General features: G+C 59.2%; 74 protein-coding genes and 1 tRNA gene (2 of these 75 cut by a window edge). 49 read left to right on the plus strand and 26 right to left on the minus strand.

All coding sequences use genetic code 11. The annotated features are described in order from the left end of the window. The 8 genes from OHL14_RS10375 to OHL14_RS10410 all read left to right on the plus strand — a co-directional run. Nucleotides 1-994, plus strand: the 3' portion of a protein-coding gene (locus OHL14_RS10375) for a glycoside hydrolase family 35 protein (protein WP_263379272.1). It extends 842 nt beyond the left edge of the window; the window shows 994 of its 1,836 coding nt (coding positions 843-1,836); the start codon falls outside the window, past its left edge; the stop codon is at nt 992-994. Between the two features lie 139 nt (nt 995-1,133). After that, on the plus strand, nt 1,134-2,630 hold the full coding sequence (locus tag OHL14_RS10380; protein ID WP_263379273.1) for a protein adenylyltransferase SelO: 1,497 nt from the start codon (nt 1,134-1,136) through the stop codon (nt 2,628-2,630). Between the two features lie 115 nt (nt 2,631-2,745). Continuing rightward, a complete protein-coding gene (locus tag OHL14_RS10385; protein ID WP_263379274.1) occupies nt 2,746-3,093 on the plus strand; it encodes a PspC domain-containing protein in 348 nt (115 codons plus the stop codon). Nucleotides 3,094-3,127: 34 nt separating this feature from the next. Next, nucleotides 3,128-4,411 (plus strand): diaminopimelate decarboxylase, encoded by a 1,284-nt coding sequence (gene lysA, locus OHL14_RS10390; protein ID WP_263379275.1) that lies wholly within the window; start codon nt 3,128-3,130, stop codon nt 4,409-4,411. Between the two features lie 127 nt (nt 4,412-4,538). Then, nucleotides 4,539-5,279, plus strand: a complete 741-nt coding sequence (locus OHL14_RS10395) for a YebC/PmpR family DNA-binding transcriptional regulator (RefSeq protein ID WP_263379276.1) — start codon at nt 4,539-4,541, stop codon at nt 5,277-5,279. 81 nt (nt 5,280-5,360) lie between these two features. Continuing rightward, complete coding sequence (locus OHL14_RS10400) at nt 5,361-6,086, plus strand: acyloxyacyl hydrolase (protein WP_263379277.1); 726 nt, start codon at nt 5,361-5,363, stop codon at nt 6,084-6,086. A gap of 56 nt (nt 6,087-6,142) precedes the next feature. Continuing rightward, entirely contained in the window at nt 6,143-7,138 is a 996-nt protein-coding gene (gene ftcD, locus OHL14_RS10405) for a glutamate formimidoyltransferase (RefSeq protein ID WP_263379278.1), read from the plus strand. A 128-nt stretch (nt 7,139-7,266) separates the two neighbouring features. Continuing rightward, nucleotides 7,267-8,241 carry a hypothetical protein gene (locus tag OHL14_RS10410; RefSeq protein WP_317890411.1) on the plus strand — a complete coding sequence of 325 codons (975 nt, stop codon included), beginning with the start codon at nt 7,267-7,269 and terminating at the stop codon, nt 8,239-8,241. 105 nt (nt 8,242-8,346) lie between these two features. Here OHL14_RS10410 and OHL14_RS10415 read toward each other — a convergent pair whose 3' ends face one another. Both OHL14_RS10415 and OHL14_RS10420 read right to left on the minus strand, forming a co-directional pair. Continuing rightward, complete coding sequence (locus OHL14_RS10415; RefSeq protein ID WP_263379279.1) at nt 8,347-8,634, minus strand: anti-sigma factor family protein; 288 nt, start codon at nt 8,632-8,634, stop codon at nt 8,347-8,349. Beyond that, nucleotides 8,631-9,356: a sigma-70 family RNA polymerase sigma factor gene (locus tag OHL14_RS10420; protein WP_263379280.1), complete on the minus strand. Its 726-nt coding sequence runs from the start codon at nt 9,354-9,356 to the stop codon at nt 8,631-8,633. Before OHL14_RS10420 ends, OHL14_RS10415 begins: the two co-directional genes overlap by 4 nt. Before the next feature lie 173 nt (nt 9,357-9,529). Between OHL14_RS10420 and OHL14_RS10425 the strand changes: the two genes are divergently transcribed. Next, a complete protein-coding gene (locus tag OHL14_RS10425; RefSeq protein ID WP_263379281.1) occupies nt 9,530-11,851 on the plus strand; it encodes a lytic transglycosylase domain-containing protein in 2,322 nt (773 codons plus the stop codon). A 227-nt stretch (nt 11,852-12,078) separates the two neighbouring features. Further along, complete coding sequence (locus OHL14_RS10430) at nt 12,079-12,327, plus strand: hypothetical protein (RefSeq protein WP_263379282.1); 249 nt, start codon at nt 12,079-12,081, stop codon at nt 12,325-12,327. A 147-nt stretch (nt 12,328-12,474) separates the two neighbouring features. Here OHL14_RS10430 and OHL14_RS10435 read toward each other — a convergent pair whose 3' ends face one another. Continuing rightward, a complete protein-coding gene (locus OHL14_RS10435; RefSeq protein ID WP_263379283.1) occupies nt 12,475-13,731 on the minus strand; it encodes an ABC transporter permease in 1,257 nt (418 codons plus the stop codon). Between the two features lie 112 nt (nt 13,732-13,843). Then, entirely contained in the window at nt 13,844-15,124 is a 1,281-nt protein-coding gene (locus OHL14_RS10440; RefSeq protein WP_263379284.1) for an ABC transporter permease, read from the minus strand. A 152-nt stretch (nt 15,125-15,276) separates the two neighbouring features. Here OHL14_RS10440 and OHL14_RS10445 point away from each other — a divergent pair. The 8 genes from OHL14_RS10445 to OHL14_RS10480 all read left to right on the plus strand — a co-directional run bounded on the left by OHL14_RS10445 (nt 15,277) and on the right by OHL14_RS10480 (nt 25,927). After that, nucleotides 15,277-15,365 (plus strand) — tRNA-Leu (locus tag OHL14_RS10445). 425 nt (nt 15,366-15,790) lie between these two features. After that, complete coding sequence (locus OHL14_RS10450; RefSeq protein WP_263379285.1) at nt 15,791-19,621, plus strand: TonB-dependent receptor; 3,831 nt, start codon at nt 15,791-15,793, stop codon at nt 19,619-19,621. A 159-nt stretch (nt 19,622-19,780) separates the two neighbouring features. Next, a complete protein-coding gene (locus tag OHL14_RS10455) occupies nt 19,781-20,737 on the plus strand; it encodes a proline racemase family protein (protein WP_263379286.1) in 957 nt (318 codons plus the stop codon). Continuing rightward, a complete protein-coding gene (locus OHL14_RS10460) occupies nt 20,737-21,858 on the plus strand; it encodes an NAD(P)/FAD-dependent oxidoreductase (RefSeq protein ID WP_263379287.1) in 1,122 nt (373 codons plus the stop codon). The genes OHL14_RS10455 and OHL14_RS10460 overlap by 1 nt, the downstream gene beginning before the upstream one ends. Next, complete coding sequence (locus OHL14_RS10465; RefSeq protein WP_263379288.1) at nt 21,851-22,117, plus strand: (2Fe-2S)-binding protein; 267 nt, start codon at nt 21,851-21,853, stop codon at nt 22,115-22,117. The genes OHL14_RS10460 and OHL14_RS10465 overlap by 8 nt, the downstream gene beginning before the upstream one ends. Then, nucleotides 22,114-23,427 (plus strand): FAD/NAD(P)-dependent oxidoreductase, encoded by a 1,314-nt coding sequence (locus OHL14_RS10470; RefSeq protein WP_263379289.1) that lies wholly within the window; start codon nt 22,114-22,116, stop codon nt 23,425-23,427. Before OHL14_RS10465 ends, OHL14_RS10470 begins: the two co-directional genes overlap by 4 nt. Before the next feature lie 2 nt (nt 23,428-23,429). Next, nucleotides 23,430-24,359 carry a dihydrodipicolinate synthase family protein gene (locus tag OHL14_RS10475; RefSeq protein WP_263379290.1) on the plus strand — a complete coding sequence of 310 codons (930 nt, stop codon included), beginning with the start codon at nt 23,430-23,432 and terminating at the stop codon, nt 24,357-24,359. Beyond that, nucleotides 24,359-25,927, plus strand: coding sequence for an aldehyde dehydrogenase (NADP(+)) (locus OHL14_RS10480; protein ID WP_263379291.1), 1,569 nt, complete (start codon nt 24,359-24,361; stop codon nt 25,925-25,927). The genes OHL14_RS10475 and OHL14_RS10480 overlap by 1 nt, the downstream gene beginning before the upstream one ends. Nucleotides 25,928-25,994: 67 nt before the next feature. Here the strand turns inward: OHL14_RS10480 and OHL14_RS10485 are convergent, their stop codons facing one another. Continuing rightward, nucleotides 25,995-28,808: a glycoside hydrolase family 127 protein gene (locus OHL14_RS10485; RefSeq protein WP_263379292.1), complete on the minus strand. Its 2,814-nt coding sequence runs from the start codon at nt 28,806-28,808 to the stop codon at nt 25,995-25,997. A gap of 443 nt (nt 28,809-29,251) precedes the next feature. Between OHL14_RS10485 and OHL14_RS10490 the strand changes: the two genes are divergently transcribed. The 6 genes from OHL14_RS10490 (at nt 29,252) to OHL14_RS10515 (ending at nt 40,311) form a co-directional block, all read left to right on the plus strand. Continuing rightward, nucleotides 29,252-31,639 carry a glycoside hydrolase family 127 protein gene (locus OHL14_RS10490; protein WP_263379293.1) on the plus strand — a complete coding sequence of 796 codons (2,388 nt, stop codon included), beginning with the start codon at nt 29,252-29,254 and terminating at the stop codon, nt 31,637-31,639. A gap of 40 nt (nt 31,640-31,679) precedes the next feature. Further along, on the plus strand, nt 31,680-33,425 hold the full coding sequence (locus OHL14_RS10495) for a DUF885 domain-containing protein (protein ID WP_263379294.1): 1,746 nt from the start codon (nt 31,680-31,682) through the stop codon (nt 33,423-33,425). 21 nt (nt 33,426-33,446) lie between these two features. Further along, on the plus strand, nt 33,447-34,979 hold the full coding sequence (locus tag OHL14_RS10500) for an APC family permease (protein WP_263379295.1): 1,533 nt from the start codon (nt 33,447-33,449) through the stop codon (nt 34,977-34,979). 135 nt (nt 34,980-35,114) lie between these two features. Next, the gene (locus tag OHL14_RS10505) at nt 35,115-35,858 is read left to right on the plus strand and encodes a GntR family transcriptional regulator (RefSeq protein WP_263379296.1); all 744 of its coding nucleotides are present in this window, start codon (nt 35,115-35,117) and stop codon (nt 35,856-35,858) included. A gap of 276 nt (nt 35,859-36,134) precedes the next feature. After that, nucleotides 36,135-37,712 carry a family 43 glycosylhydrolase gene (locus OHL14_RS10510; RefSeq protein WP_263379297.1) on the plus strand — a complete coding sequence of 526 codons (1,578 nt, stop codon included), beginning with the start codon at nt 36,135-36,137 and terminating at the stop codon, nt 37,710-37,712. Between the two features lie 34 nt (nt 37,713-37,746). Next, nucleotides 37,747-40,311, plus strand: coding sequence for a S9 family peptidase (locus tag OHL14_RS10515; RefSeq protein WP_263379298.1), 2,565 nt, complete (start codon nt 37,747-37,749; stop codon nt 40,309-40,311). 28 nt (nt 40,312-40,339) lie between these two features. Here OHL14_RS10515 and OHL14_RS10520 read toward each other — a convergent pair whose 3' ends face one another. The 5 genes from OHL14_RS10520 to OHL14_RS10540 all read right to left on the minus strand — a co-directional run bounded on the left by OHL14_RS10520 (nt 40,340) and on the right by OHL14_RS10540 (nt 54,462). Next, entirely contained in the window at nt 40,340-42,139 is a 1,800-nt protein-coding gene (locus OHL14_RS10520; RefSeq protein ID WP_263379299.1) for a hypothetical protein, read from the minus strand. Then, a complete protein-coding gene (locus OHL14_RS10525; RefSeq protein WP_263379300.1) occupies nt 42,136-49,797 on the minus strand; it encodes a hypothetical protein in 7,662 nt (2,553 codons plus the stop codon). Before OHL14_RS10525 ends, OHL14_RS10520 begins: the two co-directional genes overlap by 4 nt. Next, on the minus strand, nt 49,784-52,168 hold the full coding sequence (locus tag OHL14_RS10530) for a VIT and vWA domain-containing protein (RefSeq protein WP_263379301.1): 2,385 nt from the start codon (nt 52,166-52,168) through the stop codon (nt 49,784-49,786). The genes OHL14_RS10525 and OHL14_RS10530 overlap by 14 nt, the downstream gene beginning before the upstream one ends. Further along, nucleotides 52,165-54,177, minus strand: a complete 2,013-nt coding sequence (locus OHL14_RS10535) for a ligand-binding sensor domain-containing protein (protein WP_263379302.1) — start codon at nt 54,175-54,177, stop codon at nt 52,165-52,167. The genes OHL14_RS10530 and OHL14_RS10535 overlap by 4 nt, the downstream gene beginning before the upstream one ends. A gap of 120 nt (nt 54,178-54,297) precedes the next feature. Continuing rightward, on the minus strand, nt 54,298-54,462 hold the full coding sequence (locus OHL14_RS10540; protein WP_263379303.1) for a hypothetical protein: 165 nt from the start codon (nt 54,460-54,462) through the stop codon (nt 54,298-54,300). A 110-nt stretch (nt 54,463-54,572) separates the two neighbouring features. Here OHL14_RS10540 and OHL14_RS10545 point away from each other — a divergent pair, with 110 nt between their 5' ends. Beyond that, complete coding sequence (locus OHL14_RS10545) at nt 54,573-55,463, plus strand: helix-turn-helix domain-containing protein (RefSeq protein ID WP_263379304.1); 891 nt, start codon at nt 54,573-54,575, stop codon at nt 55,461-55,463. A 59-nt stretch (nt 55,464-55,522) separates the two neighbouring features. On the opposite strand, the gene OHL14_RS10550 is transcribed toward OHL14_RS10545, so the two are convergent. From OHL14_RS10550 to tssK (OHL14_RS10565), 4 genes are read right to left on the minus strand one after another with little or no spacing between them, the layout of a single operon-like run. Next, a complete protein-coding gene (locus OHL14_RS10550) occupies nt 55,523-56,257 on the minus strand; it encodes a protein phosphatase 2C domain-containing protein (protein ID WP_263379305.1) in 735 nt (244 codons plus the stop codon). After that, the gene (locus tag OHL14_RS10555) at nt 56,254-59,664 is read right to left on the minus strand and encodes an ImcF-related family protein (protein WP_263379306.1); all 3,411 of its coding nucleotides are present in this window, start codon (nt 59,662-59,664) and stop codon (nt 56,254-56,256) included. The genes OHL14_RS10550 and OHL14_RS10555 overlap by 4 nt, the downstream gene beginning before the upstream one ends. Continuing rightward, nucleotides 59,661-60,386: a DotU family type IV/VI secretion system protein gene (locus OHL14_RS10560; protein WP_263379307.1), complete on the minus strand. Its 726-nt coding sequence runs from the start codon at nt 60,384-60,386 to the stop codon at nt 59,661-59,663. The genes OHL14_RS10555 and OHL14_RS10560 overlap by 4 nt, the downstream gene beginning before the upstream one ends. Further along, a complete protein-coding gene (gene tssK, locus OHL14_RS10565) occupies nt 60,383-61,735 on the minus strand; it encodes a type VI secretion system baseplate subunit TssK (RefSeq protein ID WP_263379308.1) in 1,353 nt (450 codons plus the stop codon). Before tssK (OHL14_RS10565) ends, OHL14_RS10560 begins: the two co-directional genes overlap by 4 nt. Before the next feature lie 282 nt (nt 61,736-62,017). On the opposite strand from tssK (OHL14_RS10565), the gene OHL14_RS10570 reads away from it, so the two are divergent. Continuing rightward, nucleotides 62,018-63,898 (plus strand): hypothetical protein, encoded by a 1,881-nt coding sequence (locus tag OHL14_RS10570; protein WP_263379309.1) that lies wholly within the window; start codon nt 62,018-62,020, stop codon nt 63,896-63,898. Nucleotides 63,899-64,021: 123 nt separating this feature from the next. Here the strand turns inward: OHL14_RS10570 and tssK (OHL14_RS10575) are convergent, their stop codons facing one another. Continuing rightward, a complete protein-coding gene (gene tssK, locus OHL14_RS10575) occupies nt 64,022-65,386 on the minus strand; it encodes a type VI secretion system baseplate subunit TssK (protein ID WP_263379310.1) in 1,365 nt (454 codons plus the stop codon). A 343-nt stretch (nt 65,387-65,729) separates the two neighbouring features. Between tssK (OHL14_RS10575) and tssB the strand changes: the two genes are divergently transcribed. The 17 genes from tssB to OHL14_RS10660 all read left to right on the plus strand — a co-directional run bounded on the left by tssB (nt 65,730) and on the right by OHL14_RS10660 (nt 97,877). Beyond that, nucleotides 65,730-66,251 carry a type VI secretion system contractile sheath small subunit gene (gene tssB, locus OHL14_RS10580; RefSeq protein ID WP_263379311.1) on the plus strand — a complete coding sequence of 174 codons (522 nt, stop codon included), beginning with the start codon at nt 65,730-65,732 and terminating at the stop codon, nt 66,249-66,251. Next, the gene (tssC, locus tag OHL14_RS10585) at nt 66,244-67,734 is read left to right on the plus strand and encodes a type VI secretion system contractile sheath large subunit (RefSeq protein WP_263379312.1); all 1,491 of its coding nucleotides are present in this window, start codon (nt 66,244-66,246) and stop codon (nt 67,732-67,734) included. Before tssB ends, tssC begins: the two co-directional genes overlap by 8 nt. Nucleotides 67,735-67,885: 151 nt before the next feature. Then, nucleotides 67,886-68,368, plus strand: a complete 483-nt coding sequence (locus OHL14_RS10590) for an Hcp family type VI secretion system effector (RefSeq protein ID WP_263379313.1) — start codon at nt 67,886-67,888, stop codon at nt 68,366-68,368. Between the two features lie 9 nt (nt 68,369-68,377). Next, the gene (locus OHL14_RS10595) at nt 68,378-69,121 is read left to right on the plus strand and encodes a type VI secretion system accessory protein TagJ (RefSeq protein ID WP_263379314.1); all 744 of its coding nucleotides are present in this window, start codon (nt 68,378-68,380) and stop codon (nt 69,119-69,121) included. Then, the gene (tssA, locus tag OHL14_RS10600; protein WP_263379315.1) at nt 69,108-70,478 is read left to right on the plus strand and encodes a type VI secretion system protein TssA; all 1,371 of its coding nucleotides are present in this window, start codon (nt 69,108-69,110) and stop codon (nt 70,476-70,478) included. Before OHL14_RS10595 ends, tssA begins: the two co-directional genes overlap by 14 nt. A gap of 26 nt (nt 70,479-70,504) precedes the next feature. Continuing rightward, entirely contained in the window at nt 70,505-70,966 is a 462-nt protein-coding gene (tssE, locus tag OHL14_RS10605; RefSeq protein ID WP_263379316.1) for a type VI secretion system baseplate subunit TssE, read from the plus strand. A 4-nt stretch (nt 70,967-70,970) separates the two neighbouring features. Next, the gene (tssF, locus tag OHL14_RS10610; RefSeq protein ID WP_263379317.1) at nt 70,971-72,818 is read left to right on the plus strand and encodes a type VI secretion system baseplate subunit TssF; all 1,848 of its coding nucleotides are present in this window, start codon (nt 70,971-70,973) and stop codon (nt 72,816-72,818) included. After that, nucleotides 72,782-73,861, plus strand: coding sequence for a type VI secretion system baseplate subunit TssG (gene tssG, locus OHL14_RS10615; RefSeq protein ID WP_263379318.1), 1,080 nt, complete (start codon nt 72,782-72,784; stop codon nt 73,859-73,861). Before tssF ends, tssG begins: the two co-directional genes overlap by 37 nt. Nucleotides 73,862-73,940: 79 nt before the next feature. Beyond that, a complete protein-coding gene (gene tssH / locus OHL14_RS10620; RefSeq protein ID WP_263379319.1) occupies nt 73,941-76,604 on the plus strand; it encodes a type VI secretion system ATPase TssH in 2,664 nt (887 codons plus the stop codon). A gap of 27 nt (nt 76,605-76,631) precedes the next feature. Continuing rightward, nucleotides 76,632-78,743, plus strand: coding sequence for a type VI secretion system Vgr family protein (locus OHL14_RS10625; RefSeq protein ID WP_263379320.1), 2,112 nt, complete (start codon nt 76,632-76,634; stop codon nt 78,741-78,743). Nucleotides 78,744-78,859: 116 nt separating this feature from the next. Next, complete coding sequence (locus OHL14_RS10630) at nt 78,860-79,318, plus strand: hypothetical protein (protein WP_263379321.1); 459 nt, start codon at nt 78,860-78,862, stop codon at nt 79,316-79,318. Between the two features lie 18 nt (nt 79,319-79,336). After that, the gene (locus OHL14_RS10635) at nt 79,337-80,233 is read left to right on the plus strand and encodes a PAAR domain-containing protein (RefSeq protein ID WP_263379322.1); all 897 of its coding nucleotides are present in this window, start codon (nt 79,337-79,339) and stop codon (nt 80,231-80,233) included. Nucleotides 80,234-80,369: 136 nt separating this feature from the next. Then, complete coding sequence (locus OHL14_RS10640; RefSeq protein ID WP_263379323.1) at nt 80,370-80,675, plus strand: YrhB family protein; 306 nt, start codon at nt 80,370-80,372, stop codon at nt 80,673-80,675. 485 nt (nt 80,676-81,160) lie between these two features. Next, the gene (locus OHL14_RS10645; protein WP_263379324.1) at nt 81,161-89,125 is read left to right on the plus strand and encodes a beta strand repeat-containing protein; all 7,965 of its coding nucleotides are present in this window, start codon (nt 81,161-81,163) and stop codon (nt 89,123-89,125) included. A 76-nt stretch (nt 89,126-89,201) separates the two neighbouring features. Next, nucleotides 89,202-92,252 carry a serine/threonine-protein kinase gene (locus tag OHL14_RS10650; protein WP_263379325.1) on the plus strand — a complete coding sequence of 1,017 codons (3,051 nt, stop codon included), beginning with the start codon at nt 89,202-89,204 and terminating at the stop codon, nt 92,250-92,252. Then, entirely contained in the window at nt 92,252-93,553 is a 1,302-nt protein-coding gene (locus tag OHL14_RS10655) for a hypothetical protein (RefSeq protein WP_263379326.1), read from the plus strand. The genes OHL14_RS10650 and OHL14_RS10655 overlap by 1 nt, the downstream gene beginning before the upstream one ends. Nucleotides 93,554-93,731: 178 nt before the next feature. Beyond that, nucleotides 93,732-97,877: a carboxypeptidase-like regulatory domain-containing protein gene (locus OHL14_RS10660; RefSeq protein WP_263379327.1), complete on the plus strand. Its 4,146-nt coding sequence runs from the start codon at nt 93,732-93,734 to the stop codon at nt 97,875-97,877. 13 nt (nt 97,878-97,890) lie between these two features. On the opposite strand, the gene OHL14_RS10665 is transcribed toward OHL14_RS10660, so the two are convergent. From OHL14_RS10665 to OHL14_RS10675, 3 genes are all read right to left on the minus strand, one after another. Continuing rightward, the gene (locus OHL14_RS10665) at nt 97,891-98,232 is read right to left on the minus strand and encodes a hypothetical protein (protein WP_263379328.1); all 342 of its coding nucleotides are present in this window, start codon (nt 98,230-98,232) and stop codon (nt 97,891-97,893) included. Between the two features lie 134 nt (nt 98,233-98,366). After that, nucleotides 98,367-99,533 (minus strand): citrate synthase, encoded by a 1,167-nt coding sequence (locus tag OHL14_RS10670; RefSeq protein WP_263379329.1) that lies wholly within the window; start codon nt 99,531-99,533, stop codon nt 98,367-98,369. Between the two features lie 109 nt (nt 99,534-99,642). Beyond that, nucleotides 99,643-100,629 (minus strand): FAD-dependent oxidoreductase, encoded by a 987-nt coding sequence (locus OHL14_RS10675; protein WP_263379330.1) that lies wholly within the window; start codon nt 100,627-100,629, stop codon nt 99,643-99,645. A 182-nt stretch (nt 100,630-100,811) separates the two neighbouring features. On the opposite strand from OHL14_RS10675, the gene OHL14_RS10680 reads away from it, so the two are divergent. After that, nucleotides 100,812-101,693, plus strand: coding sequence for a hypothetical protein (locus OHL14_RS10680; RefSeq protein WP_263379331.1), 882 nt, complete (start codon nt 100,812-100,814; stop codon nt 101,691-101,693). A gap of 354 nt (nt 101,694-102,047) precedes the next feature. On the opposite strand, the gene OHL14_RS10685 is transcribed toward OHL14_RS10680, so the two are convergent. From OHL14_RS10685 to OHL14_RS10700, 4 genes are all read right to left on the minus strand, one after another. Next, nucleotides 102,048-102,620, minus strand: a complete 573-nt coding sequence (locus tag OHL14_RS10685; protein ID WP_263379332.1) for a hypothetical protein — start codon at nt 102,618-102,620, stop codon at nt 102,048-102,050. Between the two features lie 202 nt (nt 102,621-102,822). Then, nucleotides 102,823-104,655: a helix-hairpin-helix domain-containing protein gene (locus OHL14_RS10690; protein WP_263379333.1), complete on the minus strand. Its 1,833-nt coding sequence runs from the start codon at nt 104,653-104,655 to the stop codon at nt 102,823-102,825. Between the two features lie 286 nt (nt 104,656-104,941). Continuing rightward, a complete protein-coding gene (locus OHL14_RS10695) occupies nt 104,942-105,157 on the minus strand; it encodes a cold shock domain-containing protein (RefSeq protein ID WP_263379334.1) in 216 nt (71 codons plus the stop codon). Nucleotides 105,158-105,390: 233 nt separating this feature from the next. Beyond that, nucleotides 105,391-106,062: an NUDIX hydrolase gene (locus OHL14_RS10700; protein ID WP_263379335.1), complete on the minus strand. Its 672-nt coding sequence runs from the start codon at nt 106,060-106,062 to the stop codon at nt 105,391-105,393. A gap of 181 nt (nt 106,063-106,243) precedes the next feature. Between OHL14_RS10700 and bshC the strand changes: the two genes are divergently transcribed. Continuing rightward, nucleotides 106,244-107,914: a bacillithiol biosynthesis cysteine-adding enzyme BshC gene (gene bshC / locus OHL14_RS10705; protein WP_263379336.1), complete on the plus strand. Its 1,671-nt coding sequence runs from the start codon at nt 106,244-106,246 to the stop codon at nt 107,912-107,914. On the opposite strand, the gene OHL14_RS10710 is transcribed toward bshC, so the two are convergent. Beyond that, on the minus strand, nt 107,901-108,284 hold the full coding sequence (locus OHL14_RS10710) for a hypothetical protein (RefSeq protein WP_263379337.1): 384 nt from the start codon (nt 108,282-108,284) through the stop codon (nt 107,901-107,903). The two genes, bshC and OHL14_RS10710, sit on opposite strands and share 14 nt — an antisense overlap. An 89-nt stretch (nt 108,285-108,373) precedes the next feature. Here OHL14_RS10710 and OHL14_RS10715 point away from each other — a divergent pair, with 89 nt between their 5' ends. The 3 genes from OHL14_RS10715 to OHL14_RS10725 all read left to right on the plus strand — a co-directional run bounded on the left by OHL14_RS10715 (nt 108,374) and on the right by OHL14_RS10725 (nt 110,862). Then, a complete protein-coding gene (locus OHL14_RS10715; protein WP_263379338.1) occupies nt 108,374-108,577 on the plus strand; it encodes a superinfection immunity protein in 204 nt (67 codons plus the stop codon). A 24-nt stretch (nt 108,578-108,601) separates the two neighbouring features. After that, nucleotides 108,602-108,910, plus strand: coding sequence for a hypothetical protein (locus OHL14_RS10720; RefSeq protein ID WP_263379339.1), 309 nt, complete (start codon nt 108,602-108,604; stop codon nt 108,908-108,910). A 113-nt stretch (nt 108,911-109,023) separates the two neighbouring features. After that, on the plus strand, nt 109,024-110,862 hold the full coding sequence (locus OHL14_RS10725) for an ABC-F family ATP-binding cassette domain-containing protein (protein ID WP_263379340.1): 1,839 nt from the start codon (nt 109,024-109,026) through the stop codon (nt 110,860-110,862). A gap of 136 nt (nt 110,863-110,998) precedes the next feature. On the opposite strand, the gene OHL14_RS10730 is transcribed toward OHL14_RS10725, so the two are convergent. After that, entirely contained in the window at nt 110,999-112,276 is a 1,278-nt protein-coding gene (locus OHL14_RS10730; protein WP_263379341.1) for a metal-dependent hydrolase family protein, read from the minus strand. A 56-nt stretch (nt 112,277-112,332) separates the two neighbouring features. Between OHL14_RS10730 and OHL14_RS10735 the strand changes: the two genes are divergently transcribed. Beyond that, nucleotides 112,333-113,844 carry a DUF5060 domain-containing protein gene (locus OHL14_RS10735; RefSeq protein ID WP_263379342.1) on the plus strand — a complete coding sequence of 504 codons (1,512 nt, stop codon included), beginning with the start codon at nt 112,333-112,335 and terminating at the stop codon, nt 113,842-113,844. Between the two features lie 78 nt (nt 113,845-113,922). On the opposite strand, the gene OHL14_RS10740 is transcribed toward OHL14_RS10735, so the two are convergent. Both OHL14_RS10740 and OHL14_RS10745 read right to left on the minus strand, forming a co-directional pair. After that, nucleotides 113,923-114,426 (minus strand): DinB family protein, encoded by a 504-nt coding sequence (locus tag OHL14_RS10740; protein WP_263379343.1) that lies wholly within the window; start codon nt 114,424-114,426, stop codon nt 113,923-113,925. 452 nt (nt 114,427-114,878) lie between these two features. Next, nucleotides 114,879-115,343: the 3' portion of an enoyl-ACP reductase FabI gene (locus OHL14_RS10745; RefSeq protein WP_263379344.1), read on the minus strand. 306 nt of this gene lie beyond the right edge of the window; 465 of the gene's 771 nt are visible here — the last part of the coding sequence; its start codon lies beyond the right edge, outside the window; it ends in the stop codon at nt 114,879-114,881.

Here is a 115,343-nt window from a genome sequence, read left to right on the forward strand (position 1 = left end):
CGGCAACAAAGAGGCCGCCGAATATCGCTGGATGATTGAACACGGCTACTCGGTGAGCATGTACATGTTCCACGGCGGCACGAGTTTCGGCTGGATGAATGGCGCAAACTCCAACGGCAAGAACTATCAGCCCGATACCACCAGCTACGACTACAACGCTCCGCTCGACGAGAAGGGCACGCCGACTGCGAAGTTCTTCGCGTTCCGTAAAGCTATCTCCGAAGTGACGAAGACAACGCCTCCTCCTCTACCGAAGCCAGTCACCCTTCAGGCGTTTCCGATCGAGCCGAAGATGCTGTCGGCCTCGCTATGGAAGAACCTGCCTAAGCCGGTGACCTCGAAAAAGCTGCTGACGTTTGAAGACCTCGATCAACCCTATGGTTATGTGCTGTACCGCACGCAGCTTAGGGCGGGCGACGGCGGAAAGTTGGTGTTGGGCGGCCTGCATGATTACGCGCAGGTTTATGTTGACCAGAAACTTGTAGGCACGGCGGACCGCAGACTAGGTACGGATACGGTCGAGCTCCCAGCGGTCGCCCGGGCTGCAACGCTGGATGTTCTGGTGGAGAACTCGGGCCGCGTGAACTATACCAAGGTGATCCGCACAGAACGCACGGGGCTTACCGGTACAGTAACGCTCGACGGCAAGGAGCCTGTGGGATGGCAGATCTACTCGCTGGCGATGGACCACGTGGCGTCCCTACCGTTCAACGCTGAGCCTTGCAGCGGCCCGTGCTTCTACCAGGTGCAGATGGATGTGCAGATGCCGGTGGATACCTACCTCAACACGAGCGAGCTGCACAAAGGCATGGTGTGGCTCGGCGAACGCCCGCTCGGTCGCTTCTGGTCGGTTGGGCCGCAGTATGCCCTGTATACGCCGGGGCCGTGGCTTCATGCAGGCAAGAATGCGGTTCACTTCTTCGACCTGATGGGCGACTCGACGGATATCCTGACGACCACTGTCGCCCCGATCTTCGACACCCCGAAGAAGTAAAGCGCATCGCGGGAGGTCGCTGCAGAGTTCACGCTTTGGAGAAGATCTGCTGACGTCTTCTACGTCCTTGCTCAGCTCTCTTCTGCGAACGTGCTCCTGTTTGTGGTTTCTGTTCAGATAGAGGAAGAGGAAACACAGTATGGAAACACAACAGACGACCTTCGACTTCGAAAACACCTATGTAAAGCTACCTGCGCGGTTCCATGCGCGGGTGAATCCAACGCCGGTGGCGGCGCCGCGGCTGATTAAGGTGAATGAAGAGCTGGCGCGGTTTCTGGGGCTCGATCCCGCAGCGCTGTCGACTGAAGAGGGTGTGCAGGTCCTTGCGGGCAATCGTATAGCGGCAGGCTCGGAACCGTTGGCGCTTGCATATGCAGGGCATCAGTTCGGGCACTTCGTGCCGCAGCTTGGAGATGGTCGAGCGAACCTGCTTGGAGAGCTGCGTGGCGAAGACGGGCACCTTTATGACGTGCAGCTGAAGGGTTCCGGACCAACGCCGTTTTCGCGCCGAGGCGACGGACGCGCCGCGCTGGGACCGGTGCTGCGTGAGTACATCCTGAGCGAAGCGATGCACGCTCTGGGTGTACCGACAACACGCGCGCTGGCAGCTGTTGAGACTGGCGAACGCGTGGTGAGAGAGCGTTACTTGCCAGGTGGCGTGTTTACGCGCGTTGCAGCGAGCCATCTGCGCGTGGGCACGTTTCAGTATTTCGCTGCGCTGGAGGACAAGGAAGGTTTGCGGACGCTCGCGAATTACGCGATCGCCCAGCACTATCCTGAGGTCGCGAAAGAGGCAAAGCCCTACCGCGCGCTTCTGGACGGTGTGATTGGACGGCAGGCACGGCTGATTGCGCAGTGGATGTCGCTTGGGTTTATCCACGGCGTGATGAACACGGATAATAGTTCGATCTCGGGCGAGACGATCGACTATGGGCCATGCGCCTTCATGGAGGCCTTTGATCCCAACCAGGTCTTTAGTTCGATCGACGCGCGGGGACGCTACGCCTACAACAATCAGCCCCACGCGGCGCACTGGAACCTGACGCGGCTGGCGGAGGCGCTGCTACCGCTGCTGACAGAAGAAGAGGGCAGCGAAGAGGCGGGTGTCCTTGCAGCTCAGGAAGCACTGGCTGTCTTTGCCACGGAGTTCGAAGCGGCGAGAGATGCCGGGCTGCAGAGTAAGCTCGGTTTGTTTACGGAGCAGGAAGGGGATGCTGCTCTAGCGCAGGACCTACTGGACCGCATGGCTGCGAACAATGCGGACTTCACGCTGACCTTCCGGCGGCTTTGCGAGGCGGCGGCTTCACCTGCGGGTGACAGCGAGGTACGCTTGCTGTTCGCCGATCCCGCGAGCTTCGATGTGTGGGCGTCTGCGTGGCATAAGCGGCTGGATAGGGAGAGCGGCTCTGCGGCAGAACGGGCGGCAGCGATGCGTCGGGTGAATCCGATATTCATTCCGCGCAATCATCTGGTGGAGGCGGTGATTCAGGCGGCGATGGAGCGACAGGATTTTCGGCCGTTCGAGGAGCTGCTGGATGCGACGTCTCGACCGTATGAGGACCGGCCGGAACTGGTGCGATTTACTGTTCCGGCGCGGCCGGAGGAGCAAGTGCAGCAGACTTTCTGTGGGACGTAATCCACCGAAGCCGCTCCGGGATGCAAAAGGTGGAGCTGGCCGAAGAATCACGGAACTACTGCGAAAACGCTGCGTATTACTAAGTGCGCAACGATGTTGCTAAGGAGGTTTCGATATGATTTGCACAAATTGCAGTAGCGAAGTTCAGGTAGGTTCTCGTTTTTGCAGCGCCTGTGGAATACGGATTGCGCCTGCCTATGTTCCCGTAGAAAATGCAGCAGCCCGCGAAGGGCTTTATCGCGCTCGTGAAGGTCGTGTGATCGCCGGTGTGTGCGCCGGGTTCGCTCGTCGCTATGGTTGGGATGTGACGATTGTTCGCCTGCTTGTAGTGCTGACCGTACTGGCTGGCTGCGGAATGCCGTTCCTGCTTTATTTCGCGGCCTGGATCGTGATGCCGAAGGAGCCGCTTGCCTTCGCGATTCCGACTCCAGTGATTCCAGAGCCAGTTCAGCCGCAGGTCTAATCGGCTAAAGCAAAGGGCGCGGTACGATGAAGAGGTGAGTACGACTTCATCGCCGCGCCCCTTCGTTTATGTTCAGGACCGTCTTGCCGTATCCGGTGTAGACCTTACAGCCCTCGCTGCCGAGTACGGCACGCCGCTTTATGTGTACTCGGCTGACGCGATTCGCGAGCGCGCCCAGATGCTGCAGCAGGCGTTCGCTGCCGCTGCACCCGCGCTTTCTACGACCCTCTGCTACGCGGTGAAGGCCAACTCGTCGCTGGCGATCTTGAAGCTGCTTGCAGGAATGGGATGCGGCTTCGACATCGTCTCTGGCGGTGAACTGGAGCGCGTTCGCCGTGCTGCTCCCAAGGCGCTCGGACGCGTGGTTTTTTCCGGCGTGGGTAAGCAGGCGTGGGAGATGGACGCAGCGCTCGAAGCAGGCATACTGCTATTCAACGTGGAGAGCGAGGCCGAGCTCGAACTGTTGAGCGCGCGCGCGGTGGCGTTGCAGAAGACTGCGCGCATTGCGCTGCGTGTGAATCCAGATGTCTTTGCAGAGACGCATCCGTATATCTCGACAGGGCTCAGCGCGCACAAGTTCGGTATCGCGATTGCGCGGGCGCGTGAGGTGTACAAGCATGCGGCGTCATTGCCCGGGCTTAGCCCTGAAGGCGTCAGCGTTCATATAGGCTCGCAGATTCGAGCTGTCGAGCCGTTCGGGCAGGCGTTACAGCGGGTGCGGGCACTGGTCGAGGAGCTGCGCTCGGATGGCATCGATATTCAGCACGTGGACGCGGGTGGTGGCTTTGGCATTGAGTATGGCAATGGGGATTTTGACCCTGCCGCGAGCGTCGCCAGCTATGCAGCTGAATTGAGTCGCGTGATGCAGGGACTGGATGCAACGTTACTGTTGGAGCCAGGACGGTTCCTTGTGGCGCAGGCAGGCGCGCTGATTACAAATGTGCTTTACACGAAGCAGAACGGCGACAAGCACTTTGTCATCACGGATGCGGCTATGAATGATCTGATTCGTCCCGCGCTATACCAGGCCCATCACGAGATCTGGCCTGTGCAGAAGTCGGAACGGGCACAGCAGACATCCGATATCGTGGGTCCGGTCTGCGAGTCCGGTGACTTTTTTGCACGGGATCGAGAGACTACAGAGCTGCGTTCCGGCGATCTGGTTGCGCTGCTGGATGCAGGTGCCTATGGAATGAGTCTGGCTTCGCACTACAACACTCGAGTTCATCCCGCAGAGGTACTGGTCGAGAACAGCTCCGCACGGCTGATTCGCCGTCGCGAAACGCTGGATGAGCTCATGGCGGCGGAGATCGTCTGACTCCAATCACAGCGGGCTACGTGCTACACTTCTGAGCGACGAGGGTGTGCGAGAGGCCATGATTTCAGGCCATTTCCGCCCTCCAGAACCACCGATCCACGACTCCAAAGCAGCAGAGGTTCCACCCATGTCCGGCCATTCAAAATGGGCAACAATCAAGCATAAGAAGGGCGCCCTCGACGCCAAGCGCGGCAAGATCTTCACCCGCCTCATCAAGGAAATCACCATCGCAGCCAAGGGCGGCGGTGGCGACCCGGACGGTAACCCTCGCCTGCGTGGAGCGATTGCAGCGGCGAAGGCGGAGAACATGCCCGCCGACAACATCAAGCGCGCCATCCAGAAGGGAACCGGCGAGCTCGAAGGAGCTAGCTACGAGGAGTTGACCTATGAGGGTTATGGTCCTGGTGGCGTTGCGATCATCGTCGACGTTTTGACGGATAACAAGAACCGCGCAGCAAGCGAGATTCGTCACGCGTTCTCGAAGCAGGGCGGCAATCTTGGTGCTCCTGGATCCGTGGCTCACATGTTCTCGAAGAAGGGCCTGATTGTTGTCGAGAAAGATGCGGCCAGCGAAGACAAGCTGACGGAGATCGTTCTCGATGCGGGTGCGGAGGATCTGAGCGATGAAGGCGAAGTTTGGGAGATTATCACCGCCCCTGCTGACTTCAACGCCGTACTCGATGCCGTGAAGGCGGCGAAGATCGATACTGTGCAGGCTGAAGTAACGATGCTTGCTTCGACCTACACGAAGCTTGAGGGCGCACAGGCAGCTCAGATGTCGCGCCTGCTGGAAGCGATCGACGATCTCGACGATACACAGAACGTGTACTCGAACTTCGAAATGGACGAAGAGTCCGTACCGGCCTAGAGAAAAATCAGTAGCTAGAAGAGTGTAGTGCGAAGAAAGCCGCCACTCGATGGCGGCTTTCGATTGTGAGGAGAAGAGTTGATGAAGCGTTCCGTCTGGTTGGGTCTTTGTGCTTCGGCGTTGCTTGCTTGCGGTGTTGTCAACGCGCAGGATGTTCATGAGTCGCCGGTGGCAAAGGTCGCGAACTCCACTCCGTGGGAGTACGGCGTACTGGCACAGGGCGGCGTTGGCCTTGAAGAGCGCACGGACTACTCGTTCTTCCTCGCGGGTGCCCATCTGGGCAAGGTCATCACGCCGGAGTTGGGTACGGGGCTGTTCAAAGGCAACTTCGAGTACTCGGTTGAGGTGTTTCCGATCTGGCAGTCGTACACGCCGAAGTTTCAGCGTCTGAACTGCCCGACGGGTGCTACGCTGGCCAGCCAGTGCTATGGCCCGACCACCAGTGGTGGCACGTATCGTGGCGTCAGCATTACGCCGATTCAGCTGCGCTGGAACCTCACGCACGGTCGCAAATTCATGCCGTGGGCGCAGGCTGCAGGTGGAATGGTGTACACGACCCGCAAGTATCCTGGCGTTGGCAACCTCAATGTCGCCGACCCGACACAGACGGGTCCAGCGGCCGACACAAGTGTGTGGAACTTTACCCCGCAGGGCGGAATTGGTGCACACTACTTTGTGAAGCCGCAGCGCTCGGTGGATATGAGCGTGAACGCGGTGCATATTTCAAGCTCGAGCCTCGGCGATAAGAACCCTGGTGTTAATGTGAGTCTGCAAGTATCAGTAGGCTACACGTGGTGGAAGAAGTAGGGCCTGGAACGGAATTCAGAGATTCGGAATAAATAGTTGGAAGCAGCCTTGGTGCAATGAGCGAGAACGGGATCAGTGAGCAGATTGTAGAGTGTGTTCCGAACTTCTCAGAGGGCAGAGACCTTGAGAAGGTGCACGCAATTGTTGGCGCGATGCGCGTCGACGGCGTGCACCTGCTCGATTACTCGCTTGACCCTGATCACAATCGGTCCGTGGTGACGATTGCTGGGGCTCCTGATGCAGTGCTGGAGTCGGCTGTCCGCGGTGTGGGCATGGCGGCCAAGTTGATCGACCTCACACAGCAGAAAGGCGAGCATCCACGCGTCGGTGCGGCGGATGTTGTACCGTTCGTGCCGGTGAGTGGTATCTCCCTGATGCAATGTGCTTTGCTTGCGCGGCAGGCGGGGAAGGAGATCTGGAACCGCTACGGCGTGCCGGTGTACTTCTATGCCGGGGCGGCGACTCGTCCGGACCGCGTACTGCTGGAAGACGTTCGCCGAGGCCAGTTCGAAGGCCTAATGAAGGACACGATGCGCGATTCGGCGCGGCGTCCTGATATCGGAGGACCGGAGCTGCACCCGACGGCTGGGGCCTCGATTGTCGGAGCTCGTACCTTTCTGATTGCGTACAACATCTATCTGGCGGGCAGCGGCGTATCCAATGCAGACATTGAGGCGGCGGGCATGGACTCGGCGCTCATCTCGTCTTCCGGTGCTGCCGATGTAGGTCTTGCGCGGACCATCGCGAAGGAAGTGCGCGCTTCCAGCGGAGGCATGCTGGGCGTGAAGGCGATGGGCGTGCTTGTAAACGGTCGACCGCAGGTGAGTATGAACGTCACGGACTTCCATAAAACCCCTGTTGCCCGCATTCATGCGGCGGTTGCGCAGATCGCAGCTCGTCATGGAGCCCAAATTGGGGATGGAGAGCTGATTGGGCTGATTCCTGAGGCGGCGTATGAGCCAAACGCCGATTGGATTCGTCAAATACCCCAGTTCGACCCTGAAGAGAAGGTCCTTGAGCGCAGGCTTAGCCATCCGTTGGACTGGCCGTAGGTATGTGACACCGCCGTAAAACCTCGCGATGGGAGCTTTTTAGGCTTGCTCAGGAGGGTCGATTCGGAAACAATCATAAGATGTTGCCCTGAAGAGGTTTCGGGCGCGTACAGCAGGAGTAAAAGGTGATGACATTGAAGAGCTTGCAGCAACGGGTAACTCTAGGCGTGACTTCGGCGCTGGTAATGGCGATGATTTCGGCAACCGCACAGGCGGCACAGCTTAGCGGCGATGCGCGCAGCTCCATCCCGAAGGATGTGCAGCAGATCATTGTGGTGGACTACAAAGTGATGCAGAGCTCGCCCGCAGCCATGCAGTTGAAAGACCGCGTTCTTCCGCCGGAGCTCAAGCGCCTGGAGACGGCCTTGAAGACCTCTGGTCTGAAGGTCGATCGCGACGCCGACACGCTGGCGTTTGCTGCCTTCCGCGCCTCAGGAGGGGGAACCGGGACGAGGGTTCTGGGCGTGGCTCAGGGACAGTTCGATACGGCGGGCATCATGGCAAACTTCGCCAAGTCGAAGACTAAAGCGACTCCCTACCGACAGAACTCGATCTGGCCCATGGGCAACGCCGGCATGAGCGTGGCGTTCCTGAACCAGACGACCATGATCTTCGGCGACCGCGATGCCGTGAAGGCTGCCCTCGATGCACGCGATGGTCTGCAGCCGAACTTCCTGCAGAACAGCGACATGATGAATGAGATGGCGATCGTGGACGCGCGTCCGGTCTGGAGCATTCTGGATTCGAAGGGTACGCAGACCATGATGAAGGGTGTGCTCGGCGACGCTTCGGCGTTGGCCGATTACGACACCGTCAAGAACCGCTTCCGCAATGCACGTTACACCATGGACTTCTCGAATGGCGTGAAGTTTGATATGGCGGTGACGACCTCCGACACGATCACGGCGGCGACCGCAGCGACCCTGATGAAGGGTGTTGCGTTGATGAAGAAGACTGGCGGATCGCCGCTCGAGAAGTCGGCTGTGGATGACACGACGATCGACTCGAACTCGGGCACGCTGATGGTGACTTACTCGTCTTCGGATTCGGAGTTCGCAGGTCTCTTGACCTCGCCGCTGTTCCAGCAGGTTGTGGTCAAGTAATCGTTCCTTTTAGACAGAAAGCGGAAGAGGCGACCCTCGGGGTCGCCTCTTTTGTTTGAAATCGGGGTGATTCTGTAGACTCACAAGCTCAGAGTCCGATGACATCTACGAGTGTTTCGCGACGGGCTCAGAGGCTCTCTTTTCTACGTCTGGATACTTACCGACTGTTTTACATCGATCCATCACCGCTGCACGAAGGCGGTTGGCGAGTTCGTCCGGGAACTCGTAGGTCTGGGCGCCCCGATAGACATCGATGGTCTTGCGAGTCGTGTCTACGACCACTTCGCAGTGGTGGCAGGTTCCGAGGTGTTCTTTTACCTCGACCAGAAGGGTAGGGTCGATCTGCCCATCAAAGTAGTCGGTTAGTTTGGCCAGAAAATCGGTGCAGTTCACTTAGTTGCCTCTTTGCTTTGCCGAAAGTACCGGCTGAGACGTTCGCGTAATTGTAAACGCGCGCGCAACAACCTCGACTTGACTGCCGGTACGCTCAGCCCGAGGGCTTCGGCCGTCTCTTCCGTCGACAAGTTTTCGATGTCCCGGAGTGTGAAAACGGTTCGAAAACCTGGGGGAAGACCCGCAATTGTCTTACGAAGAATCTCCGCAAGCTCCGATTGTGAGTAATTCTGCTCCGGATTGGGTCGCCATTCGGCGAAATCGCGGGGGATGGAGCCTTCATCCGTCTCCACATCCTGGTCCATGGACACCGTTTTAGAGGTTTTGCGCTTGCGCAGGCGCATCAGGCTTTCGTTCACGGCGATGCGGACAAGCCAGGTAGAGAACTTGGAGTTGCCCTGAAACTGCTCCAGCTTCTGGAACGCTTTGAAGAAGACGTCCTGGGTGATGTCCTCAGCGTCCTCGCGGTTCTGCGTGATGTGCTGGGCAGTGCGGAAGATCTGGCGCTCATACTGGCGTACGAGAACCTCGAAGGCGGCGGTATCGCCGGCTTTGGCGCGCTCGACAAGAGCGATGTCCGGGTGGATCTCGATCGGTGCGGCGTCTTCGGCGGCAACATCTGCGGGAAGAACGCTGGCGAGCACTTCGGGCGGAATCGCCTGGGTTGGATCGAAGGGGTCTTGAGCCTCGGTTTGGGCGACAGTTGCTTGCGTTGCGGCCATAGTTAAGCTCCCTGACTAGTGTACTTGAGCCGTCGGGCGGAAACCATTGCTAAGAGGCGGGATTTGCGAGTGTCCTGACGGAATCGGGCAGTAACCTCCGGTGGTTCCCTGCTGTAGGACAGCGACTGAAACGGGGGCATCCAACGTTAGTCTCAAGAAGGAATGAGGTTGGGATGAGTCCAGTAGCAAGAAGGTGGCAGCGGATCGCGGCGATCGTATGCGCGGCGTCCGTGTTTATGGCAGCGGGTCAGAGTTCCAAGAAGCACAAGCCTGCGACGGCGCATGCCAAGAGTTCGAGCAGCAAAAGCGCACACAAGAGTTCGGGGAAGAGCTCGCGCGTGGTCGCGAAGGGTGGCAAGGCTAAGGGCAGACGCGTGGAGGAGCCTACGGTTTCGGCTGAAAGCGTTCGGCTGAACCACGCGTTTTCGGCTTCGGCGCAGCTGCGACCGATGGCGCAACAGTTGGTGACCTCGCGCAGCGCAGCGGCGTATGCGGGCGTTGCATCGTATGCGGCGTCTCATCCTGGCGATGGATCGGCTGCGGCCAACCTGGCGCTCGGACATGCCTATCTCCTGGACAAGCGATACAGCGACGCGCAGATGACGTTCCGGCGCGCGGCTGAGGGCGACTCGCCGCTGGCGGATTATGCAGACTACCTCGGCGCGCAGGCTGCGGTTCAGGGCAATAACGCTTCGCAGGCGATTACGCTGCTCACAGGCTTTGCAGAGAAGCATCCGGGAAGCTTGTTCGTGGATCAGGCGCCGGTGCTGCTGTCGAGTGCGTATCTGGCGCAGGGCGATCCGACGAGTGCGCTGAAGGCACTTCAGCCACTTGCCGATGCGAGCACGTCGAGCCATGTGGACTATCGCATGGCGCTGGCGAAGGCGTATCAGGCCTCGGGGAATGTGGATAAGGCGTCGTCGTTGTACCGCGGCTTGTATCTCGGCAATCCGCTGGCGCCTGAGGCTGCGCTTGCCAAGGCGCAGCTCGTGGCGATGAATGTTCCGCTGACGCCGGGCGAGAAGAAGCAGCACGCGGATTCGTTGTTCAACGCGAAGCAGTATGTTGAAGCAGCGGGAGAGTATCGCGCGCTGCAGAAGGATGAAAACGGCTTGAGTCAGGCGGATCGCGATGCGTTGGAGATTTACATTGCGGTGTGCGATCTGAGGCTGAAGAAGCTGGGTAGCGGAGAAGTGAACAGTCTTCCGCAGACGGGTGACGATACGGCTGCGCTGAAGCTGTACATGCGGGCGGAGCTGGCTCGCAGTGCGGGCCGCAACGACGAGCAGGACGCGATTGTGCAGCAGCTGATGACTAGCTATCCGCAGAGCCGATGGCTGGAGGAGGCGTTGTACTCGGGCGGCAATATGTACCTGCTGAAGCATGACAGCGAGCGGGCGATTGCTGACTACACGGCGCTGTGCGAGCGGTTTCCGCGCAGTACGTATGCGCCGAACTCGCACTGGCACGCGACGTGGCTGAACTATCGTCTCCGGCGTTATCCAGAGGCTGCGAAGCTGATGGATGAGCAGATCGTGAACTATCCGGGAGGACAGGAGATTCCCGGAGCGCTGTACTGGCGCGGACGTCTGTACGAGGACATCGAGCAGAATCTGCCGCAGGCGCTGAACTACTACAAAGCGCTGAGCAATGCGTATCCGAACAGTTATTACGCGATTCTTGGTCGTGGCCGCATCGCGGTGATCGGCACACGCGAAGCGGTTGCGCCTGCGCCCGCGCTGGCTTCGGTGCGAGCGATCGACGATCCGCATTTGACCGATGTACTTCCTGAGAACGATCCGCATCTGATCAAGGCGCGGTTGCTGGCGAACGCTGCGCTGAACGAGTACATTCGGCCCGAGATTCAGCTGAGCGAAACGTCGCGCAGCTGGGGCGTTCTGGCCGAAGCTGAAATCTACCAGAGCTTCGGTGAAGATACACGCGCGCTACAAGCGATGAAGCGAGCCAAGCTGCCGTTCTTCTCGCTGCCAGTGCAGGAAGTTCCGATGGCTTACTGGCAGCTGGTGTTTCCGCGTCCTTTTTGGAGCCAGTTGAAGTCGAATGCTGAGTTGAACGGACTTGATCCGTATCTTGTAGCGGCGCTAATTCGGCAGGAGTCTGAGTTCAATCCCGGCGCTGTGAGTCGCGCGAATGCCTATGGATTGATGCAGCTGTTGCCTTCGACAGGGAAGATGCTGGCGAAGCGGGGCGGAGACAGACACTTTACGACGAGCGAACTGTTGGATCCGACGACGAACCTGCGGCTCGGAACGGTTGATTTGAAAAACTCGATCAATAAGTACAGCGGTCAAGTCGAGTATGCGCTGGCGGCTTATAACGCTGGCGATACGCCGATTCGCAACTGGATTGCGCTCAACAACTACAAGGATGTTCCTGAGTGGGTCGAGTCGATTCCTTATACCGAGACACGTGAATATGTGCAGGGAATTATGAGGAATCGGGAGATGTATCGGGCGATTTATGCGGGACGGTAGGTACCCCCTCCCCCCATACTTTCGATCTAAAGTATGGGGAAAGCGAGACTAAGGGCTGGACTTAAGTTGTTCGGAAAGCAAGGATGCCTTCCGCATCAGAATGGAGTTCAACACTTCCAGACGCCCGGTTCCAGTTTTCTGGAGTCGGGCGTTCTCTTGTCCGCTATTGGCCGACAATCGCTTTCAGCGCGTGATAGCTTTTGCCTAACTAGACAAGCATGATCAAAATGGATGAACTTGACGACCGCACACAAGCTCTGCTGAGCGTGAATGCTACCCTCGAGGCCCTCGGTGCTATTGGAAAACACATCTCTCCTGAGATGTCGGAAACTGTGGCGCTCTACTTCCAGACCGTTAACGATGCTGTGCGTCTTAGTGGCGTAAAGTGCGCAGAAGCGATTGAAGCCGCAACGCTCAAACCGGAGTTGGTCGCCAAAGTGCTTGTCACCCTTCCAGTGCCTGTGGTTCAAATTTAGTGAGAACCATGTTTGCAGAGCGCCTATCAGCTACTTTCTTGCTTCTACTTCTATTTTATCAAGCGGCATAGGGTAAACATGCAAGTTTTATCCTATTTAGAATCATAGGTTTGAGCGGGTTCGGGGCTTGACAGCTCAAGCGCCGAATTACTCGTGCCGGAGGGCTACGACGGCGTCCATGCGGGAGGCACGCCAGGCGGGCAGGAAGCCTGAGACGATGCCGACCAGAGCGAGGATGATGAAGGACGTCAGCATGATGGTGCCGGAGGCGCGGAGGATGATGTCGCCTTCGTGGTTTGCCGTTTTGTACATCGCGGAGTAGAGCGGCATGGGTGGGATGAGGTAGGCGGCGACGAAGGCGACAGCCATGCCGATAACGCCGGCGATGAAGGTGAGGACGAGGCTTTCGAGCAGAAAGTGCGCCAGGATGTCGCGGCGGCGGGCTCCGAGGGCTTTCATGAGACCGATCTCGCGGGTACGCTCTGTGACGGAGACGAGCATGATGTTCATAACGCCGACGCCACCGACGGCGAGGGTCATGGCTCCGATGATGCCGAGCAGGACCTGTAAAGCGATGGAGAACTGGACCATGCTCTTGCCGTCTTCGATGGTATCCCAGGCTCCGATGGCTTTGTCGTCGCGGGGGTCAAAGTTGTGGCGCTGGGCGAGGACGGTGCGGACAGCCTGGATGGCCTGCAGGTGCATGGCAGGAGTAGAGGGCTGGAAGACGATCGAGTCGGGGTCGCGCTGCTGGCGCAGGGTGCGCATGGTGTCAAAGGGGACGAAGATATTTTCGTTGTCGGGGCCGTTGTTGCTGGAGTCCTGAATCTTATTGCGAAGGACGCCGATGACGGTGAAGGGCTGGCCTTCGATCTGGACGATTTCGCCGACGGGCGGATAGCCGTTGAAGAGCTTGGTGGCGGCGTGGGGGCCGAAGATGACGACCTGGCGATGCTCGGCGAAGTCGGCAGGTTCGAAGTAGCGACCGTCCTCGACGTCGAGCCTTCTCATGCGAGCGTAGGGAAGGTCGATGGCCTTGCTCTGGATGTTGACGGACTTGGGTCCGTACTTGACGCTGAAGCCGTCGTCGGTTTCACGGGAGACGGCGGAGAGAAAGGGGAGTGCGTCGCGGACGGCTTCCATGTCGCCATCGCGGAGTTTGACCTTTTGGCCAGAGCGCTCGCCGCCGGCCTGCATGGAGGTCTGGCCACCCCAGATCATGATGACGTTGTTACCGATGCCCATGAAGCCCTGCATGACGGCGTCGCCGACACCTTTGCCGTAGCTGAGCAGAAGGACGACGGTGACGAGCCCCCAGACGATGCCGAGCATGGTGAGGCCGGACCGCACGCGGTTGCGGTTGAGGGACTGCAGGGACTCGAGGAGGATTTCGCGAAGGTTCATAGGAGTGGGTGGTGGTTGAAAAGGTTCCGGCTCTTGTGGCTGTAAAAACTTCTTCGGGGTCCTTCGACTTCGCTGCGCTTCGCTCAGGATGACCATGTCTGGGGTAGGTTCATTAGTCGGTTCGGAGGCACTCGATGGGGGTCATGTTGGCGGCTCTTAGGGCTGGGTAGGTTCCGGCTGAGACGGTGATGAGGCCGAGGGTGATAAGGGAGGCGATGATGGCGATCGGTGAGATGACGGGGTGGGGCATCACGTCGGGGAGAGGAATGAGTTTGAGGAGAAGGCAGATGCCGACGCCGCAGACGAGGCCGGAGGCTCCGCTGACGAGGGTGATGATGGCAGACTCGGCGAGAAACTGGCGGCGGATGTCGCGGGCGGTAGCGCCGAGGGCTTTGCGGACGCCGATCTCGCGGGTGCGTTCGGTGACGGCGACGAGCATGATGTTCATGACGCCGATGCCGCCGAGGAGCAAGGTAAGAAGAGCGACGGCGGCGAAGAAGATGGTCATCGCGCGGAAGATGTTGTCGGTGAACTGCGCGCCTTCAAGGGTGTCCCAGACCCAGAGGGCGTCGAGGTCCTGCGGGTCGAAGTGATGGCGGTCGGCGAGGACCTGGCGGACCTGACGAAGGGCGGCGACGTGCTTTTCGGGGCTGACGGGCATGACGACGATATTGTTGACGGTGCCGCGGGTGTCGGAGACGGTGCCAAGGAGTTTGTCGGCGGTGCCGAAGCTGGGAGGGAAGTCGCGTTCCATGGAGGAGAAGGGGACGAAGAGCTGGGAGTTGTCGGGGCCGGAGCCGTAGCTGCCATTCTGCTGCTTTTTGCCCATGACGCCGATGACGGTGTAGGGGTAGCCTTCGATCATGAGGGGCTGGCCGATGGCGGTTTTGCCGGGGAAGAGCTGTCGGTTGGAGTCGTAACCGAGGAGGACGACGCGGGCGGCGGTGGCTTCGTCTTCGTCGGTCATGAGGCGGCCCTGCTCGACCTTGAGGGAACGGAAATTTTGATACTGCGGCCAGACGCCGCGGACGGCGCGGCTGGCGGCGTTGAAGGGGCTGACCTCGGAGACGGTGCGGCGCAGTTCGGGTGAGACGGTTTTGACGAGCGGGGCGAGTTGCTGGATGGCGATGGCGTCGCCGAGAGTAAGGTGTATGTCGCGACCGGAGGCGTACCCGCCGGAGGGCATGGCGGATTTGCCGCCAAAGCAGATGGCGATGTCTGTGCCGATGGACTTGAGGCGCTGGTGCTGGTCGATGCCGAAGCCAATGCCGAGGCCGACGAGGAGGATGACGGAGGTGATGCCCCAGAGAATGCCGAACATAGTGAGGAAGCTGCGGAGTTTTGAGTCCCAGAGGGCAGCGAGGGTTTGGCGAAAGATCTCGAGAAGGGGCATTGTGGATTCCGGCTGGCTTTTGTGAAGTGGCGAAAGGTGGCGAGATCTGGTTACAGCAATCGATACGCGCGGAGGCGGTCCGCGGTTCCCGGGGGAGAGGACTTTCAAGAGGCTGGCGCGATAGGATGAGGGTGCGGTTGTCCTGCAATCGCGCCCGGATGGTGAAATCGGCAGACACAGCGGACTTAAAATCCGCAGACCGGAAACGGTCGTGGGGGTTCAAGTCCCCCTCCGGGCACCATGCTTAGACTGAGTAGCTGATTGGGTGGAAGTGCCTGTTCCTTTGCCCGATCGCCCGATTGGAGTCATACGAAGCAGGCGCTGCTGTGCCGCTTCTGAAGCCGTCGAACCCTTGGAAAACAATTTTATGTAAAGCGAAGACTCCAAAGGCCTGAATTGGGGTTTGAAGGACTTTCTGCGTCGTGTCGCTCGATAGAAAACGGAGTGGCGCGCCTTGGAGTTCTGTCTGCGTATACGTCATAGGGCAATGAATGTCGCGTAAATATCAATTGACTTTGGCGACAATAAGAAATACAACTTCACATGCATTCTTAAATACAGAAACTCATCGAAAAACTGGGGTGAAAGCTCCATTTTTGACCTCGATGATTCATTCGACGCCTGGAGGGTAGGTTTATGCGGCACTTGGGTTATGACTTGAGATCGATGGTCTCTCGGCGCTTTCGTAGCGCGGGCACTCTGTTTCTGCTTTGTTGTGCGCTCGTTGCGCTGACTACGGTCGGCCGGGCGCAGGACCTCTCCACGGGCTCGCTGAATGTCACGGTCGTAGATGAGCAGGGCGCGCTGGTTCCGGGAGCGAGCCTGGTGCTGAAGGATCTGGGAACGAACGACATTCATAAGGCGACGACGCGGTCGACCGGGGTTTCGGTGATTCCATTTCTGAATCCGGCGGTCTACAGCCTGAGCGTGACGAAGGCTGGCTTCAGCTCGAGTGAGTATGAGAAGGTCACGATCACGACGAATCAGGTGACGAACATCACGGCGAAGCTGAAGGTGGGTGGATCGAACGAGACGGTGACGGTGAGCAGCGATACAAACGCTCTGCTGAATACGACGCAGAATACGCTCTCGACCTCGATTGACCTGAAGCAGGTGGAAGACCTGCCGACCGCGGCCCGCGATGTGTTTTCGTTGGCGTTTCTGGTGCCGGGTGCGGTGGACGATAACTTCAACAACCTGCCGGGCGGCGCCGTGAATACGAGTACGAACGGGTTCTCGACGATTACGAACCGCAACAAGAGCGGCGGCTTCGATACGAATGGACCGGCGACGACGCAGCGGCTGGAGACGACGCAGGAGATGACGGTGGAGACCGATCAGCTCGATGCCTCCAAGGGCGGTACTGCGACGATGGACATTGGGTTCCTGACAAAGCGTGGAACGAACCAGTTTCATGGGCAGCTGTTCGAGGACTATCGCAGCGAGTCGATGAACGCGAATGGCTGGCTTTCGAATAACTCTTTGTTGCCTCGGCAGCTGCTGATCATCAATGATTTCGGAGGCAACGTTGGTGGGCCGATCATCAAGGACAAGCTGTTTTTCTTTGTGAGCCTGGGCAATTATCGGCAGCCGTCGCAGAACCTGGTGCAGACGGAGATACCGACGGCATCGGTGCTTGCGGGAAACTACACGTACATCAACGCGACGACGAATCTGGTAGAGACGAAAAACCTGTTGCAGGCAGCGGGAGCGGCGGGGTGCTCGGCGTGCCAGAGCACGGTGAATGCGGTGATTGCGAAGGACCTGGCGAATATCGTTTCGGCGGAGTCGCAGGGGGGAGCGACGATCAGCTCTCTGGATTTGAACCACAACCTGCTGAACTTTACGAACAAGGCTTCGACGATCGAACGCTTTCCGACGCTGCGCATGGACTACAACCTGACGCAGCGGTTTCGCCTGACGGGATCGGTGAATGAGTCGAACTATTACTACAATCACACGGGTGCCGCGCCGTATCCGGGGCCGCTGTTTGCGAACCAGGCGACGAGCACGAAGTATCGCAACTACCAGGTGGTGGCGGGCTTCGACTGGACGGTGAAGTCGAACCTCGTGAATGCGTTTCGCGTGGGGTATCTGTATTCGGGAGCGGTGTTCGATTCGCAGGGGCAGCAATCGCCGGATGCGAACATGCTGGAGCAGGGAGATCTCGCGTTCGGGTTTGGCCTGAACAGCGGCATCAATTACTTCACATCGCTCAAGGGTGGATTCCTGTATCCGGTGACGAGCATCAAGGACGATATGACCTGGACGCACGGTCGGCATAACATCACGTTCGGCGGTTCGGCGGCTACGGAGATCGATCACTACTATAACGGCGAGTTCGTGCCGTATGTGGGCGTGAGCGCTCTGCAGGAGGGCGATCCGGCGCAGGCTCCGATCGACGCGGCGGTGGCCGATGGTCCGACGAACGCTACCAGCGACGCGGAGGGGCTATATTCGACGCTTGCAGGCCATTTGAACTACTACAGCCTGGGCGAGTTTGTGAACATCCACACGAAGCAGTATCAGCAGAACATCTCGTTCAACCTGCATGAGAAGCTGACGCAGGCGGCGGCGTTCTTCCAGGATTCGTGGCGCGCGACGCCGACGTTCACGCTGAACTATGGTCTGCGCTGGGACTTTACGGGGGCGTCAAAGGATGAGACGGGCTTCTATACGAACCCGGACATCGCGAATCTCTGGGGGCCTTCTGGAGTGGGCAACATCTTCAAGCCGGGCACACTGACAGGGATTCAGAATCCGGTGGAGGGACCGCGTTCGGAGAGCTATGCGCCGACGTATGTTCATCCGGAGCCGACGGTTGGTTTTGCGTGGAATCCTGTGGAAGCGAAAGACTCTGTGCTGGGCCGTTTGATGGGAGACCGCAAGACGGTCGTCCGGGGCAGCTTCACCCTCAAGAACTACACCGAAGGGGCACAGAACTTCTGGAGCATCGGGTCGAACAGCGGAGCAAACTTCAACACCTATTACTATGCCGATCCGGTGACGCCGACACCGAATGTGACGCCGCCGGCCGGGTTCTATAACGCAGGTTCGGTCGTGCTGGGTGGACCTCTACCGGCGCTGACGTCGACCTCGCCATCGCCGTTCCAGTCGGTGATTCCGTACTCGTTTGCGACGTTCAGCGGCACATCGTATGCGACGTTCAATCCGCACATCAAGCAGCCCTATGTGGAGTCGTGGACGCTGGGTATACAGCGTCAGTTGACGCAGAGCAGTGTGCTCGAGCTGCGGTATGTGGGCAATGTAGCGAAGGACCAGTGGCTGCTGAAGAACTATAACGAGGTGAACATCTTCGAGAATGGTTTCCTCGCGGAGTTCAAGAATGCGCAGCTGAACTATGCGGCTTCGGGTGGAACGACCTTCCAGGGCGCGGCACCGACACCGATTTTGAATACCGCGTTTGCCTCTTCCGGGCTGGCGGCAAACTTCACGAACGGCAGCTTCCTGAACATGGTGAAGACGGGGCAGGCGGGAGCACTGGCGACGCAGCTGGCGGGCAATCCAACGTATCTCTGCTCGCTGGTAGGGCAGACGTTCAGCCCCTGTGCGGCGGGCGGGTATGCGGGCAATGGTACGTACCCGATCAACTTCTTCCAGGAGAATCCGTATGCTGCCGGTGCCGGGAACTCCGAGCTAACCAACGCAGGGTTCTCGAACTACAACGCGCTGCAAGTGGAGTTCCGGCAGAACAACGTCCACGGGATGCAGTTTGACGCGAACTACACGCTCTCGAAGTCGCTAGGCACGAGCGTGCAGGGAAGCACGGCTCCGGGCTATTACGGTGGCCGGTCGAACAGCGCGCCGGGGTTCTATACGCTGCGCAATCAGGGATTGAACTACTTCCCAAGTGCGTTCGATGTGCGGAACGTCTTCCATGCCAGCGGAACGTATGACTTTCCGTTTGGGAAGAACAAGGCGTTCCTGAACAAGAACTATATCGAGAACGCCATCGTTGGCGGATGGACGATCGGAGCGATTGTGCTTTGGCAGAGCGGCGAGCCGCACCTCTTCTCGGGCGGCACGCAGACTTTCAATGGAAATGACTCGGGCATTACGCTTGTCGGCGTAACGGCGGCGCAGCTGCAGAAGCAGATTCATCCGCGGTTCCTGCCCGGCAAGCCGTATGTGAGCCTGTTCGATCCGAAGTACATCAACCAGGCGAACGGCCAGGCAAACTCGGCGTATATTCAGCCTGCATCGACGCCGGGCCAGTTCGGCCAGCTGTTGTGGCTGCATGATCCGAAGTTCTTCAACACGGACTTGTCGCTGACGAAGCTGGTGCCGATTCGCGGATCCATCAACTTGAAGGTGCAGGGAGTCTTTCTGAATGCTTTCAACCATACGCAGTGGACGGGTATGGATACGGGCGTACAGGATTCGACGTTTGGTTCGACGTCCTCCACCTATAACCCTTCCAATGGAGTGAACGGAGGAGCTCGTCAGATCGAGCTTCGCGCGAACCTGCAGTTCTGATGTCGCAATGGGTTGGAATTGCCGGGTCGCTTGCAAATGCAGGCGGCCCGGGCAGTTTGAGAGTCAATGGCATATGCTGGCAAGCGCAGGTGTTATTTTGGCAACGTAATTCGACGAACATAAACTCTTTTGTATCCAAAATGGTCTACAATTATCGATATGGTTTCGGCTGAGAGAAGCAAACAAGTTCAGGTGCTGGACTCACACACCGAGGGCGAGCCTACGCGCGTTGTTGTCGAGGGTGGGCCTGACCTTGGCCAAGGCACGTTGGCGGAGCGGTTGCAGGTGTTTCGTGATCGCTATGACGGCTTTCGTTCCGGGGTGACCTGCGAACCTCGTGGGTCGGAGGTTGTGGTCGGAGCTCTGCTTTGCGAACCGAGCAATCCTGAATGCGCTGCGGGTGTCATCTTCTTCAACGATGTGGGCTATCTGGGGATGTGCGGTCACGGCACGATTGGGCTTGTGCGGTCGCTGGAGTATCTCGGGCGGATCAAGCCTGGCAAGCACCGCATCGAGACGCCTGTGGGTGAGGTTGGGGTCGAGCTGAAGGCGGGTGGGCGTGTGTCGGTGAGCAATGTTTTGAGCTACCGCTATCGTACTGCTGTGCCGGTAGAGGTGCCGGGGTTGGGGACGCTTACGGGCGACATTGCGTGGGCAGGGAACTGGTTCTTCCTGATTGGCGAGCATCCTTTTGAGTTGACGATGGAGCGTCGCGCAGAGTTGATTGCTGCGACGCATGCGATTCGTGCTGCGTTGTCGGCCAGTGGCATCACCGGCGCTGATGGAGCGTTGATCGATCACATCGAGTTGTTCGGTAAGCCGGAGCATGCGGAGAATTCAAGCCGGAACTTTGTGTTGTGTCCTGGAGCTTCGTTCGACCGCTCGCCCTGCGGCACAGGCACCAGCGCCAAGATGGCGTGCCTGTATGCGGATGGCAAGCTTGCGGAGGGCGAGGTGTGGCGTCAGGAAGGATTTCTCGGGACCCACTTTTCGGGCTCAATCGAGGCACGCGGGGAGGCTATACTTCCGACCATCGAAGGTCGTGCCTGGATCACCGGGAAGTCCGTGCTGGTGTTTGAAGATGACGATCCGTTCGTTGGTGGTATCGAGTTCTGATGAAACCGTTCGATGTGGTCATTCTCGGGGCCGGGATTGTGGGATCGGCGTGTGCCTATGAGTGCGCGCTGGCGGGGATGCGTGTCGCGGTGGTGGAGCCGGCTGTTCCCGCAGGAGCTGCGAGTGCGGCGGGGATGGGGCACCTGGTAGTGATGGATGACTCGGAGGCGCAACTGGCTCTCTCGCACTTCTCGCGTGAGCTATGGCGCGAGCTTCGCGAAGCGCTGCCGCAGACGGTTGAGTACGAGGAGTGCGGCACGCTATGGGTTGCAGCGGATGCTGAGGAGATGGAAGAGGTACTAGCTAAGCAGCAACGATATGCGAACAGCGGCATCGCCTCCGAGATGCTGGATGAGAGGGCCCTGCTCGAGGCCGAGCCGGGGCTGAGGCATGGGCTTGCCGGAGGATTGAGGGTGCCGCAGGATGGAGTGATCTATCCACCGACCGCCGCTGGTTACTTTCTTTCCGTCGCACAGCAACGGGGCGCGCAGTTGATACAGGGGAAGCGTCCGGTGCGTGCGGCTGAGGGCGAGGTCGTTTTTGAAGATGGCTCGCGTTTGAGCGCTGGATGGATTGTGATCGCGACCGGCACCGATACGAGCTTGTGTCCGTGGTTGAAGATACAGCCGCGCAAGGGGCATCTGGTGATTACCGACCGCTATCCGGGGGTTGTGCGGCATCAACTGGTGGAGCTGGGATATTTGAAGAGCGCGCACAGTGTCTCTACGGACTCTGTCGCATTCAATGTGCAGCCACGCAAGACGGGCCAGTTGCTGATTGGCTCGTCGCGGCAGTATGGCGAGTTGAAGCGTAAGGCCGATCCAGAGATGTTGCGGAGGATGCTCGATCGCGCGGTGGAATATATGCCTTCGTTGAAGCAGCTCTCCGTGGTGCGGGTGTGGACCGGGTTCCGAGCGGCGACTCCGGATAAGCTACCGCTGATTGGACCTACGCCGGATTCGACGGTGTTGGTGGCGATGGGCTTTGAAGGGCTTGGCATTACGAACGCGCCGGGAGCAGCGAAGCTGGTGCTGCATCATCTGACCGGTGCCGCGGTGCCGATGGACCCTATGGCGTTCCTGCCGAGCCGTGTGGCGAGAGCGGAGGCGGTCCATGCGTGACGGGACGGCTGTGAACGCGGCGATGATCGGGTTGATCGTGAATGGAGAGGCTTTGCAGGTGCGGCGTGGAAGCACGGTGGCGGCTGCACTGCTAAACGCTGCGACGGCTTGCAGGATTTCGGAGAGTGGAGAGCCGCGCACGGCTGTGTGCGGTATGGGCGTGTGCTTTGAGTGTCGCGCCACGGTGGATGGGATCGCCCAACAGCGGACGTGCCAGATGGAATGCCGCGACGGCATGGTGGTGGAGACGCAGCGATGAAACACTCCTTTGACATCGTTGTGGTGGGAGCAGGCCCGGCAGGGTTGGCGGCGGCTACGGCTGTGGCAGAGGCGGGGCGTCGTGTCGCTGTGCTGGACGAAAATCCACGCGTGGGCGGACAGATATGGCGAGCGAGCTTGAGTAAAGTGGCTCGCGATCGTAGTAAAGAAAGAGCTGTTGCACGTTTCGAGGCTTCTGGTGCGAAGTTGTTTAGCGGCCACCAGATTGTCGATGGCGATGCGGCCGGCGCTTTGGAGTCGTGGGTTGCTGCGACGCAGAGCCTTGAGACTTTCAGCTTTGAACGGCTCATTCTGGCGACGGGCGCTCGCGAACGCTTTCTGCCGTTCCCCGGGTGGACGTTACCGGGTGTGTTCGGTGCAGGCGGCCTGCAGGCCTTGGTGCGAAGCGGCTATGACATTCGCGGAAAGCGCGTGGTGGTTGTAGGCACGGGACCGCTGCTGCTGGCTGTGGCGGCGCACCTGAAGCAGGATGGAGCTAGGGTTGTTCTGGTCGCGGAGCAGGCGCCCCTTTCGCAGCTGATGCAGTTTGGCTTGAGCCTGATAACGCGGCCCGGCAAGATCGTGCAGGGCTTGAGTCTGCGAGCGCAGTTGGCGAATGCGCAGTATCGCACTGGATGCTGGCCTGTTGCGGCGCTGGGCGATGGCACGGTGACCGGTGTGCGCTTGAGTGATGGTTCGCGCACATGGACCGAGGCTTGCGATCTGCTGGCATGCGGCTTTCATCTTGTTCCGAACACAGAGTTAGCGACGTTGCTTGGCTGTGAGGTCGGCGACCACGGTGTGGTAGTCGATGCAGACCAGCAGACGTCGGTAGCGAGTGTTTACTGCGTGGGGGAGACGACTGCGATCGCGGGTGTCGATGCTGCGCTCTTGCAGGGGCGCATTGCAGGATTGGCCGCCGCGGGTAGAGCTTCTGAAGCAAGGACACTGCATATGCAGCGGGATGCGGAACGTTCGTTTGGGAGACGCATGGATCGCGCCTTCGCTTTGCGGAAGGAAATGCTCACACTGGCTATGCCCGATACGATCGTGTGCCGTTGTGAGGATGTACGCTTCAGCCAGATTTCACAGGCCGCTGCGCCGGGCAATGGATGGACTAACGCGAAGTTGCAGACGCGTTGCGGCATGGGGCCGTGTCAGGGACGCATATGCGGGCCTGCGTTGAACGCGCTGTTTGGATGGAAGAATACCTCGGTGCGCGCGCCTCTCTTTCCTCTACCGATAGCGGCGTTATGCTCTTCGCCGCTTGCAACAGATGACGCAACGACTTTAGTTACACAGGAGAACTGATAATGAACTGGTTTGGCGTAATGCCCGCGATGACAACACCCTTCCACCCTGATCTTTCGGTCGATCATGAGATGCTGGCTCACCATGCAGAGTGGCTGCTTGAGAATGGTTGCCACGGCCTGGTGATGCTTGGTTCGCTTGGCGAAGGCGCGACGTTGGAGCACGACGAAAAGATCGCGATTTTGAAGACTGCAGTGAAGGCTTCGACTGCGAAGGGGACGCCTGTCGTGGCGGCGATCTCTGCGCTTTCGACCAAGAGCGCGGTGGCGCTCGCGAAAGAGGCAGAGCAGGCTGGCTGCAGCGGGCTCATGGTGCTGCCGCCGTATGTGTACACGTCGGACTGGCGCGAGATGAAGGAGCACGTGGCTGCGGTGATCAACGCAACAAAGCTGCCCTGCATGCTTTACAACAACCCTGTTGCGTATAAGACGGACTTCCTTGCTGTCCAGATCGCGGAGCTTGCTGCGGAGTGCCCTAACCTGCAGGCTGTGAAGGAGTCGAGTGCGGATGTCCGGCGCGTGATGGCGATTCGCGAGGTGGCTGGTGATCGTCTGAAGATCTTCGTCGGCGTCGATGATGTGCTGGTAGAAGCAGTCGACGCGGGTGCGACAGGCTGGGTTGCTGGACTGGTCAATGCGTTTCCGCGTGAGTCGGTGGAGCTGTTCGAACTGGCTCTTGCGGGCAAGCGCAAAGAGGCTTATGCGTTGTACGAGTGGTTTCTGCCGCTGCTGCGTATGGACACCGTGCCGAAGTTTGTACAGCTGATCAAGTGGGTGCAGGAAGAGACGAACACTGGCATCGCACGTGTTCGCGCTCCGCGTCTGGAACTTGTGGGTGCTGAGTTGGCAGAGGCGAAGGCTGTGCTGAGCAAGGCTCTTGCGGCGCGTCCCACGGTCACCTCCACGGTGTTCAAGGCATTGCAGGAGGCGTAATGGCAGTCGAGCAGCTTGCAGGACTTTCATTGATTGAGGGCGTCGCCACGAAGGGTGGTGGCGCGACCTTTTCTGGCTACAACCCAACGGATGGTAACGCGTTGGAGCCTTTCTACACTTCGGCAAGTGTGACCGACGTTGAACATGCTGTGGCTGCTGCGGTGAAGGCTGCGGAGTTTCTTGCGGCTAGTTCTGGTGCGGATCGTGCCAGGTTGCTGCGTGCATTTGCCGACGGTCTCGATGCGGCAGCAGAAAGCTTGATTGAGCGCGCGATGCTGGAGACAGCTTTGACGCGCCCACGATTGACAGGCGAGGTCGCACGCACAAGCGGGCAACTGCGGTTGTTCGCCAGGGTTGCTGAAGAGGGCGCGTGGCTGAACGCGCGCATCGACATGGCGGACCCGAGCCGCACGCCGCCGAAGCCCGATGTTCGCTCGGTACTGCGTCCGCTAGGGCCGGTTGTGGTGTTTGGTGCGAGTAACTTTCCATTGGCGTTTTCAGTAGCTGGTGGCGATACTGCTTCGGCACTTGCGGCGGGGAATCCTGTGATCGTGAAGGCGCATCCTGCTCATCCTGGAACGGGCGAGCTGGTGGGGCATATCGTGAACGCTGCTGTAGCGCGCGAGGGTTTTCCAGCTGGAACGTTTGCGTTGCTGTTCGATGCCGGTTATGAGGTTGGAGCGGCGCTGGTGCAACACCCCGAGATAAAAGCTGTCGGCTTCACTGGTTCGTTTCGCGGGGGACGCGCGCTGATGGACCTGGCTGCGAAGCGTGAGGTGCCGATCCCGGTGTATGCCGAGATGGGCAGCACGAATCCGGTGTTTGTGTTGCCGAAGGCCTTGGCGGAGCGATCTGCTGCACTCGCTGCCGATCTACAGGCTTCGTTCACGCTGGGTGGTGGTCAGTTCTGCACGAAGCCGGGCATGGTGTTTGTCGAAGAGCAGCATGGCAGAGCGTTCGTAGAGACGTTGCGCAGTAAGGTTGCGGCGGGCGGAGCCTTCTCTCTATTGACCGCAGGTATTGCGAAGCAGTTTGAGCATGAGCTCGCAGAGCGCAGGTCGTTGGCAAAGACGCTGGGTGCAGAGCGGGGCGAGGGCCATGCGGCGCAGAGTGTGCTGTTTGAGGTCTCGGCTGAGAAGTTCTTTGAGGATAAGCGTCTCTCGGAAGAGGTCTTCGGACCGACGACTTTGCTGGTCCAGTGCGATTCGAAGGAACAGATGATGGCGGCGGCGCGTGGACTGGAAGGGCATCTTACGGCTACGATCCTGGGTACGCCGGAGGACCTGGCAGAGCACGCGGAGTTGATTCGCATTCTGGAGCAGAAGGCCGGGCGGGTGATCTTCAATGCCTTTCCTACAGGTGTTGAGGTGAACCACGCGATGGTGCATGGTGGGCCGTATCCTGCGACTTCTGATGGGCGATCGACCTCGGTAGGGAGTCTTGCGATTCTGCGCTTTGCTCGCCCCGTTGCATTCCAGGGCATGCCGCAGTTCGCTCTGCCGCCAGAGTTGCAGGATGCGAATCCACGGAAGGTGCCGCAGCTGCGCGATGGGGTGCTCGCGATATAAGTGTCCTTCGATGGAGCATGAAAAGGGCCGCGCTATTGCTAGCGTGGCCTTTTCTTTTCAGATTCGATCACGTAGCCGATTGCATCCAGACCTTGGATTCGACCGTGCGACGGCGGCGAGGCTTGGGTGCTTCGGCAGCCGCTGTGCTCACACTATTAGTCGCGCCAGGCGCGTAGTTCACTGAGCTGTCGCCGCCGATCTCGTGATGTTCCTGCGGCACGCGGTTCATGCGAGCGTAGTTTGGTATCGCGAGCATTGGCGAACCATCCTGCCACTTGCCCGTGATGACCATGACGCCACCGAGCAGGTCCGGTCGCCACTCGGCCTGTAGCGTCTCGTTGCTCAAAGCGAGATCGAGGTCATGCTGGTCGGCGGTTTCTACGTTGTAGATCAACGGGCCATATTGCAGAGCCAGCTGATTGACGTCCGCCCTGATGCGCGGGTCTGCCTTGATGCGCTGGACTTCCATCGGCAGCTCGAGTTCGACGGTGTCGCCCGGCTCCCAGCGACGTGTGATGACCGCGTAGCCTTTGACGACGCGGGGCGTTACCGGCGTGCCGTTGACTGCGAGCCGCTTGAGGCCGCTGACCTCTGGCGTGGTGGTGTAGAGCTTTGAGGTGGTACGATCCGGCACGCGGATATGCAGGCTGAAGGTTGCAGCCTCTTCGGGGTGCAGCGTGATGGCGACGGCCCCCTTCCAGGGGTACTCGGTTTTCTGCACGACTTCAAGCTTTTTGCCGGCGATCTTGCCGACGTGGACGCGGCCACCGATGAAGAGGTTTACGTGAAGAGCATCAGCGCTCTTGGTGTAGCTCCACGTGGGTACCATCAACAGCGTGCGCGGAATGTTGCCGACGCAACAGGGGCAGACATGCCACGGGTTGCGCTGCGTGTTTACCAGCGGATTGGTGTAGCAGAAGTTCTTGCCGGCCATATCAACCGCACCGAACAGAGCGTTGTACATCGTCTGTTCGTAGAGGTCGGCGTACTTCGCGTCGTGGTAGGCGAGGTTCATCTTGTATTGAAAGAAGATGAGGCCGCAGCTTGAGCACGACTCGCAGTAGGCGTCGTTGTGCAGCGAGTAGTTGGGGCCAAAGCCTTCCGAGGTATCGCCGCTGCCGATGCCGCCGGTTACGTAGTACTTCTTGTTGACCATGTTGTCCCAGAGCGAAAGCACCGCGCTCTGGTAATCCTGATCGCCTGTTTCAGCGGCGATGTCGGCCATGCCGGAGTAGAAGTAGGTGGCGCGCACGGCGTGGCCGACGGCCTCGTACTGGCGGATGGGAGGCAGGTGGCTCTGGTCGTACTCCTGGCCTCCGCGACGGGAGTCGAGCAGAAATTTGGCGAGCACGATGTAGGCATCGCCGCGATGATTGCCTTCGGTGTCATTGACGAAACGACCGAAGCGCACGAGCGCCTGTTCCATCTCCTGGTGGCCATCGAACCAGGCTTTTTTGCTGGGCCCGATGTTGGCGACCCAGCAGTCGGCGAGCTTTTTTGCGGCGTTATAGAGTCGCAAGTCCTGGCCGTCGGTAAGGGTGTAATGATTGATGGCGGATTCGATGAAGTAGCCCGCGACATAACCTTCGTGGTTGCCACGCTGCTCTGGCGACCACCGCGCGGGCCAGACCTTGCGGTCGGCGAGCGTGTAGGCGGTTTGCAGGTAGCCGTCGTGCTCTTGCGCGGCGAGGATGATCGGTATCCAGCGCTCGAGTGTGACCTTCATCTGCTTCTGTGCGGCAGCGATATCCGCATCTCCTTGCGGATCGACCATGAGCGCGATGCACATGGATTCCACGGTCTGATGGACCCAGGCGTTGGCGAAGACGTATCCCTTGTGGCGACCGTGCGGTTCGCCGCGCAGAGCCTTTCCGGCTTCGATAAAGTTGTCGAGGCCGCCCTGGCCCTCTGTCAGGTCGGTGCGCTCGCACTGCGCAACGCAGTGAGGAATCCAGTCGACGATCAGCGTCTTTGCGCGCTCGTTCCACATGGGGTTATCGATGGCATAGCGCGTTGTGTAGACGACATCCAGCCGCTGCTTCGGAGGAGCGTGTTCTGCATGAACGATCAGCGTGGAGTGCGTGTTCTCCTTCTCGCCGAAGGCGGTCAACTGCAGCACATATTCGCCGGGCTCAGAGAACGTGGCGGTGGTGTTTTGTGCAGTCGCGTCGGCGAAGACTACCTGGCCGGGGCCTGATGTCTTAGCCCAGCGAGCGCGTTGTGTCGAGGCCGGGTTCAGCCAAGTTGCCGAACCGGAGAGATACGTCTTGCCTCCGAGCACAACAGCGCGATCGACACCGGCTTCGACGGTCGGCGGGAAGAGCGGAACAGCACCGCTGCTGTAGACCTTCCACTCAAGGATGCCGGTAGAGTGCTTGCCGTCTGAGGCCATCTCGACACGCAGTTTGTCCGTCTTGACTTCATCGAAGGTGGTGCTGTTGAAGCCATTGGATGAGACGCTGAGTCCCTTCGGATTCGACACGGGTATGAACGCTGAGCCGTTCCAGTAGGTGATGGTGTAGGAGGCGGGCAGGCCAACGCCCTGGCCATCGGCCCACCAGTAAATGTCCACGCGGTTGGTGGTGACGGGACGCGCCCAGTCGTATTGCACCCACTGGGCGTCGGTGTGCGGCCAGTTGCCGTAGCTGCCGCGGCTGTCGTCGTCGGAGCCGGTGGGGTCGAAGCCGTCGTTGAGTGCGGTGAGTCGTGTGTCTCCCGAGATGTAGGACGCAGAGGGCGTGGCGACCTTCGCAAGATTGACCGTGACGCTCTGAACTACGGACGCGAGAGCTCGGGAACGATCCACGGCAGAGAGCAGGGCGGTGCCGGCGGCTGCGGCGAGAAAGTGTCTGCGGTTGATCGCTGCGTTAGCGTTCTTCATCTTCGTTTCCTTTCAGCGCGACGATGCGCTGGGCCCTGCGGTCGAGTGATGCATTGCCCGCAGAGGGGTCATTGGTAGGACGTATCAGGTCATGCATTGGTCGCGGCATGCAAGGATCTAAACCGCTATTTGTATACGTTAATGTACTCAATTATTTTTGAGATTGTCCAGTGATGTGCACTTGGACTGGTGTGGGGCGGAATCGGCTATTTGTTCATGAAATGGCGTTCTGGCACAGGCGCGATCTGCGATGGGGGGAATTTGATCGTAGCTTGAAGGGTACGCTGGCATGCGATGGCGAGTGCTGGTCTGAGGCTGAGTTCCATTGACATTGCATACGCAATTGGATACAAAGCTAACAATCGCACGTTTAAACAGGGCTGTTGCTGTCGGATGCCGGGAAATCCTGCAATGGACTGGGTCAACGAAAAAGGAATCTAGACATGAAGCCGAATCGGCGGGAGTTTGTCTTTGGAGCGGCTGCAGTCGCTGCAGTGAGTGCAACTCCGTCGCCGTTAGGCGCCGCGACGACTGCGGCGTTGCCTGCTTCGGTGAAGTCGTTGCCGTTGTCGGCCGTGCGACTGAAACCTTCCGACTACGCGACTGCGGTTGAGGTGAACAAGACCTTCCTTCTCAATTTGAGCGCCGATCGACTGCTGCATAACTTCATGCTGTACGCAGGGCTGCCGCCGAAGGGAGCGATCTACGGCGGCTGGGAGAGCGACACGATCGCCGGTCATACCGTAGGCCACTACCTTACGGCTCTGGTGAATACCTACGAGCAGACGGGCGATGTGGCTTGCCGCGAGCGCGCAGATTACATTGTCGCTGAGCTTGCCAGAGCGCAGGCGGCGCGCGGCAGTGGCTATGTGGGAGCCCTGGGGAGGAAGCAGAAGGATGGCGCCATCGTCGATGGCGAGGCGATTTTTCCAGAGGTGATGCGGGGGGACATCCACTCCGGCGGCTTCGATCTCAACGGTTCGTGGTCACCGCTGTACACCGTACACAAGTTGATGGCGGGTCTGCTGGATGTGCATGCCGCGTGGGGCAATCCGACTGCTCTGAAGGTGGAGCTTGGATTGGCGGACTACTTCGCGCGTGTCTTTGCGGCACTGGATGACGCGCAGATGCAGCAGATGTTGAACACCGAGTACGGCGGATTGAACGAGAGTTTTGCGGAGCTATATGCGCAGACTGGTGATAAGCGATGGCTCGAGGTAGCGCAGCGCATCTACGATCGCAAGGTGCTTGATCCGCTGGCGGCGGGGCAGGATAAGCTTGCGAACTTCCACGCCAACACGCAGGTGCCGAAACTGATCGGGCTAGCGCGCATCCATGAGCTCAACGGGAAGCTTGAACCTGCGAACGCAGCAAGCTTCTTCTGGACTGCGGTGACGAAGCATCACAGCTATGTGATTGGCGGCAACGCCGATCGGGAATACTTCTCTGAGCCGGACACAATTGCGGACCACATCACCGAGCAGACCTGTGAGCACTGCAACACGTACAACATGCTGAAGCTGACGCGTCATCTTTACAGCTGGAAGCCGGATGCAGCGTACTTCGACTACTACGAGCGGGCACACCTAAACCATGTGATGGCTGCGCAGAATCCGAAGACCGGTGGCTTTACCTACATGACTCCGCTGATGACCGGGGCGCCGCGTGGCTACTCCGAGCCGAACGAAGATGCGTTCTGGTGCTGCGTAGGCAGCGGGATGGAAAGTCACTCCAAGCATGGCGAATGCATCTTCTGGGAAGGAGATGGTATGTTGCTGGTCAATCTCTACATCCCTGCGGAAGCGACATGGGCGGCACGTGGTGCGAAGGTGGCGCTTGAGACAAAGTATCCGATGCAACCGGAGTCGCGACTGACGTTTACCAGTCTGCGCAAGCCCACGACTTTCAGCATTGCGCTGCGTGTGCCTGCGTGGGCTGAGGGCCGCGCCAGGATCATGGTGAACGACAAGCCGTTCACGCCGGCGATCTGCAGGGGCTATGCGATGGTGTCACGTCGTTGGAAGCAGAGCGATGTGGTTTCGATTGAGTTGCCGCTGGAGCTTCGCCTTGAGGCCACTCCGGGCGATGCAAACACAATTGCCGTGTTGCGTGGACCCATGGTGATGGCTGCTGACCTTGGCGATGTTGCAACGAAGTGGGACAGTCCGGATCCCGCGATGGTCGGTGCAGATTTGCTTGGCGGATTCAAACAGGGGACTGGACTGGAGCGAGTCAGCTATGAGACGCATGGCGTGATACGTCCTGCGGACCTTACGTTTGTGCCGTTCTATAGCCAGTATCAGCGTCGCAGTGCGGTGTACTTCAAACGCTTCAGCAATGAACAATGGAAGGTGGAAGAGGCGGCGTTCCTGACAGAGCAGGCACGTCTCCGTGACATCGCCGCGCGCTCGGTCGATGTGATGCATCTCGGCGAGATGCAGCCGGAGCGAGATCACAATCTTGTGTCTGAGACTTCGTACCCGGTTGAGTATCGAGGCAAGCAGGGACGTGACGCTCGCTCGGGCGGTTACTTCGAGTTCAAGATGCATACGAAGCCCGGTCCACTTGTGTTGATGGCTACGTACTGGGGCGGCGAGCGCGGACAGAATTTCGACATTCTTGTAGACAACGTGCTGGTGGCGACTCAGCAGTTGAAGGACAACAAGCCGGGCAAGTTTTTCGATGTGGAGTACCCTGTGCCAGAGGCGCTAACAAGAGGGAAGTCCAGTATTCGCGTGCGGTTTGTGCCGCATAATCACTCCACGGCCGGGCCGGTCTTTGGAGTACAGCTGTTCACGCAGAAGGCCGATGCGGCGGCGTCCATAAGCTAGCCAGGCTACATATTCGAAGATCGAATTTCAGGAGCGATACATGCGGTTTCCTTGGGTGATTGGGCTTGGTGTTGCTGCTGTAGCGCTGATGGTGGCGTCGCCTGCGATGGGTGAGTCTGACGGGTCTCGTGCTTCCACGATGCGTCCTGTGATCGAGCAATACAGTGCTGACAATGCTGCTTTGGAGCAGACGTATTCCTTCGACTTATCGCGATCGCACATGCAGCGCTTCAAGGTCTTCTATGCGAGTGAACTGGAGTCGCTGTCAAAGATCGACTTCGATCGTCTGAACCATGAAGATCAGGTCGACTATTTGCTGTTGCGTAATCTGCTGATGTCAAAGCAGCATCAGTGGACCATTCGGCAGAGACAGATTGATGAGATGCAACCGCTGCTGCCCTTCGAAAAGAACGTCGAGACTTTGCTCGATGCAAAGCGGCTGATGCAGAGGCCGGAGGGTGAAAAGTCCGCGGCTTTGCTGGTGGAGATGACGAAGCAGATTGCGGCTGCTCGCAAGCAGCTTGACCCTGGAACGCAGGGAGCAAGGAAAATTGATCCTGTCGTTGCCAACCGTGCCGTCCATGCCACGCGAGAGATCAGCGAGGCGCTGCATGATTGGTTCGGCCAGTACGACGGCTATGACCCCACGTTCACCTGGTGGGTGGAGCAGCCGTATAAGGATCTAGACAAGTCGCTGAAAGACTACTCGGCGTTCCTGAAAGAGAAGCTGATCGGGATTGCTCCGGACGACAAGACGACTATCATTGGCGATCCTGTGGGCCGCGATGCGTTGCTTGCGGACCTGCAAGATAACCTGATCCCTTACACGCCAGAAGAATTAACAGCTATCGCCCAGACCGAATATGACTGGTGCATGAAGGAGATGCTGAAGGCGTCGCACGAGATGGGCTATGGCGATAACTGGCACGCCGCTGTGGAGAAGGTGAAGACGATGCATGTCGCCCCCGGGGAGCAGCCTGAACTGATTCGCAAACTCGTGGTGGAGGGCAGCGACTTTGTGAAGAAGAACGATCTCGTCACCGTTCCGCCATTGGCTGACGAGACCTGGCGCATGATCATGATGACTCCTGAGCGTCAGCTGGTGAATCCGTTCTTTACCGGGGGCGATGAGATCAGCGTGTCGTATCCGACGGACACGATGACCTTCGATCAGCGCGAGATGAGCATGCGCGGTAACAACATTCCTTTCGCGCGAGCGACGGCGTTCCATGAGATGATTCCCGGCCACTTTCTGCAGTTCTACATGTCAGAGCGTTACAACGTGTATCGCCAGCCGTTCGAGACACCCTTCTGGGTGGAAGGTAACTCGCTTTATTGGGAGATGCTGTTCTGGGACAAGGGCTTCGAGCATACGCCGGAGGAGCGCGTCGGCGCGCTGGTGTGGCGAATGCATCGGTCTGCACGCGTGATCTTCACCATGAATTTCCATCTTGGCAAGTGGACTCCGCAGCAGTGTGTACAGTTCCTCATTGATGCCGTGGGCTTCGAGCCGGACAATGCGACAGCCGAGGTTCGCCGTTCGTTCGATGGCTCCGTTGGTCCTCTTTATCAGAGTGCGTATCTGATGGGTGCTCTGCAACTGCGCGCGCTGCGGCATGAACTGGTCGACTCAAAGAAGATGAGCGAGCGCCAGTTCCATGACACGATCCTGCACGAGAACGCGATGCCGATTGAATTGCTGCGGGCAGACATGGAAGGCCTGAAGCTGACGCGCGACTACAAGACGAATTGGGCGTACTACGGACCACACCCTACGCACCCGTAAGTGAACGACGGAGGAACAAGGTTGAACGCAGACAAGCAATCGTTGCAGGGAGAGTCCGGGGCAGAGCACGATGGAGAGTTCCGCAAGGCGCTTGGTCTGTTTGACTCGGTGATGATCGTCTCGGGAATTATGGTGGGCTCGGGCATCTTCATCGTCAGCGCGGAGATCTCGCGACAGGTGGGCTCGGCTGGCTGGCTGCTGGTGGCGTGGCTCATCACGGGAGTGCTGACGGTTGCGGGAGCTCTCAGCTATGGGGAACTGGCTGCGATGATGCCCGCTGCGGGCGGCATGTATGTTTACCTTCGCGAGGCCTTATCTCCGCTGGTGGGTTTTCTTTACGGCTGGACGCTGCTGACGGTGATCCAAACGGGTACGATCGCCGCCGTTGCCATTGCGTTTGCTCGCTTCTCAGGCGTGGTGTTTCCTGTGGTCAGTGAGACGAACTACCTGATCTCTCCCCTCAAGGTGCTGCCTGGTTACGCGGTCTCGCTGTCGACGGCGCAGATGCTCGCGCTGTTTGTGATTCTTCTGGTCGCGGTCATTAACTGTTACGGGGTGCGGTGGGGAAAGCTGATCCAGAATGTCTTTACGGTCGCGAAGCTGCTGGGCATGGTGCTGTTGCTGGGGCTGGGACTGTTTGCGTTTCTCCATACGCCGGCGGTGTTCCATGCGAACTTCGCACATGCTTGGCGTCCGCAGGGAACCGTGGCGATCGGGAAGACCGATATTTTCACGGCCTTCGGAATGATGGTTGCGCTGTGTGTGTCGCAGACGGGTTCGCTGTTCTCCGCAGATAGCTGGCATGACATCACCTTTGTTGCGGGCGAGGTCCGCAACCCAAAGCGCAATCTTCCGCTATCGCTGGCGATCGGCACCTCTCTGGTGATCGTGCTGTATCTGCTCTGCAACCTTTGCTACCTGGCGGTGCTTCCAATGCACGCGATCCAGACCTCGCCCTCAGACCGCGTGGCTACGCAGATGGTGAACACGGTGATGCATGGCACAGGCACCTTTGCGATGGCCGTACTCATTATGGTGTCCACGTTCGGTACGGTGAATGGCATCACGCTCGCCGGTGGTCGCGCCTGTTATGCCATGGCACAAGACGGGCTCTTCTTCCGCCGCGCAGGCCGGCTCAACCGACAGGGTGTGCCAGCGTCGGCGCTGATGATGCAGTGTGCATGGGCGCTCTTGCTGGTACTGCCGCGCACGTATGACGTTGCCACAAAGACGTATGGAAATCTCTACAGTAACCTTCTCGATTACGTTATCTCGGCGGCGTTGATCTTCTACATCCTCACGGTTTACGGGATCTTTCGTCTTCGCCGGACGCGGCCTGAGATGCCGCGGCCCTACCGGTGCTGGGGATACCCGTGGCTGCCGGCGCTTTACATCTTGGGAGCTTCGATTACGCTCGTGGTGCTCTTCTGCTATCGCACAGCCACCACATGGCCTGGGCTCTTGATTATCGTGAGCGGGCTGCCTGTGTACTGGTTTTTGCGCCGCCACGGTGAAGCGAAGGGCGCCCAGACAGCAGCAGCGCTATCTGCCTGAAAGGATGGGGCTGCGCCGCGATGTATTAAAAATCCGGGAACGGTAAGTACGTGAGACCGAGGTGCGTTTGCATACAGTTCTGCGTTTACTGCCGTGTGATAATGAGGTTGTCTTTCGAGAACCTATTGATTCCTCATGGCTACAGCAAAGAGTAAGAAACCCGCCGCCGCAAAGAATGGAAAGGCGAAGGCTGAGCATGGCACCAGCCTGATCACAGCCTTCCGCGAGATTCGTGAACTGATCGTCCACGGTCGTCTATCCCCGGGAACCTGGATATTGGAAGCCGACCTTGCCGAACGACTGAATATGAGTCGCACTCCCGTGCGCGGTGCGATTCACTGGCTGCAGCGCGAAGGCTATGTGCTCGAGCACCGGAATGTCAGCAAATCGCGGATGATTGTGGCGCCTCTTACGAAGGAAGATGCGAATGAGCTGTACAGGATTATCGGCAGTCTCGAAGGGATCGCTGGCCGAGGAGTAACTCAACTACCAGAGGGCCAGCGCAAGCCGATCACCACGCAACTGCGTGCGTTGAATGAACGGCTTTCTCATATAGCGAGCGGCCAGAGTGGTCATCCGGGGGAGATCTTCGAAATTGACCGGGACTTCCATCGCCTCATCATCAAGTATGGCGCTGGTCCGCGTTTGACCACGCTGCACGGCGGTATAGAACCTCAGACTGAGCGCTATTGGCGCCTCTATGCGAGCTCGATCATCAAGGATTTGCACACCTCGGTGCAGGAGCACGAGACGATCATCCGGGCGGTTGAATCAGGCGATTCGGACGCGGTCGATACGGCTCTGCAGGCGAACTGGCTGCGCGGCGCCGATCGGTTGGGCCATGTGATCGACATCTTTGGCGAGCGCGGTAGCTGGTAGCGGCTTATCAATAGGCAGCTGAAGACGGCAGCAGGCAATTTGCCTGCTGCCGTCTTTTTTGAGGTGTGGCGTATCGGGGAGCCCCTAATAAGTTTCTTGTCTTGCAGCCAGCTATGATATATACGAAAATGTATTCTATTTCGTGTGTCTGCTGGACCAGGTCAGCGCGCCTTCAACCCTGCCTCGGCACTGAGGGTTTAATGCTCGCGCCACGTGAAAGGATCGACGTTGCCGCATTTTGCAATGTGTTGGAACACTCATCGCCGCAGATCAGCTATGACTCTTGCGATGCTGGCATTCGGCGTTTCGCTGGTGGTGCCGACAGCATCGGGTCAGGGCCTTCCGCGGCCACAGGTGATTCATAGTTCCGGCAACCCCATCCTGTCGGACGGCTCGTATTACTCTGCCGATCCTGCGCCGATGGTGGCAGGCGACACGCTATATATCCTCGCGGGGCGCGATGAGGCTGCGCCAGATCAGAACGATTTCGTGATGAACGAGTGGCAGGTGTTCGCAACGAAGAATGTTGAGTCACACGTGTGGCAGCATTACGCGAACTTCGCTCGGCCGGAGAACATCTTTGCGTGGTCGAAGCCTGGGCATGCGTACGCGGGGCAGATCGTGCAGGGACCGGATAAGCGTTTCTATCTCTACGCGCCGGTGCAGGAGGGCAAGCCGGAACATCGAGATCCTTTTGTGATTGGCGTTGCTGTTGCGGATAGCCCACTGGGGCCGTGGAAGGATGCGCATCCTGCAGGGCCGATCGTTTCGCAGTCTCTGCCTGAGTCGAACGACATTCAGAACATCGATCCTACCGTCATGGTCGACAAGGATGGACGGGTGTATCTGTACTGGGGGACCTTCGGCCAACTGCGTGGAGTCGAGCTTGAGCGCGATATGGTCACGCCCAAAGGGCCTGTGGTGAAGGTGCGGTCGTTGAAGGGATTCTTTGAAGCAGCGTGGTTGATGCGACGCAACGATACGTATTACATGATCTATGCCGATAACCAGACTGGACCAGACTCACCGTGTACGCCTGCTGTTTACCACGCCTGCATTGGGTATGGGACGGCGAGCTCGCCTCTTGGGCCATGGACCTATCAGGGCGTGATTCTTGATCCCGTCTCGTCGACCACATCCCATCCGGGAGCCATCGAGTTCAAAGGCAAGTGGTATCTCGTGTATCACACCGCAGACGCGAAGGGCGGTAATCACTTTCGTCGCAGTGTCGCGATCGACGAGATGGATTGGGACGACAGCGTGAAGCCCGCGCGCATCCTGAAGGTCAAGCCGACACATGAGCCGCAGCCGGAAGCGAAGCCCACACGCAATATCGCCATGGCAGCACATGCTTCCGCTTCGAATGAGCCGGTGCCGTTACAGTATTGGATCAAGGCTCTGAACGATGGCATCGTGCGGCCGAACCCGCTGCCGCCCGATATGTGGGGCAGCTGGTCTGGCCATAATCCTTCGAGCCAATGGATTCAGTACACCTGGGCGCAGCCGGTTACTTTGAACGGCACTCGGATCGTCTTCTGGAGCGATCATCCAGCAGGCTCCTCCGAGGGAGTCGCGCCGCCTGCAAGCTGGCATCTCGAGTACTGGAAAGAGGGTACCTGGGTTCCGGTCCCGAGAGCCGATGACTATCCCACAGGTCCGACTGGGACGTTTCTTGAGGTGAAGTTTCCGAGGATCCGGACGCAATGCCTCCGCGCTGTCTTCAAAGCTTCTGGAGGAGATGGTCACTTTGCCGCGGTGGCTGTTGAAGAGTGGGAAGCCCTCAGTCCTAAACCGATGTTGCCTTCGACGGGCGGCGAAGCTCCGACGAACGCTAACCCGTGTACTGCTCAGTGAAGCAAACAATATTCCTGCAAGGAGCATCCTGACGATGACGCAACGCCGCCGTTTCATCTTGAACCTTTTGCTGACGCTGCCTGTCGGAGCCGCGCTCCATGCGCAAGGCACGCTCGCTGACTACCAGCGCGCTCATGATCTTCAGAACAGGGTGAAAGATCTAGTAGTGAACGTACCTGGGCCTGCTCATTGGATCGGAGACTCGCATCACTTCTGGTATGCCCGCAGCGTAAAAGGCGGAACGGAGTACATGCTCGTCGATGCCGATGCTGCTGCGAAGACGGTGGCCTTCGATCATCAGCGGTTATCTGATGCAGTTTCGAAGGCTACAGGGAAACAGTACACGCCGGTGACGCTTCCGTTTCAGTCAGGGCTACCTCACGCTCCTGGAAGGTCTCGCGAAGGGGAAGGACAGACTGCGCCTCTTACTTTTCTCGACGATGAGAAGGCGCTGCAGTTTGGTCTCGCAGGGTCACTCTATCGGTGTGATCTTCAGGCGTATACGTGTGGCAAGACCGGCCTGATCGATGACGTGAATGGTGAGCATCGCCGGGCCAGCGAAGATCCCGCCTTGCAGAGTCCAAAGGCTATCGACTCGGAAGGTCCCGGCGGTGATCCTCACGATGGTCTTGCGTGGCAGCCGGCCGCGGGCAAGGATGACTCGGAACTCCATCGTGAAGCGCAACCGTGTGCTCCCCGTGCCGATGACATGGACGACAGGTCGGAGTTGCGTGCGGAGCATCTTGGTATGGGCGCACAGTTTCCGGGGCAGGCTCCCCCGCGGCCGCCAGAGGTCTGTGCGTCCTTTGACGGGAAGTGGGAGGCGTTTATTCAGGACTTCAATGTCTATCTCAAGCCTGTTGGCAAAGGGGACGCGGTCCGTCTGAGCTTCGATGGCACGGAGAACAATTACTACTCGCTGCGTAGCCTTGCGTGGTCGCCAGACTCGAAGAAGCTCGCTGCGTATCACACGCGCCCGGGCTTTGATCGCGAGATTACCTATATCGAATCGTCGCCTGCTGACCAGATACAACCGAAGCATATGACGATTGAATACGCGAAGCCCGGTGATCCGGTTGACGTTGCCTCACCAGTGCTCTTCGACGTCGCAACTCGTGCTGCAAAGGAGATTGACCACGCGCTGTTCCCGAACCCGTATGACCTGTCGCCTCCCGTCTGGTGGAAGGACGGTCGTGGCTTCACTTTCGAATACAACCAGCGTGGACATCAGACCTACAGGGTGATCGAGGTGGATGCAAATACGGCCCAGCCGCGAGCACTGATCGACGAAGAGTCACCGACGTTCTTCTACTATAGCGACCTTGGCCCCGGTCTGTCAGCGGGGCGCAAGTTCCGCTATGACGTCAACGATGGCAACGAAGTTATTTGGGCCTCCGAGCGTGATGGATGGGAGCACCTGTATCTGTATGACGGCCACACCGGCAAGCTGAAGAACCAGATCACGAAAGGGGACTGGCTGGTTCGCGAGGTCGTTTATGTGGATGAAGCGAAGCGCAAGATATGGTTTACCGCGGGCGGCTCCATTGCGAATCAGGATCCTTACTTTACGCAGTACTATCGCATCAACTTCGATGGCACCGGCTTGACACGGCTCACGGATGCGGACGGAATGCACACTGCGGTTTTCTCCAAAGACCGCAAGTTCTATGTAGATGCCTGGCAGCGTGTTGACCTGGCTCCAGTAGCGCAGCTACGTCGCAGTGAAGATCAGAAGATCGCACTCGAGCTCGAGAAGGGAGACACCTCAGCGTTGCGGGCAGCAGGATTCAAAGCTCCTGAAGTTTTTGTAGCGAAGGGACGAGATGGCAAGACGGATATATGGGGCACTATCACGCGACCGTTGAACTTCGACCCGAAGAAGAAATATCCCGTCATCGAAAATATTTACGCTGGCCCGCAGGGGTCCTTCGTGCCGAAGACGTTCAGTGCTTTGGCACCCGATCAGGCACTCGCGGAACTGGGTTTCGTCGTCGTGCATATCGACGGCATGGGCACCAGCAATCGGTCCAAAGCTTTCCATGACGTGGCTTGGAAGAATCTTGCGGATGCAGGTCTTCCCGATCGCATTCTCTGGCACAAGTCAGCGGCGGCGAAGTATCCCTACTACGACATCAGTCGTGTGGGCATCTTCGGTACCTCCGCCGGAGGTCAAAGCTCCATGGGCGCGATGCTATTTCACCCTGAGTTCTATAAGGTCGCTGTCACGAACAGTGGATGCCAGGACAACCGCATGGACAAGATGTGGTGGAACGAACAGTGGATGGGTTACCCGGTGGGGCCGCAGTATGCAGCGTCATCCAATGTGGATAATGCATCGAGGTTGCAGGGGCATGTGCTGATCATCGCAGGTGAGCTGGATAGCAATGTGGACCCGGCCTCATCGCTGCAGGTGGTCAATGCACTGGTCAAGGCCCACAAGCATTTCGACATGCTCTATATTCCGGGGCAGAACCACGGTGTCGGTGTCCTGTCAGACGAGCATTATCGCGACGACTACTTCGTGCACCATCTGCTTGGCGTGGAACCTCCAGACTGGAATAGAGTGAGGCTGACCGAAATCAAGTCAACAACGGAGTAGAGCGGCGCGACGATGGGTTGTCGTGTCATTACTGCGGTCCCCAAGCGTATGTGACGGTCTGATGCAGATTTTGTTCTACGGTACGCTCGATCACCCGTTCGGTTTGAAAGGAGCCGAAAGTCTTTGAGAGTGATCCGACGTTTTGTGAAAAGAAGGTGGGTGCAGAAGTGACGTCGGCGCTGCCGCCAGAAGCTATGGCGCTTTGGGTCGCCGGAGTCTGTGACAGGTTGTTGGTGCCGTCGATAAGCGAGGTGACGCGGAGATAAGGGTCTCGCTGCGTGGCGTGATTGAAGGTGGCGATGGAGGTAATGCCGGTGGAGAGCGATGCTTGCGGCCACTTGTTGGCGCGGTGAAGAAGCTCCATGAGAAGAGGTTGATCATCAGCCAACAGGATGATGCTGCCTTCCGTGGGTAGCGGAGCCACCGCAAAAAACAAGGAGCGCGCTCCCGTCAGCGCGTAGATCGTGGCACCTTGCTGCTTTGAGGATTGAAAACCGACTCCGATACCAGATACGGTGAGCGTGCCCTGCATTAACTGCTGGAGCGCGGACACTAACAGCTTCGGGTCTGCTGTACTGGCCGTATGTAAAGCGAGGGCGGATTGCATGGGTAGCCAGAGTGCGTCGCTTACAGGGGAGGACTTTGCTGTTGTGAGTGAGAGAGTGGCGTCCAGACCTGCGGAGCGCAGGACGTCCTCAAGCTCTGACGTGGACGCCGTGGGCGAAGCGGGCGGTAGAGCATCGATGCGTGTTTCAAGGTCTGCGGCGGAGCCATCGCCAAGAGTAGCGAGATCTGGATTGGGGGCGGATTTCGATTCGCCTGCAATGCTGTCGGTTGCTCCGAGGAGTTTCTGTTGAATCGTAACAACCGCGGCCGAAGAGTCCTGGGTTGCAATCACGTGCATGACGCCAGCGGTGGCCGGCGCGAGGTCAGCGAGGGCAGTGATATCGAAGGTCTGTGACTTGGTGGCTTCGGGAGACTTAGGAAGCAGGACGCGCTCTTCGCGGAAGCGACTGGATTCCAGATAGAGGTCGGACGCGGCGGCACGAAACTGTTTCATCCAGGTGACATTGCGCTGTATCCAGTAACTGCGGAAGTGCGGATCGGGAACGATGCGATCCAGGTTGAGCACCATGTGGAGGGCCGGGGAGATCTTTTCAGCGGGCAGAGCGGCGGTGGCATCGTGAAACCAAGGCTCTTGTTGAATAGAGTTTGCCGGCGACGTCGCGGCGAGCAGCGTTAGGGCGTTGGCGATGAGATCTTCGCGTGTGGAAAGCAGGAGAAGATCTCCCGATGGTGAGGGAACGAGTGCAAACGCAACAGTACTGTAATCGCTACCTGAGTTGCGGATGTAGAAATCGGAGTTGCCTGCATGACGTCGTTGAAAGCTGCCGCGTGCCTGGAGTAGCTGCGACTTTTCGGCTTGCTGCGCTGGGATGTGAGTGATGTAAAGGAACTCAAGCTTACCGATGTCGTACCAGGCGAAGACGGATTCCTTGCCTGCGACTTCGTGGAGCAAATCGCCGTCTACCGGGATGCCAGCCGCGGTTTCGAAGCTGGTTTGTGCATCACCAAGTCTGCCGAGGAGTCGCGAGTTCTGGAAGACGGCATAGTTATCGGAGGCGAGCCAGGACTTACTCTCGGCGGAGTCTGACCAACGCTTGAGGAGTGACGCGAAGTCTGGCGACTCGATAGTGAGAAGTGCATCCTGGGGCACGTAGGCGGTGAGCGAAGGGGCAGCCTTCGAACGCTGCCCTGTTTTGATCTGATAGGCGATGGCACTGAGTGAGGTAACAAGCAGGAGCGCAATTGCGATACGAGCTCTCATCGAGGTGTCTCCTGATGAAGCGTGGCGGCTGTGAGGCGAGGTCGTACCTGATTTGGCTGGCCGAGAGACTCGTGCAGGTCCGGCTGTCGAAGTCTGTTGCGAAGCGTGAGCAGGACTTGCGTCTTGAGCTCATCGCGGCGCTGAAGCAGGTCGGGCGGAGGGGCGTCTTTGGTGAGTTTGAGCGCAAGCTCGGTGTAGGCAAGAGCTTGCTCGATGTCGCCGTCGCGTTGATGAGCGGAGGCAACTACCAGGGCGACGCGAAGGCGCGTGGGCAGGTCGAGAGTTTCGATGAATGATGGGAAGGTGGCGGCTACAAGCGGAACGTCGCCGGAAGATTCGGAGTTTGCAACATAGCTCGGCGCGCGTGTCTCGTCGGGGACTGGAGTGGCATCGCGGTCTTCAGCAGGCAAGGACGAGTTGGTGTTGCTGACTCCACCCTGGATTGAGTCGAACACGGCGAGTGTGGATGGTGAAGCAGCAGAGCCTGATGGAAGGATTAGCAGATCGATACGGGCGTGATCGCTTGCGTAGCCAATTGGCTGAATTGCTATGGCCTCACGCAAGAGCAGTGAGCGATCGGCTGCAGAGGTCGAAGACATAGTTGCGATTGCGATGCGGGCCTGGAAGAAGTAGGGCTGGCGAGCGGCTTCCTTGGTTGTGTGGCGTGCGAGGAGATGGAGCTCTTTGCTACCGAGATCGGTGGCCTGCGAGGTCAGGGGTGAGATGGCGGCTGCGGCTTGCGCACGAAGGTCATACGGAGCGGTGGCGTCACGCGCGATACCGATCAGGGTCGCCAGGGCCTGCTCGCGCGCGTTGGAGGCGAGCAAAGCCTTGGCCAGACGAAGACGATAGGCGGCGTTCCACGGCGTTGAGCTCACGAGCGATTGCAGGAACGGCACAGCCTCGGCAGGGTGATCATTCTTCTCAAGTAGAGAGGCTGCAGCGTCCGCAGGGTCCGAGGGATTCAATGTGGCTTCATCTGTTTGCTCCTGGTTGAAGGCGCTCGTCGCGCTGCCCGCATTGTCGTCGCGGAAGAGGGTGAGTTGATGCAGCAGAGTGAGCGCGCCAGGTAGATCGGCGGTGTCGAGTCTCAGCAAGGCGAGAGCCAGGAAATCGGTGGAGGTGAGGCTGTCGTTCTGTCGCTTGTAATTGAAGACAAACTCCTGCAAAGGAAGGATCGCGGCAGGTTCGGGTTTGTAGCTTTGGGTTGCGGTCAGCAGTTCGTGCAGAGCGGAATCGAGAGCTTCCTTCGGCGCAGAGTCGGGGTTCGAGCGCCAGATGTCAAGGAGAGCAGGCAAATGACCCGAGCGCGTTGCCAGTACGACGCGATCTATGGCTGCGCTGCTGGAGTCTTTGTCTGCAAGAGTGTCGAATAGACTCTGCGCCTTCGCGATCTGATTGTGTGCCACGTAGAGGTCGATGAGCTTCAGTTGATTGTGTAGAAGAGGATTCTCAGAGCTTGAAGCATTCTGAGGATGCGTACGCTCAAGCTGAAGCAGATGAAGCAGGAGCTGTTCAGCTGACTCGTCACCAAGCCAGCTCGCGCCTTCCAGATCGCGGAGCACCTCTTCAGTGTCGGCGGCGGAGTTCGTGACAGTGAAGATATGCTGGATGCCCGTCCCTTGAGAATCGGAGGCTTGATAGAGTGCCTTGAGAATTTCGTTCGAGCGATAGGTGCCGTTTTTTGCGAGATAGAGCGCGACGATACCGCTGAGCGCAGGTTGCACAGTTGAGATGAGGTGCATTTGACCGAGATGTCGTGTGACGGATTCGAGGGAGGTGAACCAGGACTCCGGGTACTCTGCATGCTGTTGCATGGCGGAGAGTATGGAGAGCGCATTGTGCCAATGAAGAAGAGCTTCTTCTCTACGGTTAGCCTGAACGAGATTTGTGGCGAGTTCGTCTTCGATCGCCGCATTGGCGGGCTCAATTTCGAGTGCGTGGTTGTACTCGGCGATGGCGGAGTCGATGTGACCAAGGTCGATGTAGGTGCGTGCCAGTTCGAGGTACGGCTGTGCTGCCTGAGGCGAGCCTTCAAGCTCCGCAGAGAGAAGGTCTTCGGCATCGCGGTGGGGGCCGTTGCCATTGGAAGCCGTGGCGAGATAGATGCCGAAGCGGCTGGCATAGTAGAAGAAGAGATCACCGGTAAGTTGCTGCTTTGGATCAGCAGGAGCGACGAGCCGAGCGGCGATGGTAGTTTCGGTGTCGAGCGCATTGTCGAAGTCGTTGAGAGCCGCGGGCGAGGTGGACGGACCAGCGAAGTACGTATGGACGAGAGATGCCGAAGCAGGTGTCCAGACGGGCTCGAGGGTTTGGCCGCGACGCGTGACGGCAGCGAGAGCTTGCGCTTCTGTGCCGTGAGCCACGGCGTAGTTGAGAGCGGCGTCAGCTAGTCCAGTATCCTTATTGGCTGCGACCGCAAGCAACGCGTCTGTGCTGTGGTGCAGTAATAGGGAGAAGAGGCGTTCGCGCAGCTGGGTCACGTTGCCGAGAACGAGCGATCGATCGAGCCGAGTTTCGTTTACGATATCGCCGGCATCGCGGTAGGCCTGCGCAGCCTGGGTTTGCACGGGCAGACGCAGCTTAGGGTGTAGACGCAGCGAGTAGGCTTCGAGCGTAGAGCCGAGATCGTCGAATTGAAGGCGATGGCTTTGCAGCGCGACGTAGGACTGGAAATCCGCACGCGCAAGATTGCCTGTGATAAGGCGCTGTTTGCGCCAGGCGGCCTCGCGGTCTACAAGGCCTGAGGCCGTAGCGACTTGTAGGGCAAGCTCCGGGTTAGCACCGGGCTTCGCTGGTTCGTGAAGTGCGTCGAGTAGCGTAGCGAAGGTCTGCTTCTGCTCCGGCGTGTAGTAGGTCTGAACGGCTTGCCCAAGCGCGATGACGGCGACGCGCAAATTGCGTTCGGCCGCCTCACGATGTTGCTTTACAAAATTCTTTCGGAAGTCAGCGGCCTCGTCCTCTGAGATATTCTGGCGTGCCAACTCGGCTATCAGTACGGAAGGCGAGACGGCGGACAGCTCCGCATCTTTGCGCGCTCTGGTCAGCGTGGCAAGCGCCAGATCCGCGTGTCCAGCTCGCGTGTAGATGCGCGCGTATATGGCAGCACCGAGTTGAGGCTCAGGATAAACAGAGACGGAGGGTGGCGTAAGCAGGTCAGAGCCTGCGACAGCCGCCCCTTGATCGGCGAAGGTTCGGGCCTCTGCAAGCATGTTCCATTGATTTAATTTCGCGGCAACGATGAAGAGGTCGGCGGCGCTGCGCGTGTGTCCGTCGAGGTACGCGGCTTGTAGAGCTTTTACGGCATCGGCATGACGATTTTGGCGCGCGCGCAATTCGGCGAGACGCACCATCCATGCGGGGTCGTGATAGCTGAGGACGTAGAGGCGCTCGAAGTCCGCAGCGGCGTGGTCCAATTCGGAAGGGTTGGATTGACTTAGCTGCAGGGCGATCTCGGCGTGGGCTGAGTAGAGATCGATACGGTCCTTGCGAATGTTGATCGCAAGCGCGTAGGCGGCTTCGGCTGCGGGGAGATCGCCGAAGGTGGCTTGTGCGCGAGCCAGGAGGATCATGAAACGGGAGTCACGCGGCGACTGCTTGATGGTGGTATTGAGGAAGTCGATGAGCTGTGACTGACGGTTGTGTTGCAAGGCGTAGAGTGCCGCTTCCTGTTCAAGACCGGAGTCTTCAGGGAATGCAGAGAGCAACGCGATGTATTGATCGGTGGCACCTTCGAAGTCGTTGAGGCGGCCGAGCGCGGGGATGAGTCCGCGTCGAAGCAGAGCGATGTTCTGTTTGCGCGCCTCTGCAGTCACGCCCGGTGTTTTATGCGCGGCATCGAGTTGGGCGAGATAGAACTGTTTGAGCCCCTGATCGTCGTGAGCACGCGCGTAGCTGGTGGCGATGACATCGAGTACGCGCGCATCGTATGGAGTGCTGGCGAGCAAACCCAGGGCGAGCGAACGTGCCTGCGCGGTATCGTTGGCTTCGTTGGCATGCACGGCGGCTTCGAGCGTGAAGTCGCGGGCGAGTGTGAGGGTAGCGAGCTTCGCAGCTCCGAGCAGGGTGGCGATGGCTCGGCTTTGCTGGTTCGTACGCGTATAGAAGTCGGTGGTCGCGCGCACGACTCCGAGGATGCGCGGGTTGGCTGCATGGACAATCTCGATGATGCGACCGGAGGCAGCCATGTCGTTGTGAGATTCGAGGGAGCGCGCGAGCGTGTACTGAAGCTGCATTTTCTGCACGGGGTCAGGCGTTAGCTGGACTTCCTTGGTGAGCGCGCGCTCGTAGACAGCGGTCAAGTTTCGCCCCTGTGCAAGCACGCCGATGGCAGCGGCCTCGTCAAGTGTAGATGTGTGACCGAGAGCCTGGTCGAAGAGGCTACTGAGCTGTGGTCCTAACTCTGGCTCATGATGCTGTGCGGCGAGGACGTCAGCGCGGAGCGTGAGCGCGGCGGTGTTCGAGGGGTTATCGGCAACGGCCTTCGCCGTCGCCGCATCTACACTTCCGCGAGTCGAAGTGCGAGTCGCCAGTTGAATCAGACGTGCGTGCGATTCCTCGGAGCCGAAAAAGCTTTGTGCGGCAGAGCGGAGGTTACTGTCGGCAGCATCGGATGGAGGTTTGAGCCAAGCCTCGACTGTTCCGAAACCTGAATCGAAGTGTTGATTGATTTCAATGGGGTGGATGAAGGCGTTGGTGTACTCGTTGATCGCAGCCGCGAGGTTATGACGATTCTCTTCGATGGCTCCCGCCTCATAGCCGAAGAGGCTCGGTGCATGGAAACGTGCGCGTGCTGTGGTGACGTCGTTGAGCGCAGCATCGAACTGGAAATAATCCCAAAAGATGGTGGAGCTAGTGAGAAAACCTTGCGTGGAGCCGGGATGAAGTTCGGGAATGCGATGCCAGAAAGGCGCGGCGGCCGCGAGATCCTCTCCTCCATTGCTGGTGGCTTCGGCGTAGAGATCGCCAAGCGTGGCGAGGCGATCGGGGCTATCGGGGGTAAATGACAGAAGGTTCTTCTCCAGCGTGACGGCACGTGACGTAGAGGAGGTCGTGGGGTCGAGATAGGCCTGAGAGCGATACAGCGAGATGGCGCGGTCGCCGATGTCAGCGTCACCGGGATAGAGATCAGCGACAGAGCTGAGGAGAGGTGTGGCCTGCTCGAAGTGCGAGGTGAAGATATAGAGCTCGGCAAGTTCGCGAAGCGCGGCTGGGTTGTTTCTCGCTGCTTCGGTTGGATGGAGGGCTTCCAGCTGCGAGAGTTCAGTCTGAAGTTTGCCGGTGCGGCTGAGATACGTGACGAACTCGTCGCGCAGCTCAGTGGATGTCCACCACTGATTACGCAGGAGCGATTCATACGCAGCGTTGTCGCGCGTGACTGGGGCCTGATAGGCGGTCAGAAGGTTTCGTGTGAAGACGAGGTCGTGAGGGAATCGCTTGGCTGCGTAGAGATTCAGTTGGAAAGCGAGTTGCGGCCCGATGGGCTCCGCAGTGTTTACGTTTGCGAAGAACGCGTCGAGGTCAGTGCCGGAGAAGATGTCCGTGACCTTTCTTGTGAGGGAGGCGAAGTCTTCTCGTTTGCGCTCGCGAAGGTACGCGCGAGCGAGCTTGTCATAGAGTCCAGTTTGCTGGAACTTCGCGATGGCCTGCTGATAGACCCGTTCCTGCTCGGCAGAAAGATTGTTCTGCTGCATTAAGTTGGCTAGCCGTTCATACAGGAGCGGGTCATTTGGATTGTGATCAAGCTGCGTTCGCAGGACTGCAAGTGCCCGTGGGAGCTGTCCGGTGGATGCGAGGCGACCAAGATAGCGGTCGAGCACAGCAGCGTATGCCGCGCCTTCAGGAAGAGACTTGCGAGACGGCAACTCGGCCAGAGGTTGCGCCTGGATCGTGCGCGAAGCACCAGCGTTAGCGTCGACAGATTCAGGGTCCTGCACGCCTATGGTGACGTCGATCGATCCAGGCACGGATTGAGTCGGAGGCGTGGTTGAGGAGGACGTGAGAGGAAGCCCGTGGGTCTTTGCCGCGAGATCGTTCAACTGCGATTCGTAGAGCGAGAACTCGTCCTCGGTATCATTCTCTCGTGCGTAGGCGTCGGCCATGAGCATGACTACATCCTGACGCTCGGCCATCGATGAAAACGCAGCGAGGTATGTCTTGCCCTGCGATAAAACGAGGTTGGGCTCGCCATACTGCGCGATCGCTTGCACCAGTTTCGCGTGAAGGGCTGCACGTTGAGGAGCATTGGGGAAACGTTGATCCAGTTGTGCCAATAGCTCGGCTGCTTTAGAGCGATGGAAGTAACTTTGAGCCTTGGCATTCTCGGCGCGGTACTCGCTGGCGGGATCCTCGCCGTTGAGCCACAGTGAAAGAATGCCGTTCCAATAGCCGGGGCCTTGATCGAGCGTAGCAATGTCTTTATAGAGCGTAAGGTTTTGTGCACCGATAGCCAGCGGCTGATCGGGTGCGTCGAGCAGTACCTCGATAAGACCCGCCAGGCCAACCTGCGCCGCTGGCTCGCCGTCAGGAAGGTTTCCTGCTGTCGACGCGAGAGCATAGTCGTAGCGCGCTGTTTCAGAGTAGCTGTGAACCAGGCTGCTGAGCTTGGCAAGGGTATCGAGATCGACGGCCGTCCAGGTGCCGTGGCGAGCATCACGGTCGATGCGAAAGGTCTCGACGGCCTGCTGTGCGTCATCGGTGCGTCCGGCCTGCTGCTCATAGTAGAAGATGCGAGCGAGTGCATTCAGGGCTTCCGGCCCATCAAAATGAGTCGCAAGTCTTTCTCGCGCTGCGGCTAGGAATGCACGTTGCTGATGCGTCTGTTCGAGCAGAGCGAAATAGGATTGCACAAGCTCAGCAGGCCAAAGCGGCTGGAACGACGTGTCGTATAGCGCGAGCGCCGCTGCGGCGTTGTTGCGGCGCAATCCCAATAGAGCGCGGGCGCGCATGGGAAAGATGTTGTCAGTCGGGAACTGGCGCTCGTAGCGCGCGATTAGAGTAGATGCGCCATTCCAATCCTTCTCGTCCAGCTGAAAGCGTATATCCGCCGCGTACACGGCAGGTTGATCCGGGTAACGCGCGAGGAAAGTGTCGAAGGTGGAGGCGGTTTGTGTTGCAGGGAGATTCTGCCGATAGATGGTTCCGAGGATTCGCTCGAAGGCTTTCCAGGAACGTTGATCGCCGGGCTTGAGATACTCCTCAGAGGCAACGGGCGGAGCAGTTGCTACTTCGGTCAGCGTGGCTATTTCTTGTACGCTCATTAAGCGACGTTCGTAGAAGTCTGCCAGCTCGAGCCGCGCTGCGATGGGGTCGTGAGCGTGAGTTACATTGAGCTTCCAGTCGGCCTCAGCAGCATTGGAGTTGAGGGCCTGTTCCTCGGCGCGCGCCTTCAGTTCGTACAACTCGGCCTCGTCCGGGTGTGCGCTGATCTGTTGCGCGAGCTCGGACTGTGCTTCTTTCGGAGGCCGAGGGTAAGTTATCTTCGCGGCAGGAAGTTGCATCACGCGATAGAGTGCGGACTCGATTGTGGATGCACCGACGATGTGCTGCATCCATGGTGGCAGCGTGGCGTCGGCTTTGGCGCCCGCAAAGACTGTGCAGAGGACTGCCGAACCGATGGCGAATCGGCGCACTCGGCTTGTTGCATCAGGGGATGACATCGAGCGATACCTCCTGACTGCCGAGGTTGTGGGCAACATCTTCCGCTGTAACCGTAAGGGTGTAGCGACCTATAGCTAGATCAGAGGGTACAGAGAGGACGCCCGTGTTAGTTTGAGCGCGCGCATTCCAATGCAGGCTGGCTGGTGCGATGCCTTCCATGTGCGCTGTGAGGTTGCGCGTTGAAGCAGAGGCTGAGGCGCGGATTTCGATGGACTCACCGCGATGCACGCTGCTGCGCGGCAGCTGGACCTTCACTGTGGGAGGTGTGCTGGCGATGACGAAGGTCTTGGCTTCGGTGTAGGTGTTACCGTGTGTGTCGCGAAGGACCAGCCGCACGTTGTAAGTGCCGTCTTTCATCTCGGGTGGAGCGAGGAAGCGGGTCTCCCAGAGGCGATTGGCGCTGTCGCCTGGGGCCTTCAAGTCTTCGCTGGAGAGATGACGAAGCGGCTTGATGAGGCCGAAAGGGAAGATCGCAATGACAGAGTCGATGGCTACATCGGTACGGACGCGAAGGACAGGATCGCCGGGACGAATCACACGCGGGCGCAGCAATGAGCGCGGCACGGCCAGAAAGCTGGTGTAGGGTGTTACGAACTTGTAGCGACGCGAGAGTCGAATGATCTCATCGATGGCAGCCGCGGATTCGCCTTCGCTGTCGATCTCCGCGAGCAGCGCATTGACACGGGCCTGCGCCCACAGCCGAGGCAGTTGAGGATGAGAGAGATCTGTCTCGGGCAGTGCGATCTGCGCGGATGCGGTGACGGGTGCGCCATCGCGTGTGGCTCTTACCGTGAAGCCAACAGGCTTTGAGGCCGGACGATACTGGCCGACCCATTGGGCGAGAGAGCCGGGATAGACAGCGTCATCGAGTGGGTAGATCAGTGAGGTCTCTGCGGCGTTGATTGGATTGAGCGTAACGCCGGTGAGGGGATTGCGCGTGAGCTTCGAGGCCCAGGACTGCAGGTGAACATCGACGGGTTCGGTCGAGAGCACTGCTTCAAGAAAGCCGCCGTTTTGGGCGAGCTTGCGAAGGAGTGATGTATTGGCGTCGTCACCGACAGCGAAGACATCGGTCTGCGGTGAGTGTGGCGATTGTTTCCAGAGTGCGGTGTAGCGCGCGGCGATTTTGCTGTCCAGGACAGTCTCTCCGCGGTCGGAGCCACCGTCGGTAAAGAGGGCTATGGATGTGCCCGCTTGCGTCGATTGCTTGAGAGCTGCAGTAAGTGCTTTGAGTAGGTCGGTTCCACCGCGCAGTCTGCTGGAGCGGACAAACTCAAGCGCGTCGTGGATCGAGTCTGCTGTGGCTGCGAACGGCTCCGGCTTATAGAGCGTGACATCCTGATTGAAGAGGATGACGTTGAAGCGATCGCCGGGATGCAGCGTGCGCAGTGTGGTTTCGAAGGCGGCGTAGCTTCGCTCCAGCTTGTCCCACTGCATGGACAGAGAGTTATCGAATAGCAGGATGACGGTGCGTGGCTGCGAGGTGGTGTCTTTGCTGCCGGGGTCGGCGACCAACAACTGCGCCTTGAAGAAGCCTGGTTCCGGGGCAGTTGGATGCTTAGTTGCAACGGGTTCGCTGTTGCCTGGCAGTGGCTGGTGGGGATCGCGATGGGTGATGACCTCCAGCGTGTCGGCAGATGTGTGCGATAGAAGCCAGTTTGCCGAGAAGTCTTCATCGAGCGACAGGTTGGTCGCGCTGAAGGTGGCCTCGATGGTGTGAGGATCGTTCGTGTTGAGTGCCAGCGGATAGAGCTTCGAGGGAGCGGTGAAGGCCTCAAAACCATGGGCTGAGTGCAGGGTGTAGCGAAGCGAGAACGTATGAACTGCCTGCTGCTCCCCGGCATCCGGTTTTAGAGACAGAAAGAAGGCCTGCTTGAAGTTGGAGGTCGATAAACGCTGATGGTAATCGATCTCCAGTCGTTTGGTGCCATACGCAGGAATGGGTACGATCTTGGCTGTAAACAGAGAACTTTCCTGCGGGTTGCTGTCGTCGCGCTCGCTGGCTTCGAGCAGGCCGGGATCGATGGCCTGCATCCGCGCCTCGTCGTAGACCTGCTCGGCTCGCTTGCGTTCGAGGATGACGGCAGGGATGCGCACCGGGCCATCCCAGACCGCGAAGTCGGAGACTGTCGAGCCGCTCGGGAGGGCGAAGCGATAAGTCCCTTCCTGCACCTTGTCGGTGTGGTTGCTGAAGATCTGGACGATCGAAACATGAGCATCGCCGTTATCGATCGTGACGTTCACGCGCATCTCTTCGAGCGACAGGATGGAGGGATCGGGTGACTGCTTATCTGCAGGGATAAGCGTACCTGTCGCTGCGTGACCAGCCATGCAGAGGAACAAAAGCAGCGCGAACATTGCGGTCTTCATGGCAGGTTGGCCTCCGCCATACGGACGAGACCATTTTCTGTGCCGATGTAGACCTGTCCGTCGCGGGCTGCGAAGGCTGTCACGTTGAGTGAGGGCAAGCCCGCGTTGATGGCGCTCCAGCGACCAGTTGTATTGGAGTACACCAGCATTCCGTGACCCAGTGTGCCTGCGTAGAGGTGCGTTGCGGTGGCAAAGAGCGCGTTGGGATTGATCACCAGATTCCTTGGAGTGTTGGCAGGGAGTTCAATGGAAGAAAAATGGTCCTGGCTGTCGAGCGTGGTGAGACCCGCGCCGTAGGTGCCGACGAGAAACTTGTGGTCGGGCAGCGGAAGCAGCGCGGTTATCCAGTTATGCTTCAGTGCCGAATTGCTGACGGTAAGGTTGCGCTGGATCTTGCCCCCGTTGAGGATGGAGAGTCCGCCGAGCGTTCCTGCGAGAAGCTGCCCGGAGGAGGCCAGAGCGTAGACGTGGTTGTTGACTAGTCCCTGGAAGGCGTACAGACTCTCGGCACCTGCGGGTCCGAGGAAGGTGATGCCTGCTGGTGTTGCGAGCACCGTACCTGAGTTGGTAAACGCTACGTCGGTGACGTGGTCGGAGATGAGACCATCGCGCCGCATCAGCGTCTGTCGAGGAGTTCCATGGCTGTCGAAGAGGACGAGTCCGTCCGCTGTCGCGGCGGCTATGGTCTGGCGCGCAGGATCGAGAGCGAGGCGGTTGATACAGAAGAGGTGATCGTCTTCAAGGTGACGGATCGAGCCCTTTGAACTCAGCAGGTCGATACCGTGATCGAAGTAGCCGATATATAGAGTGCCGTCGGGAGCGAAGGCCAGAGCGGAGATGTTGCGGTCGGTCAATGCTGGCGAGGTCGCAGTCAGCGCTATCGTCCAGCCATTGTCTGAATTGCGGAGGAGTTGACCGTCGGAGAGCGCATAGAGCGAACCCGGTGCTGCAAGTAAGGCGTCGATTCGTTGCGGGACAGTTGCTGCAGAACCGAGAGAGAGCGAGATATTGTGGAGGTGCGGTCGATTGTCGAGCGGGATCGGCTGGATGCCTTGATCGAGAGTGCCGATGAAAAGCTGCTGGTCGTCGACTGCAAGAGTGTGGCTGAATAGGCCTTTGCCCAATGTGCGCAGCGCTCGGACAGGCTGCGCCGATAGGTCGAGCTCGGCGGTGCCTACGGGTGTTCCCACGAAAGAGTGCAGCGATTTTGGTGAGAGGACGATGGATTCGATCTCGTTATCGGGCAAACCGCTGGCAGTTGTGATCTGCTCGACCGTGCCCGCATGGCTGTAGAAAACGCCGGCGTTGCGGGTGCCGATGAGGAACGAAGAGGCGTCGATGGCAGCGAGGGCAGTAATCTGCAAGGATGACGGATTGATGGCAGGCAGAGAGAAGCGCAGCGGTACGAGAGAGTTTCCGTTATAGAGCAGAACCCCGTGGTTTCGTGTGCCGAGGAGCAGATCTCCAGTGGGTAGAGCGGCTATGGAGGTGAGATCGCGAGCTTCAGGGTTATCGGGCAGCAGTTGACGAAGCGTTGGCGCGCCGTCTGCGTTTGTTTCCAGCAGAAGCAGGCCTGCTCCGCTGGTGGCGAAGAGGAGTTGAGGCCCGCTGGTTCCGCGCAGATGACCGCTGGCGGCATTGACGATGGGCGAGACTGGAAGTTCGAAGCCGGTGCGCAATGCGAGCCTAGAAGTTCCATCCGCAGCGACGATAGAGAGACCTGTCGGTCCAGTGAGATACAGATTGCCTGCAAGGAAAGCGCCGCTGGTGTAATGCGGCTGCGAGCCCAGAAGCTCAGAGGTCGCGTTTGATGTGTGTTGCGTGTCGAGCGTGCGAAGCGTGAAGGCGAGTTTATCTTGGCTGGAGATGGTTTGTGACGCTCGCGTGAGCGCGCGGTGAACGCGAAATACGACTGCTCCAGCGAAGACGAGGATCAAGACGAGAGGAATGGCCACAAGCCAGAGGCGCTTGGCCTTTGCGTCTCCGCCAGCGGCGTGCGGGTAGTTCATTGCGACTGCATTCCCCCATCTCGCACCGAAGTCGGTGATGAAGATGACGAAAGCTTAGCACGGTCTTAGCGACAGAAATTAACTCTTGCGAGCAATCTGAGCGATAGCCGAAGTTGCGGTCTATCGAAGAGCAAGATATAGGAAGAACCCGATAAAAACTGCGGCGACACCGCCCACGAGCACGCTGATGTAGATGGCTGCCTGACGCTCTTTGCCCGGCTTCGGACGCGTGATGCCGACGCTCCAGATGAAACCTTCGCTGACGATATCCGTAACCTTTGTCATCCTCATCCTCCTGTCACCTCTATTCAAGAATGAAGGTGGGCGCATCTTTGGATATGCAAATCCTGCGGTAAAAACTTGCATATTTCGCAAGTTCTGCACATCGTAGAGAGATGGAGCAGGAACAGGGCAGAATCTCGGTGTTGCGAAAAGACCAGCTGGTGCCGCTGTTTGCGAAGCCTGGACGAAAGGCCGTGAAGTCGCAGCCCTGGAAAGGACTGCTGCTTGAACAGCACGAAGTCTCAGCGACTGAGATTCCTGAACATGAGCATCGCGAACTCTGCCTGCATCTGCAGATACGAGGTGACTCTGACTTCGAGTGGTGGTCCGAGGGGCGGAACCGGATCGAGAAGACTGCGCCGGGATCGCTGATTTTGCTGCCCGCCGGGACGCGGGACCGTTTGCTCTGGCAGGGGAATTCGGAGCGGATCGTAATCTCGATCGCACCTTATTTGTTGCAGAGCCTGGGTTGCGAACTGGGCCGAGACGAGTCGCCGCGCTTCGCGGCGAACTGGCGGCTGCAAAGCTCTTCGTTGCGTCCTTTGATTGCCGAGATGGGTCGCGAAGCTGCGGAGGGGTGGCCGCTTGGCGGGCTATACGCAGACCTGCTGGCGATGAGCCTGTCGAAGCAGTTGTTGAGCCGCTACGCGACGGAGCGCTTAGTGCTGCCCGCGCTGCGCGGAGGTCTAACTATGCCTCGGTTGCGACGCGCGATGGAGTTTATGCGGGAGAACCAGAGCCGCGATCTGCGACTGGATGCGGTTGCGGAGGTTCTTGGACTGAGCGCGTTCCATTTTGCCCATGCTTTTCGGGAGAGCGCGGGACAAACTCCATATCAATATGTACTCGATCAGCGGATGGGGCGAGCGAAGCAGTTGCTGCGAGAGACGAACTGGTCGATGCAGGAGATTGCTGAACAGAGTGGGTTCGGCTCGGCTGTGAACTTTGTGCGGGCGTTTCGGCAACGCATTGGGGTGACGCCCGGGATTTGGCGGTTGCAGTGACCCCCCGGGGAGGCGCCAGTATCTTCAAAATGAACGGGACTGCGAGGTGACACGCAGGCTCAAGCGTTGTAGCGAAGGAGAAGACAGGTGACATTGTCCGCGCCGCCGAGTGATTTGGCTTCGTCGATGAGCTTCTGGCAGGAGGTCTCAAGCTGTAATGGATCGACGAGCTCTGCGATGCGGGGGGCGTTGCAATAGCGGGTGAGGCCATCGCTGGCGAGGAGCACCGTGTCACCGTCCTTCAGGTCGATGAAGAAGAAATCGGGTTCGACTTCGCGGGAAGCGCCGATGGCGCGGGTGATGGTGGAGGCGAAACCCTCGAGGTCGAGGTTTGGAACGTCTTCGATCTTGACCTGTCCGGAGCGGACGAGTTCGTTGACGTAGGAGTGATCGAGGGTAAGCTGCATGGCATTGCCGCCTTGCAGCATATAGGCGCGGCTGTCGCCAACGTTGCCGATGAGGAGCTTGGAGCCATCGTAGGCGGCGGCGACGAGCGTGGTGCCCATGCCTTTCTGGCCTTCGTATTCGCCTGCCTCGCAGACGGCTTTGTTGGCGGCACGGATGGCGAGCGAGAGACGGATCTCGATGGGGGTCTCAAGTGGTTGCGCTGCGAAGGTGCTGATGACGGTGCTGCAGGCGATGGAGCTGGCGACCTCACCGGCGGCCATACCGCCCATGCCGTCGCACACAACGTAAAGCTGGTGGGTGGGATCGTAGCCGAAGTTATCTTCGTTGTTGGTGCGCACGCAGCCCATGTCGCTGAGCGCGGCTACCTCGATGGCATTAATCGTCATTTGGTGGCTACCTTGATGGTGCAGTGCAGCTGGTGCATGAAGGCCGGGTTGAGCATCGCCGCTCCGGGACCGCCGACGTCGAAGGTGAAGTCGAGGGGAACGCCGCTCTGGCTGTTGACGGTCTGTCCGTTCATCGCGAAGATGAACTCGAGTTTGTTGGCTGCGGGGTGCTTGGCGCCGTAGGCGAAGTGGAAGAGCGACCAGGGACCGGTGTAGTCGGGGCTGGTCTGCTGACCTGCTGTGACATGGACCTTGCCGGTGGGGGCAGAGATCCAGGTGAAGGATTTTGCGGGACCAGCCGAATCGAGCTTATTGCCGTCGATATCGACGGTAGCCGGCGGAAGGTTCTTGACGGCTTCCTGGGTGAGGGAGAAGTCGAGTTTGGTGGTGGGGAAGAAGGTCGCGGTGATGGTCTGAGCGGCGTTCATGAAGTTGAGAAAGCCCGGGTTGATGGCGACGTTCGAGCCCTGGGCCTGGATGTAGCGCTGACCGAGAAGCGTGATGTTAGAGGTCTGCGTCTGGGCGAACTGGGCGATGGCTCCCTGGCCGGGACCGAAGACGGCAGCGACCTCGGCGGGCGTCGCGTCCTCATGGGAGTCAGGGCTGAAGGGGAACTTTTTGGTGAGCGCGTCGACTTGGGCGCAGAGAGCCTTGGCACCGCCGCCAGCCGCGGCCGCTTTGCCTGCACCAGAGAGGTCTTCGGCGTTCTTAATGGGGGCGAGCAGGATGGCTTCGGAGGTGGTGTCCATGCCACCTGCGGGGTCGGGTGGAACGAAGCCCGAGCGCACGGCATTGACGGCGGAACGCGCGGCGGTGGCGGCCGTGTCGATGGCGCTGAGCGCAGCTCCGCTAGGCGTGGTGCCGGGAGCACCGAGGCTGGAGAGTGCGGTATCGAGTCCGCCGAGGCCGGTGACGTAGCCCTGCGGCAACGCGGTGCCTTTGGGGGGAACGACGGACTGAGGCGCTTGGAAGGGTTTGCTGAAGGCATCGTTGGCGACGGTGGTGTTGTCGGAGATGAGCTGGAAGAGCTCGGTCATGGGCGAGCCGGGGCCGGACAGGGCGTGGATCTTCTTTTGCGCTTCGGGGAAGCTGCCGCCGTTGACGATGTGCGCCGCCTTGAGATAACTGCGCCAGGCGTTGAGGAAGTCGGTGAGGTAACGGGGCGGAAGCTGTGCGTTGAGCTGGACTCGCTCGACGCCGGGACCGGTGGCGGGGCCGAGCACCCATTCTTCGCCGCTGGTGTAGGGCTCGGGGTGCAGGATGGCGTCCTGCATAAAGGAGTAGCCGCCTTTGGTGAAGGCGCCTTCGACCTCGTAGCTATCGACGACGTAGGCGGCGGAGCCGGGGTAGAGATCGTTGAAGCGAATGGAGCGGAACTTGCGATCGGCTGCGGCCTTCATGCTGATGTAGACCTGCTCGATGCCCTGGAAGTGGCTGAGGAAGGAGCGGGCCTGCTGCACAACGGGCATACGCGGAGCTCCACCGAGCTGGGCCATGCAGGAGTTTGGCAGTGGCAGCGTGGCGGTGTAGGTCTGGAACTGCGCGGTGGAGAGATCGGTGGCGGCTGTGGGCAATGTGTTGCTGCCGACCCAGGCTTTCTCAAGATCGCCAGCGGTATCGGAGGAGCTTTTCTCGGGGTTTGAGGTGCTGATAAGGTAGGCGCGTAGAGGGCGATAGGTGGCGGTGTATTCGTCCGTGGGGCGACGGTCGGGCGGCAGGGTCGCGAAGGTTTGCACGAGGTTTGCCTGCGTGGGTGAGAGCAGCAGGGTGCGGAAGCGGTTGCCGTAGGCGGAACACGCGGTGGCGTAGAGCTTGTCGCCGGGGTAGAGGCCGAACTTGTAGAAGAGGGGAGCGCCGTTCTGCTGGTAGTCAGCGATTTGGGCGAAGACGACGCGGAGTTTTTCGAGGTTCTGCAGATCGGTGAGCGAGGCGAGATCGCCGTGGCTGACGGATTGGGTGGACATGCTGGCTGCGGCGCGAAGGCGATCTTCGAGCGCGGCGTTTTTTGCGTAGGAGATGGTTAGGCAGATGAGATAGAGAGCGAGGCAGGAGGCTGCACCGATGATGAGTGCGCGCTTGACGAGGTTGACCTTGGTGCTGGCGCGGCTGGTGTCGAGGGCGCTGCGGTCGGCCATGACGATCCGCGGGAGCAGATGAGGGAGAAAGACCCACTGCGGGACGCGCCGAGTGGTGCGCTGGGGTGCTTGTGGCTGAGCCGCTGGCATCGTAGCGGCATTGAAGGAGAAGATGCGGGTGGCACCGGCGTCCTGCGCTGCAGGAGGAGTTGCTGGCGCGACGGATGGAGCGGACATCTCCTCGATGACATGGGCGCGGATGCCCGAGAAGTAGAATCCACGCAGGAAGGGATTGACGCCGAGGCGGCTGGGGCGACCGGCTTCGACGAGGAAGTCGACGATGAGGGCGCGAAGCTTGCGAAGTTCACGGGGGAACTCGTAGGAGCGGGCATTGCTTTCAGGCTGATTGCCGCGCGAGAGGATCTCTGTGCGGAACTCGGAGAGCGAGTAGGCGAGTTCATCGAAGCGCGCAGCGGTCTGTTGGGTGGCGCGCTCGGAGTAGAGGCCAGCGCCTGCATCAATGCGGGCGAGGAGAGCGCCGAGGGGCTGGCGGACTTCTTCTTCGGTGAGGTTGGCGGCGTAGTCGGCGAAGGAGGGGATGGTATCGAGCTTGGTGAAGAGAACGTAGACGGGGAGCGAGATGCCGAGGGTTTCGGAGAGCAGGCGAAGACGCTCGTTGAGGGTCTGTCCGAGGATACGGATGGCGTCGGGCGAGGTGGCGGTGGTGAGGCGCTCGATGCTGATGCAAAGTACAGCTGCGCGGGTGGGTTGAAGGCCGCCGCGCTTGAGCGCTGTGGTGAGCTTGTGAGGTTGCGTGAGGCGAATGAGGCGTCGCCACAGAGCGGGTTGGCGCAGAAGCGGACTGCCTGCTTCGACCATCGCGCCGGAGCCGGTGTACCAGATGTTGGCAAGCTGCGTGGGAGCGACGAGGTTGTCGCGGTAGACCTCTCCTGCGAGGAGTTCAGCGTCGAGGCCGGACTGGAGGATGGTCTGTGTCTTGGCGGAGTTCTCATCGCCGAGTACGTAAACGAGAGGGATGCCCGCGAGTGATTTGGCTCCACCGGGTGAGGCTTTGAGGCGTGCTTCGGCGGAGCGGACGAGCGCGTCGAGGTTGACGGTGTCGGCGGTCTGCGGCTCGGCGGGATCGTGAAGGGTGGCTTCCTTGCGGCGCATCATGATCACGGCGATGATGGCGCCGACACCGACGAGGGCCATGACGCCGACGAAGAGGATGAGCCGGATGCCATCGAGATGCAGGGCCAACGCCACGACGACGATGAGGACCATGAAAAGAACGAAGATAAGCGTGCCGATGAGATAACTGCGTTTCACAGCGCCACCTCTGCAGAGAACGTGTGCTGAAGAGAGCTGGTGGTGACGCGGCTGAGACCGCCGCTGAGCAGTAGGTAATAGCTAAGGAAGGCGATGACAAGGAGGAAGGCGACGGCGCCGGTGAGAATGGTGAGACGTCTGATCCACGGGTCGCGCTTTGCGGTGGAGACGACGGCGGGGGCTTCGCTGACGCGAAAGAGAGAGACGCCGCCGCGGATGCGCAGGATTTTTTCACGGATGCGACGTTGGATGTTCTGGATCTCGCCTGCTTCACTGAAGGCGAACTTGCCGCGATAGCCGAGCAACAGACAGACTTCGTGGAGTTCGAGGACGTCGGCGACCTCGGGCGTGTCGGGTTGTTGCAGAAGATCGGCGACGTGCCGGAAGAAGTACTCGCCGGCGAAGTGGCCGCCGAACATCTCCTCCTGCAAGGGGCGGCGCGACCAGTCGGCGAAGGTGGGATCCTGGGAGTTGAGAACACTCTCATCGAGGAAGCCGACGATGGCGTAGAGCGCCATCTGCGAAGCCTGATCGGAGTAGCCGGAGCGGCGTGCCTGCTGCGCGGCGGTGGCGATCATCTGGCGGATGTTGTTGCGGAAGCCGACGGCATCGGAGACGCGCTGCGTGCGATAACGCACGCGAAGGATGACGGTGATGACGTCCTGGAAGTCGAAGGCGAGACTGCCGGTACGCAGCGGAGGAAGTTGAACGGGGGAGGTCATGCGGTTGCCTCAACGAGGATGGTGACTTCGAAGGTTGCATTGCCCAGATCGCCGGGCAGGTAGACGCCGAATTGTTTGGTGGCGAGAGTGTGTTCCCAGCAGGGACCGCGGGTGTCGATGCTGAAGTAGTGCATGTCAACCTGTGCGGCGAGTGCGGAAGGCGGGATGGGGAGGTGAACGAGATCGAGACCAGGGAGCGCGCGCTGTACGAGCTTGACGACGCCTTCAGCGGAGCAGCACTTGACGAGGTTGGGGACGAGTCTGAGAAGTGTGGAGTCGCCGATGTTGGAGCGGACGCCCAAGATCCAGCGCGCGCGGCGAAAGCAGCGCTCATCGGCGATGGTTGCTATGTGGACATATTGCTCGGCAGGGCGGAAGTCGAGAGTGACAACGTTCGAGGGAACGATGATCTCGAGGTGGCGGAGGATGTGATCTTCGAGCTCGGAGAAGGTGCGATTGAGATGGAGATGGTCGTAGGCGGGGATGGAGTCGGGCGTCGAATCGAAAGAGAAGGTGCAGAGTGAGCCGGACATCTCGGCGAGGATGCTGTAGAGCTCCTCAGGATGTCCTTTACGGCTGACAAGCTGCTGGTTGAGCGCGGGCGCAACCGAGCAGAGTGCGTGCAGGAACCAGTAGTTGGCGACATCGAGCGCGGAGCTGCCTGCCTCGAACTGACCGGAGCGCTTCTGGCCGCGTCGCGTGACGGCGATCTTGTCTTCAATGGCGATGGAGAGACGCTTCACGCGTCGCAGCAGGTCTTCGACGACACCGATGTGAAGCAGAGGTGGAAGGAAGGTCTCATCTGCGATGAAGCCACCTTTGCCGTCGCGGAGGATGCGTGCGACGGGGAAGGAGACGGAGTTGGGGGTGAGTTGAGCGGCGCTGCAGAGGAGAAGGTTTTTGCGGCCGAGGGTGACGGGATATTCCTCGGTGGAGATAGTCTCGTCGCGGAGTACGTGCTCGATAGTACCGTAGCGCGAGTTTGCAGAGTTGGTGAGGTCGGTATCGAGGCCTTGGGCACTGCGGCCCGGGACGGCGAGATGGAGGAGGAGTTCGCTGTCGGTGGGGGAGAATAGATCGGAAAGCGAAAGCGGTTCGGGGATGGGATCGCTGTCGGGAACCTCGAATACGAGGCCATCGGGAAAGATGCCGGAGGCGTATCGAAGGGTGGCGCGGCCATTGCGCACGGCATCGGCGTCGAGTGCGAAGCTGAGAAGTCCCCAGGGATGGTTGCGCAGGCTGCCCGAGAGAAACCAGAGGGAATCTTCGAAGTAGCGGCTCTGCATCTGGAAGTGTTGCGGGCTGAGGTGCATGCCCTCCGACCAGACGACGCGCGACAGGAATTTCATGGGCACAACCTATGCTGAGGATATTCAGTCCAGGGGCCCGGTTGCGCCGACCCAGCATCGGGTCGTTTTACACTGTCGTCTACAGATCAAATGACGAGGTTGCTTCGCGCGGCAACGTCGTAGATTCAGTACGAATACTGAAGCGTTTGAAGTTTTCGTTTGACCTATAGCGGCTATGCTAGGAACAATACTGTCGACTGTCAAGTGATGAAGTCTCGTCACGATGACGTCTGCGTGAAAAGATTCTCGATATTATCCAACGGGCCCCCAAGAGGAGTTGCGATGAAGGATTTTGACGCAGAGGATTTGTTGCGGCAGGCGCAGGGAGAATCCCCGATGAGCGGGGCAACGGGTATCTTTGGGACCGTGGAGTCTGCACCTGTAGCCGCGGTGGCTGAGCCTATCCCTCCAGTGGTGATGACCTCTCCTGTACCTCACGTTCATGAGGTCGTGTTTCAGGCAGATGAGAGCGGAGAGATGGATCCGCTGAAACGTGTACTGAATGCGAACGCTCCAGCAGCGGGGGTGAACCCAACGCTACCCGCGCCGCCAGCGGCGAACTCGATGGGGTTTACACAGCTGCTTAGCACGTTGAGCTTTAAGCCGCCGGTGGCAGAGCCTACAGCGGTAACGCCTCCGCCTGTTCCGGCAGCGGACCCTTCTGCGGGTGGCTTCACTCAAATGTTCGAGACGCTCGCGCCGACTCCGGCATCGGCACCAGTCATACCCGCAGCCCCTGTGTTCTCCGCGCCTGCTCCCGTTGCGCCGGCACTATCGGCATCGGTCGCTGGAGGCTTCACACAGCTGTTCGAGACATTGAACGCCAAGCCTGCCGCTGTGCCTGTAGCGCCTGCTGCTGCGCCATCAGCACCAGTGTTTTCGGCTCCTGTCGCGCCATCAGCCCCATCTTTGGCTGCGCCCGTGATGCCCACTGGATCATCAGGCGGGTTTACGCAAATCTTCGAAGCTCTCGGATCCACGCCTGCTCCGAGTACCCCTCCCGCTCCGGCCGCGTCGACACCAACTCCGAGCGCGGCTCCGGCCGCGAGTTCGTTCACCCAACTCTTTCAGGCGTTGGATACGAAGCCGGCTGCGTCGACATCAGTGTTCATTGCGCCTGCTGCCGCTCCGAGTGTTCCGTCTGCCGGGTCGCTGACTGAGTTCTTCAAGACAACAGAGCCTCCTCATGCTTCATCACCACCAACTGCTCCAAGCGCGCCGGGCAGTTTTACGCAGCTATTTCAGGCGTTGCCGTCACAGCCTCGAGCTGGTGAAAGCCAGGCGGATGCATTTCCACCGATCGGGCGAGAGGCGTCACCTGCGCCTACCTATTCGGCACCTCCGCAAGAGCAGCCGAGGCCTTACGGCGTTGGCTCCTATGATTCGCCAGCGTATTCTAGCGCTGCTCTTTCGCCGCTGCCGTCGCCGAGCAGCCCGCCTTCTGCCGGTGGATTGACGCAGATGCTGCGCACGCTGGAGTCGCCGAACCCGGCACCTGCAAGTGTTGCGCCCGCCGTCAGTGCTGCCCCGCCCATGGCTCCTGCTACTCCGGCGTACGGAGGGGAGTCGATTACTTCGATGCTGCAGACGATGGGCAGTGCTCCGCCTGTAGCATCGGCGCCACAATCGCTACAACCGTTGCCGGCTGCTGCGATGCCGAACAAGGAGTTCGCAGGTCAGTCGCCGATAATGCATTCAGGAGCTACGACGGTCTTCAACACTTCGCCGACACCGCAGGCGATACAGGCGCAACCGATGTCTTCGGGGCCGGGGGAGTTTACTCGCATCATTCACTCATCGGCATTGCGTGAGAGCCTCGCGAAGGGAAGCAGTGCTGCGGCTCCACCCGCGCCAGTGGCTGCTGCTCCACCGGCTGCTGCCGCGATGCCACAGTGGGCGATGCCGCAGATGCATCAAGCGCCGCAAATCCCCCATGCACCGCAAATCCCCCATGCACCGCAAATACCTCACGGCGGCGGTGGTGGTGGGTTTGCAATGCCGCATCTACAGGTGCCCACGATGCAGGCTCCTGCGATACCGACGCCCCCTAGTCCTACTGTGGCTGTGAGTGGCTCATCGAAGTATCTGCCCATTCTGCTGATCATCGTGATTGTGTTGCTGGTCGCGATTCTGCTGGCTGTAGTGCTGATGATGAAGCACTAGGGACAGCCGGAAGGCGTCCGCCGAAAGCCGCAATTCGCTCTGTAAGTGGTTGAAGCTTTTTTTCTGAACGGTTTTGTAGCAGGACTGAACTTCGGCCTTTTCCAGGAGCAGCGTCGCGCTTATTCAATTACGACCAGGTGTGGGCAGCAGGATCACCAACTCCATCTCCGGACGCAGGAAGTCTGATGGGGCGTAGACGGCAAAGTTGCGTGCGCGCACGAGAGCCTCCCAGAACTGGCCACTCTGCTCGATAGAGAAGTACTGGTGGCCGAGCTTCACGGGAATGGCGCGTGGCGGGTTCGAAACGTGCGTAAGCCGCAGCCCTGGCAGTGCATGGCGGATCAGGTTTTCCAGCTGCGCTGCGGCGCTGACCTTCATGAGCTTCGGTGCGCGGTCGATGATGTCTGCGTCTCGCATGTCGGCAGAGACGGCGAGGTACAGTCGCGTGTTCTCGAGATAGGAATCCTTGTCGATCGAGGTTGCGTAGATGGTGTCGCGCAGATGCTTGAGTGGCAGGGAGACGAAGCTGCTGGGGACGACTGTTTCAAGCATGGTGCGGATCATGAGATCGAGCTTTTGGAAGCAAGGCCCTGGCTGTTCATGTAGGTAGGACGGGAGATCGCGCGGATCGATGGTGGAGGAGAAGGAGGTCAGCGCGCCGGCGAGATCTGACATCTGGCTGAAAAGCTGTGCAGGTGCCACTTGCTCCGATTGAAGCAGGTGGCGCAGTCCCGGCAGGCGTGTGTTAATCGTGTAGAGGAGCCAGAAGTTTGCTACGTCCGAGGCACTGAAATCGGCGAGTGATTGGTTCTTCTGGCGTCGGCTGCCTGCCAGCTGCGTGCTGCGGGTAACCAGCAGTTCGACGAGGCTGCGCAGTGTGCTTCGGATGAGCTCGCTGGCCTGGGCGTTGATGAGCGGAGGAACGAAGGTGGGGTCGGCGAGGAAGGTGCCGGTATCGGTTTTGAGGATGCGTGCGCAGGGCAGGAGAACGGAGCCTTCCTGGTTTTCTCCGGATGCGATAAGGCGAAGATTTTTGTGCGCGAGCTGTACGGGTTTGTCGCGATTGCCTCCACCGTTCTCGTCGCGGGTCATCTGCATGTGCGCGGTGAAGCGTGTGCTGGCAGTGGCGCTGCCGATGGATACGTTGATGGCACCACGACGATATTCCGGGATGGCGAGATAAAAGTCGCAACTATCCTGTCCAGGTGCGAAACACTTCTCAAGCGCGCGGCCTCGCGGCGCAAGATCGGCGGAAGGAATGTCAAAGGGAAGAGCATCAGGAAAGACTCCCGATGCCACAGCGAGGGCCAGCGTGCCTTCGGTAAGCCCTCTTACGTCGAGCTGTAGATTCATGAACCCCCAGCCATTACTACTGAGCGATTCGAGATAAAAGCGCACTGAGTCTTCAACGAAGCGCTCTTGCGCTTGCAGATGCTGAGGCGAGAGAAAGGTGCCCTTGGACCAGATGACGGGTTGAAGCTGTCGCATGTTGCAGGCTCCGTGCTCGGGGCGACGCGCTCGCAGGAGCGCTGCCTTGCCGCGCGATTATGTGTGTTGACTTTGAAGCCTACTGTAAATCAAGCCTGATCACAGATGCGGTGAGAGTTCGCGCGTAGGCAATTTGAAAGTTAGGTTATTCGAGATTTAACTGGACACGGGATTGCACGGAGCGTGATACTTCCGCGCGTAGGTGTAACTCTATCCTGCGGCGATACAGATTTAATCGTCAGAAAAAACTTTACATGGACCCATTTCTTGTGGTCTTGTGATGAGTACATTCCTACCTGCTGTCGGGCCCCCCTTATAACTTGCATCGTCTTGGAGCTATTCAATGGCTAGGGAAAGCACGCAGCATAAGTTGGATCGGGTGCGTTCGCCGCGCGTCCAGATCACGTATGACGTAGAGGTCGGGTCGGCGATCGAGATGAAGGAACTGCCCTTTGTGATGGGTGTTCTAGGCGATCTGACCGGTCAACCCGAAAAACCGCTTGCCGCCCTGAAGGACCGCAAGTTTATCGAAATCAACCCTGACAACTTCGACAGCGTGATGAAGGGGATGCAGCCGCATCTCGCCTACTCTGTCGCGAACAAGCTCAGCGACGATCCCGATGCCGGCCAGGTGAAGGTCGATCTGCGCTTTGAGAGCATGGATGATTTCTCACCTGAAAACGTCGCCAAGCAGGTGAAGCCGTTGAAGGACCTGCTCGATCTGCGCACACGCCTTTCGGATCTGCGTGGCACGCTTCAGGGCAACGACAAACTGGATGAAATGCTCTTTGAGGCTGTGTCTAGCACGGAAGCGCGCGAAAAGCTGAAGTCCGAGATTGGCTCGAAGGGAGAAGCCCATGAGTAGCTCAACGAGTCCGCTTGCAGCGGCAACCACCACGGAGGAAACGACAGCCGCTCCCTCTCTGCTCGATTCGCTTGTAGCGCAGGGTCGCTTCAGCGCAGACGCAGGCAGTCAGGCACGTGGCCGCGACATGGTCAAGGAGTTCGTCAGCCAGGTCCTCGACGGACAGATGACGCTATCGCGCGATGCTGAGGCCAGCATCGGTGCGCGTCTGGCCCAGATCGATCGCCTGATCTCTCTGCAGTTGAACGAGGTGATTCATCACCCGTCGTTTCAGAAGCTTGAGGCGACGTGGCGTGGCATCAAGTACCTGATGGACCAGAGCGAGACCAACGACAACCTAAAGATCAAGGTTCTTAACGTATCGAAGAAGGACCTGCTGCGCGATCTGCAGCGTGCGCCCGAGTTCGATCAGAGCGCGATGTTCAAGAAGGTTTACGAAGAAGAATTCGGCGTCTTTGGCGGCGCGCCTTTCGCAGCGCTGCTGGGCGACTACGAGTTCGGTCGTGGGCCGGAGGACATGGAGCTGCTGGAAAAGGTAAGCCAGGTTGCCTCGGCGGCTCACGCACCGTTCCTGTCAGCGGCGTCGCCGGAGCTGATGAACCTTTCAGACTACACACAGCTCGGCGCGCCTCGTGATATGTCGAAGATCTTCGACAGCACCGAGTATGCGAAGTGGAAGGCTTTCCGCCAGTCGGATGACTCTCGCTATGTAGCTCTGACGCTGCCGCATATCCTGATGCGTGATCCGTACGGCAAGGAGACGCGGCCGGTAGAAGCATTCGACTTCGAAGAGGATGTTGACGGACGCGACCACCACAAGTATCTGTGGGGCAATGCTGCCTACGGTCTGGGCGCACGACTGACGAACTCCTTCGCGAAGTATGGCTGGTGCGCTGCGATTCGCGGTGTGGAAGGCGGTGGACTCGTCGAAGGTCTAACGGCTCACAACTTCAAAACCGATGAGGGCGATATCGCCTTGAAGTGCCCAACAGAGGTCCAGATCACGGACCGTCGCGAGAAGGAGCTGGCGGACCAGGGGTTCGTGCCGCTGGTGCACTGCAAAGGTACGGACTACGCGGCGTTCTTCAGCGCGCAGACCTGCAACAAACCGAAGACGTACGACAAGGATGAGGCGAACGCCAATGCCAAGCTCTCGGCGCAGCTTCCGTACATTCTTGCGATGTCCCGCTTCGCGCACTATCTCAAGGCGATGATGCGCGACAAACTTGGCAGCGCCATGAGTCGCTCTCAGGCGGAGCAATATTTGAACCAATGGGTTTCGAACTACGTGGTTGCGAGCGATAACGCTTCGCAGGCTGCCAAGGCTGAGAAGCCTTTGCGCGAGGCGCGTATCGAGGTCATGGAGGTTCCGGGCAACGCCGGTGCCCTGCGTGCCGTGGCATTCCTCAAACCGCATTTTCAGTTGGATGAATTGACTGTTTCGCTTCGGCTCGTCGCCGATCTACCGGCCCCCGCAAAGTAGTATCCCGCACCCCTTGGATCTCCAGGATCCGGAGCTGCGGCAACTGGATTCAAAGATCGAAGCGAGGCCATGATGGCCCTTCGCCCAACGTCAGCCAGCGGCCAGTCGCCGCTCCATTCCGAAGTGCAAGGCAGAGAAAAGGAGAAGGACCATGGCAGTAGATTTTTTTCTGAAGTTAGACGGTATCAATGGTGAGGCAATGGACGAGAACCACAAGAACGAGATTCGTCTCCTCTCGTGGAGCTGGGGCGCGAACCAGGTCACTTCGGTGTCCGGTTCCGGCGGCTCAGGTGCAGGCAAGGCGTCCCTAAGCGATATGAGCATCATGAAGGATTTCGACGCTGCGAGTCCGCTGATCTACAAGGCATTGCTGATGGGAACCCACATCAAGACGGCGACCCTGACGGCATCCAAGTCCTCAGGAAGCGCGACGGGAACTCCCTTCCTTAAGATTGACCTGGGCGAAGTATTTGTCACGAGCCAGCAGCTCAGTGGGTCGAGTGAGATACCGACCGAATCGATCTCTTTCAGCTACAACACCATCAAGATTGATTACAGCAAGCAAAACGAGACAGGCAATCTGACGAGCACCGGTGCGGTCACTTATGACCTGAAGGCCAACAAGGTTAGCTAACAGGGGACTATGACTCCACAGGAACTCTATCGAGCTGGGGAGTTGGGACAGGCAATCAGGGCGCTTGGCGAAGAGCTGCGGTCGAATCCGCTCGACGCCAAGCGCCGTACGTTCCTGTTCGAGCTTCTGTGTTTTGCTGGCGAATATGATCGTGCCGAAAAGCAACTGGATGTGCTTGCGGACCAGAACCCGAAGTCGGGTCCGGCCACATTGCTTTACCGTAGTGCCCTTTATGCTGAGCGTACACGGCAGGAGATGTTTTTGAAGGGCGAAACCCCGGCGGCCGAGGACGATGAGGCTCCTGCTGCAGGCGGTAGCCTGGATGGTAGAACCTTCACCCATCTAAGCGATGCAGACCCCCGCATTGGGGATCATCTTGAGATCTTCATCGCGGGCACTTATACGTGGATTCCGACGAAGTATATTGAGCGCCTCGAGATCGAGGCACCGAAGGACCTGCGCGATCTGCTATGGGCGCGCGCGAGGATCGATTGCAGTCCTAAGTTCCGGCTGCAAGAACTCGGTGAAATTTTGCTGCCGGTTCTCTCGCCGCTGTCGTATCTCTCCACAGATGAGGCGGTTAAGCTGGGCCGAGCGAATGACTGGGACGAAGATGCGGAAGGCAACGAGCGACCGAAAGGACTGAAGTTTCTTCTGGTCGACGGGGAAGAGATTCCATTGATCGAGGTTCGGAGCATCGTGTGGGGTACCGGGGTGGAACCGGCTGGAGAATTGACCGATGCCACTGCGTGACGACCTCCTGGAACCAATCGCAGGGGAGAATCCCTCTGGCCCGAGCCTTCAGTATGACAAAGTCTTCGACCAGATCAAGGAAGCGCGGATAGAGGAGGACGACTCGCTCCCGACAGGAGAGTGGGGACGCGCGCCCAAAAAGGCGGACCGTGCGCTCGTCGTCAAGCTGGCAGGGGAGGCTCTGGCGACGCGCAGTAAAGACTTGCGTCTGGCGAGCTGGTATCTCGAGTCCATCGCCCGAAAAGAGGGCTTTGCCGTTCTGCAGCCTGGCATCGAGTTTCTACAGGCACTGCAGGACCAGTTCTGGGAGACAGTACATCCAGAGCGGGACGAGGACGGTAACGCTGATTTACGGATTGGGGCGATGGAAGGCGCGGCGAATATGCTGGCGGCCTCGGTGAAGGCGACGGGTCTGACGCGGGACGGGATTCCCTGGGTGCAGTATCAGGACGCGCGAGCGCTGGGCTTCGAAGGCGACTCGATGAACGATGCGAAGCTCGCGATTCGCAACGATGCGATCGCCCGGGGCAAGATGACCGGCGAAGACCTTCAGCGGTCAATTGATGCGACACCCAAGGCTTTTTACGCTGCGGCCGATGCGCAGCTGGCGGCCACACTTGAAGCCATTGAAGCTCTCGATATCTTTCACGAGGAGAAATATGGCTCGGACTATCCGAGCTTTACCAAGCTGAAATCGACGGTGGTAGAGGTCAAGACGATCATCAACGGCGTCCTGAATGAGAAGCGCAAAACTGACCCGGATCCGGTCGAGGTCATTCCCGAAGAGGCCTCGGAAGAGACAGACCAAGCCGTTGAAGGTGGAGAAGAGGCGAGCCCCGAAGCGGGCACATCGCTTCCGGCACGACGCACCGTACCGGCAGGAGCTCCAGGTGGCGTGGAGGATGCGTACCTGCAGGTGGCGGCTTGTGCGGAGTATCTCAGTGGAAAGAGTCCTGCATCTGCGGTGCCGTATCTGCTTTGCACTGCGCTGCGATTGGGAGAGACGCGCGGCGCCGATCTCACGAACTTCAGCTTCGCGGTCGCTCCGCCGACGGAGGTCCGTCAGGCGATGCGCAAGCTGGCGGGGGAATCTAACTGGACTGAGCTGATGAAGCTCTGCATTCGTACGCTGCCGGAGCCTTGTGGCCGCGTTTGGCTGGACCTGCAGCGTTACACCTGGAGAGCGGCACAGGGGGCAGGCAACGAGACGCTCGCAAAGATCGTAGTCAGCACGGTTCGATCGCTGCTGACAGACCTGCCCACGCTGAGAACAATGACCTTGAGCGACGATACCTCCGCGGCAAATCCTGAGACGCAGCAGTGGCTCGACGCCGAAGTCTTACGTGCAAGTGAATGAGCTGGAGTTTGTGAGGGAGAGGCAGTATGGCTCGATCGAAATCCGATGCGCCGGTAACGCAGTCATTACTCGATCGCCTGACCTCGTCCGTCGATCTTCCTTCAACGCGGGCGGCCTCGATCCAGATGTACAAGAACGGCATCAAGCGAGATGTGGAGTGGCTGTTGAACACGCGCCGCACCCCGTGTAAGCAGATCGAAGAGTATCCGCTTGCAGGAAACTCGGTGTTCAACTATGGCCTGCCGGATGTGAATGAGCTGGGTGCTTCGTCCACTGATAGCGCGCGGGTACTGCAGATTATCCTCCAGACACTGCGATCACACGAGCCACGCATACACGATCCGCGGGTCTCGGTGGTCCGGTCAGACACGTTGAAGCGCAGTATCCAGTTTCACGTAGATGGACACATCCTTGTCGAGAACAGCGAAGAGGACATCAGTTTTGACACCATGCTGAAGGTCATTACAGGAGAGTACGAGGTCAAGTAGCACGATGCGCGAGGAGATGCTGGAGTACTACGAACGTGAACTCACCTATCTGCGACAGATGGGCGGCGAGTTCGCGCGCAAGTATCCCCGCGTGGCAGGGCGCCTTCTGTTGACTGAGGACAACTGCGAAGACCCGCACGTGGAACGGCTGCTGGAAGGCTTTGCGTTTATGGCAGCGCGCGTGCATCGCCGCATCGATGACGACTTCCCGCAGTTGTGCGAGGCTTTGCTGAATCTCCTCTACCCGAGTTATCTGCGGCCGATCCCGGCGATGACGATTGTGGAATGTATCGCCGATCCCGCTCTGGGAAAGAAGACCGCAGGCATGACACTTCCACGCGGCACGCAGATGGCGAGCAAATCTACTGTAGACAAGCTGGCGGTCCGCTTTCGCACCAGCTACGACGTGGACCTGTGGCCGTTCCGGGTCTCGGAAGCGGAGTGGCGTCAGCCGGAGAGATTGCCGGGGCAACCCCGCGCGTCCACTGGACAGCAAGCCGTTGCGGCGGCGCGGCTGCGATTGACGTGCCTGCCGGATGTCAGCTTCGATGGGTTGCCAATCCAAAAGCTACGGCTCTATCTGGCAGGCGATGCCGCAGTGGTGTATCCACTGTACGAATTGATGGCGCAGAACTGTATCGAGATCCAAGTGCATGAGCTTGGCGGCTCCAAACGCACACTGCTGCTAGGGCCTGAGTATCTGAAGCCAGTCGGCTTTGATCCTGAAGAGAGCGTGCTGCCGTTCAATCGACGCTCAATGGATGGCTACCGGCTGATGCAGGAGTACTTCACTCTGCCAGAGAAGTTTCTCTTCTTCGACCTGGAAGGTCTCGACCAACTGGCAGGCAGCGACTTCGGTAGCGAGGTCGACATCATCCTGCTGTTCTCTCGCTTTGAGCGGCCGGAGCGTCAACAGGTTCTGGAGCAGGGCGTAAACGATCGAACCTTCCGCCTGAGCTGCACGCCTGCCGTGAATCTGTTTTCGCAGACGGCGGAGCCCATCCTGTTGTCGCAGCAACGCTCGTCGTACATCATTGTCCCAGACCAGCGGCAGTCCGAGGCGATGGAGATTTACAGCATCGACGACGTGGTTTGCAGCAATCCTCTTATGCGCGAGACCACGCGCCTGGAGCCGATTCACAGCTATCGGCACCAAACGCGCACAGAGAGCAATATCGCCTACTGGAGCGCGACGCGCAGAATGAACGAGCTGGGCGAGCGTCAGCCATCGGCAATGCATATTTCGGTTGTGGACGTGAACGGTCGCATCACCAATCCCCAAGCTGACGTGCTGACGGTGAAGTGCACCTGCACGAACTTCGACCTGCCTTCACGTGTGACTTTCGGCGCGCCGGGAGGAGACTTCGAGGTGCCGGGCTTTGCCGCGGCGAAGCAGATCACGTCGTTACGCAGGCCCACGCGAAGTTACGATGCACCAGATGGCCAAGGACAGCTTTGGCGGCTGGTCTCACATCTTTCGTTGAACTATCTCTCGCTGAGTGAGGATGGTCGAGGTGCGCTGCAGGAGATACTGCGGCTGCATAACTTCACGGACTTCAATTATCTGGAGAACCAGATTGGCGCGCTGACACGAATGGCAGTGTCGCCGCACTTCGCGATGGTGGTTTCAGACTATGGGCTTTCACCGGCACGAGGCATGGCCGTGGAGATGGAGTTAGACGAGCAGCAGTTCACGGGAGCGAGTGCCTATCTGTTCGCCTCCGTGGTTGATCGCTTCCTCGCAGGATACGCGTCCATCAACAGCTTTACGCAACTCACAGCCAGGACGAATCTGAGAAAGGAGCCGATGAACACATGGCCTCCGCGATCCGGGAATCAGGTGCTGCTGTAGAAGACCCAGCCCAGTTGGCAGTGGTAACGAGCGGGTACGATCCGTTCGAGCAGATCCGTGCCCTTCTGGAGCAGGAGCCATTTCGCGTGGAGTTTTTTCAGGCCGTGCGCCTGCTGCATCGCATGGAAGGGAACCGCAGCGCGGTCGGTTATTTTTCTGCGCCACATATGGAGGCGATTCGATTTTCCGCGCTGCCATCTCTTCTCTATCCACCCAGCCAGTTATTTGAGCTCGAGCGGCAGCAGGACGGGCAGCTAAGGCTGGTCGTGCAGTTCTTTGGTCTGTCGGCGGCGGTCACAATCATGCCGCAGATTTACACCGAGTACCTGCTGTCTCTGAACAAGGAAAAGGACACGGCCATGACCGAGTTCTTCGACCTGTTCAATCATCGATTGATCTCACTGTTCTATCGCGGCTGGGAGAAGTACCGTTTTTACATCGGCTTCGAGGCTCGGGCGGAAGATAGTGTAACGCCACGGATGCTGGACCTGCTGGGCCTAGGCACGATGGAGATGCGCCAGCGCAGTCAGCTGCGCGACGAAGCGTATCTGGCCTACTGTGGCTTGCTGGGCAGGCACGTTCGAACGGCGGACGGGTTGCAGCAGATTCTTTCCGATTACTTTGAGGTCTCGGTCGAGGTGATGCAATTCGCCGGAACATGGCGTTCGCTTTCGTCGGAGAACCTTTCCTTTCTCGAAGGCAGGCGGCGCGCAAGCGAAAATCTTGGCATCGGCACGATCGTCGGTGGGGAGGTCTGGGATCATCATGGCAGAATCCGAATCTCTATCGGACCGATGTCCTTCGAGCGGTACGTCAGCTTTCTACCTGGCAATGACGCGCATCGGGAGCTGACCGACTGGGTACGGTTTTACTCTGCTGGGCAGTATGAAGCCGAGGTGCAACTGATCCTGCTCCGTGAAGAAGCGCCTATGTGTGAGCTTGGCCTTCGTGGAAGGCAGGAGCCCAAGCTCGGATTGACCAGTTGGTTGAAGACGCGGTTACAGCCTCGCGATCCGGGAGATGCGGTGTTCTTGTTGTCGTAAGTCTGCAGGTGAGTCAGGAATCGCGTTCGGGCCCTCAAGTTCCACATTCGAACCCCACGTTGCATGAGGAGATATCGGCATGAGCCTGAACCTGAAGTCCCTGATCGCCAAGCTAAACGATTCGACCCGGAGCTCGCTCGAAGCCGCAGCGGGCCTGTGTGTATCCCGCGCACATTACGACATCGAGATCGAGCACTATCTATTCAAGACGCTGGACGCGAGCGACAACGACATTGCCGCGATTCTGAAACACTTCAACGTCGACAAGTCGCGCTTTACGGCAGACCTGCAGAAGAGCCTGGACAAATTGAAGAGCGGCAACGCTCGCTCGCCTGCATTCAGCCCTACGCTGGTGAAGATGTTGAGCGAAGCATGGACTTTAGCGTCGATAGAGTTCGATGCGGGCAGCGTGCGTACCGGCTTTACGCTGTTGGCGCTTCTGCAGAATGAGGAACTCGCGCGCGTGCTGCGAGAGATCACGGGCGAACTCCGCAAGGTCGATCCCGAAGGTCTGCGCGTGGCGTTCTACGATATCGTTGCGAACTCACGTGAGAAGCAGGCGCCGCTTACTGCGGGAACCGTCTCTGACGGACCAGAGCGCAGCGGCACGCCATCGCCTTCAGGAGGAAAAACGCCACATCTCGATCAGTACACCGTCAACCTGACGGCGAACGCGAAGGCTGGCAAGATTGACCCTGTGCTTGGTCGTGATGCTGAGGTCCGGCAGATGATTGACATCCTCATGCGGCGGCGGCAGAACAATCCAATCCTTACCGGTGAAGCGGGGGTCGGTAAGACGGCTGTCGTGGAAGGATTCGCGAACCGTGTGGCGCAGGGCGATGTGCCTCCGGCATTGCAAGGCGTGCATATTCACTCACTGGACCTTGCACTCTTACAGGCCGGCGCGAGCGTGAAGGGTGAGTTTGAGAACCGTCTCAAAGGGCTTATCAATGAGGTAAAGTCATCGACCGAGCCGATCATTCTGTTTATCGACGAGGCGCATACGATGATCGGCGCAGGAGGGCAGGCAGGACAGAACGATGCGGCCAATCTGCTGAAACCGGCGCTGGCCCGCGGCGAACTTCGCACAATTGCGGCGACGACATGGGCGGAGTTCAAGAAGTACTTCGAGAAGGACCCGGCGCTCTCTCGTCGTTTTCAGGTGGTGAAGGTGGAAGAGCCGACGGAAGAGGTTTGCTGCACGATGCTGCGTGGCATTGTAGGAGCGCTGGAGAAGCATCACGGGCTGCGCATTCTCGATGAGGCGATCACGTCGACAGTGAAGCTCTCGCACCGCTATCTCGCCGGTCGGCAGCTTCCGGACAAGGCTGTCAGTGTGCTCGATACAGCGTGTGCACGGCTGGCTTTGAACCAGAACTCGCAGCCTGCGTCGCTCGAAGATGTGCAGCGCCGCATCGACAGCCTGCATGTCCAGAAGCGCATCTTGGAGCGCGAGGTAGCGATTGGCGCAAACCATGCCGAGAAAATCGCGGCCATTGACCGGGACGTGGATACGTCCACCCATGAGCTGAACGAGCTGCAGGCGCAGTGGGAGAAGGAGAAGGGCGTCGTCGGAGAGATACGTGAGCTGCAGAAGCAGCTAGAAGAGGCGCAGGCCAACAAGACGGAACTTCCTGCCGGGACGAGGGAAAAGCTTACCTCGCTCGAGAAAGAGTTGATTGATATGCAGGGCGAAAAGGGGATGATCGGCGTCGCTGTCGATTCGCAGATTGTGGGCGAGGTAATCTCGGCGTGGACGGGTATTCCGCTGGGCAAGATGGTAAAGGACGAGATCAACACAGTTCTAACGCTGGCCGATCAGTTGAAGAAGCGGGTCATCGGACAGGACCATGCGCAGGAGGCGATCTCGACGCGCATCATCACATCGCGCGCGCAAATGGATGACCCGGTCAAGCCGGTGGGCGTATTTATGCTCGTTGGCCCATCGGGTGTTGGCAAGACGGAGACCGCAATCAGTCTTGCTGATTTGCTCTACGGCGGTGAGAAGAACATGATCACCATCAACATGTCGGAGTTCCAGGAGGCGCACACGGTCTCCACGTTGAAGGGTTCGCCTGCGGGTTATGTCGGCTACGGCGAAGGCGGTGTGCTTACGGAAGCTGTGCGTCGCAGGCCTTATTCGGTGGTGCTGCTGGACGAGGTCGAGAAGGCTCACCCGGATGTGCTGGAATTGTTCTTTCAGGTGCTGGACAAGGGGCGTATGGATGATGCGGAGGGTCGCGAGATCGACTTCCGCAACACGATTATCATCCTGACCAGTAATGCCGCGACGGATACGCTGATGAAGTTGACGGCCGATCCTGAGACGGCACCCACCGATGAAGCTTTGCTGAAGGCCATGAAGCCGGAGCTGGATAAGATCTTCAAGCCTGCGTTTCTGGGGCGCATGATGATCGTTCCCTTCTATCCCATCCGCGACGAGAACCTGAAGAAGATCATCAAGCTGAAGCTCAGCAAGATCGTGCGCAGGCTTAAGGAGACGCACCACGTTGATCTCATCTATGACGAGGCGATGCTGAATGAGATCGCCAGCCGTTGCACCGAGGTTGAGAGTGGCGCACGCAACGTCGACAACATTCTCTCCAACACGCTGCTGCCAGAGATGTCGCGCCAGATCCTCGGTCGGCTCGCGGAGGGTAAGACCGCGGAAAATGTTTCGATCACAGTGAAAGATGGCAAGTTGAGTTATGAGTGGGGCAGCGCGCAACTCGTCGCGGTGTAAGTAGAGCAGGTGAAAGAGGTACAGATTATGCCGACGTACAAACAAGCTGACAGGTTGATGCAGATCACGACGGTGCTGGAGAAGGACCTGCTGCTGATCCAATCACTGGAAGGGGTGGAGGGACTATCGCGTCTCTTCGACTTCCAGGTGGAGCTGCTGGCAGAGATAGGCACCGATATCGACCCGTCCACTCTGATCGCTACGAAGGCGACTGTCGCAATTGCGCTGCTCAGCTCTCAGGGTTCGCGCTATGTCCATGGTGTGATCGCCGCTTTGGAGCAGACCTCCGGGGACGATAACTTCGATGTATACCGAGCCCATATCGTTCCTTCGCTTTGGCAGTTGACCTTGAGTGTCAACTGCCGGGTCTTTCAGGATAAGACACCGATGGACATCATTAAAGATGTGATCGCGCCCTATGCGCTCACTGTCTCCGATAAGACGGAGTCCACGGGACAGACGCTCGACTACTGCACGCAATACAACGAGACGGACTTCAACTTCATCAGTCGCGTCGCGGAGCAATATGGGATCTTCTACTGGTTTGAGCACAAGGACGGAGACAACGTCGTCGTCTTCGGCAACAGTCGTGAAGGATACGACTCGAACTCACAGACGCTTAACTATGCTCCGCAGGCAGACGGAAACCAGGACCTCTACCAGCCGGTCATCAACGATATTCGCGCGACCGCTGCAATGGTCACCGGCAGACACAGCTACCGCGACTACGATCCCCACGGCCGTGTCGCCATCGTCGGGGATCCTGTCGAAAGCGCGCAACCGGCAGGGAAGAACGCGCTGGAGCGTTACGAGTTTCCATCGCCAGGAACAAGTGCGGTCAAAAAGCTATCGAAAGATGGATCCCGGAAGTCCGACGCCTACAGCGATCCGATCCTTAAGTATCAGCTCGATGCGAGCGACGTGAACTACAACACGTTTCACGGTGTCAGCACCGCACGTACCATGTTCCCGGGCGGCGTCTTTGAGATGGCCATGCATCCCAGAGATGCATGGAACAGCAGTTACTTGCTCACGGAGGTAGCGCACTACGCCGTTCAAGTGCCGAGTTATCTCGGTAGTGAGGACGCAGCCTTGGCGCCTTACAGCGCACGCTTTGCGGCTATCGAAAGTGAAAGACTCTTTCGTCCCGCAGCGCGCACTCCAAAGCCGCGTGTAGCCGGCCCTCAATCTGGCATCGTCGTTACCCCATCCGGCGAAGACCTGTACGTCGACGAGCAGGGCCGAGTATGCGTGCAGTTCTTTTGGGACCGCGAGCGACAGGCAGACACCATCGATAACACCTGGGTACGAGTGGCCCAGCCATGGGCTGGCAGCGGCTGGGGCACGTATTTCTGGCCGCGCAAGAACGATGAGGTGCTGATCCAGTTCCTGAATGGCGACCCGGATGCTCCTGTGGTGATTGGTTCGGTCTACAACGCCGTAAACATGCCGAAGTACAAGCTGCCGGATATGAGCACCATGACTGGAGTGCTGACTCGCAGTTCCAAGGGCGGTGGCGCTTCCAATGCGAACGAGCTCCGTTTTGAGGATAAGAAGGGCTCGGAAGAAATTTACATCAACGCCGAAAAGGACATGAACGTCAACGTAGAAAATGACAACTATCGCAACGTCGGCAATAACGAGGTCGTCGAGGTGAAGCAGTCGAGATGGATGACAGTCGATATGAACCAGACGACCGTGGTGAAAGGAACGCTGAACGAGGCCATAACTGGTGACACCAGCCTAAAAATCAGCGGGGCCCTCAAGGAAAAAATCGAGGGCGATACCGACATCGCGTACGGCGGCAAGCTGACCGAGAAGACCGGCGGAGACTATGCCATGAACGTCGGAGGCAATCATAACGAGAAGGTCGGTTCGGTTTACGTCGTCGACTCCGGGCAGGAGGTCCACATCAAAGGCGGCATGAAAGTCGTCATTGAAAGCGGCATGGAACTTTGCCTGCAGGGAGCGGGCGGGTTTATTACGATCGGCCCGGCAGGCGTCGCTATCTCTGGGACGATGGTGCTTATCAATAGCGGTGGTGCAGCCGTACCTGGAACGCCAGCGGTTGTCACAGACCCACAGGACCCAGTCGACCCGACGCCCCCCCCGGGAGGCTCTTGGCGAGAGAACTCCTAGTCGCTCTTGCTTCGATTCTTACTTCGCAGAGAACCTGCCACGCTGCATGGTGACCCTTGATAGAGCCCGCAGATCAATCCGGAGGAGCTTCGAACTTTCCCACCGTCGGCAGATGGATGATGACGATTTTGCCTCAGGGATGGGCGGTGATTTACGGATTCGGTATTCGCCAAATCGCTTCAGGCCAGGAAGCACTCCTGGCCAATGTCGCCTTGGGGCAGGACGATCTTCAGTCGGCGGAAGAGTTCGATACGTACCTGGCAGCTCAGGCGAAGATGATCCAGTCCAACCTTATCGAGCCGAAGATCGCGGGCCCGCAACCTACCTCGTTTCCTGACTGCGACGAGGCGCGAATGATGATTGTGCTGCATACGCCCGAAGCGGACACAGTCATTCATGTTCAAACCTATGTCCGGATCGGGTTATGGGTTGGCATCATTACGCTGACAGCCTCGCAGCAGCAATTGCAGAGTGTGCGACCGTACTCGGACCAGTTCACCAAGGGGCTGCGCGTGTTGCCAGCCCCCGATTCGACCGATTTAGAGCCGCGGCCTGCGGCTCCTTTACAGACCTGAGGCAGAGAGGAGAAGACGATGCCCCCAGCAGCTCGCGTCACCGACATGCACGTCTGTCCGATGGTCACCGGCATCGTGCCCCATGTGGGTGGCCCTATTCTGCCTCCCTGCGCGCCAACCGTGCTGGTAGGGTTCTTACCCGCCGCCAGGGTGACAGATATGCTCACCTGCGTTGGACCGCCGGACATCATCATCATGGGCTCGACAGGTGTATTTATCGACTTTCTCCCAGCGGCGCGCATGGGCGATCCAACAGCGCATGGTGGCGTGATTGTTCTGGGCGAACCTACCGTGATGATCGGTGAGATCGGCTCACCCGCACCAGGGGCCGGTGGCATGGGAGGTATTGCAGCCGGACTGGTGGCTGCTGCCGGAGATTCGCAATTAGGGGGTGGCGGCCTGAAAGCTTTTCTCTCCAAAGCTGCTGCGGCGATGGGTATGCCAAATGCATTACCCCCCGATTGGGCTCCCGGAGGAACGCAGAAAAAAGCTGTTGCCGAGGTCAACCCTACGAACAGCCAGAAGAACTGCGGTTACATTACGAATGCTGTTGTAGACCGTATCAAGGGCACGGATCCCAGCGAGACGGCGCCTGATAAGGGACCGGTGGGTGTGTCGTTCATGGAGCAGCGGAATAATACACACATCACTTTTGGTAAGACACTAAACGAGGCGTTCGATGCAGTTAAGCAAGGCGGGAACGGTACTGTGGCTATTGTCGTTATCCTTTGGCCACCGCCTGGTTCCGGGGGGCATGTTGTAGCCTTGAGCAATGATGGCGGTGTGGTTGGTATTGTGGAAGGTCAGGACTGGGGTCCCGGACAGCCAAAAGAAGTGATTACCGATGTGTCTGCAGCAAACCAGAGGTATAACCCTGATGGGAAAAGCAGTATCGGTTATGGCCTTGTACCCTAGCCAGTTATCTATTTGCCAATGGGCACGGAGCTCTCGAAACCGTCATCGGATTACTATCTTTGCCCTGACGGCGATCATCCTGGTATTTCTGTCAAACGCAAGCGGCGAAGCCGCACAGTCCAAGAAGAAGGTGACTATGTCCCATCCAGTGAACCAAAGCGAAGCGTTAACTATTGCAAGCCATGCTATCTATACGCTTATGCCGGATGCGAATTTCATCATCCTCACCGAACACACGGTCGAGCGAGACTTTGGCTGGGTATTCTTCTATGCACCGCGCCGCTATTTGGAGACCCAGGACCCCCGGGATATGGTTTTGGGAGCCGGTCCCGTGATCGTTCTTCGCCAGGATGGAAGCACTCACTTTCTGCCTACCTCCGTATCACCGCCAGCAGCGATTGAAGCCTTCGATAAAGAGTGGAAGAAGGCTCATCCCCAGTAAATTGCGCTTTAGAAGTTCCTGAACCAGGCCACGTGAGACGCGATATCAGTCTTGTTCTCGATGTTCCTGACAAACTAGTCGCTCAACAGCGGCTGGCGCAGTTGAGTCGACCGTCTTTCAGGGCGGCCTGCGTGATCGCATCGTGATGGCTTCAACTTGGTCTAGACGAATCTCCAGAGATGAAGCGACAAAGCATGAGCGCTTTGTCGCAAACGGGAAACCTCTGAAGTCTTGCGGCATTTGTCGCATGGAGAGGTAGCGAAGGAATGAACCCCGCGGTAAGTTTCGTAGAAGGCTAGCTCGAACTGGAGTTACTTCTCTTTGGGATGCGCTCAAAAGAGATCTCCGATAATTCGTTTGACGCGATATGGGTCGTTTTGTATGATCGCCTTGTTTTCACATCCACCTGAATCTTTTGCAGGCGTCGCGCGTACGTGACGTCGGGCCCCCTTGGACGCCTGCAATCTGCACCTTGAAGGGACCCAATGTCTTTGTCACGTGGCGCTCTCGCGCGGTCGATCTTCCTTCCTGTCGTTCTGTTGTCTTCTGTATTGACGACATCTGCATTCGCGGCAGTCGACAGTTCTACCCCTAAGACATCGAAGCTTCGCCCCAGCAGCCTTTCGCAAAATGGGATTCCGGTCGTGTTTGAGGAGAACGTCGGCCAGCTGCCCGCGGGCACGCTCTTTGCCGGGCGCGCACAGGCCTACAGCATTCAGGTAAAGCCCTCTTCGCTGAGCTTTGCGATGACTGGCAAGTACAGCTCACGCAGGATCGACATCGATTTCAACGGAGCGCAGCCGGCCCAGCCGGTGGGCATGGACCAAGCAGCTTTCAGGACAAACTATTACATCGGGAACGATCCGCAGAACTGGCACACGGGAGTACGCAACTTCGATCGCATCGCGTTGCGAGGTCTCTATACTGGAATCGACGCGGAGTTCTACTCGCACAATAGTGTGATCGAGCATGACTTCCTGCTGGCTCCGCATGCGGACGCTTCGTTGCTTTCCATGCACCTTTCGGGTGCGAGCGGCGTGCGGCTTGCGGAGAACGGCGATCTCATACTCGACGCGGATGATGGCTACCTGCGCCTGCACAAACCGCAGGCATACCAGGTTCTGGCGGATGGATCGCATCATAACGTCGCAGCGAACTTTAGTCTTTCTCGCAAAGCACAAGGGACCGCAGACCTGACTTTTCTGCTGGGCAGCTACGACCCTTCACGTCAGCTAGTGATTGATCCTGTCATCACCTACGCCACGTATGCTTCGGGCTCTGCCGGATCGGTTTCGAGCGCCATCGTTTCCGATGCCAGCGGCAACGTTTACCTCACAGGGTACACAGGCTCTTCCATTGCGAGCTGGGCGGCGACCACCACTTCTGGATCGAGCAGTCCAGCCGGCGGGAATTCGGACGCCTTTGTTGCCGAGCTCTCTTCGACCGCGAACGGCTCTTCTATCGCGTGGCTTAGCTATATCGGTGGTGCAACCGGAGCTACAACAGGTGCAACGGCGGCCCTTGCGACTCCGCAGACAGGTAAGGTCCTTTACATCGGTGGGTATACGTGGGCAACCGATCTCCCAACACCGGGCGGTACGACCTTTCAGACGAACCCGACGCACAACCACAGCCAGTTTGGCTTCGTGTCCCGGTTTGATACCGCCAGCGGCGCTCTCGTTGCGACGACCTACGTAGAAGGTACGCATGCGCAACTCACGGCCGGTCTTACTCTGGTCAACAGCATTGCAGCTTCGCCGGATGGCACGAGCCTCGCAATTGGTGGTGTCACCACCGGCGCAGCGTTTCCCGTGACCACGAACGCTCTTGTAAGCACAGGTCTGATCGCTGCTATTGCGGATACAGCCACTACAAAGGCCATTGTCCTGCAGCTGGATAGCTCGCTGAAGACCCAAAAGTATGGGACCTACCTTGGCGGCGACATGGATCTCGGTACCACCCTTACGGGTATAGCGATCGATGCCGTCGGCAATTTTTATGTGAGCGGTTCCACCTTTGGCGATTTCCCTAAAGCTGGCACATACGGTCCCGCCTTGCTGACTGCGATTTATCCGCCACCCACGGGCGGCGGCGACCAGAACGGATTTGCGGCGCAGCTCGTGCCCGGAGGTTCGACCACCACGCTCGGTTTTAGTTACTGGACCGGAGGTGGCAAGAATGACGTTGCCACCGGTGTGACTCTTGATGGTGCTGGCACGCTATACGTCTCAGGAAATACCAGCTCTACCGACCTCGTCGCCAACGGCGTCGCCTCGACTACCTACACTGCAAGCGGCAACGTCATCACGCCACTGAACACGCTTTACCCGACTGGAGCTACGCAGTCAGGTTTTCTCGCTGAAATTGATGCAACTGGCAGTCTTCTCACATCGACCTTCATTGGCGCATCGACCACCGGATCAAGCACTTCGCTCAACTCGGTGGCAGTAGACGCCCAGGGCAAACTCTACCTCGCGGGTGGTACGAACGGACAGAAGGCATCCTTCCCATCACAGACAAGTGCGCTTGCGGTTGTCTCTCCCTTGCTCCCTGGCTCGCCCGTGCCTCAGGACCTCACTCAGGACAGCGCGCCGCCCACCCTGATTCAGCGCGGATACGTGATGCAGCTCGCCCCGGCGATCGCAACAGTGTCGGGCCTCGCCTACGTGGGGCCATCGAATGGCACTGCTGCAGCAGTGTCTGTTGCCGTGGACAATACGGCCAATGCCTATGTCGCCGTCATCGATACACCTGCTGCGGGCGGCTCGGACTTTGTGACAGCCTCGGCAGCCCAGCCCGGTCCGCAGGTGACCGACGGAACTACGACCTCCGGTTACGTGGCCAAGCTTGTCTTCGCCGCGGCATCAACCGGGTCCATCGTAGCTGGCGGTAATACCCAAAATCCCGGTACCGCCGTCTTCACTTTGCCACTTACAGATAACGAGACGCTTGTCTGGAATATCAATGGCGCAGGCACCACCGGTGGTGGGTCCCCGGTAGTCTTCAATCTGCCCTTCAGCACGTATCTGACCCCGTATACGCTGAGCATGTTGACCTACAACGGAGATGCCGTTACAGGCACTCAATGCACGCTCGGCACCTCCACGCTCGCCAGCGCGGCTCCAGGCATCACCTGCGTCATACCCAATCTGGCTTCCGGAAGCGTTGGCACCTTCACTCTCAACGACACCCTTACCAATGCGGTCTTCAACGCCGCGACCGCCGCCCAGACCAGCGTGACGATCTCGGCGGCAGCCTTCGACGCGCAGGGAGACAGCCTCGATCTTACGCAGACGTTGCCTATCGCTCTAGGGCCCACGTTCACCATTACAGATACGGTGAACGGAGCACAGACTGCCACCGTGAACGCAGCTGTGAGTGCGCCCGATACGTCAACGCCGAACAGCGCTGTCACCTACTCCTACATAATTACGAACACCTCTAGCGTGGATGCCCAGGACGTGAAGCTGGTGACGAACCTGAGCACCTCTTCGTCAACGTTCAGCATGACCTCGTGGACCTCGTCGACCGGTTGCAACCCGGAGACCGCCTCCTCGGGTTGCGATCTTCCCGCTGGTAAGACGCTGACGTATACCGCGACCGGCTACTATATCGGCTCCCAGTTCACCAACCAATCGGCCACCACCTACACATCGAACACCAGCGCTCCGGCGGTCAACGCATCACATGCTGCGCCGGTCACAGGCACCGCGCTCTCGGTCAACATCTATGGCAACGCCACGCTGGCCGTGGCGCTTACCACCAGCGCGTTTACATCTCCCACCGGCTTCCGCCTGGGCGACACGAACGTGGCGATCACAGCGAGCCTCTCCAACACCGGTGTCAACACGGCTGGTTCAGCCACGGTCACGCTCACCCTCCCCAAGGGTTTCGTCGCAAGCTCATCGTCTTTCACCGCTGGCACGGGCTCCGCTGCCTGCGCTCAGGCGCCCTTTACGTCCTGCACCTTCACGAATATAACGGTTGGCAAGAATAGCGCTGTCTTCACCGTCATAGGCAGTTTCAGCGATACAGGCACTGCTGCCGATGCCGTCGCCCCGCCCTTAACTTCGGCCACCCCCTCGGCTGCGACGGTAGCGAGTTCTGCCACCTCGGGTTCGGTCAGCGCCTCAGTTCCTGTCGGAGGCATCACGGTGCCGGCCGTGGGAACCTATGTAAACCTTCCCGCCACCGGAACAACGAGCGGCTTCACCGTCTCCCGCTCAAACGGTCTTACATTCTCCCTGGGGGCGACCATCCCCGCAGCGACTCCACCGCTGCCAAGCAATACCGTCAATGAAGTCAACTCCGGCAACATAGCCGACACGGTCGTCTACACAGCGACTCTGTCCAACCTTGGTCCGTCGGTGGCGCGCGGCGTCTTCTTCACCTTCCCGCTTCCCGTCTCCGCGACGGGAACCACCGCAACGATCTCCAACCTCACAGCGTCCTATTCGAGTCCGGTCAACCCAGCCAACCAACTTATCTGCTCCTCTGCCACGTCGCTCGTCACCTGTTATGAAGCTGACCTGCAGACTGTCGCGACGACGCCCGTCGTAACGCCCAGCAATCTCACCTATACGGTGAGCTTCAACGCCACGTTCCCGGAAACCACCGTTCCTCTGACGACCACCTCCGGTATGACGACTGTCTCACAGAGCGGCAGTACGTACATGGCTGCGGCCTCGGGTCTGAATAGCCCCAGCTTCAGCAATGGCAACCCCACAGTGATTACCGTTCAGCGTTCAACCAAGATTGTGCAGGTTGAGTCTCTGTCCCCATCCATTCACCCACCCGCGGGCTACCTTGACACGTCGGATCTGAACCTTGACGAGCATACGGTGGGTAATGTTGCGGGGAACAACGATTCGATCACCTTCACCTCGGTCGCATACAACGCGGGCGTAAACGATGCAGCCGGAGTCAGCATCAGCATTCCGGTGCCACCCTATTTGCTGGTTTTATCGGCTCTGCCCGCCACCTGCACTATCAACGGTGTCTCCGCCGCGAGTGCGGCTTTTGCGCCTCCCTACAACACGGGGGCTTCCGGGATCACTCTGGTCTGCTCCTCGGCAAGCGCCACGACGCCCGCAGGTACCGCCAGCCAGCAACTCACCGCGTCAGGTACCTCCTGTGCTTTGAACTCCGCAGCCTGCATCTACGTCAGCTTCCTGGCGAAGTTTGCTGATGCCCCGCCGACAGCGACCCTCGTCGGCAGCGCTACAGTTGTCACTAATCCGACGATAGTCGGCAGCAACATCCGAGCGACAGTGCCGGCCTTCTCGGGCATCGTGTCAGGCAATAACGTCGACACGGGATCGTCGACCGGCTCAGCTCCCTTCGGTGTGCAGCGCGCCGCTCACCTGCTCGAGACCTATACCATCGTTCCGCAGGTCCACGCACCCGCTACCTTCAGCGATATAACCGACATCAATCTTGATGAGCACGTAGCCAACAACGCCGCCGGAGTAAACGATGTGGTTCTCTTCACCTCGTCGACTTCCAATACGGGTGTCAACTACGCGCTATCTACTTCGGTGGTCCTCCCGCTGCCGGCTTACCTGGAGCTTTTCAGCCTGCCAACGGGCTGCACGATTACGGGAGCTTCCTCCACGATTCCAACGGCTGTGGCCCCGTACTTTACGGGTGCGAATGGTGGCTCTCTCAACTGCGTTCCGCCCGCATCGACCGCGATCACGCCGAATCCTGTCGCTGGCGTCCTGCAGTACGCGGGTACCTGCGCCGCTGCCATAACAGCACAATGCTTCTATGCCACGTTTACTGCGAAGTTTGTAGACGCCAGCACCGCTGCAACGATCGTAGGTAATAACCCAACGGCATTGGTTACTCCCTCGGCTGCGGCGGTCACGGGTATGTTCTCCGACTCAAACACAAACAATACGCCGAACATACCCACAGCCTTCAACGTACAGCGCGCGGCGCATCTACGCCTTGCCACGACCAACCCAATCGCCACGACGTACACAGACAACAGCGCTCTGACTCTGGATGGAGCGACCCCGATGATCGGTCAGGCTGCGTATCGAGCGAACGCCCTCACGCAGGCGGTTATCGGTGGAACAGTCTACAACTGCATCCGCTATACGGTTACGGTCGTCAACGAAGGTCCCAACTATACGAATACGCCGACGTTGAATTACGCGATCACGCAGGCGCCGTTCACAACCGCACTCCAGACGGTAGGCGCAGCGACGACGCAGGGGCCGGTCAACTGCGCGATCGGCGGTGCTTTCGGTGCACTTGTGCCAGCTTCGGCTACGCAGACACTGGCGATCGGCCCGGTTCCCTACGGAAACGGTACACAGACGCTGGTATTAGATGGCTACTTCGGTGTGTCTGCGCTGGTCGGCGTCAACAGCGCGATCTCGGCTTTCCAAACTGCTGCTTTCACCCAACAGGACTACAAGGATAGCGACATCAATGGAACCAACGCGAAGGACTATCTTGCGGCCAAATCGGTGGAAGTTGTTAATACTCCTGTCACCAACACCACAGTGGGCGGATTCACACTTACGCCCACGGGCACCACGCCCGCCGTCAAGCTGATCTTCACCAACGTCACGGCACCAGGCATCACCTCTTCTGTAGTCTCAACCTCCTCTCTCACGGCGGGCCCGTTGCCTGCAGGTAAGTCGCCGTATCCGCCAGATGCCAGTGCGGTCAAGCCGCTGTATCAGGTCGGACAGAATCCCCGCGTATACATGGTGCCAACAACTGCGCTGGTTCCCACCGTCGGTTCCAACCCCACATCTGTCTGCATCACGGCGCTTGCCGGCAGCCTGCCGGACCTCTTTGCAAAGCCCGAGCGCACCCTGCTCTGGGCGCTGCAGAACGTTCCCGGGGGAACCACCTATAACCCGATGCCAACACCGCTAACGATCTCAACGAGCGCAGCGGCTCCTGCACCCGGAGACATCACCGTCAGCGTCACGCCCAGCGGACTTACGCCCTACGCGGCCGTGCCGAACACCATCACCTTCCCACAGTCGCCGCAGGCTCAGCCCTCGCAGCTCTGCGGCCAGGTCAATGGATTCACAACGTCAACGGTCAAGCCTGCAACATTCGCTGTGCTTGAGCCAGTCAACTTTGCACCCTATGTTGTGGCGGCCACGACCAGCGTCTCCGCGCAGCAAGGTAAGGGATCGACTGCTGCGCAGACTGACATCTTCCTTCAAGTCAGCAACTCACAGACGCACGACTTCAACGACAGCGATCCCTGCTACATCGCAGGCACACGCAGTACCTGCAACGATAATCCCTACCTGTACGCGTTCGTCTTCGGCGGCGGCAACACCGGCACGCTCCCCACACCTCTACTGGTGTCGTCTCTGCTTACCGAACAGAACTGCAACTCTGGGTCCGCATGCCCGAATGGCAGGAATCTGTTGCAGGCAAACCTTTCGGCAGGCTCGGAGGCCTATGTTGCAGTGGCTGACCAAGTCACCGGTGCCGATACTTTCGACGACAAAGTCGTTGCCTCGGGCGCTTACACGGCTAATCCCTTCACCACGCAGGGCAACTTCCTCACCTCAAATGCTGCCGGAGGCTACACGGTCTGCGACCCTGGCGTAGCCTCCGGCTACTACGTAATTACGACGAAGGCCTGTTCCGTCATGGTGCCGGCCGCCACCACCGTGGTTCCATCGGAACTCTATCTCGCGGCCGGCTCTGCAACGAGCTACACCATCGGCAATGTCGGCGCAGCGCAGGTTACAGGCTCTTCAGGTGGTACCGGCTTGATTACGTTGCCGTATCCTGCGTCTCCGTCAACACCGTTTGCGCAGGTCCCTGTAAATCCAACGGCGTCGTCGACTTCGACAACGCTCGCCCCAGCTATCGCCTACGTCACACCGGGTCAGACTGCCGGCTTCATCTGGAACTGGCTGAACGGTTCGGTCGAGCAAAGTCCAAATTCGATACCGCAGGCCTCCAAATACAACTACACACTTGCCTGCACCGCAGTCACCTCGCTATCCAATGTCACGCCGGTATCTCTGCCCGCGGGAACCACTTGCGGCATCTCCACCTCTGACCCAAACGCGCTCTCGCCGCAGACCTTCGCTTCGAATGCCGCCAACTACGCGCCTACTATTTATGTCACAACCACTGGCAACCTCTTTGCCAAACTCACTTCGCCAGTTAGCAAGCAGATAGGCGGTCTGTTTAGCCTTGCCATGCTGCTGCCGATTATTGCCTTGCGGCGCCGTCTTCGCAGAGGGATGGTGCTCACGGTGATGCTGTTATCGCTGGCAACCGTTCCCATGCTCACCGGCTGCGGATCATCCGGCAATATGCAGCCGACCTCGACGAACGTCACCCCCACAGGCACCTATTATTTCCAGGTAACAGCCACCGCCACTTCGACGACCACCAGCCCTGCTGCGGTCTACTCCGCTGTGTTTGAGGTTGTCGTACAACCCGCCAATTGAACCGCGCCCCGGCAGCCCAACGCAGGGCCACCACTCATGTTCCCTTCGTCTCCCGAATTTGGATGTTAAGTAGGAAATGGACCCCTCGAAGCCTGTAACGCAGATTGGAAAATACGCAGTCCTCGCCGAGTTGGGCAGGGGCGGCATGGGTGTGGTCTATCGCGCAGAAGACCAGATGATTGGTCGCGAGGTCGCGATCAAGACCTTGACGGAAGCGACACCCGAACTGCGTGAGCGCTTTCTCATAGAAGCTCGCTCCGGTGTACTGAACCACCAGAATATTGTCACGGTCTACGATTTTGGCGAGCAGGACAACAGCCCGTACATCGTGATGGAGTTCTTGCGCGGCGATTCTCTGGAGCGCATCTTGAAGTCCGGCCGCACTATGCAGCTGGTCGAGATCCTCGATATTGTTCGCCAGGTCTGCGAAGGCCTGGGCTATGCCCATTCCAAGGGCGTCGTGCATCGTGACATCAAGCCCGGCAACGTGATGGTGCAACCAAACGGCCACGCCAAGATCGTGGACTTCGGCATCGCGCGCCTGGAAAAGGAAAAAGGCCATACACAGACTGGTGCCGTCATAGGCACCTTCCATTACATCTCTCCCGAGCGATTGAAGGGCGAACCCTCTGACGGGCGTGCTGACATCTGGGCCTGCGGCGTGATGTTGTACTTCATGCTTACGGGAAGGCTGCCGTTCCCTGGGGAAGACATCTCCGCATCGCATCGTGTGGTGAACGAGCCGTTTGAACCGATCTCGAACTTTGTCTCCAACGTGCCTGCTTCGGTGGAAGCCGTCGTGCAGCGCGCACTGGAGAAGAACCCGGACGATCGCTACGACGTAGCCGAGGAGATGGCGGGTGATCTTGAAGCCATCAATGAAGGCCTGAAACGTTCGCGCGTCGGCGAGGTTCTGATTCAAGTCAAGAGCCTTCTCGACCGAGAAGAGCTCACCGAAGCTCGTCCCATGCTGATGGATTTGCAGCGACTTGACCCGCAGAACACCGAAGTCAAGCGGCTCTTGCGTGAGGTACAGGACAAGCTCTCGCGTCAGCAGAAATCCGAACAGATTCGGCAAATGGTGGTTCAGGGCGATAAAGCCGTCGAAGCCCGCAACTTCCTCGATGCAATGGAGCTGTATCGCCAGGCCAGCAAGCTCGATCCGACCAATACCGATCTCGCGAACAAGGCAAACAATGTCCGCGAACTCAAAGATCGCTTCGATCGCGTCGAGACACTAAAGAATCAGGCTCGCGAGGCCAGATCCCGCAACGACTTCCATAGCGCTGCGCAGGCCATCAGCGAGGCCATCACGCTTGACTCCAGCAGCACCGATCTTCGCAATGAGCACGCCGGTATCCTGCAGGAGCAGGAACGAGCCGCCAGGGCGGGCACACTTCGCAAGCTCAAAGAGCAGGGCCGCCAGCAGCTCGGCGACCATCAGTTCACGCAGGCCGTGCAAATTCTCCACTCAGCCCTCGAGCTCGATCCTAAAGATGCTGAGACGCAGCAGCTCTATCAGGACGCGATCGCGCTGCAAGAGGAGAACCGACGTCGCAAAATCATCGAGCAGATCGTGGTGGAGATTCAGGACCAGATCTTCCGCGGAGAATACGATCGCGCTCTTGAGCTCATCAACCGTTCCCTCGAGAAGCTGCCGGGCGAATCGCAGCTACTCCGTCTGCGCGCCGAAACCCGTAAAAAACAAGAGGAGTCGCTCGCTCAAAAGCTGGTTGAAGAAACCTCCATCAAGGTGCAGAGCCTCTTCCTTACTGATCCACAGGAGGCCTTGGCCTGTGTGCAACAGGCGCTGGATAAGATGCCCGGCGAGCCCTACCTGCTGGAGATGCAGGAGCGCGTCGTCACGCAACTGAAAAAGGCTAACCTCGACGGCCTTCGAGCGCAGTACCTGAAGCGCGCCCAGGCCGCACTCGACGAAACAGATTACTCGCAGGCGATCCAGACCCTGGAAACGGCGATGCTCGACTGCGGAGAGAGCCCCGAGGTCCGCGGTCTCTACGACTACGCGCAGGCGGAAAAGAAGTCCAGCGAGCATCGTCGCACCACGGGCGAGGCCATCCAGAAGGCGCAGCAACTTATTGGCGAAGGCGATCTGAAGGAAGCCATCGAGGTCTTGACACGCGCCACTCAGGAGACCAACGATCCTGCCATTCTGCAGATGCTGCGGCAGGCGCAGGAGAGGTTCGATGAGGTCGGTCGTCGTGTCGATGCCGTCCTCGGTCGCATCCAGACACTGAGCGCGACAGATCCGGCACAAGCTTTGCAACTTCTTCTCAGTCAGCCTCAGGCAATCCAGCAGCATCCGCAAATGCGCGCGCTGCGCTCGAAGCTCGATGCGCGCAGCGAGCAGGAACAAACGACAAAGACAGCCATCAGTCGTTCTGGCGAGCAGCTGAAGCAACTGCAGTATCGCGAAGGTCTCGATACGCTTGAAGCCGTTCGCCAGGCCTATGGAGATTTTCCTCAACTTGCGAACGCAATTGCAGATTACAAAATCCAGCGCGCTGCCCTCGCAAAAGACACGTTAGGTCAGGCGATCACATCGGGAAGGCAGGCGCTGCTGGCACAGGAGGCTCGACGAGCCATCGATATTCTCAGCAAGGTTGGCCCCTCAGCAGAGTTCTGCGAGAAAGATCTGCAGGCAGACTGGACGCGTCTCCTGGAAGAGGCCACACGTGCAGCGAAGCTGAAGCGTGGCGACACGGCAAATCTGCCCATCGTTGTCAAAGGTACCGGCATCGCCGGAAAATGGATTGCGGTCGCCGTCGCTGGCGTTGTCGCCGTTGTCATCGCTGCGGTACTCTTTCTCCGCCAACCCCCACCCGTGGGCACGAGCTATCTGCAAATGAACGCGACGCCCTACGCTGAGGTTGTCAGCATCACACCGTCCAAGGGCTCTGCGCTCAAGCTCGGAGAAGGCAGCCACATGACACCGCTTCGCATGGATGCTGTCGCCCTCGGAACTTACAGCGTTGTCTTCCGCGGTGCAGATGGAAGCAGTCACACCGAGACCTGCGTCGTCAGTGACGACTCTCATCTTTGCTCGATGCAGTCCACGCCGCTTAGCGATTCAGACATCGACGCCATCGTCAAGGGAGCCCAATAATGGCGGCTTTCTTGCAACGCGCGAACCGTATCCTCGTTCTGCTGCTGCTCGTCTCCAGTTCGCTCTCCCTGCGCGCGCAGGATGCCAAGAGTTTCTTTGAGAAGGCACAGACCACAAGTGATCAATGCCTCCAGATGCAGTATGTCTGCAAAGCTTCCGAAATGGACACAAAGAAAAAAGACTATCGCCAGGCTTGCGATGCCAGCCGAGCTTCGCTGGTGGCCAGCGATCGCGACAGCCTTAAGAAGGCGCACGATGCCTTCGACTCCAGCAAGTTTCCGCAGGCCACGCGCTATGCGAATTACGTCTGCAAAGCCAACGCAGAGCAGTATGCAGAGGCGCAGCAGATCGTGAAGGATGTGCAGAAGGCGCTGGCACCGCCCGCTCCCGTAACGGCGGTAGCGCCTGCTCCTGCCGCCCCTGCAGTCGTGGCGAAGGCCGATCAGAGCAGCACGTTCCTCAAGCAGGCGAAGGATGCATTCGACGCAGGCAGCTTCGATGCGGCGCGCTCCGCGGCGGGGCAGGTCACTGATCCCGCGCTCAAGTCGATGGCCAACGATATTCTCGCGAGCATCTCGCGGTATCAGGCTGATCTGATGGCTGCGAAACAACACGAGGCAAACGGTGACATCGACGGCGCCATCAAGGGCTATCAGGTTGCTCTTGGCATCAACGCTCACGTTCCCGATGGGACGGCGGCACATCTGCAGGAGCTCGAGAATAAACTTCATCCGGCGGCAACGCAGGTTGCGAAGGGACAACCCCCACCGGCCAATCCAAAAAATCAGCCCGCCAAGCCCGTGGAAGATCCGGCAGTCACGGCGGCGCATCTGCTGGATGATGCAGACAAGGCCAAAGCTGCCGGCAAGCTTCAGGATGCCCTGAAGCTATACGAGGCCGCCATCCGTATCCAACCGGGCAACGTCGCCGCTACCACGGGTAGAAACGCTGTACAGGCCATCATCAGCAGCGATCCTGCAGAGCAGGCAAAGACGCTCACCCAGGCGATTCGCGACTTCTACGCGACGAAGTACTCTGATGCTGAAGACGAGCTTTCGTCCTATCTTTCCTCGACGAATGTAAAGTCGCGCGGCGTCGCGCACTTCTATCTCGCGGCCACCCGGCTCTCTCGTTCTCTGCTCGATCGCCCCGCGTCGCCGCAGAGCGTGCAGGCGGCCCTTCACAATCCTGAGGTACAGCGGCTCTTCAAGCAGTCAAGAAGCGAGCAGTACAAGCCTGTCGAGCGCTATGTTTCGCCGCTTATCCTGGACGCGTGGCGAAGCTCAAGCGGCAGCCCGTAGCGAGGCGGCAAAGCAGTTGAATCGTAAGTATTTCGGACATTTTTTGGTATTCACGTCAACCTCCGTGTGGTACTACTAACTCAATTCACCACCTACCTGTTTGTAGCCGCCGAATACCCGGGCCCCTTACACCATCTTGTGCGGTTGGACACGCGAGTGCCCTCATAAGGATTCGGATATGCGTCTGCGCATTAGCCTCCTCAGTCTTGTCGTGTTCCTCGTCTGCTCCGGCGCAATCGGCCAGGCCCTGGTCGATGGACGCATCATCAACGGCAACGTCTTCAAGCCGGTCGCCGGGGTGGAGGTGCATCTCGTCAATAAGGCGCTGAACGTAGATGCCCCGATGAACACTGCTCCAGACGGTCGTTACAGCTTCGATAACGTGGTGGCTGGCGAAGGGTACGCGGTCGACGTCTACGATGCAACGGGCAAGCTGATCGGCACCGACCCGCACTTCGATGTCGCGGCAGAGTCAAAGCATACCGCCGTGCCCGATATCGATATCTCTAAGGGTGTCACCGCACAGCTCGTGCAGAAGTCCGGCGGCCTCATCGAAAACGATCGCGGCGTCTCACCCGGAGCGAACATCAGCAACGAGCAGATCCGCGTGCTCCCGCTCTTCAATCGAAACTTCCTCGCGCTCGGACTGATCCAGCCTGAGGTCCACGACGTGGAACAAGGTTCACCGCTTCAGGGTGCGGCCTTCAGCATCGACGGTTCACGAAGCACTTCCACCAACTTCCTTCTCGATGGCGTCGATAATGTGGCGTCGAGCACCAATCAGGCGATTCCGTTCCAGATTAACGAAGCTGTGCGCGAGTTTCGCGTCACCTATGCCGATCCCAGCCTGCGCTACGGGCAGGGCAGTGGCGGTGTCGTCGATATCATCACCAGCAACGGCGCGACCGGTAGCAAGGGGCACGCTTGGCACGGCTCCCTCTTCGGCTACTTTAACTCGGACTCTCTAAACGCCGGCACGCCCCTCTCTGTGTATTCAAACTCGGGCTTCGCAAGCGCGGCCGCTTACGCAAATAATCTGTCTGCCAGCACCACGACTCCGCTGCACATCATTGCGGCTAATCTGAATGGCTCGAACGGCGTGGCTCCCCCGGTAACGGGCGACAACTGCAATGGCGGTAACGGTAGTGCATTCTGCGGCTACAGCCCGCAGTCTTATAACGAGCTCTTCGGTCTCTTCGGCTCTGCCGCAGGTCTTGGCATCGATAGCGGCTGCGCCTCGCAGATCTGCGGGGCGGGAGCCTTCAACCCGTCAAGCATCCTCGCCACGCAGGACAGTCATACGCAGCCCTTCAGCTCCAAACAGTTTGGTGGCAGCATCGGTGGACCTCTCGGTGATCGGCTCTTCTTCTTCGCGAGCTACGAAGGCACCCTAATCAACAACCCCAACCCCATCTTCGAGCGTGTGCCCACGCCCCTCGACCAGGAGACCGGAACACTGAGCAGCGATCAGCAGATCGCGCAGAGTGTGCTCAGCTTGTTCCCCAACGCCAACGTCGGCCAGACAAGCAATTCGATCGCACAGACCAACACCGGCATCCTCGGCTTTTACCGTGGTACTGCGCCCAATTACACCAACGTCCACAACGTGGAGTTGCGTCCGGACTATTCGCTGCAGGGTCTCGGCACTCTCAGTTTCCGTTACAACGGGCAGCTCCTCGATCAACTGCACGACGATACGCTACCCGCCAGCTCCGCTTATCCTGGTAACGGAGCCAATCGGCGCGCGCAGAATCAGAGCGCCGCTGTCACATACAACTTTCCCTTTGGCGACGGGCACAATCGCAATCTGTTGAACCTCGCCTTCACACAGTACCGTGTCGATGAGGTCGCGCAAGACCACAGCGTCAATGGGAGCTCGCTTGGTCTGCCTGCCGGAGCCTTACCCACCATTGTGCTCAGCGGCATCGACACCAGCGCGTCCGGCGCGAAGATAGGTCAGGCGGGCGCCATTGGGGGGTGGTACGACTCTTTCTGGCAGGCGAACTGCACCGATGCCGCCAGCGCAAGTTGCTCCGCCGCCACTCCTGGTTCGCGATCGCCCTCGCCGATCACTCCCTCACTGGATGGCACCTTCCCTCTCGCCCGCATCGGGGCTCCGCTCTCCGCGCCCTCCAAGCGTCGTGATACCGAAGCCTTCCTCTCAGATGCCCTCGAGATTCACCTCGGCAGCCGTAACTTCCTCACCGTCGGCGGCGAGTATCGTTACCAGCAGAACTTCAGCTACGACGGTGGCGCGACGCGCGGGCTCATCGTCTCCAACAACATCGGTGAGTTTACCCACGATAGCGAGACCTGCGTCAGCTGCGGCAACGCCTTCCACCACCCGTCATTCGACTACGAACTCCGTCAGCCCACCGGGTACACAGGGGATCTGCGTAGCTCGTCCTTCGGCGTCTTTGCGGAACACAAGTTCCAGCCCATCGAGCGCGTAACCCTTCAGTTCGGAGCTCGCTACGAGTACTTCGGCCAGCCGCTCGATACCCAGGGCCGACTGTGGAACTACAACGTCACCAATCAGGGCCTGAATCGCCAGACAGCCAAAGGTACCTTCGACGCATTTGACTATCAGTGCGGCGGCGGCACCACCTTCTTCGATTCCGTCTACGGCTCACTGCGCGCCAGCACGCCAGTCACTGGCTGGAACTGCAACACGGGCGGGACCTTCCAGCTACCCACGCAAAAGCACAATCTCACCGGAATGTTCGGTGCCTCCTTCTCCCCCGATAACAGCTATCGCAACGTGATTCGAGCGGCGGTCGGCGGTTACTACGACCATCTTCCAGCCAGCTATAACCAGAAGCTGCTATTGAACCGACCCAGCCCCTATAACGTTCAGAATCCGAGCTCGATCTACGGCCAGAATTTTTACTCGAGCTACAGCTCATCCACTTGCCAGGCCCAGACGCAATGCGGTTTCGGCCTCAGTACCCTCAACTACGCGTCCTTTCCCACTGAATCTACCGCGCAATCCACCTTTCAGAACTATCAGGCTTCGAGCGGGGCCAGCATCCTTTACGAGCGCGATCCCAACGCTCTGCAGACGCCTTACTCTATCCAGATCAGCACCAGCGTCCAGCACCGTTTCACTGGTTCGTGGAGCGGCGAGTTTGGTTACGTCGGGTCCATCTCGAGCGACCTGCCACTTGTCTACGACAGCAACTTCGCTAACGAGTTCTACTGCACTCAAAACACGACAGGCTGCAACAACGATGCGTACTTCCCGGTCTTCACCGAGTCGCACATCGGCAACGCCAACTACCATTCAGTGGTGGCCCGCGTCGAAGGCCGCCTCTGGCATGGTCTCTCGATGCACGCCTCGTACACCTTCTCCAAATCGCTCGACAATATTGCAAGTAGCAGCTTCCCCGGCTCGACAGACTCGCTGTTTACGCAGCTCTTCGGTCGCCAACTCTACGGTGAAGGAAATCCCGCAGCCTCGGCGCTCGGCATCAGCCCTACGGCCTTCGGCAGCAACGGAGGACTCCGCGGCAACCAGTTGATCCCCACATCGAAGACTCTACCCACAGCACTCGCCACCAGCGTTCTACAGTCGGCAAATGTTCCGTCCTTCGATGCCATTCAATCCGCCCTCACGACCACCGGCACCAGCACCATTAATACGAGCCACTACAGCCTTCCGCAGAATCCGCTCGCCTTCAGTTCGAAGGGCGCCACTGCAGGTGTGGACTATGGTCCGTCCGATTTCGATGTTCGCCAGCGCGGCGTAGCGGACTTCGTCTACAACCTGCCCTTCAAAGGCCACTGGTACAACTCTGGATTTACCCTTTCAGGGATCACCGTGGTTCAGACCGGCCAGCCTTTTACGGTCTTCTCTGGCCCCTCCTACGGTCAGATCACGCAACTCGTGAATATTCCTTCCACAGGCGTCAGCACACACGGCGGCAACACCTCGAACTACATCTCAGGCTTCAATTCCAACAACCTCGGCAGCTTCCTACCCTCGGTCGACAACGCTGCCTGCCCCAACATCTACGCCCAGCCTAATCTCTACGTGCCCAGTTCGACGCCCGCTGCCTGCCTTGGCAACAGCAGTCGCAATCGCTTCACCGGCCCCGCCTACTTTGATCAGGACATCGCTTTCCAGAAGGCCACACGCGGCTTCAACGAGTCGCAGGCCTTCATTATTCGCGCAGAGGCATACAACGCGTTCAACCGTGCGAACTTCTACAATCCCATCAGCGAGATCTCCAAGGATGGCGTCCACTACAACCCCGAGTTTGGGACCATCCGCTCCGCGCACGATCCATTCCGTTTGCAACTCGCCGTGCGACTCGAGTTCTAAGCGAAGTAGAACGCTAATGTGGCAGATTCTTCCAGAAGAGGGGCATGTAGTAGGTGTCGATGAACCACGAAGATAAAAACAGCACCGCCATTCCGCCCAGCGCAAGTACATAAAGGCGGACGGGAAGAGTTGCGAATACCTCTTGGGCTGTTAAGGTCGACTGGCGATGCTCAGATGTTGAAAAGAGAATGCCACTGACAAAGCAGCAAAGGGCCGAAAGCACAACCTTGTCGGATGCGAGTAGCAGGCGGTCTTGCCAGTGAGTCCCCGGTACAAAGAACGCCGCGAAGAACAGTGGATAGAGTGAGAGCAGGCTGATCAGGAAAGATAGCGCTTTGCCAAGATCGAGAAGCATGAGGTGCTCCGTACGATGAAGAATCGGGTCAGACTGTCTCGATTCCGTTCTCAGAACAGCAGTGTAGAAAAGATAGGTGTGCAAGAGGAAATGGCTCCGATGCGATGATGCATCGGAGCCATCTTGGTCTTGACCTACGCACTCGGTTTCGGCGGGTAGGGAACTGTCTTGGAGGTCCGCTCCGCCATCGGAACATAAGGCTCGGGCCAGGCGGGACCAGTGTAGTCAGCGCGCGGACGGATCAGGCGGTTGTCGTCGTGCTGCTCGATAATGTGCGCACACCAGCCAGAGATGCGCGAGAGCGCGAAGATCGGTGTGAACAGATCGATGTCGATGCCCAGCGTGGTGTATGTGCTGGCGGAGTAGAAGTCCACATTCGCGTTCAGCTTCTTCTCGTCCCGCACAAATAGCTCGATCGCCCGAGACATCGTGTACCACTTGGGGTTTGCGTCCTTGCCCAGATCTTCTGACATCTTGCGTAGGTGAGTGGCGCGTGGGTCTTCGGTGGTATACACACGATGGCCGAAACCGGAAATCTTCTCCTTGTTCGCCAGCATCGCACGAACGTGCTCGACTGGATCTTCGCCAGCCTTGTCGATGTCGTACAGAAGATGCATCACGGCTTCGTTCGCGCCACCATGCAACGGTCCCTTCAGCGCGCCGATTGCTCCGGTCACAGCGGAGTGCATATCGGAGAGCGTTGCAGCGATCACGCGAGCAGCAAACGTGCTGGCATTCAGCTCGTGGTCTGCGTGCAGGATCAGCGCTACGTCGAGCGCCTTCGTCGCCGTCTCGGTGGGCTTCACACCGTTCAGCATCCACAGGAAGTTTGCCGCGTGTGAAAGTGAGGTATCGGGCGCGACGAGCTCTTTGCCCTTGCGAATGCGATCGAAGTTGGCAATGATCATCGCGATCTGCGCCGTCAAACGGAAGCTCTTGCGGATGTTTGCCGTGTGCAGCACAGACTTCTCATCGGGATCGTAGATCGAGAGCAGGGAAACAGTCGTACGCAGGACCTCCATCGGAGCGGCAGTCTTTGGCACGCTGCGCAGGAAGGCGATCACATCATCTGGCAAGTTGCGCGCCGCTGCCAGCTGGTGCGAAAAGTCGTTCAACTCCGCAGCCGTCGGCAGGGCACCGTTCCAAAGCAGATACGTAATCTCTTCAAACGTAGACTTCTCTGCAAGCTCGTGGATGTCGATACCACGGTAAGACAGAATGCCCTTGCCGCCATCGATAAAACAGATGGAGGATTCGTTGGCGACTACGTCCTGCAAACCTTTAGGAGCGGCGGTAGACATTGCGGCATTCTCCGATACAGAAATCAATTGCGACTTGATTATCGAACCTCACTTGAACGATTGTCATGCAGCGAGTGCGAATATCGGCAGCTTTGTGCGATGTCCTGTTCTAGCTGGAGAATCGCTGCGGCCTGAAGGAGGAGAGATCGATCGCTGGCCGTTTGTCCTCTAGCAGGTCCGCAATCACTGCGGCGGTGGCCGGCGCCAGCAGGATGCCGTTGCGGTAGTGTCCCGTGGCGAAGAGCATGCCGTCATAGCTGCCGAGCAGGGGCAGTGAATCGGGCACTGCGGGCCGAAGCCCTGCCCAGGCTTCAAGTCCGGGGGCGTCAACTTCGGAGATCAGCGCAGGCAGGAACTCCGCAGCCCGTGCGCGGAGGTGTTTGAGGTCCGCCTCGTGTACCGTCTTGTCGAAGCCTGCGTCCTCGACAGTTGCTCCGATCAGTACAGATCCGGCCTGCGGTCCCTGTGTGCGCGGCACTATATAAATGTGCTCCGCGCGGGTTACCTGGCGCAGATCACGCAGCGAGTGTGGTAGCGCTACGCGCAGCATCTGTCCCTTACGTGGCTGGATCGGCGCCCCGGACCACGCTCCTGCGGCGACAATCAGCTTTCGTCCCTGAAACGGAGCTTTCGCCCGCGCTGAACAGCCTTCGTGCACCTCGATCCTTGCAGCGCGAATGGCAGCGAGCAGCGCGGTAGCCAGCTGCCTCGGGTCGAGCGATTGCTCATCGAGTTGCAGGCGTTCGCCGTTGGGAAGGTACTGGATGCAGACCTCCGTCTGTAGAGGCACCTTCAGGCCGCTGAGGGCTTCGACCCGAGACAAAAACTCAGGGTAGAGCGAGTGGCTATAGCGCGACAGCTCCAGAATCTCCGGCGGATTGTGGGGATCTTCTACGGCCAACATCCCGGCGGCGGCGGTGGATGCCTGCTGCAGTGCGCCGCCGACATCCACCACCGAGACGGCGACTCCACGATGATGCAACTCCAGTGCAATCGATAAGCCAATAAGGCCGGCTCCGCTGATGACGACGGATTGCAAAGAATGGACTGAAGTGGGGAAGAAGGGGGTGAAGCGCGCTGCAGACGACGAATACATGTGCCTCCATAGTAAGCCAGCCTCTGCACAGAAAAGGATGCAAATGCACGGTTGCGCTGTAAGATGATACTGGTTTACCTACAACAGACTTCTCCTTGAACTAGTGTTTGCAGCGCAGAGCAGCACCCGAACGACCGATCCATCGACAGCAAATCAATGAAGTTTGGAGGGAATCCCAAGTTATGGCACAGGTGGTGAAGCAAGTGACGACAGAGCCGAAGGGCGAACGCGCCCCCGAAATTATCGAGATACACAAGGTTCCCGCCTGGATGGGCGCGCTGGCGACCATCGCATTTCTCCTGGCGCTCGTGACTGTGGCTTGGGTGTATATGCTGCAGAGCCACATTGCGGCGACCGAAACCAAGCTGGCTCAGGCCAACTCCGAGAATGCGCAGCTGAAGGACTCATTGGAGGACACGAATCTGCGGCTGAAGGCGCAGGGCCGCGCTCTCGGCGACAAGGTCGGCTTGACGCAGAAGCAGCTCGAGGACAAGTCCGCGAAGTTGGTTGCTGAAGACAAGGCTGCCATTGCACTTGCTGCGAAGCAGCAGCAGCAACGTCAGGCTTACACCGAGCAGCAGGTTGCTGCCGTTCAGACCGATGTTCAGGGTGTGAAGACCGATGTGAGCGCGATGAAGACCGATGTCGCGAGTACGCAGGCCGAGCAGATGGCCATCAAGAAGTCCGTGGCGAAGGTTGCGAGCGGACAGGATGAGTTGGGCGAAAAGATCGCGACCAACAGCCATGAGCTGAACGTGTTGAAGCATAAAGGCGAACGCACGTTCTATCAGTTCGCTATCGAGCGCGGCGCTGCTCCGATCAACCTTGGAACGATCAAGCTGAGCGCGTCGAAGGTCGATGTGAAGAACAACAAGTTCACGCTGATTATCAGCTCAGACGACAAGCGGATCGAGAAGCGCGATCAGTCGCTGAACCAGGCGATCACGTTCTACTCGGGCAAAGATCCTCAGTTGTTCGAGGTCGTCGTGAACGGAATCAGCAAGAAGATGATTGCTGGCTATCTGAGCGTTCCGAACGATGCTCCGAAGCCCATGCTTCCCTGACTCACCCCTACCCCCCTATTCTCAAGTAAAGTCTTGATGTGTATGGGGTTAGCCTGGGGTTTGGGCGGTTCTTTTGTCCTAAGCTTCTAATTTTGAATGGCTTAGACGCAAAGTATTGAAAAGAAAGGGTCGGCTGCTTTGGCGGCTGACCTTTTCTTTGCCCCTTTACTTAATTCTAGCAAATGGGAAGGGATAAGTATGCAAATTCTATCTCGCGCGGAATGTAGGAGATAGGGGCTTTTGGGGGTTGACAGGATTTGGTGGATTGCAGGTTGTTGGCTGCGGAATGTTGCCTACAGGTTCAGGCAGAGTGAAGATTCCTACGCTTCGCTACGAAATGACAAAAGGGAAGGGCTACGGAAGGGTGATGGTCTGGGGGGACTGGTTGCGCAGGCTGATGGTGAGGACTGCGGACTTCTTGGCGTGCCAGGCCTGCTCGGTAAGTCCGGGGAAGAGGACCAGGATGTTGCCCGTCTTGCTTTCGTTGGGATTGATCTGGTCGCCGTCGTAGAGGGGCTTGCCGAGGAAGCCACCGAGCGGGGGGAAGGTGCTGGTGAGGCGACCGTAGTACTGCGGGGCGACACCGGTGGCCTCGACGGCTGTGCCGTCCGCGTTGGTGAGCGTAACGGTGGTGCCGGAGATGAAGAGCGGGAGGCGGATCTTGTCGGTCATGCTGACGGTGGCGACGACGTAGAGATCGTCCTCGGTGGTGTTCGCGAGGCCGGCGACGTGCATGGCACCGGGCGCCTGCTTGTACTCGGTGTGCGGAGCGTAGACGTTCACGCGGTCCAGTTTGAGGACGGCGGTCTCACGCGGGTTGACGAGGAAGACGATGACTGCGACGACGATGAGCACCAGAACGGAGATCGCGATCGCGGGCATAACTCCGTGATCGGGTTCGGGAGCAAGTTTCAGATCGTAGGCCATGGGAAGAGCATACCGTGAAGTCGCCAGCTTGGCATTAAGAAAGGTGTAGAGGCAGGGAGGAGGAAGAGGGAGTGAACGGGCTCTGCCTGCAGATCGTGGTGCTTAAGGTTTTTGCCCAGCTTAGAGCTAAGAGTAGATGAGGGAAGAGTGTGAAGCCGCTCGGGGACACGGAAAATGGCTGCTGCGAAGGGCGGGACGGGACTTACCCGCGTTTGAGGGCGGCGAGGAGCTGGTCGACGGGCAGGGTATTGAGCACGTCGGGGGCGGTGAGCCAGGCGCGGCGTAGCTGGATGATGCCGAACTTCAGTTTGTCGAAGTCGTCGATGGAGTGGGCGTCGGTATTAACGACGATTTTGCAGCCGGTCTGTTTGGCGAGGCGGAGGTTGACGTCGTTGAGATCGGAGCGCGCGGGGGAGGCGTTGTGTTCGACAGCGACTCCGAGGCGGGCAGCCGCAGGCAGGAGCACGGAGAGATCGACTTTATACGGTTCGCGACCGAGGACCTTGCGACCGGTGGGATGGCCGAGGATGTGGACGTGCGGGTTTTCTGCGGCGCGCAGAACGCGGGCCGTGATCTCTTCCAAGAGCTGACTGAAGCCGGAGTGGACGCTGGCTACGACGATGTCGAGTTGAGCCAGGGTGTCGTCGGTGAGATCGAGCGAGCCATCGAGGAGGATGTCGACTTCGACGCCTGCGAGGATGCGGAACGGGACGGTCGGCGGTTCGACTGGCTTGCCTTCGCTCTTGAGGCGCTCGTAACGATCCCATTGCGGGCCGCGCTTATCGGCAAAGGCTGAGGCTAGTTCGTCGCTGACGGAGCGGATGCGGGCGGCGTGGGCGAGGGCGCGTTCATCGTTCATGCCACTGGCCATGGCGAGCGCCTTGGAGTGATCGGTGATGGCGATGTATTCGAGGCCGCGTTCGATGGCTGCTTCGGCCATCTCGAGGATGGAGTTGGAGCCGTCGGTTTCGGTGGTGTGCATGTGGAGGTCGCCGCGGATATCGGCGCGCTCGATGAGCACGGGAAGGGTGTGGTTGGCGGCGGCTTCGAGCTCGCCGTTGTTTTCGCGGAGTTCGGGTGGAATGTAGTCGAGATCGAGCGCGTTGTAGATCTCGGCTTCGGTGGCGGCAGCGATGATCTTGTTGTCTTCGAGGCGGAGCAGAGCGTATTCCGAGAGCGTGAGGCCGCGCTTGATCGCTCGCTGACGCAGCGCGACGTTGTGGTGCTTGCTGCCGGTGAAGTACTGCAAGGCAGCGCCGTAGCTGGCGCGCGGCAGCAGACGGACATCCACTTGGAGGTTGTTCCGTAGCGTGAAGCTGACCTTGTTCTGGCCTTTGGCGAGGAGCTTGTCGATGAGCGGCAGCGTGGCGACGTGCTCGACGGCGGCGGCTACAACGTCGGGCTCGCAGGCCGGGCCGGTGACGAGGAGGTCAAGATCACCGCAGGTTTCGCGGCCACGACGGAGGGAGCCTGCGGGGGTGATGGTCTCGATGCCGGGGAAGTTGAAGATGAGTTTGCTGATGCGGTCGGCGTACTCGGTGGCGACGTCGATGCGGAAGCGCGAGGAGTTCTTGCGGTAATCTTCGATGCCTTTGAGCAGCTTGTCGGTGAACTTCTGGCCGAGGCGTGGGAGTGGTAGCAGATCGCCGCGTTTGGCGGCCTCTTCGAGAGCTTCGATGTCACCAATCTGCAGAGCGGAGTAGAGCATCGATACGGTCTTGGGGCCCATGCCTGGGAGACGCAGCAGCTCCAGCATGGAGGCCTTGTACTTTTTCAGCAGCTCTTCGCGCAGGGGCATGGTGCCGGTGGCGACAAGGTCGCGGATGTTAGCGGCCATGCCTTTGCCAATGCCGGGAATAGCGAGGAGAAGTTTGGGGTCGCAGTCGGGGCCGCAAAAAGTGGAGAGCTGGGTTGTCTGCTGCTCGATGGTCTCGGCGGCGCGGCGATAGGAGCGGATGCGGAAGGCGTCAGCGGCGTCGATTTCGAGCAGCGCCGCTGTCTCGTCGAGCAGCCGGGCGATCGTGATGTTGTCCATAGGGTCGTTCTGTCTCGTGAGGTACGGCTTGGCTCGTGAGGTACGGCTTGGGGAGATTGTAGCTGTCGGTGGGGTGGACGAGCTCGTGCCTCTCAGGTCGCTCGCGTAAATACAGGGTTTCTCCTCTTCGCATCGCTATAAGACTGCGCTGCTCCGGTCGAGATGACAGCTTTATTTTGAGAGGAACTTTGGTTTAGAGACGAGTAGGCCCCGAAGACGCAGGCTCAAACGAGCGGGGTCCTCGGGGCATCTCGGTGGTTATAAAACTCCGATGGAGGAGACTGCGCTAGACAGCCTTGGTACGTGTTACGGCGTCAGCCTGCGGGCCTTTGCTGCCCTGGATGACGTCGAATTCAACCTCGTCTCCTTCTTTCAGGCTTTTATAGCCGTCCAGCTGGATCGAGCTGTAATGAACGAATACGTCAGGACCATCCTCACGACCGAGGAAGCCATAACCCTTTGCGTTGTTGAACCACTTCACGGTGCCTTTGTACTGTGCCATAAGTCCCTATTCCCATCCGCAAACTTGTATTGCCGTTCTTACTGTCTGGTGGCGACAGAAAGTCATAAGTTCATATGACGCAGTGGGTGGGGCCTACGCTGCCTGATCTTCTGTTGAAAACGTCTGGAAAGTATTTGGAGCGCCTTGTGCTTTAGGTAAGCGTTTTCCTTGCAGTATTTGCAGCCAGGTAAAAAGTTGTTTATCGGACGGTAAGTATCCGAAAAACTATGCTTTTACAACGCCTTGCGATGGAACTGCGAGGCGTAGAGGAGGACGCCGATGAGGGTTTTGCCGTCTTCAATTTTGCCTGCGTGGATGAGCTTGAGAACTTCGGAGAGTGGGGTCATGTGGATCTCGATCTTCTCGTCGTCCTCGGGCGCGGCTTCGCCGAGGGTGAGGTCTTCGGCGAGGAGAATGTTCATGGCTTCAGTGAGGAAGCCGGGGCTGGCGTAGTAGCGGGTGTGTTTGGACCACTTCTTTGCGCGGTAGCCGGTCTCTTCGATGAGCTCGCGTTTGGCTGCGGGGATGAGCTTTTCGCCGGGCTCGATGCGGCCTGCGGGGAGTTCGAGGAGGAGCTTGCCGGCGGCGTGGCGATACTGGCGAATGAGAAGGATGTTCGGATCGGCGGGGTTGGTCTTGGTGTCGACGGCGAGGATGACGACGGAGCCGTTGTGACGGATGACGTCGCGGGAGACAATGGTGGCGTTGCCGGGCTCGGAGACCTCGTCGCGGGTGATCCAGAAGACGCGGCTGGTGAAGACGGTCTTGGAGGAGAGGGTGCGGCCTTTGCCGGTGAGCTTGAGGGGAGCGGACTTGGCTGCGGACTTCGCGGGGGCTTTCTTCGCGGGCTTCCTGCTGGCGGTGGCAGGCTTCTTTGCGGGGGCGGACTTCTTCGTGGTGGCCATGTAATTACGTTAGCAAAGAGGGGTGCTTGTTCAGACAAGAGATACGAGAAGAGGGCAGAGGAAGTGGGGAGGTTTGCTGGTCGGGGCTGGGTGAAGCTGAATCTGTTGAATCAGAGGGGCGGGGGACGCATCCAAATGGAGGCCGCTCTGGACCTATCAAGATGAGAGACTGGAAGCAAGTATGAACTCTGAGTGTCACCCCATCTCGACGCTGCCCGGCAGCACTGCGCTCTTTCGGGAGTTTGTTGAGCCCACGCCTGCGGGTGTGGCTGCGCTGCGCCGGTGGTATCCGACGGACCCGTTTTCGATGGCATGGGCGGGCAAGGTGCCTGCGCTGGATGAAGGACATCGGAGCAAGTTGACGGATGCGCTGCTGCGGCAGACGGACCGGTTCAACGCGGGTGGGGCGGTGATCGCGAACATCGAGCGGCTGCGGAACGGAGCGGCGGCGGTGGTGACGGGGCAGCAGGTTGGACTGTTCGGTGGGCCGCTGCTGACGCTGCTGAAGGCGGCGACGGCGATTCGTAAGGCGCAGGAGGCGACTCGGCTGAGTGGGAAGGACCATGTGCCGGTGTTCTGGCTGGCGAGCGAGGACCATGATCTGGCAGAGGTCGATCAGGTGTCGCTGCTGAGCAAGACGGCGGTGGAGACGCTGCGGCTGGGATTGAATGATGAGCGCGCGCTGCCGGTGGGAGCACGGGTGCTGGGCGAGCATGGCGATGAGGGGCATCAGCGGCTGCAGGAGGCTCTGGAGCAGGCGAGCGAGCTGCTGGGCTGGGCTCCGATTACGGAGCTGCTGCGCGAGTGCTACATGCCGGGAGCGACGCTGGCGGGAGCGTTCGGCCGGTTGATTACGAAGACGTTTGAAGCGTTTGGGCTGATCGTGATGGATGCCGCGTCGCGGGACTTCCATGCGCTGGGAGCTTCGGCGCTGAAGGCTGCGATTGAGAACGCGGACGAGCTGGAGACGGCGCTGATCGCTCGGTCGAAGGAGCTGGAAGCTGCGGGGTATCACGCGCAGGTGCTGGTGACGGAAGGACATTCGCTGCTGTTCCTGATCGATGCGGCGGAGACGGAAAAGCCGGATGAGCTGCGGGCGGGGATTCGGCAGCCGCTGCGGCGAACGGCGGACGGGCAGTGGAAGGCGGGAGCGCGGACGTACACGTCGGCGGAGCTGCTGGAGATACTGGCGACGGAGCCGGAACGATTGAGCCCGAACGCGCTGCTACGACCGGTGTTCCAGGACACGATTCTGCCGACGGCGGCGTATGTGGGCGGACCGGCTGAGGTGGCGTACTTCGCGCAGTCGGCGGTGGTGTACGAGAAGATTCTGGGGCGGATTACGGCGGTGCTGCCGCGGCTATCGGCTACGCTGATCGAGCCTGCGATTGCGCAGACGATGGCGGCGCATGAGGTGTCCTACCTACAAGTAGTTGAGGCGAAGACGGCGGAAGGCCTTGCAATGGGCATGGGTGCGCGCGCGATGCCGATCGAAGGCAAGCGGAAGATTGCGGCGGCGGGCAACGCGATGGACACGGAGTTGACCGCGCTGACGGAGTACATGGCGGCGATGGATGCCGATCTGGGGCGGTCTGCGGGGGTTTCGGCGAGCAAGATGCGCTACCAGATGAACCGGCTGCGACGGATGGCTGCGAGGTTCGAGCTGCAGAAGGAAGCGTCGCTCACGAAGCATGCGACAGCGATTGTGCTGAACCTGTATCCCGAGGGGCATCTGCAGGAGCGGCTGCTGGCGGGAGTGCTGTTTCTGGCGAAGTTTGGCGAGGCGCTGCCGGCGCTGCTGGTGGAGAATGCCGCGCAGGAGTGTCCGGGGCATCGGGTCATTTTTCTATAGTGGGTCTATTGAACCAGCTACGAATCTGCATGGTATTGAGATAGACGAGCAAGAAGACGCCGAGCAACGCGTCGTAGATATAGACCGCTCCTCCAAAGTGGGACCTCTGCCACTCTTTGGAGGAGCTGAGACCCGTTACGATCGAGACTGCAGCTTGTAGAATTACGAGCCAGCGCGCCCAGTTTTGTCCCCGATAGTAGAACCAGACGATAACTGCCGTAAGAGCCTGAATGGCCAAGCCAATGAGCAAATCGGATGTTGATTTGGCCTTTCCGGTTATGGGGGACTTCGCAAAAACCAAAACGGTGTTGGTTACCAGGGAGATGCAGATCAGGGTGGCCGTCACTGTGATGCCAACAGGTTTTTGCATAGGCGTCGAGTGTACTGCCCCCTGGTCGCCGTGGATAGTTGGAACTTGGGCGTTTGTTTCTGCGTATTGTTTTTTGGAGGTTGTACGCCATGCATTTTCTGTTCGCAGTTTGCCTCATCCACTTTTTACCGACGGTCGTTGCTGTTCTGCGTCATTCGCGGAGCACGGTCGGCATCTTTTTCCTGAATCTGTTCCTCGGCTGGACGGTGATTGGCTGGTTTGTCGCGCTGCTGTGGGCTGCGACCAGTGAGCCGAAGTTGCAATATGTGTACGCGCCTTATCGCCGGTACTAGAATGGCTGCTGAGGATTTGCAGCCATGGGATTGAGCGACCAGCCGTTTGACGTGATGTGCCCCGAGTGCGGGGGAATGCTGACCATCGATCCGGTCTCGCGCGGCGTGATTGCGCATACGGCGCCGCCGCGCAAGAAGACCTTCGAAGACTTTGGAGCGGCGGCGAAGGCGCTGAAGGAGTCCGATGCACGGCGCGAGTCGCTGTTTGCGCAGTCGGTGGCTGCGGAGAAGAACCGCGACGACCTGATGGCGAAGAAGTTCGCTGAAGCGGTGAAGAAGGCGAAGGAATCACCGATGACGGGTAAGCCGCTGCGGGATTTTGATCTGGAGTAGACGGTGCGTCTACCCGGTCCTGCTAGTGGTGTGAATGGCAAGCAAAGGCCAATGCAGATCACTACGGGATGACAAGCAAAAGAACAGTGCCCTGCTCCGTTACACTATAAGGGATGCCTCCTATTCTGAATGCACAAGGCGTGAGCAAGCGCTTTGGTGTAACGCCCCTCTTCCAAAATATTTCTTTCGCTGTAAATGAAGGCGACCGCGTCGGGCTGATTGGCCCGAATGGTGCGGGCAAGTCGACGCTGCTGGCTGTGCTGGCGGGCGAGCAGGACCCGGACACGGGCGATGTGGCGGTGCGCAAGCGTGCGCGGGTCGGGTATGTGAAGCAGGTGTCCGAGTACGAGAAGGGCGACACGGTGCGCAGCGTGCTGGAAGCGGCGCTCGATCGCACGGGTGTGCCGCAGAACGAGCATGAGCAGCGGCTGCGTGAGACGCTGGGCCGCGCTGGCTTTGCGGACGATGGCGCGGATACGTCAATTCGCATGGATGCGGAGGCGGCGAGCCTTTCGGGTGGGTGGCGCAAGCGGTTGGCGATCGCTGAGGCGATGGTGACCAACCCCGATGTGCTGTTGCTGGATGAGCCGACGAACCATCTGGACCTTGAGGGCATTGAGTGGCTTGAGGGCGCGCTGCGGTCGGCGCGGTTTGCGTGCGTGGTCGTCACGCATGATCGTTACTTCCTGGAGAACGTGGCGAGCGAGGTGGTGGAGCTGAGCCGCGTGTACGCCGAGGGCGTGCTGCGGGTGCGGGGAACGTACTCGAAGTTTCTTGAGGGGCGCGAGCTTTACATGGAGGCCCAGACGAAGATGCAGGAGGGCCTGCGGAATCGCGTGAAGACGGAGATTGACTGGCTGCGGCGCGGACCGAAGGCTCGCGCGACGAAGGCGAAGGCGAGGATCGATAATGCGCATGAGCTGATCGGCAAGCTGGCCGAGGTGGATGCACGCACGCGGACGGCGAGTGCGGGCATCGAGTTTGCGGCGACGGACCGACAGACAAAGCGGCTGATCGAGTTTGAGGATGTGTCGATTTCGCTGGGTGGTCGCGAGATTCTGGGGGGCGTGAGCTTTGGGCTGACGAACGGCATGAAGCTCGGTCTGGTGGGACCGAACGGTAGCGGCAAGACGACGATTCTGCGGGCGATGTCGGGCGAGTTGGAGCCGACTTCGGGTACCGTGAAGCGGGCGAACAGCCTGCGGATCGTGTACTTCTCACAGATGCGTGAGATCGATCCGACGCTGACGCTGCGCAGGGCGCTGGCACCGGATTCGGACTCGGTGATGTACCAGGACCGCGTGGTGCATGTGGCGAGCTATGCGACGAAGTTTCTGTTTACGAGCGAGCAGTTGAATCAGCCTGTAGAGCGGTTGAGCGGTGGCGAGCGAGCACGTGTGCTGATTGCCCGGCTGATGCTGCAGCCGGCAGATGTTCTGATGCTGGATGAGCCGACGAACGATCTGGATATTCCGACGCTGGAGATTTTGGAAGAGTCGCTGCTGGAGTTCAAGGGCGCGCTGGTGCTGGTGACGCATGATCGGTACATGCTGGATCGCGTGTCGAACATTGTGCTGGGTCTGGATGGCAAGGGCCACGCGCGGACGTTTGCGGACTACGCTCAGTGGGAAGAGTGGAAGGGCAGCGACAGCGGCTATGCGGCGGCCCAGCAGGCGGCGGCGAACAGCGCGAAGGCGACCGGCGACGCGAAGAGTGCGGGCAGCAAAAAGAAGCTGTCGTACATGGAGCAGCGCGAGTTCGATGGCATTGAAGCGCTTGTGGATAAGGCGGATACGCGGATGTCGGCGGCGCATGATCGGCTGGAAGACTCTGAGGTGACGAGCAATCCGACGCTGCTGACGGAGGCTCTGGCTGAGATGGAGGCCGCGCAGCATGAGCATGATGCTGTGTATGCTCGGTGGGCGGAGCTGACGGAGAAGGCTGGCGGGTAGCTGGCTACCTCTCAGGTAATTACGAGAGGCGAGCGCTAAGTCTGGCGCTCGCCTATCTTGTTTGCAAGGGCATGGAAAGAAGCAGCTCCTTCACTACGCTCAGGATGACTTCCAAAAGCAATCGTGTTTGCGAAGACTATTTCAGCAAGAGCACTTCGCCGTTCTTCATGACAAAGCGGGGTGTGGTGAGCACGGAGATGTCTTTGAGAGGGTCGCCGGGGACGGCGATAATGTCGGCGAAGAAGGTGGGCCTGAGCTGACCGATGCTGTCCTGCCAGTGGAGGACCTTGGCGCCGTTGATCAGGCCTGCGCGGAGTACGTCGGCTGGGCTCATGCCGTACTCGACCATGAGTTCGTACTCGTGTGCCTGGGTGCCGTGTGGGAACGGACCAACGTCGGAGCCAACGGCGAAGGGGACGCCTGCGGCGAGCTGCTTCTTGAACTCGGCGACATGCAGGTCGTAGGCCGTGCGGGCTTTCTCAGCATTTTGCTGGGAGTGCCGCACGTTGTATTGCGAGATGGTGAAGGTCGGTACGGCGAAGATCTGTTTGTCGCGCATCAGCTTCATGGTTTCGGGCGAGAGTTTATTGGCGTGGTCGATGGTTTCGACGCCTGCCTGCGCGGCATAGAGTGCGCCGGGGTCTGAGGTGCAATGGACTGCGACGAAGGAGTCGACGCGGTGGGCTTCGGTGACGGCTGCTGCGAGTTCCACTTCGGTGTACTGGTAGGGGGCGGAGAAAACACCATTGTTCAGGCGGTCTTTGCCACTCTCGTAGATCTTGGTGAAGTCGGCGCCTTCTTTACGCTGCTGACGCATGACGGCGACGATCTCGTCGGCGTTGTTGGCGTAGTCGGCGTTGGAGAGGACGTGCTGGTCGGGGTTGTAGCCAATGGCGTCCTCGTGGCCGCCGAGAATGTCGATGGCGTTGCAGCTAACGCGCATACGGGGTCCGGGGATGTCGCCGCGATTGATGGCGTCGCGCACGGCTACGTCGGCGCACTTCGCACCCTCGGTGCCCATGTCGCGTTCGGCGGTGAAGCCTGCGAGGACGTCGGCTTTGGCTGCGGCCGCAGCGGAGAGTGTGCGGGAGGGGACGGACTCCTGCACGGTCTGCAGGTCTTCGGCTCCGGGATGCAGGAAGAGGTGGGTATGTACGTCGATGAGGCCGGGCATCAGCGTGGTGTCACCGAGGTCGATGACCTGTGCGTTGGCGGGATGATCGACATGCGTGCCTGCAGCGACGATGCGAGTGCCGACCACGAGGACTTCGCCGGGCGAGAGTGTCTTGCCTTCGACGACATCGAGGAGGCGCGCGGCGTGGAGTACGATGGGCTTCGCGTCGGATTGTTGCGCGCGGGCGGCTGTGAAGGCTGCGAAGAAGCACAAGGTGGCGAGGCGGCACAGGTTGGTCATGTGCTGCGAGGATACTGCAAGCGCGGCTCTGCTGAAAGAGAGGCTGAGAAGTTTTGATGGATCGACGGGAAGCGTTGAAGCTGGCGGTAACGGGGACTCTGGGGGCTGTGAGTGGTGGGTCGATGGCGGCTCCGCGCGCGGTGAGTGCGGCAGCAACGGTGGAGCGCTGGGGCGTGCATGAGATTGTGCTGCATGGGTCGATGGCGGGGAATCCGTTTGTGGATGTTGAGGTGGCAGCAGAGTACACGCAGGGAGTGCGTACGGTGCGCGTGGCCGGGTTCTATGACGGTGACGGCGTGTACCGCGTGCGGTGGATGCCGGATGAGCCGGGCGTGTGGCGGTGGGTGAGTCGCAGCGCGGAGAAGGAGCTCAATGGAGCGCATGGGGAGTTCGAGTGCGTGGCTCCGACCGAAGGCAATCATGGGCCGGTGGGCGTGACGGAGCGGTTTCATTTTCGCTATGCGGATGGGACGCGGTATTTTCCGTTTGGGACGACCTGCTATGCGTGGGTGTTCGAAAGTGAACGGCTGCAGGAGATGACGCTGGCGAACCTGAAGCGTGTTGGGTTCAACAAGGTGCGGATGTGCGTGATGCCGAAGACCTTCGATGCGGGCGAGCCGGAGCGGCATCCGTTTCCGATGGTGGCGGGCAAGCTGGATTTCACACGGTTCGATCCGGAGTTCTTCCGGCACTTCGAGCAGCGGATTGCAGACCTGGGCAAGCTGGGCGCTGAGGCGGATGTGATCCTGTTTCATCCGTACGGCAAGCCGTGGGGATACGATCAGATGCCGCAGGAGGTGAACGAGCGCTATCTGCGGTATGTGATTGCGCGGCTGGGATCGCTGCGCAATGTGTGGTGGTCGTTGGCGAATGAGTATGACCTGCTGAAGACGTGGACCATGGAGGAGTGGGACCATCTGTTCCGCGTGGTGCAGGAGGCGGATGTTGCGGGGCATCTGCGGTCGATCCATCACAGTGGGCCGATGTACGACTATGCGAAGCCGTGGGTGACGCATGCGAGCCTGCAGGTGTACGACTTCGATCATGTGCCGGAGTGGAAGAAGGCGTGGGGCAAGCCCGTGGTGTTCGACGAGGTGATGTACGAGGGCAACCTGGCGCGACGCTGGGGCAACCTGACGGGCGAAGAGCTGACGCGGCGGTTCTGGCTGGTGGTGACGGCGGGAGCGTACTGCACGCATGGCGAGGTGATCGCGCGCAAGGGAGCGAAGGATGGGCTATCGGCGGATGGCGCGGTGCTGCTGGGCGAGAGTCCGGAGCGGATCGCGTTTCTGCGGAAACTGGTGTACGAGGACGCGATTGGAATGGAGCAGTATGAGGATGCGTACTATCGCTCGGCGGGGAAGAAGGGCGAGCTGTATCTGTACTACTTCGACTTTCACCGGCCTGCGAGCTACGTGTTTCCGCTGCCGGAGGGCGTGACGTTTCGCGGTGAGCTGATTGATCCGTGGGCGATGACGGTGTTGGCGCTGCCGGGGACGTTTACGGGGAAGAGCGACATCGAGTTGAGTGGGCGACCGTATCAGGCGGTGCGGTTTCGGAAGGTGTAGCAGGCGCGGCGTGGCGATGGTTCATCTCACCTTAGCGACGATGAAGTTGTCGCGAAGAGAGGGCACCCAGCCTTGTGGTTACCACTGCTCGTCGGCGGAGGGGCCGTAGAGGGCGGGGACGGGGATGCCGTTGAGGCGGAGGTAAACACCGAGCTGCGCGGTGTGGTGGATGAGGTGGTTGAGGCATATCAGGCGGAAGGTCTTCAGGCGGTTCTCGTTGGAGATGAACTGCTCGCCGAAGCGGAAAGGCCAGAGTTCGGCGAAGTGCTCATCGCTGGCCGAGGCGATGGCCGCGCGGCACTTCTCTGCTGCCTCGTCTGCTGCTTTGAGACAAGCCTCACGCGTGGTGAAGTTGAAGTCCATGTGTGGGCGTGTGGAGTTCGCCATGTCCATGCCTTCGTCCTCGACGATATAGACGCCGAACATGGGCAGCGTGGCGCAGTGCGTGGCGAGCTTGCCGATCTTCATCGATTTTTCGTGGGGCGTCCACTCATTCTGACCTTCGGGGACGCGCTCCAGGGTGCGCCGCGTGTTGGAGATTTCGGTGTCGAAGTCCTGCAACAGCATTTCAGCGATGGTCATAAACGCGGTACTCCCTTCATTTTGTAACGGGCGAACCGTGGATGCAGCCAGTCAGCTACAAACCAGATTGCCACGAACTCCAAGAGAGTGAGAAGAAGATTGGGTTGGAAGTTAGCAAAGTGCCGCATGGCTGCAAGCCAAAGAAGCATATGCCCTATGAAAAGTGCAGATGAGACGTACCAGAAGGATCGCTGCCGCCAGAGGCGGCGACCGGACCTGATCCAGTGATAAAAGATGAGTACGGTTGTGAGGATGAGAAGTAGCCAACGGCCCCATCCGGCTCCCCACCTGTTTTCCGCGCAAACAATAACGACGGCCACAACGGCGAGGCTGATTAGCACATAGAGTGCGAGATCGCGGAGCAGTTGTGGCCGTCGTTCGAACACTTGTGCCGCTCCAGGGAAACAGCAGGTCCTTCGCTGCGCTCAGGATGACAATCTCTGAGGGTAGAACTAGATACCCGTGACGTTGAAGCCGCAGTCGACGAAGGTGATTTCGCCGGTGATGCCGCTGGCAAGGTCGCTGGAGAGGAAAAGGGCGGTGTTGCCGACCTCGTCCTGCTCGACGTTGCGGTGAAGTGGGGCGCGCTTGGTGACGGTGTCGAGGATGGTGGCGAAGTCGCCGATGCCGCGTGCGGCGAGCGTGTTGATGGGGCCGGCGGAGATGGCGTTGACGCGGATCTTCTTGGGGCCGAGCTCGGCGGCGAGGTAGCGGACGGCGGCCTCGAGACCGGCCTTGCAGACGCCCATGATGTTGTAGTTGGGGAAGACCTTGTCCGCGCCGTAGTAGGTGAGCGTGAGGATGGAGGAGCCTTCGGGCATCTTGGGCACGGCGACGCGGGCGATGGCGATGAGCGAGTAGACGCTGATGTCGTTGGCGACGGCGAAGTCGGCGCGCGCGGTGTCGAGCACGGCGTT

Source organism: Granulicella paludicola (genome assembly GCF_025685545.1).
GTDB classification, from domain to species: domain Bacteria; phylum Acidobacteriota; class Terriglobia; order Terriglobales; family Acidobacteriaceae; genus Granulicella; species Granulicella paludicola.

Bases quoted from the DNA above. Each gene is read 5' to 3' on its own strand.
- OHL14_RS10380 (WP_263379273.1), top strand. From the start codon at position 1,134: ATGGAAACACAACAGACGACCTTCGACTTCGAAAACACCTATGTAAAG.
- OHL14_RS10385 (WP_263379274.1), top strand. From the start codon at position 2,746: ATGATTTGCACAAATTGCAGTAGCGAAGTTCAGGTAGGTTCTCGTTTT.
- OHL14_RS10395 (WP_263379276.1), top strand. From the start codon at position 4,539: ATGTCCGGCCATTCAAAATGGGCAACAATCAAGCATAAGAAGGGCGCC.
- OHL14_RS10400 (WP_263379277.1), top strand. From the start codon at position 5,361: ATGAAGCGTTCCGTCTGGTTGGGTCTTTGTGCTTCGGCGTTGCTTGCT.
- ftcD (WP_263379278.1), top strand. From the start codon at position 6,143: ATGAGCGAGAACGGGATCAGTGAGCAGATTGTAGAGTGTGTTCCGAAC.
- OHL14_RS10410 (WP_317890411.1), top strand. From the start codon at position 7,267: ATGACATTGAAGAGCTTGCAGCAACGGGTAACTCTAGGCGTGACTTCG.
- OHL14_RS10420 (WP_263379280.1), bottom strand. From the start codon at position 9,356: ATGGCCGCAACGCAAGCAACTGTCGCCCAAACCGAGGCTCAAGACCCC.
- OHL14_RS10425 (WP_263379281.1), top strand. From the start codon at position 9,530: ATGAGTCCAGTAGCAAGAAGGTGGCAGCGGATCGCGGCGATCGTATGC.
- OHL14_RS10430 (WP_263379282.1), top strand. From the start codon at position 12,079: ATGGATGAACTTGACGACCGCACACAAGCTCTGCTGAGCGTGAATGCT.
- OHL14_RS10435 (WP_263379283.1), bottom strand. From the start codon at position 13,731: ATGAACCTTCGCGAAATCCTCCTCGAGTCCCTGCAGTCCCTCAACCGC.
- OHL14_RS10440 (WP_263379284.1), bottom strand. From the start codon at position 15,124: ATGCCCCTTCTCGAGATCTTTCGCCAAACCCTCGCTGCCCTCTGGGAC.
- OHL14_RS10450 (WP_263379285.1), top strand. From the start codon at position 15,791: ATGGTCTCTCGGCGCTTTCGTAGCGCGGGCACTCTGTTTCTGCTTTGT.
- OHL14_RS10455 (WP_263379286.1), top strand. From the start codon at position 19,781: ATGGTTTCGGCTGAGAGAAGCAAACAAGTTCAGGTGCTGGACTCACAC.
- OHL14_RS10460 (WP_263379287.1), top strand. From the start codon at position 20,737: ATGAAACCGTTCGATGTGGTCATTCTCGGGGCCGGGATTGTGGGATCG.
- OHL14_RS10465 (WP_263379288.1), top strand. From the start codon at position 21,851: ATGCGTGACGGGACGGCTGTGAACGCGGCGATGATCGGGTTGATCGTG.
- OHL14_RS10470 (WP_263379289.1), top strand. From the start codon at position 22,114: ATGAAACACTCCTTTGACATCGTTGTGGTGGGAGCAGGCCCGGCAGGG.
- OHL14_RS10475 (WP_263379290.1), top strand. From the start codon at position 23,430: ATGAACTGGTTTGGCGTAATGCCCGCGATGACAACACCCTTCCACCCT.
- OHL14_RS10480 (WP_263379291.1), top strand. From the start codon at position 24,359: ATGGCAGTCGAGCAGCTTGCAGGACTTTCATTGATTGAGGGCGTCGCC.
- OHL14_RS10485 (WP_263379292.1), bottom strand. From the start codon at position 28,808: ATGAAGAACGCTAACGCAGCGATCAACCGCAGACACTTTCTCGCCGCA.
- OHL14_RS10490 (WP_263379293.1), top strand. From the start codon at position 29,252: ATGAAGCCGAATCGGCGGGAGTTTGTCTTTGGAGCGGCTGCAGTCGCT.
- OHL14_RS10495 (WP_263379294.1), top strand. From the start codon at position 31,680: ATGCGGTTTCCTTGGGTGATTGGGCTTGGTGTTGCTGCTGTAGCGCTG.
- OHL14_RS10505 (WP_263379296.1), top strand. From the start codon at position 35,115: ATGGCTACAGCAAAGAGTAAGAAACCCGCCGCCGCAAAGAATGGAAAG.
- OHL14_RS10510 (WP_263379297.1), top strand. From the start codon at position 36,135: ATGACTCTTGCGATGCTGGCATTCGGCGTTTCGCTGGTGGTGCCGACA.
- OHL14_RS10515 (WP_263379298.1), top strand. From the start codon at position 37,747: ATGACGCAACGCCGCCGTTTCATCTTGAACCTTTTGCTGACGCTGCCT.
- OHL14_RS10520 (WP_263379299.1), bottom strand. From the start codon at position 42,139: ATGAGAGCTCGTATCGCAATTGCGCTCCTGCTTGTTACCTCACTCAGT.
- OHL14_RS10525 (WP_263379300.1), bottom strand. From the start codon at position 49,797: ATGTCATCCCCTGATGCAACAAGCCGAGTGCGCCGATTCGCCATCGGT.
- OHL14_RS10530 (WP_263379301.1), bottom strand. From the start codon at position 52,168: ATGAAGACCGCAATGTTCGCGCTGCTTTTGTTCCTCTGCATGGCTGGT.
- OHL14_RS10535 (WP_263379302.1), bottom strand. From the start codon at position 54,177: ATGAACTACCCGCACGCCGCTGGCGGAGACGCAAAGGCCAAGCGCCTC.
- OHL14_RS10540 (WP_263379303.1), bottom strand. From the start codon at position 54,462: ATGACAAAGGTTACGGATATCGTCAGCGAAGGTTTCATCTGGAGCGTC.
- OHL14_RS10545 (WP_263379304.1), top strand. From the start codon at position 54,573: ATGGAGCAGGAACAGGGCAGAATCTCGGTGTTGCGAAAAGACCAGCTG.
- OHL14_RS10550 (WP_263379305.1), bottom strand. From the start codon at position 56,257: ATGACGATTAATGCCATCGAGGTAGCCGCGCTCAGCGACATGGGCTGC.
- OHL14_RS10560 (WP_263379307.1), bottom strand. From the start codon at position 60,386: ATGACCTCCCCCGTTCAACTTCCTCCGCTGCGTACCGGCAGTCTCGCC.
- tssK (WP_263379308.1), bottom strand. From the start codon at position 61,735: ATGAAATTCCTGTCGCGCGTCGTCTGGTCGGAGGGCATGCACCTCAGC.
- OHL14_RS10570 (WP_263379309.1), top strand. From the start codon at position 62,018: ATGAAGGATTTTGACGCAGAGGATTTGTTGCGGCAGGCGCAGGGAGAA.
- tssK (WP_263379310.1), bottom strand. From the start codon at position 65,386: ATGCGACAGCTTCAACCCGTCATCTGGTCCAAGGGCACCTTTCTCTCG.
- tssB (WP_263379311.1), top strand. From the start codon at position 65,730: ATGGCTAGGGAAAGCACGCAGCATAAGTTGGATCGGGTGCGTTCGCCG.
- tssC (WP_263379312.1), top strand. From the start codon at position 66,244: ATGAGTAGCTCAACGAGTCCGCTTGCAGCGGCAACCACCACGGAGGAA.
- OHL14_RS10590 (WP_263379313.1), top strand. From the start codon at position 67,886: ATGGCAGTAGATTTTTTTCTGAAGTTAGACGGTATCAATGGTGAGGCA.
- OHL14_RS10595 (WP_263379314.1), top strand. From the start codon at position 68,378: ATGACTCCACAGGAACTCTATCGAGCTGGGGAGTTGGGACAGGCAATC.
- tssA (WP_263379315.1), top strand. From the start codon at position 69,108: ATGCCACTGCGTGACGACCTCCTGGAACCAATCGCAGGGGAGAATCCC.
- tssE (WP_263379316.1), top strand. From the start codon at position 70,505: ATGGCTCGATCGAAATCCGATGCGCCGGTAACGCAGTCATTACTCGAT.
- tssF (WP_263379317.1), top strand. From the start codon at position 70,971: ATGCGCGAGGAGATGCTGGAGTACTACGAACGTGAACTCACCTATCTG.
- tssG (WP_263379318.1), top strand. From the start codon at position 72,782: ATGGCCTCCGCGATCCGGGAATCAGGTGCTGCTGTAGAAGACCCAGCC.
- tssH (WP_263379319.1), top strand. From the start codon at position 73,941: ATGAGCCTGAACCTGAAGTCCCTGATCGCCAAGCTAAACGATTCGACC.
- OHL14_RS10625 (WP_263379320.1), top strand. From the start codon at position 76,632: ATGCCGACGTACAAACAAGCTGACAGGTTGATGCAGATCACGACGGTG.
- OHL14_RS10630 (WP_263379321.1), top strand. From the start codon at position 78,860: ATGATGACGATTTTGCCTCAGGGATGGGCGGTGATTTACGGATTCGGT.
- OHL14_RS10635 (WP_263379322.1), top strand. From the start codon at position 79,337: ATGCCCCCAGCAGCTCGCGTCACCGACATGCACGTCTGTCCGATGGTC.
- OHL14_RS10640 (WP_263379323.1), top strand. From the start codon at position 80,370: ATGTCCCATCCAGTGAACCAAAGCGAAGCGTTAACTATTGCAAGCCAT.
- OHL14_RS10645 (WP_263379324.1), top strand. From the start codon at position 81,161: ATGTCTTTGTCACGTGGCGCTCTCGCGCGGTCGATCTTCCTTCCTGTC.
- OHL14_RS10650 (WP_263379325.1), top strand. From the start codon at position 89,202: ATGGACCCCTCGAAGCCTGTAACGCAGATTGGAAAATACGCAGTCCTC.
- OHL14_RS10655 (WP_263379326.1), top strand. From the start codon at position 92,252: ATGGCGGCTTTCTTGCAACGCGCGAACCGTATCCTCGTTCTGCTGCTG.
- OHL14_RS10660 (WP_263379327.1), top strand. From the start codon at position 93,732: ATGCGTCTGCGCATTAGCCTCCTCAGTCTTGTCGTGTTCCTCGTCTGC.
- OHL14_RS10665 (WP_263379328.1), bottom strand. From the start codon at position 98,232: ATGCTTCTCGATCTTGGCAAAGCGCTATCTTTCCTGATCAGCCTGCTC.
- OHL14_RS10670 (WP_263379329.1), bottom strand. From the start codon at position 99,533: ATGTCTACCGCCGCTCCTAAAGGTTTGCAGGACGTAGTCGCCAACGAA.
- OHL14_RS10675 (WP_263379330.1), bottom strand. From the start codon at position 100,629: ATGTATTCGTCGTCTGCAGCGCGCTTCACCCCCTTCTTCCCCACTTCA.
- OHL14_RS10680 (WP_263379331.1), top strand. From the start codon at position 100,812: ATGGCACAGGTGGTGAAGCAAGTGACGACAGAGCCGAAGGGCGAACGC.
- OHL14_RS10685 (WP_263379332.1), bottom strand. From the start codon at position 102,620: ATGGCCTACGATCTGAAACTTGCTCCCGAACCCGATCACGGAGTTATG.
- OHL14_RS10690 (WP_263379333.1), bottom strand. From the start codon at position 104,655: ATGGACAACATCACGATCGCCCGGCTGCTCGACGAGACAGCGGCGCTG.
- OHL14_RS10695 (WP_263379334.1), bottom strand. From the start codon at position 105,157: ATGGCACAGTACAAAGGCACCGTGAAGTGGTTCAACAACGCAAAGGGT.
- OHL14_RS10700 (WP_263379335.1), bottom strand. From the start codon at position 106,062: ATGGCCACCACGAAGAAGTCCGCCCCCGCAAAGAAGCCTGCCACCGCC.
- bshC (WP_263379336.1), top strand. From the start codon at position 106,244: ATGAACTCTGAGTGTCACCCCATCTCGACGCTGCCCGGCAGCACTGCG.
- OHL14_RS10710 (WP_263379337.1), bottom strand. From the start codon at position 108,284: ATGCAAAAACCTGTTGGCATCACAGTGACGGCCACCCTGATCTGCATC.
- OHL14_RS10715 (WP_263379338.1), top strand. From the start codon at position 108,374: ATGCATTTTCTGTTCGCAGTTTGCCTCATCCACTTTTTACCGACGGTC.
- OHL14_RS10720 (WP_263379339.1), top strand. From the start codon at position 108,602: ATGGGATTGAGCGACCAGCCGTTTGACGTGATGTGCCCCGAGTGCGGG.
- OHL14_RS10725 (WP_263379340.1), top strand. From the start codon at position 109,024: ATGCCTCCTATTCTGAATGCACAAGGCGTGAGCAAGCGCTTTGGTGTA.
- OHL14_RS10730 (WP_263379341.1), bottom strand. From the start codon at position 112,276: ATGACCAACCTGTGCCGCCTCGCCACCTTGTGCTTCTTCGCAGCCTTC.
- OHL14_RS10735 (WP_263379342.1), top strand. From the start codon at position 112,333: ATGGATCGACGGGAAGCGTTGAAGCTGGCGGTAACGGGGACTCTGGGG.
- OHL14_RS10740 (WP_263379343.1), bottom strand. From the start codon at position 114,426: ATGACCATCGCTGAAATGCTGTTGCAGGACTTCGACACCGAAATCTCC.